General features: G+C 72.2%; 102 protein-coding genes and 1 pseudogene (2 of these 103 running past the window's edge). 45 read left to right on the forward strand and 58 right to left on the reverse strand.

Annotated elements, in window-relative coordinates:
- On the reverse strand, positions 1 to 355 hold the 5' end (the start) of the coding sequence (locus tag H181DRAFT_RS13055; RefSeq protein ID WP_045864548.1) for a helix-turn-helix domain-containing protein. 395 nt of this gene lie to the left of the window's left edge; 355 of the gene's 750 nt are visible here — the first part of the coding sequence; the start codon lies at positions 353 to 355; its stop codon lies beyond the left edge, outside the window.
- A gap of 118 nt (positions 356 to 473) precedes the next feature.
- Between H181DRAFT_RS13055 and H181DRAFT_RS29915 the strand changes: the two genes are divergently transcribed.
- On the forward strand, positions 474 to 668 hold the full coding sequence (locus H181DRAFT_RS29915) for a hypothetical protein (protein WP_074467859.1): 195 nt from the start codon (positions 474 to 476) through the stop codon (positions 666 to 668).
- Between the two features lie 363 nt (positions 669 to 1031).
- Here H181DRAFT_RS29915 and H181DRAFT_RS13065 read toward each other — a convergent pair whose 3' ends face one another.
- Positions 1032 to 1739, reverse strand: coding sequence for a TetR family transcriptional regulator (locus tag H181DRAFT_RS13065; RefSeq protein ID WP_045864549.1), 708 nt, complete (start codon positions 1737 to 1739; stop codon positions 1032 to 1034).
- Positions 1740 to 1859: 120 nt separating this feature from the next.
- Between H181DRAFT_RS13065 and H181DRAFT_RS29435 the strand changes: the two genes are divergently transcribed.
- Positions 1860 to 2018 carry a hypothetical protein gene (locus H181DRAFT_RS29435; RefSeq protein ID WP_175439758.1) on the forward strand — a complete coding sequence of 53 codons (159 nt, stop codon included), beginning with the start codon at positions 1860 to 1862 and terminating at the stop codon, positions 2016 to 2018.
- Positions 2019 to 2124: 106 nt separating this feature from the next.
- Entirely contained in the window at positions 2125 to 2472 is a 348-nt protein-coding gene (locus H181DRAFT_RS13070; protein WP_045864777.1) for a DUF4190 domain-containing protein, read from the forward strand.
- Between the two features lie 176 nt (positions 2473 to 2648).
- On the opposite strand, the gene egtD is transcribed toward H181DRAFT_RS13070, so the two are convergent.
- The 4 genes from egtD to egtA are packed head-to-tail and all read right to left on the reverse strand — an operon-like array spanning position 2649 to position 7251.
- Entirely contained in the window at positions 2649 to 3641 is a 993-nt protein-coding gene (gene egtD / locus H181DRAFT_RS13075; RefSeq protein WP_045864550.1) for an L-histidine N(alpha)-methyltransferase, read from the reverse strand.
- Positions 3638 to 4549 (reverse strand): class II glutamine amidotransferase, encoded by a 912-nt coding sequence (locus H181DRAFT_RS13080; RefSeq protein WP_254666823.1) that lies wholly within the window; start codon positions 4547 to 4549, stop codon positions 3638 to 3640. Before H181DRAFT_RS13080 ends, egtD begins: the two co-directional genes overlap by 4 nt.
- Positions 4550 to 4581: 32 nt before the next feature.
- On the reverse strand, positions 4582 to 5976 hold the full coding sequence (gene egtB / locus H181DRAFT_RS13085) for an ergothioneine biosynthesis protein EgtB (RefSeq protein ID WP_045864552.1): 1395 nt from the start codon (positions 5974 to 5976) through the stop codon (positions 4582 to 4584).
- Positions 5977 to 6030: 54 nt separating this feature from the next.
- Positions 6031 to 7251 carry an ergothioneine biosynthesis glutamate--cysteine ligase EgtA gene (gene egtA, locus H181DRAFT_RS13090; protein WP_045864553.1) on the reverse strand — a complete coding sequence of 407 codons (1221 nt, stop codon included), beginning with the start codon at positions 7249 to 7251 and terminating at the stop codon, positions 6031 to 6033.
- Between the two features lie 253 nt (positions 7252 to 7504).
- Between egtA and ligD the strand changes: the two genes are divergently transcribed.
- On the forward strand, positions 7505 to 8422 hold the full coding sequence (gene ligD / locus H181DRAFT_RS13095; protein ID WP_254666824.1) for a non-homologous end-joining DNA ligase: 918 nt from the start codon (positions 7505 to 7507) through the stop codon (positions 8420 to 8422).
- Between the two features lie 55 nt (positions 8423 to 8477).
- Here ligD and H181DRAFT_RS13100 read toward each other — a convergent pair whose 3' ends face one another.
- The 3 genes from H181DRAFT_RS13100 to H181DRAFT_RS28825 all read right to left on the reverse strand — a co-directional run bounded on the left by H181DRAFT_RS13100 (position 8478) and on the right by H181DRAFT_RS28825 (position 12054).
- On the reverse strand, positions 8478 to 9941 hold the full coding sequence (locus tag H181DRAFT_RS13100; protein ID WP_045864778.1) for a dihydrolipoyl dehydrogenase family protein: 1464 nt from the start codon (positions 9939 to 9941) through the stop codon (positions 8478 to 8480).
- A 123-nt stretch (positions 9942 to 10064) separates the two neighbouring features.
- Positions 10065 to 10964 (reverse strand): universal stress protein, encoded by a 900-nt coding sequence (locus H181DRAFT_RS13105; RefSeq protein WP_045864555.1) that lies wholly within the window; start codon positions 10962 to 10964, stop codon positions 10065 to 10067.
- Positions 10965 to 11850: 886 nt separating this feature from the next.
- Positions 11851 to 12054, reverse strand: a complete 204-nt coding sequence (locus H181DRAFT_RS28825) for a hypothetical protein (protein ID WP_045864557.1) — start codon at positions 12052 to 12054, stop codon at positions 11851 to 11853.
- A 211-nt stretch (positions 12055 to 12265) separates the two neighbouring features.
- Between H181DRAFT_RS28825 and H181DRAFT_RS13120 the strand changes: the two genes are divergently transcribed.
- A complete protein-coding gene (locus H181DRAFT_RS13120) occupies positions 12266 to 12502 on the forward strand; it encodes a DUF397 domain-containing protein (protein WP_045864779.1) in 237 nt (78 codons plus the stop codon).
- 202 nt (positions 12503 to 12704) lie between these two features.
- Positions 12705 to 13622: a helix-turn-helix domain-containing protein gene (locus H181DRAFT_RS13125; protein WP_045864558.1), complete on the forward strand. Its 918-nt coding sequence runs from the start codon at positions 12705 to 12707 to the stop codon at positions 13620 to 13622.
- A gap of 60 nt (positions 13623 to 13682) precedes the next feature.
- Here the strand turns inward: H181DRAFT_RS13125 and H181DRAFT_RS13130 are convergent, their stop codons facing one another.
- Positions 13683 to 14498 (reverse strand): SAM-dependent methyltransferase, encoded by an 816-nt coding sequence (locus H181DRAFT_RS13130; protein ID WP_045864559.1) that lies wholly within the window; start codon positions 14496 to 14498, stop codon positions 13683 to 13685.
- Between the two features lie 183 nt (positions 14499 to 14681).
- Complete coding sequence (locus H181DRAFT_RS13135) at positions 14682 to 15140, reverse strand: ATP-binding protein (protein ID WP_052708574.1); 459 nt, start codon at positions 15138 to 15140, stop codon at positions 14682 to 14684.
- A 211-nt stretch (positions 15141 to 15351) separates the two neighbouring features.
- Between H181DRAFT_RS13135 and H181DRAFT_RS13140 the strand changes: the two genes are divergently transcribed.
- From H181DRAFT_RS13140 to H181DRAFT_RS13155, 4 genes are all read left to right on the forward strand, one after another.
- On the forward strand, positions 15352 to 16209 hold the full coding sequence (locus H181DRAFT_RS13140; protein WP_045864560.1) for a helix-turn-helix domain-containing protein: 858 nt from the start codon (positions 15352 to 15354) through the stop codon (positions 16207 to 16209).
- 17 nt (positions 16210 to 16226) lie between these two features.
- Positions 16227 to 16463 (forward strand): DUF397 domain-containing protein, encoded by a 237-nt coding sequence (locus H181DRAFT_RS13145; RefSeq protein ID WP_045864561.1) that lies wholly within the window; start codon positions 16227 to 16229, stop codon positions 16461 to 16463.
- Between the two features lie 46 nt (positions 16464 to 16509).
- Complete coding sequence (locus H181DRAFT_RS13150) at positions 16510 to 17331, forward strand: SAM-dependent methyltransferase (RefSeq protein WP_254666825.1); 822 nt, start codon at positions 16510 to 16512, stop codon at positions 17329 to 17331.
- A 154-nt stretch (positions 17332 to 17485) separates the two neighbouring features.
- Positions 17486 to 19288, forward strand: coding sequence for an acyl-CoA dehydrogenase (locus tag H181DRAFT_RS13155; RefSeq protein ID WP_045864563.1), 1803 nt, complete (start codon positions 17486 to 17488; stop codon positions 19286 to 19288).
- Between the two features lie 132 nt (positions 19289 to 19420).
- Here H181DRAFT_RS13155 and H181DRAFT_RS13160 read toward each other — a convergent pair whose 3' ends face one another.
- Positions 19421 to 20959, reverse strand: coding sequence for an LCP family protein (locus tag H181DRAFT_RS13160; RefSeq protein ID WP_052708575.1), 1539 nt, complete (start codon positions 20957 to 20959; stop codon positions 19421 to 19423).
- A 205-nt stretch (positions 20960 to 21164) separates the two neighbouring features.
- Positions 21165 to 22712 (reverse strand): FAD-dependent oxidoreductase, encoded by a 1548-nt coding sequence (locus H181DRAFT_RS13165; RefSeq protein WP_045864564.1) that lies wholly within the window; start codon positions 22710 to 22712, stop codon positions 21165 to 21167.
- Between the two features lie 232 nt (positions 22713 to 22944).
- Here H181DRAFT_RS13165 and H181DRAFT_RS13170 point away from each other — a divergent pair, with 232 nt between their 5' ends.
- Entirely contained in the window at positions 22945 to 24126 is a 1182-nt protein-coding gene (locus tag H181DRAFT_RS13170) for a zinc-dependent alcohol dehydrogenase (RefSeq protein WP_045864565.1), read from the forward strand.
- Positions 24127 to 24255: 129 nt separating this feature from the next.
- Here H181DRAFT_RS13170 and H181DRAFT_RS13175 read toward each other — a convergent pair whose 3' ends face one another.
- The 3 genes from H181DRAFT_RS13175 to H181DRAFT_RS13185 form a co-directional block, all read right to left on the reverse strand.
- The gene (locus tag H181DRAFT_RS13175) at positions 24256 to 24498 is read right to left on the reverse strand and encodes a hypothetical protein (RefSeq protein WP_045864566.1); all 243 of its coding nucleotides are present in this window, start codon (positions 24496 to 24498) and stop codon (positions 24256 to 24258) included.
- Between the two features lie 26 nt (positions 24499 to 24524).
- A complete protein-coding gene (locus H181DRAFT_RS13180) occupies positions 24525 to 24758 on the reverse strand; it encodes a hypothetical protein (RefSeq protein ID WP_139131702.1) in 234 nt (77 codons plus the stop codon).
- 114 nt (positions 24759 to 24872) lie between these two features.
- Positions 24873 to 25517, reverse strand: coding sequence for a phosphoribosyltransferase (locus tag H181DRAFT_RS13185; protein ID WP_045864568.1), 645 nt, complete (start codon positions 25515 to 25517; stop codon positions 24873 to 24875).
- A gap of 299 nt (positions 25518 to 25816) precedes the next feature.
- Here H181DRAFT_RS13185 and H181DRAFT_RS13190 point away from each other — a divergent pair, with 299 nt between their 5' ends.
- A complete protein-coding gene (locus tag H181DRAFT_RS13190; RefSeq protein WP_045864569.1) occupies positions 25817 to 26650 on the forward strand; it encodes a DUF6227 family protein in 834 nt (277 codons plus the stop codon).
- 223 nt (positions 26651 to 26873) lie between these two features.
- Positions 26874 to 28313, forward strand: a complete 1440-nt coding sequence (locus tag H181DRAFT_RS13195) for a transglycosylase family protein (protein WP_045864570.1) — start codon at positions 26874 to 26876, stop codon at positions 28311 to 28313.
- A 113-nt stretch (positions 28314 to 28426) separates the two neighbouring features.
- On the opposite strand, the gene H181DRAFT_RS13200 is transcribed toward H181DRAFT_RS13195, so the two are convergent.
- From H181DRAFT_RS13200 to H181DRAFT_RS13210, 3 genes are all read right to left on the reverse strand, one after another.
- Positions 28427 to 28927, reverse strand: coding sequence for a hypothetical protein (locus H181DRAFT_RS13200; protein ID WP_052708576.1), 501 nt, complete (start codon positions 28925 to 28927; stop codon positions 28427 to 28429).
- 69 nt (positions 28928 to 28996) lie between these two features.
- Positions 28997 to 29503, reverse strand: coding sequence for a DUF6343 family protein (locus H181DRAFT_RS29920; protein WP_254666826.1), 507 nt, complete (start codon positions 29501 to 29503; stop codon positions 28997 to 28999).
- A 141-nt stretch (positions 29504 to 29644) separates the two neighbouring features.
- Positions 29645 to 29845: a DUF2180 family protein gene (locus H181DRAFT_RS13210; protein ID WP_045864571.1), complete on the reverse strand. Its 201-nt coding sequence runs from the start codon at positions 29843 to 29845 to the stop codon at positions 29645 to 29647.
- A 524-nt stretch (positions 29846 to 30369) separates the two neighbouring features.
- Here H181DRAFT_RS13210 and H181DRAFT_RS13215 point away from each other — a divergent pair.
- Together H181DRAFT_RS13215 and H181DRAFT_RS13220 are read left to right on the forward strand one after the other, a co-directional pair.
- Complete coding sequence (locus tag H181DRAFT_RS13215) at positions 30370 to 31194, forward strand: SAM-dependent methyltransferase (RefSeq protein WP_045864784.1); 825 nt, start codon at positions 30370 to 30372, stop codon at positions 31192 to 31194.
- Positions 31191 to 33404, forward strand: coding sequence for a putative bifunctional diguanylate cyclase/phosphodiesterase (locus tag H181DRAFT_RS13220; RefSeq protein WP_045864572.1), 2214 nt, complete (start codon positions 31191 to 31193; stop codon positions 33402 to 33404). Before H181DRAFT_RS13215 ends, H181DRAFT_RS13220 begins: the two co-directional genes overlap by 4 nt.
- A 76-nt stretch (positions 33405 to 33480) precedes the next feature.
- Here the strand turns inward: H181DRAFT_RS13220 and H181DRAFT_RS13225 are convergent, their stop codons facing one another.
- The gene (locus tag H181DRAFT_RS13225) at positions 33481 to 34422 is read right to left on the reverse strand and encodes an alpha/beta fold hydrolase (RefSeq protein WP_045864573.1); all 942 of its coding nucleotides are present in this window, start codon (positions 34420 to 34422) and stop codon (positions 33481 to 33483) included.
- Positions 34423 to 35145: 723 nt separating this feature from the next.
- Between H181DRAFT_RS13225 and H181DRAFT_RS13230 the strand changes: the two genes are divergently transcribed.
- Positions 35146 to 36348: an acyl-CoA dehydrogenase family protein gene (locus H181DRAFT_RS13230; protein ID WP_045864574.1), complete on the forward strand. Its 1203-nt coding sequence runs from the start codon at positions 35146 to 35148 to the stop codon at positions 36346 to 36348.
- A 72-nt stretch (positions 36349 to 36420) separates the two neighbouring features.
- Here the strand turns inward: H181DRAFT_RS13230 and H181DRAFT_RS13235 are convergent, their stop codons facing one another.
- The 5 genes from H181DRAFT_RS13235 to H181DRAFT_RS13255 all read right to left on the reverse strand — a co-directional run bounded on the left by H181DRAFT_RS13235 (position 36421) and on the right by H181DRAFT_RS13255 (position 40481).
- Entirely contained in the window at positions 36421 to 36999 is a 579-nt protein-coding gene (locus H181DRAFT_RS13235) for a GAF domain-containing protein (RefSeq protein ID WP_045864575.1), read from the reverse strand.
- Positions 36980 to 37585, reverse strand: coding sequence for a GTP-binding protein (locus H181DRAFT_RS13240; RefSeq protein WP_045864576.1), 606 nt, complete (start codon positions 37583 to 37585; stop codon positions 36980 to 36982). Before H181DRAFT_RS13240 ends, H181DRAFT_RS13235 begins: the two co-directional genes overlap by 20 nt.
- The gene (locus H181DRAFT_RS13245) at positions 37563 to 37946 is read right to left on the reverse strand and encodes a DUF742 domain-containing protein (protein WP_045864577.1); all 384 of its coding nucleotides are present in this window, start codon (positions 37944 to 37946) and stop codon (positions 37563 to 37565) included. Before H181DRAFT_RS13245 ends, H181DRAFT_RS13240 begins: the two co-directional genes overlap by 23 nt.
- A gap of 9 nt (positions 37947 to 37955) precedes the next feature.
- Positions 37956 to 38372, reverse strand: coding sequence for a roadblock/LC7 domain-containing protein (locus H181DRAFT_RS13250; RefSeq protein ID WP_045864578.1), 417 nt, complete (start codon positions 38370 to 38372; stop codon positions 37956 to 37958).
- Positions 38373 to 38567: 195 nt separating this feature from the next.
- Positions 38568 to 40481 (reverse strand): ATP-binding protein, encoded by a 1914-nt coding sequence (locus tag H181DRAFT_RS13255; protein WP_078895711.1) that lies wholly within the window; start codon positions 40479 to 40481, stop codon positions 38568 to 38570.
- A 789-nt stretch (positions 40482 to 41270) separates the two neighbouring features.
- Between H181DRAFT_RS13255 and H181DRAFT_RS13260 the strand changes: the two genes are divergently transcribed.
- Positions 41271 to 42068, forward strand: a complete 798-nt coding sequence (locus H181DRAFT_RS13260) for a tyrosine-protein phosphatase (RefSeq protein ID WP_045864579.1) — start codon at positions 41271 to 41273, stop codon at positions 42066 to 42068.
- A 55-nt stretch (positions 42069 to 42123) separates the two neighbouring features.
- Here H181DRAFT_RS13260 and H181DRAFT_RS13265 read toward each other — a convergent pair whose 3' ends face one another.
- The 9 genes from H181DRAFT_RS13265 to H181DRAFT_RS13305 all read right to left on the reverse strand — a co-directional run bounded on the left by H181DRAFT_RS13265 (position 42124) and on the right by H181DRAFT_RS13305 (position 52909).
- Positions 42124 to 43506 (reverse strand): aspartate aminotransferase family protein, encoded by a 1383-nt coding sequence (locus H181DRAFT_RS13265; RefSeq protein WP_045864580.1) that lies wholly within the window; start codon positions 43504 to 43506, stop codon positions 42124 to 42126.
- Positions 43507 to 43576: 70 nt separating this feature from the next.
- Positions 43577 to 44590, reverse strand: coding sequence for an adenosyl-hopene transferase HpnH (gene hpnH / locus H181DRAFT_RS13270; RefSeq protein ID WP_045864581.1), 1014 nt, complete (start codon positions 44588 to 44590; stop codon positions 43577 to 43579).
- A gap of 7 nt (positions 44591 to 44597) precedes the next feature.
- Positions 44598 to 45332, reverse strand: a complete 735-nt coding sequence (locus H181DRAFT_RS13275; RefSeq protein WP_045864582.1) for a phosphorylase family protein — start codon at positions 45330 to 45332, stop codon at positions 44598 to 44600.
- Complete coding sequence (gene shc / locus H181DRAFT_RS13280) at positions 45329 to 47419, reverse strand: squalene--hopene cyclase (protein WP_045864583.1); 2091 nt, start codon at positions 47417 to 47419, stop codon at positions 45329 to 45331. Before shc ends, H181DRAFT_RS13275 begins: the two co-directional genes overlap by 4 nt.
- Before the next feature lie 88 nt (positions 47420 to 47507).
- The gene (locus tag H181DRAFT_RS13285; RefSeq protein WP_107068752.1) at positions 47508 to 48638 is read right to left on the reverse strand and encodes a polyprenyl synthetase family protein; all 1131 of its coding nucleotides are present in this window, start codon (positions 48636 to 48638) and stop codon (positions 47508 to 47510) included.
- Positions 48635 to 50077 carry a hydroxysqualene dehydroxylase HpnE gene (gene hpnE, locus H181DRAFT_RS13290; RefSeq protein ID WP_045864584.1) on the reverse strand — a complete coding sequence of 481 codons (1443 nt, stop codon included), beginning with the start codon at positions 50075 to 50077 and terminating at the stop codon, positions 48635 to 48637. The genes H181DRAFT_RS13285 and hpnE overlap by 4 nt, the downstream gene beginning before the upstream one ends.
- 11 nt (positions 50078 to 50088) lie before the next feature.
- Complete coding sequence (hpnD, locus tag H181DRAFT_RS13295; RefSeq protein ID WP_254666827.1) at positions 50089 to 51012, reverse strand: presqualene diphosphate synthase HpnD; 924 nt, start codon at positions 51010 to 51012, stop codon at positions 50089 to 50091.
- A gap of 25 nt (positions 51013 to 51037) precedes the next feature.
- Positions 51038 to 51952: a squalene synthase HpnC gene (gene hpnC, locus H181DRAFT_RS13300; RefSeq protein ID WP_045864586.1), complete on the reverse strand. Its 915-nt coding sequence runs from the start codon at positions 51950 to 51952 to the stop codon at positions 51038 to 51040.
- Positions 51953 to 52192: 240 nt separating this feature from the next.
- Positions 52193 to 52909: a TetR/AcrR family transcriptional regulator gene (locus tag H181DRAFT_RS13305; RefSeq protein WP_254666828.1), complete on the reverse strand. Its 717-nt coding sequence runs from the start codon at positions 52907 to 52909 to the stop codon at positions 52193 to 52195.
- A gap of 102 nt (positions 52910 to 53011) precedes the next feature.
- Here H181DRAFT_RS13305 and H181DRAFT_RS13310 point away from each other — a divergent pair, with 102 nt between their 5' ends.
- Positions 53012 to 55240 (forward strand): MMPL family transporter, encoded by a 2229-nt coding sequence (locus H181DRAFT_RS13310; RefSeq protein WP_045864587.1) that lies wholly within the window; start codon positions 53012 to 53014, stop codon positions 55238 to 55240.
- Between the two features lie 96 nt (positions 55241 to 55336).
- Here the strand turns inward: H181DRAFT_RS13310 and H181DRAFT_RS13315 are convergent, their stop codons facing one another.
- The 7 genes from H181DRAFT_RS13315 to H181DRAFT_RS13345 form a co-directional block, all read right to left on the reverse strand.
- Positions 55337 to 56167: an ABC transporter ATP-binding protein gene (locus tag H181DRAFT_RS13315; RefSeq protein WP_045864588.1), complete on the reverse strand. Its 831-nt coding sequence runs from the start codon at positions 56165 to 56167 to the stop codon at positions 55337 to 55339.
- A complete protein-coding gene (locus H181DRAFT_RS13320; protein ID WP_045864589.1) occupies positions 56154 to 57095 on the reverse strand; it encodes an ABC transporter permease in 942 nt (313 codons plus the stop codon). Before H181DRAFT_RS13320 ends, H181DRAFT_RS13315 begins: the two co-directional genes overlap by 14 nt.
- A 64-nt stretch (positions 57096 to 57159) precedes the next feature.
- A complete protein-coding gene (locus tag H181DRAFT_RS13325) occupies positions 57160 to 58068 on the reverse strand; it encodes a glycosyltransferase family 2 protein (protein WP_045864590.1) in 909 nt (302 codons plus the stop codon).
- A 14-nt stretch (positions 58069 to 58082) separates the two neighbouring features.
- The gene (locus tag H181DRAFT_RS13330; RefSeq protein WP_074467843.1) at positions 58083 to 58862 is read right to left on the reverse strand and encodes a CDP-alcohol phosphatidyltransferase family protein; all 780 of its coding nucleotides are present in this window, start codon (positions 58860 to 58862) and stop codon (positions 58083 to 58085) included.
- Entirely contained in the window at positions 58840 to 59901 is a 1062-nt protein-coding gene (locus H181DRAFT_RS13335; RefSeq protein WP_045864592.1) for an iron-containing alcohol dehydrogenase family protein, read from the reverse strand. The genes H181DRAFT_RS13330 and H181DRAFT_RS13335 overlap by 23 nt, the downstream gene beginning before the upstream one ends.
- Entirely contained in the window at positions 59889 to 60641 is a 753-nt protein-coding gene (locus H181DRAFT_RS13340; RefSeq protein WP_045864593.1) for a phosphocholine cytidylyltransferase family protein, read from the reverse strand. The genes H181DRAFT_RS13335 and H181DRAFT_RS13340 overlap by 13 nt, the downstream gene beginning before the upstream one ends.
- The gene (locus H181DRAFT_RS13345) at positions 60638 to 62584 is read right to left on the reverse strand and encodes a DUF5941 domain-containing protein (protein WP_074467844.1); all 1947 of its coding nucleotides are present in this window, start codon (positions 62582 to 62584) and stop codon (positions 60638 to 60640) included. Before H181DRAFT_RS13345 ends, H181DRAFT_RS13340 begins: the two co-directional genes overlap by 4 nt.
- A gap of 463 nt (positions 62585 to 63047) precedes the next feature.
- Here H181DRAFT_RS13345 and galE point away from each other — a divergent pair, with 463 nt between their 5' ends.
- From galE to idi, 3 genes are all read left to right on the forward strand, one after another.
- Positions 63048 to 64091, forward strand: a complete 1044-nt coding sequence (gene galE / locus H181DRAFT_RS13350; RefSeq protein ID WP_045864595.1) for a UDP-glucose 4-epimerase GalE — start codon at positions 63048 to 63050, stop codon at positions 64089 to 64091.
- Between the two features lie 217 nt (positions 64092 to 64308).
- On the forward strand, positions 64309 to 65244 hold the full coding sequence (locus tag H181DRAFT_RS13355) for a cation diffusion facilitator family transporter (RefSeq protein ID WP_045864596.1): 936 nt from the start codon (positions 64309 to 64311) through the stop codon (positions 65242 to 65244).
- 50 nt (positions 65245 to 65294) lie between these two features.
- Positions 65295 to 65855, forward strand: coding sequence for an isopentenyl-diphosphate Delta-isomerase (idi, locus tag H181DRAFT_RS13360; protein ID WP_045864597.1), 561 nt, complete (start codon positions 65295 to 65297; stop codon positions 65853 to 65855).
- Here the strand turns inward: idi and H181DRAFT_RS13365 are convergent.
- Positions 65830 to 66369 carry an ATP-binding protein gene (locus H181DRAFT_RS13365; RefSeq protein WP_045864788.1) on the reverse strand — a complete coding sequence of 180 codons (540 nt, stop codon included), beginning with the start codon at positions 66367 to 66369 and terminating at the stop codon, positions 65830 to 65832. The two genes, idi and H181DRAFT_RS13365, sit on opposite strands and share 26 nt — an antisense overlap.
- A 221-nt stretch (positions 66370 to 66590) precedes the next feature.
- Between H181DRAFT_RS13365 and H181DRAFT_RS13370 the strand changes: the two genes are divergently transcribed.
- The 5 genes from H181DRAFT_RS13370 to H181DRAFT_RS13390 all read left to right on the forward strand — a co-directional run bounded on the left by H181DRAFT_RS13370 (position 66591) and on the right by H181DRAFT_RS13390 (position 73301).
- Positions 66591 to 67406: an enoyl-CoA hydratase/isomerase family protein gene (locus tag H181DRAFT_RS13370; RefSeq protein WP_045864598.1), complete on the forward strand. Its 816-nt coding sequence runs from the start codon at positions 66591 to 66593 to the stop codon at positions 67404 to 67406.
- Between the two features lie 64 nt (positions 67407 to 67470).
- Complete coding sequence (locus H181DRAFT_RS13375) at positions 67471 to 68334, forward strand: SCO6745 family protein (protein ID WP_045864599.1); 864 nt, start codon at positions 67471 to 67473, stop codon at positions 68332 to 68334.
- A gap of 188 nt (positions 68335 to 68522) precedes the next feature.
- Entirely contained in the window at positions 68523 to 68648 is a 126-nt protein-coding gene (locus H181DRAFT_RS29925) for an LPFR motif small protein (protein WP_254666829.1), read from the forward strand.
- Between the two features lie 209 nt (positions 68649 to 68857).
- Positions 68858 to 71299 carry a Tex family protein gene (locus tag H181DRAFT_RS13385; RefSeq protein WP_045864601.1) on the forward strand — a complete coding sequence of 814 codons (2442 nt, stop codon included), beginning with the start codon at positions 68858 to 68860 and terminating at the stop codon, positions 71297 to 71299.
- 382 nt (positions 71300 to 71681) lie between these two features.
- Positions 71682 to 73301: an ABC-F family ATP-binding cassette domain-containing protein gene (locus H181DRAFT_RS13390; RefSeq protein WP_045864602.1), complete on the forward strand. Its 1620-nt coding sequence runs from the start codon at positions 71682 to 71684 to the stop codon at positions 73299 to 73301.
- A gap of 58 nt (positions 73302 to 73359) precedes the next feature.
- On the opposite strand, the gene H181DRAFT_RS13395 is transcribed toward H181DRAFT_RS13390, so the two are convergent.
- On the reverse strand, positions 73360 to 76878 hold the full coding sequence (locus tag H181DRAFT_RS13395; protein WP_045864603.1) for a hypothetical protein: 3519 nt from the start codon (positions 76876 to 76878) through the stop codon (positions 73360 to 73362).
- A 231-nt stretch (positions 76879 to 77109) separates the two neighbouring features.
- Here H181DRAFT_RS13395 and H181DRAFT_RS13400 point away from each other — a divergent pair, with 231 nt between their 5' ends.
- Positions 77110 to 78021 (forward strand): FAD-dependent oxidoreductase, encoded by a 912-nt coding sequence (locus tag H181DRAFT_RS13400; protein WP_045864604.1) that lies wholly within the window; start codon positions 77110 to 77112, stop codon positions 78019 to 78021.
- Between the two features lie 278 nt (positions 78022 to 78299).
- Positions 78300 to 79784, forward strand: a complete 1485-nt coding sequence (locus tag H181DRAFT_RS13405) for a M1 family metallopeptidase (RefSeq protein WP_107068753.1) — start codon at positions 78300 to 78302, stop codon at positions 79782 to 79784.
- Positions 79785 to 79927: 143 nt separating this feature from the next.
- Here the strand turns inward: H181DRAFT_RS13405 and H181DRAFT_RS13410 are convergent, their stop codons facing one another.
- Together H181DRAFT_RS13410 and H181DRAFT_RS13415 are read right to left on the reverse strand one after the other, a co-directional pair.
- Positions 79928 to 80713, reverse strand: coding sequence for a VOC family protein (locus H181DRAFT_RS13410; RefSeq protein WP_045864606.1), 786 nt, complete (start codon positions 80711 to 80713; stop codon positions 79928 to 79930).
- Positions 80714 to 80903: 190 nt separating this feature from the next.
- On the reverse strand, positions 80904 to 81749 hold the full coding sequence (locus H181DRAFT_RS13415) for an oxygenase MpaB family protein (RefSeq protein WP_045864789.1): 846 nt from the start codon (positions 81747 to 81749) through the stop codon (positions 80904 to 80906).
- A gap of 304 nt (positions 81750 to 82053) precedes the next feature.
- Between H181DRAFT_RS13415 and H181DRAFT_RS13420 the strand changes: the two genes are divergently transcribed.
- From H181DRAFT_RS13420 to H181DRAFT_RS13450, 7 genes are all read left to right on the forward strand, one after another.
- Positions 82054 to 82299, forward strand: a complete 246-nt coding sequence (locus H181DRAFT_RS13420; protein WP_074467845.1) for an acyl-CoA dehydrogenase family protein — start codon at positions 82054 to 82056, stop codon at positions 82297 to 82299.
- Positions 82300 to 82420: 121 nt separating this feature from the next.
- Positions 82421 to 84136: an ATP-binding protein gene (locus H181DRAFT_RS13425; RefSeq protein ID WP_045864608.1), complete on the forward strand. Its 1716-nt coding sequence runs from the start codon at positions 82421 to 82423 to the stop codon at positions 84134 to 84136.
- Entirely contained in the window at positions 84133 to 84549 is a 417-nt protein-coding gene (locus tag H181DRAFT_RS13430; protein ID WP_045864609.1) for a roadblock/LC7 domain-containing protein, read from the forward strand. The genes H181DRAFT_RS13425 and H181DRAFT_RS13430 overlap by 4 nt, the downstream gene beginning before the upstream one ends.
- Positions 84546 to 84905, forward strand: a complete 360-nt coding sequence (locus tag H181DRAFT_RS13435; protein WP_045864610.1) for a DUF742 domain-containing protein — start codon at positions 84546 to 84548, stop codon at positions 84903 to 84905. The genes H181DRAFT_RS13430 and H181DRAFT_RS13435 overlap by 4 nt, the downstream gene beginning before the upstream one ends.
- Entirely contained in the window at positions 84886 to 85500 is a 615-nt protein-coding gene (locus H181DRAFT_RS13440; protein ID WP_045864611.1) for a GTP-binding protein, read from the forward strand. Before H181DRAFT_RS13435 ends, H181DRAFT_RS13440 begins: the two co-directional genes overlap by 20 nt.
- A complete protein-coding gene (locus H181DRAFT_RS13445) occupies positions 85497 to 86795 on the forward strand; it encodes a cytochrome P450 (protein ID WP_045864612.1) in 1299 nt (432 codons plus the stop codon). The genes H181DRAFT_RS13440 and H181DRAFT_RS13445 overlap by 4 nt, the downstream gene beginning before the upstream one ends.
- Positions 86796 to 86872: 77 nt before the next feature.
- Entirely contained in the window at positions 86873 to 88108 is a 1236-nt protein-coding gene (locus H181DRAFT_RS13450; protein WP_045864790.1) for a cytochrome P450 family protein, read from the forward strand.
- A 140-nt stretch (positions 88109 to 88248) separates the two neighbouring features.
- Here the strand turns inward: H181DRAFT_RS13450 and H181DRAFT_RS13455 are convergent, their stop codons facing one another.
- Positions 88249 to 88815, reverse strand: coding sequence for a TetR/AcrR family transcriptional regulator (locus H181DRAFT_RS13455; protein ID WP_045864613.1), 567 nt, complete (start codon positions 88813 to 88815; stop codon positions 88249 to 88251).
- A 109-nt stretch (positions 88816 to 88924) separates the two neighbouring features.
- Here H181DRAFT_RS13455 and H181DRAFT_RS13460 point away from each other — a divergent pair, with 109 nt between their 5' ends.
- Together H181DRAFT_RS13460 and H181DRAFT_RS13465 are read left to right on the forward strand one after the other, a co-directional pair.
- Positions 88925 to 89848 carry an NmrA family NAD(P)-binding protein gene (locus tag H181DRAFT_RS13460; RefSeq protein ID WP_045864614.1) on the forward strand — a complete coding sequence of 308 codons (924 nt, stop codon included), beginning with the start codon at positions 88925 to 88927 and terminating at the stop codon, positions 89846 to 89848.
- Positions 89849 to 89976: 128 nt separating this feature from the next.
- Positions 89977 to 90756, forward strand: coding sequence for a MerR family transcriptional regulator (locus H181DRAFT_RS13465; protein ID WP_045864615.1), 780 nt, complete (start codon positions 89977 to 89979; stop codon positions 90754 to 90756).
- On the opposite strand, the gene H181DRAFT_RS13470 is transcribed toward H181DRAFT_RS13465, so the two are convergent.
- The 5 genes from H181DRAFT_RS13470 to H181DRAFT_RS13490 form a co-directional block, all read right to left on the reverse strand.
- Positions 90746 to 92935, reverse strand: coding sequence for a 3-hydroxyacyl-CoA dehydrogenase NAD-binding domain-containing protein (locus H181DRAFT_RS13470; RefSeq protein WP_045864616.1), 2190 nt, complete (start codon positions 92933 to 92935; stop codon positions 90746 to 90748). The two genes, H181DRAFT_RS13465 and H181DRAFT_RS13470, sit on opposite strands and share 11 nt — an antisense overlap.
- A gap of 59 nt (positions 92936 to 92994) precedes the next feature.
- Positions 92995 to 94209 carry an acetyl-CoA C-acetyltransferase gene (locus tag H181DRAFT_RS13475; RefSeq protein WP_045864617.1) on the reverse strand — a complete coding sequence of 405 codons (1215 nt, stop codon included), beginning with the start codon at positions 94207 to 94209 and terminating at the stop codon, positions 92995 to 92997.
- A gap of 27 nt (positions 94210 to 94236) precedes the next feature.
- Positions 94237 to 95379: an acyl-CoA dehydrogenase family protein gene (locus H181DRAFT_RS13480; protein ID WP_045864618.1), complete on the reverse strand. Its 1143-nt coding sequence runs from the start codon at positions 95377 to 95379 to the stop codon at positions 94237 to 94239.
- A gap of 77 nt (positions 95380 to 95456) precedes the next feature.
- Positions 95457 to 96482: an LLM class F420-dependent oxidoreductase gene (locus tag H181DRAFT_RS13485; RefSeq protein WP_045864619.1), complete on the reverse strand. Its 1026-nt coding sequence runs from the start codon at positions 96480 to 96482 to the stop codon at positions 95457 to 95459.
- Complete coding sequence (locus H181DRAFT_RS13490; RefSeq protein ID WP_078895712.1) at positions 96479 to 97789, reverse strand: CaiB/BaiF CoA transferase family protein; 1311 nt, start codon at positions 97787 to 97789, stop codon at positions 96479 to 96481. The genes H181DRAFT_RS13485 and H181DRAFT_RS13490 overlap by 4 nt, the downstream gene beginning before the upstream one ends.
- A gap of 337 nt (positions 97790 to 98126) precedes the next feature.
- Between H181DRAFT_RS13490 and H181DRAFT_RS13495 the strand changes: the two genes are divergently transcribed.
- The 3 genes from H181DRAFT_RS13495 to H181DRAFT_RS13505 all read left to right on the forward strand — a co-directional run bounded on the left by H181DRAFT_RS13495 (position 98127) and on the right by H181DRAFT_RS13505 (position 100789).
- Entirely contained in the window at positions 98127 to 99029 is a 903-nt protein-coding gene (locus H181DRAFT_RS13495) for an SIS domain-containing protein (RefSeq protein WP_045864620.1), read from the forward strand.
- 117 nt (positions 99030 to 99146) lie between these two features.
- On the forward strand, positions 99147 to 99989 hold the full coding sequence (locus tag H181DRAFT_RS13500; protein WP_045864621.1) for a class II fructose-bisphosphate aldolase: 843 nt from the start codon (positions 99147 to 99149) through the stop codon (positions 99987 to 99989).
- Complete coding sequence (locus H181DRAFT_RS13505; protein WP_045864622.1) at positions 99986 to 100789, forward strand: DeoR/GlpR family DNA-binding transcription regulator; 804 nt, start codon at positions 99986 to 99988, stop codon at positions 100787 to 100789. The genes H181DRAFT_RS13500 and H181DRAFT_RS13505 overlap by 4 nt, the downstream gene beginning before the upstream one ends.
- Positions 100790 to 100986: 197 nt before the next feature.
- On the opposite strand, the pseudogene H181DRAFT_RS13510 reads toward H181DRAFT_RS13505, so the two are convergent.
- Positions 100987 to 101638: pseudogene (locus tag H181DRAFT_RS13510) on the reverse strand (class I SAM-dependent methyltransferase).
- 294 nt (positions 101639 to 101932) lie between these two features.
- The gene (locus H181DRAFT_RS13515; protein WP_045864623.1) at positions 101933 to 102649 is read right to left on the reverse strand and encodes an endonuclease V; all 717 of its coding nucleotides are present in this window, start codon (positions 102647 to 102649) and stop codon (positions 101933 to 101935) included.
- 286 nt (positions 102650 to 102935) lie between these two features.
- Here H181DRAFT_RS13515 and H181DRAFT_RS13520 point away from each other — a divergent pair, with 286 nt between their 5' ends.
- Both H181DRAFT_RS13520 and H181DRAFT_RS13525 read left to right on the forward strand, forming a co-directional pair.
- Positions 102936 to 104402 carry a CoA transferase gene (locus tag H181DRAFT_RS13520; RefSeq protein ID WP_045864792.1) on the forward strand — a complete coding sequence of 489 codons (1467 nt, stop codon included), beginning with the start codon at positions 102936 to 102938 and terminating at the stop codon, positions 104400 to 104402.
- 41 nt (positions 104403 to 104443) lie between these two features.
- Positions 104444 to 105013 (forward strand): GNAT family N-acetyltransferase, encoded by a 570-nt coding sequence (locus H181DRAFT_RS13525; RefSeq protein ID WP_045864624.1) that lies wholly within the window; start codon positions 104444 to 104446, stop codon positions 105011 to 105013.
- Between the two features lie 310 nt (positions 105014 to 105323).
- On the opposite strand, the gene H181DRAFT_RS13530 is transcribed toward H181DRAFT_RS13525, so the two are convergent.
- The 3 genes from H181DRAFT_RS13530 to H181DRAFT_RS13540 all read right to left on the reverse strand — a co-directional run bounded on the left by H181DRAFT_RS13530 (position 105324) and on the right by H181DRAFT_RS13540 (position 107553).
- Positions 105324 to 106154, reverse strand: a complete 831-nt coding sequence (locus H181DRAFT_RS13530; protein ID WP_074467846.1) for a DUF1707 SHOCT-like domain-containing protein — start codon at positions 106152 to 106154, stop codon at positions 105324 to 105326.
- A gap of 25 nt (positions 106155 to 106179) precedes the next feature.
- Positions 106180 to 106902, reverse strand: coding sequence for a hypothetical protein (locus H181DRAFT_RS29930; protein WP_254666830.1), 723 nt, complete (start codon positions 106900 to 106902; stop codon positions 106180 to 106182).
- Positions 106903 to 107007: 105 nt separating this feature from the next.
- Positions 107008 to 107553: a glycoside hydrolase family 25 protein gene (locus H181DRAFT_RS13540; protein WP_045864625.1), complete on the reverse strand. Its 546-nt coding sequence runs from the start codon at positions 107551 to 107553 to the stop codon at positions 107008 to 107010.
- Between the two features lie 326 nt (positions 107554 to 107879).
- Between H181DRAFT_RS13540 and H181DRAFT_RS13545 the strand changes: the two genes are divergently transcribed.
- From H181DRAFT_RS13545 to H181DRAFT_RS13555, 3 genes are all read left to right on the forward strand, one after another.
- Positions 107880 to 108305, forward strand: a complete 426-nt coding sequence (locus H181DRAFT_RS13545) for an OsmC family peroxiredoxin (protein ID WP_045864626.1) — start codon at positions 107880 to 107882, stop codon at positions 108303 to 108305.
- A gap of 11 nt (positions 108306 to 108316) precedes the next feature.
- Positions 108317 to 109210: an Fpg/Nei family DNA glycosylase gene (locus H181DRAFT_RS13550; RefSeq protein ID WP_045864627.1), complete on the forward strand. Its 894-nt coding sequence runs from the start codon at positions 108317 to 108319 to the stop codon at positions 109208 to 109210.
- Between the two features lie 82 nt (positions 109211 to 109292).
- Positions 109293 to 109994, forward strand: coding sequence for a GAF and ANTAR domain-containing protein (locus H181DRAFT_RS13555; protein ID WP_045864628.1), 702 nt, complete (start codon positions 109293 to 109295; stop codon positions 109992 to 109994).
- Between the two features lie 22 nt (positions 109995 to 110016).
- Here the strand turns inward: H181DRAFT_RS13555 and H181DRAFT_RS13560 are convergent, their stop codons facing one another.
- Complete coding sequence (locus H181DRAFT_RS13560; protein ID WP_045864629.1) at positions 110017 to 110238, reverse strand: DUF4236 domain-containing protein; 222 nt, start codon at positions 110236 to 110238, stop codon at positions 110017 to 110019.
- Positions 110239 to 110396: 158 nt separating this feature from the next.
- A protein-coding gene (locus H181DRAFT_RS13565) for an ATP-dependent Clp protease ATP-binding subunit (protein ID WP_052708577.1) crosses the window boundary here: on the reverse strand, positions 110397 to 112037 show its 3' portion. The gene runs 981 nt beyond the window's last position; 1641 of the gene's 2622 nt are visible here — the last part of the coding sequence; its start codon lies beyond the right edge, outside the window; the stop codon is at positions 110397 to 110399.

Raw genomic sequence — 112037 nt, forward strand, 5'->3', positions numbered from 1 at the left:
GCGGATACGCCTCATGGATGAAGACCGCCGCGTACACGAGCACGTCAATGTGTTCCCGCGCTTGTGCGAACAGGTCAACGAAGGTGGAAACGGGAAGGTCTGCCCGCTGGTCGTACAGCGCGACCAGTTCCGGGCTCACTGCCCTTGCCGCCCTTGCCTGCCTGAGCGCTGGCCAGAGTGCGTGCACGTCTTCCCCTAGTGTTTCCGCTGCCTTGAAGGCAGTTACGCGTCTGGGCGTACGCCCCAGGTTGACCCACCGTTCAACGCTCTTGGGATCAACCCCTGTTGCGTTGGCTAGATCGGCGTGAGTCCATCCCCTTGCCGTCATGACGGCACGTAGGCGCTCGTTCTGCATGCAGTGTCACTCCGCACTCCCGGACGTTGCTAGGGACGTTCTACCCGACACGGGACGTCCCGAAGTGGGGAATGTACGCGGTTCCACCGTCCTGCTGACCTCGGCGACGCTCAGCGCCATGACGGAGCCAACGAGATACAGCACAGCGCCGGTTGAGCTGCCGTACAGCGCTGTCCAAGAGCCGAAGCCGGTAGCTGGCTGCCCCGGGTGCGCAGAGCTTGCGAAGGTGCGGGACCGGGCCCGTGCCGGCGGTGATCAGACGACGGTCAGCGATTGCAACGTCTTCCTGCGTCGGCACCCGGAAGGGCACTGACGATGACCGCCCCGCCTGCCGCACCGGTTCGGAGCTACTGCGGGTGCTGCGCCGGGTGGCGCGAAGTGTGGTGCCCGGACTGCTTCGGGTTCTTCGGCTGCCTCACGTGCCGCAACACGTTGAAGGTCCCTTGCCCCGCGTGTGCGGGCGGGAAGCGGGAGGTGATCCGGTGGTGAAACGGCTTGTGGGCCGGATCGCGTGGCCGACGTTCGTACTCGCCTCAGCGACGCCGTGCGGGCTCATCTTCGCTGCCGCGCCGACCGGGAACCGGCGGTGAGAAGCGTCCGAGTCGGCGAGGACGGCCCAGCCCGTCCCGTCGGGCCTCCGGAGATCGGCGGCGAATGTGGCTCCGACGGCCCGTCATCAAGCGCCGTCGCTCCCCCGCGCGCCCGCGATGCCGGAAGCGCCGGACGAACCGGCCGCGCCCGCAGCGGTGTCCGCCCAGTGGCGGCGGCCGGTGCTGATCAGGAGGAGCTGGCGGCGGGCGGTGCGGGCGACGGTCTCCTCGTCGGGCCCCTCACCCAGGGCCGCGTCCAGGAACGCGGACGCCGTCATCACGACGTGGTCCACGTACAGCTGCCCCAGCATCCGGACGTCCTCCGCGCTCCAGCCGGCCGACACCTCGTCGGTCGCGAGCACCTGGGAGACCTCGTCGGCGAACCGGTCCAGCTCGCGGCCTATGGCGGCCCGCACTGCCGGTACACCGCCGTGCCGTTCGCGGGCCACGAACCGTACGTGCGTGGGGTGTTCGCGCACGTAGCGGGCGATGGCGCCGACCGTCCGCTCGATGCGCTCGACGTCGTCCCGCGGGCCTTCGAGGATCTCGCGGACGACGGCGTGGAGGCTGCCGAGCGACTCGTCGACGAGGGCCACCCCCAGGTCGCTCATGTCGCGGAAGTGCCGGTAGAAGGCCGCAGGCGCCATGCCCACGACCCGTGTCACCTCGCGGAGGCCGAGGCTGCTGAGGCTCTTGTTCTCCAGCAGCCGCAGGCCCGCGTCCAGCAGGGCGCAGCGCGTTCGGGCCTTCTGTGTCTCCCGTGACGTCGAGGCGGAGGCGCTGGTGTGGCTCATGTCATTCAGTAAACAGGTGTTCGCGGGGTCGTGCCAAGGTACGCTCTACTCAGTGAACAGTTGTCATCCCAAGTGTTCACTGAGATTCCGATCATTGGCCCCACACGAGAAAGGCCAAGCATGATCTTCCTGGTTGCCGCGTTCCTCCTGCTGGGATTCCTGGTGGGCACCGCGGCACACATCCCGCTCCCGGCCACGTTCGCCGCAGCCGCGGCCATCGGCGCCTGGCTGCTGGTCTTCGCGGTCCGCGAGCGCAGGCACCACCGACAAGGGAGATGACTGAGACATGAACGCCAACGACACGCTCGTCCGCCCCACTCCTCCGGACTTCGAGAGCGACCGGCCCGCCCGGGACGGCCGCCGGGCCGGAGACGGCCGCGACGTCCTGGAGGGGGTCCGCGACAGCCGCGAGCAAGCCCTCGACGAGGGTGCCGGCGCGGCGACTTCGGACGAGGAGACACCTCCGGCGGACACCACGGGGCGCGCCGCGGCGCGTCTCCGCGACGCCGACGGCATGGCCGTGGCCTCCTTCGTGATGGGCCTGGCCGGGCTGCTCGTCTTCAACGTCGTGCTGGGTCCCTGCGCCCTCGTGCTCGGGTCCCTCGCGCTGCTGCGCGGCACGGCCCGGCGGGGCCGCGCCCTGCTGGGCATCTCCCTCGGCGTCGCCGACCTGGCCGTGCTCGCCGCGGTGACGGCGGCCGACCAGTCCTTCTCCTGGAGCCTGGGCGGTTGAGCCCGGCACCGGGCGGCGTGACGCGAGCGGACGGACAGGGGCGGCGGGCCTGAACCGAAGGCCCAGCCGCCCCTCCCGACGTCCGACGTCGCATCCCGTCCCGGGGACGGGCACAGGCACAGGCGAGCGCGGACAGGCCGCCCGCCCGACCCGGCCCGGCCCGGCCGCTCAGGGACTCACGGCCCGCCGGTTCCGGCGGGCTCGGCGAGAAGCAGCGCGAAGCGCCCTTCGCGGTCCGTCCACCAGTGGCTCAACTCGAAGCCCGCGCGGGCGAGTTCGGCACCGAGCGACTCCCGCCGGAACTTGACCGCGATCTCCGTCAGCATCTCCTCCCCCTCCTCGAACTCCGCGCTCATCTCCAGCGCGGGCAGGGGAACCGTCTGGGTGCGGAGGGAGACCAACCTCATCTCGATGCGCTCCTCCGCCGGGTTCCACAGCGCGCGGTGCCGGAAGGCGTCCGGATCGAAGCCCGCCCCGAGCTCACGGTTGAGGACCCGCAGCACGTTCTTGTCGAACTCGGCCGTCACGCCCTGCGCGTCGTCGTAGGCGGGCACCAGCACGGCCGGGTCCTTGACCAGGTCCACGCCCATCAACAGGCGGTCCTCCGGGGCGAGTTCGGCACGCAGCCGCGCGTAGAAGGCGGGCCGCGCCTCGCCGTCGAGGTTCCCGAGCGTCCCGCCGAGGAAGGCCACCAGGCGCGGGCCGCGTGCGTCCGCGGGCATCCCCAGGTCCGTCTCCAGGTCGGTGACGCATCCGGTGACCTCCAGGCCCGGGTAGTCCCGGCAGAGGGACTCCCCCGCCGCGACGAGGGCGTCCGCGCTGACGTCGAGCGCCGCGTAGTGCTCCAGGGTGCCGTGCCGCAGCAGGCTGTCCAGCAGCAGACGTGTCTTGCGCGAGGAGCCCGACCCCAGCTCGACGAGCGTGCGCGCACCGGTGGCCGCGGCGATCTCGCCGGCGCGCTCGCGGAGGATTCCGTGCTCCGCCCTCGTCGGGTAGTACTCGGGCAACCGGGTGATCTCCTCGAAGAGTTCACTGCCGCGGGCGTCGTAGAACCACTTCGGCGGCAGGGTCTTGGGGCGCCCCGTGAGGCCCTTGAGGACGTCGGTGTGGAGTGCGTCGTCGAAGTATCCGTCGGGGAGTCTGCGGGTGAGTGCGAAGCGGCCCGTCATGCGATGGGGATCCTCTCGGAGGCGTGAACCAGCGGGACGGTACGGACGGTTGTGGCCGTGGCGACGAGCAGCGACTCCTCCGGGACCTCCTGCCACCCGGCCTCGGAGCCGGGCCCCAGGTGGAGTTCGGAGTCCGAGCCGGAGCCGGGGCCCGGGCCGGGCTCGGCACCGCCCTGCCGCGCGTCCTCGGCGCGGTCCCGGCCGTCGCCGGTTCCCTGGCCGGCGTCCGGTTCGGAGGCGACCCACACGCTCCGCGGCCCCGTGCGGTACCAGAGGGTGTCGCCGCGGCGGGTGGCGAGGATCGTGCTGCCGTCCGTGAGCAGGAAGTTGAGCCGCGCGGCCGGACGTATTCGGGCCACGCGGACCGTCAGCGAGGCGAGAGCCTCCTCCACCGGTTCGCCCGCGTCCAGGTGCCGGGTGAGCAGCGTCCACAGCAGCGCCGAGTCGCACCGTGACTCCAGCCCGAGCAGCCGGCTCGGGGCGACCTGCTCCCCCAGGTCGTCGAGCAGGTCCTCCCAGCCCCCGACCGCGCCGTTGTGGCTGAAGAGCCAGCGGCCGTGCGCGTAGGGGGCCGCCGCCGTCTCGTCCTGCGCCGTGCCCTCCGTGGCGTCCCGCACGGCGGCGAGTACGGCCCCGCTGCGCACCGCCCGGGTGAGGTCCGGCAGGTTCGTGTCGGCCCATACGGGGACGGCGCGGCGGTACCGGGCGGGCCTTCCGCCGTCCTCGAAGGACGCGGCCGCCGGCTCGTCGGAGCGGCCCGGGTGCGGGCCGGCCGCACCGGACGTGTGCGGGTACCAGCCGATCCCGAAACCGTCGGCGTTGACCGTCCCGTAGCGCTGGAGGCGCGGTGCCCACGACTGCTCGTAGAGCCCCTTCGGAGGCCGGACGACGACGTCCGCGAGTGTCAACGGCGGCCCCAGATAAGCGAGATGACGGCACATCAGAGACCGCCTCCGCTGGAGCGCGCCGTCCGGAAGCCCGCGAAGATCTGCCGGCGGACGGGCAGGTCCCAGTTGCGGAACGTCCCCCGGCAGGCCACCGCGTCGGTGCCGAAGGACCCGCCGCGCAGCACCTTGTGGTCGCTGCCGAAGAAGACCTCGGAGTACTCGCGGTAGGGGAAGGCCCGGAAGCCGGGATAGCCGGTGAAGTCCGAGGAGGTCCACTCCCAGACGTCCCCGATGAGCTGCCGCGCACCGCACGGGGCGGCCCCAGCCGGGTAGGCGCCCGCGGGTGCCGGACGCAGGTGCCGCTGCCCCAGGTTGGCGTGGCCTTCGCCGGGCGGCTCGTCGCCCCAGGGGTAGCGGCGGGAGACGCCGGTCTCCGGGTCCCAGCGGGCGGCCTTCTCCCATTCGGCCTCCGTCGGCAGCCGCCGCCCGGCCCAGCGGGCGTACGCGTCGGCCTCGTACCAGCTGACGTGCATCACGGGCTCGGCGGACGGCACCCGTTCGGTGTAGCCGAAGCGGCGGCGCATCCACATCCCGCCGTCCCGGCGCCAGAACAGCGGTGCGGAGAGGTCCGCCTTGCGCACGTACGCCCATCCCTCGGGGTGCCACCAGCGTGCGTCGCGGTAGCCGCCGTCCTCGATGAAGCGCTGGTACGCCCCGTTGGTGACGGGCACGGCGTCCAGGTCGAACGGCGGGACGTCCACGGTGTGTGCGGGCCGCTCGTTGTCCAGCGCCCACGGCTCCGTGCTGGTGCCCATGGTGAACGGCCCGCCCGGAACGTGCACTTCGCCGTGGTCCTCGTCCCAGGCGCGGGACATCGGGGCGGGCGGGTCGGGGGCGTCGAGCACGGCGTGGCCGCGACGGAGCTGGTGCGTGGCGAGCATGGTCTCGTCGTGCTGCTGCTCGTGCTGCGCGACCATGCCGAAGACGAAGCCCTCCTCGAGGAGCGGGTCCGCGCCGGCGTCCCACGGCGCGGCGGCCAGGGAGTCGAAGGCGCGGCGGCGGACCTCGGCGATGTAGGCGCGGGCCTCGTCGGGGCTGAGCATGGGCAGTCCGGGCCGGTCCGCCCTCGGGGTCTGGAACGCGTCGTAGACGGAGTCCAGGTCGGGGCGGACACCGGGGCCGCCGCCGGCCGCCCGTACGAGCCAGATGTCCTCCTGGTTGCCGACGTGCGCCAGGTCCCAGGCGAGCGGGGACATCAACTTCGAGTGCTGTGCCGTCAGTTCGCTCTCGTCGAGGCAGTCGGTGAGCGCCAGGGTCCGGCGCCTCGCCCGTTCGAGGGCCTCGACGGCGCGTTCCCGCGCGTCCCCCTGCGGCGTTCCCGCGGAGTCCGCCGGGGCGTTGCCGGCGGGCGGCTGCGCGTTGGCGGGCGCCGCTGCGTGCTCGGACATCTTCCTTCTCCTTGTCGTCGGACGGCACGGACAGCGGTCCGCCGCGCGAGGCCGTCAGCCGCGCAGCTTCTCCAGCTGGTCGTGCGCCGGGCAGCGGCCGCGCTCGGAGTAGCGCTCGGCGAACTCGATCACCGAGTGGTGCACCAGGCTGCCGGGTTCGGTTCGGGCCAGAGCGGACTCGGCAGCGGCCACGCACGCGCGCACGGCCGGACCGAGCAGGGGGTCGGCGGGCCCGTCGCGTGCCGCCCGCTCCCACACCGCGTCGTCGCCCTCCAGTGCCTCGGTGGCCTCCCAGGCGGCCTCGGCCGCCCGCACGTCGTCCAGCAGCGTCGCGGCCACGGCTGTGGCCGCGATCCAGCCGTCGCTGCACTGGGCGTCGATCATCCGCAGCTCCAGCCAGCCGCGCGGGCGAACGGGCGGAAAGAGGGTGCCGAGGTGGTAGTCGAGGTCGGCGCGGGTGGGGCGCCGTTCGCGGTGTACGCCGCGCAGCCAGGAGCGGAAGGAGAGCCGGGGCGGCGCCGTCCAGTCGGCGGGCGGCTCCCTGCGCAGGCAGAGCAGGTGGGCGTCGAGGGCGTAGCGGGCCCACCCCTCGCGGGGGTCGGCGTGCGCCTGTGGCGGGCTGGTGCGCCCGGGGTCGGCCCGCGCCCAGACGCTCTGGCGCGTGGAGAGCCAGCCCGTGGGACGGGAGCGCCACAGCGGGGAGTTGGCGAAGGCGGCGACCAGCACGGGGCCGAGCCGGTGGGCGAGGCGCCAGCGGTGGCGGTAGCCGGTCGGCCCGTCGCCGTCGTCGCCGGCGTCGAGGCTGACCTGCACGGCGGCGGTGGCCCGCATCATCATGCGGCCCCACGGGCCGGTGCGGTCGAAGTGCGCCTCCATGGCGCGGTAGCGGGGGTCCTCCACGACGCGCGGCGGGCTCAGGTACGGGTCGAGGCCGCGGCCGTACAGGATGGCGCCGGTCTCCCCGACGCGCTTGCGCAGCATCGTCAGGTCGGCGGCCGTGGTCGCGATGCATTCGGAGAGGGTCTCGCCGGGAGGCGAGCTGATCTCCAGCTGTCCGCCGGGCTCCCGGGTGAGCCGGCTTCCGCCGGGGAGGCCGCCGGTCCACAGCGGCGCGAGCGCCTCCTCCATCCGTTCGGGCGGCACGCCGCGCCCCGGGGCGGAACGGTCCCGGACGAGCCATTCCAGTTCCACCCCGACCCGCCGGGGCGGCCCCGTCTTGAAGCAGATGCCGCCCACGTACGCGGCTGCCTCGTCCTCGTTCAGCACGGCATCCATGGCTTGCGCCGCCTCCCGTCCACGTCCGGAGGGCCTCCGGGACCGCCCGGCCCTGAGAATTCCGAGACTGCTGCCCTCCGCGGCGGTCCGCAAGACGGCGGCGTCGGCCAGGGTGAAGGTGCTCCCCGTACCGGCCCCGGAGGCGGCGGCCGTCCTCGTCCGGCACCGCCCGACCACTCCTGTGCCCGTAAGTCCGCGGTGCATGCCCGCCCGTTTCCGTTTGCACCGCCCGTACCGGTCAACTCGTCGCAGGGTGAGGGACATCGAGATCAGCAGACCCGGGAAGGTGCTCTTCCCGGACGACGGAATCACCAAGAGCGACCTGGCGCGCTACTACCGCCGCGTGGCCACCCGGGCCGTCCCGCGCCTACGGGGGCGCCCGCTGATGATGGAGCGTCACCCGGACGGCATCGGCGGCAAGCCGCTCATGCAGAAGAACGCCCCCGACTACTTCCCCGACTGGGTGCACACCGCCGAAATGTCCAAGGAGGGCGGGACGGTCCGGCACGTCGTCTGCGACAACGCCGACACCCTCGTCTACCTCGCCGGGCAGGCGTCCGTCACGCAGCACCGCTGGCTCTCCAAGGCGGACCGGCCCCACGATCCCGACCTGCTCGTCTTCGACCTGGACCCCAGCGGCGGCGCGGATTTCGAGGACGTGCGGTGGGCCGCGTCCTGCGTGGGCGGCCTGCTGGAGGAGGTCGACCTGCCCACCCGGCTGATGACGACGGGCTCGCGCGGCCTGCACGTGATCGCGGCTCTCGACCGCCGCGCGGACTTCGACACGGTGCGCGACTTCGCGCGCCGGGTCTCCCGGGTCCTCGTCTCCCGCCATCCGGACCGCCTCACGGACGAGCCCCGCAAGGCCGCCCGCGGCGACCGCATCTACCTCGACATCCAGCGCAACGCCTACGCCCAGACGGCCGTCGCCCCGTACGCGGTGCGCGCCCGCCCGGGCGGCCCGGTCGCCATGCCGATCAGCTGGTCGGAGCTGAACGAGTCGGACCTCGCGCCGGACCGGTGGAAGCTCGCCGACATGGAGGCGCTCGAGAAGCGGCTTCGCGGCGAGGATCCGTGGTCGGAGGGGACCGTACGCGGCAGGTCCGTGCGGGCGGCGGACCGCAGGCTCTCCGTCCGGGCCCCCGAACCGCGGGACGAGCGGGGCCGGTAGCCCGCTGGGGGCGGCCCGGCGCTCGGCCCCACTCCCGCCGTCCGCCCGCCGCGGCTCAGCCCCGGTACTCCTCCAGGAGCCGCAGCCACACCTCGCTCATGGTCGGGTAGGACGGGACCGCGTGCCACAGGCGCTCCAGCGGAACCTCGCCCGCCACGGCGATCGTCGCCGAGTGCAGCAGCTCGCCGACTCCGGGGCCCACGAACGTGACGCCGGCGACGACCTCCCGGTCGAGGTCGACGACCATCCGGGCCCGCCCCCGGTAGCCGTCCGCGTAGAGCGACGCCCCGGCCACCTCTCCCAGCTCCACGTCGACAGCCCTCACCCGCAGTCCGCGCCGCCCGGCCTCATCCACCGTCAGCCCGACGGAGGTGGCCTCCGGATCGCAGAAGACGACCTGCGGAACCGCGTCGTGGTCCGCCGTGGCGGAGTGCGCGCCCCACCGGTCCGTCTCCAGCAGCGGCACGCCCGCCGCGCGCGCCGCGATGGCGGCACCGGCCACCCGGGCCTGGTACTTGCCCTGATGCGTCAGCAGGGCACGCCCGTTGACGTCGCCCACGGCGTAGAGCCAGCCGCCGTGCACGCCGGTGACCCGGAGGGTGTCGTCGACGCTCAGCCAGCTCCCCGGCTCGCAGCCGACGGTCTCCAGGCCGATGTCGTCCGTGCGGGGCGCCCGTCCCGTCGCGAAGAGCACCTCGTCGCACTCCAGCCGCTCTCCGCCGGAGAGCGAGAGCGTCACGGGCCCGTCGGTGCCCGGCCGGCTCAGCTCCTCCACCGAGACGCCGGTACGCACGGTGACGCCCGCAGCCGTGAGCCCCTCGGCGATCAGCTCGCCCGCGAACGGCTCCATCCTGGGCAGCAGCCGCTCCCCCCGCACCAGCAGCGTCACCTCGGAGCCGAGGGCCTGCCAGGCGGTCGCCATCTCCACGCCGACCACTCCCCCGCCGACGACGGCCAGCCGTCCCGGTACCTCCTTGGCGGAGGTCGCCTCCCGGCTCGTCCAGGGCCTCGCCTCCTCGATGCCCGGGATGCCGGGGAGGGCGGCGCGGCTGCCCGTGCAGACGGCTACGGCGTGCCGCGCGGTGAGCGTCCGCACGGTGCCGTCGTGGGTCTCGACGGCCACGCGCCGGGGGCCGTCCAGCCGGGCCCGCCCGCGCAGCAGTTCCAGCCCCGTGGACTCCAGCCAGGCGACCTGCCCCTTGTCCTGCCAGTTGCTGGTGAACCCGTCGCGCCGCTCCAGGACGGCCGAGGCGTCGAGCCCCCCGTCGACGGCCTGGACGGCGCCCGCGACCCGGCGGGCGTCGGACAGCGCCGCGACGGGCCGGAGCAGCGCCTTGCTGGGCATGCACGCCCAGTACGAGCATTCGCCGCCGACCAGCTCGTGCTCCACGACGAGAGCGCCGAGCCCGCCGGCGTGCGCACGGTCGGCGACGTTCTCCCCCACCGGGCCCGCCCCGATCACGATGACGTCGTACTCGTCGGCTTCGGGGCCCCCGGAGGGCTCTTCGGAACGGCTCATGACGGCCTCCACTGGCTGGGTCCTGTGCTGTGCCGGGTGCGCTGGGGAGGTGGACGTAAACGGCGGAAGGCACCGATGGAGGCCGTCCGGGAGCGGCCCCGCGACGGGGCCGCTCCCGGCCCGTCAGCCCGTCGGAGTCGGCACGATCACGACCGGGCAGTGCGCGTGGTGCAGGACGGCGTGGGCGACCGGCCCGAGCTGCAGTCCGAGGCGGCGGCGCGCGCTGCGGTGCACCGCGACGATCATCACGTCCGCCGTGCGGCTCGCCTCGATCAGGGTGGCCGGCGGACTGCCGCCCTTCTCGTCCGCGCTCACCGAGACGCCGGGGTGCTCGCCGCTGAGCCGGTGCACCGCTCCCCGCACCAGCTCCGAGGCGGCCTCGCGCGCCTGCTCGGCCTCCCGCGGAGGCAGTTGGAGCCTGCCGGGCATACGGGGCAGGCTCCAGGCGTGCAGGACGCGCAGCGACGCCCCGCGGCGTGCCGCCTCCTCGAATCCGAAGCGCACCGCGGCCTCGTCCGCCTCCGAATTCAGCCCGACGAGCACGCTGCCCCGCTCCGCGGCCTCCTTCTCGCGGCTGTCGCCGACGACCAGCAGCGGCCCCTGGGCGTGCACGGCCACCCGCAGGCTCACCGAGCCGACGAGCAGCCCGGAGAAGCCGCCGTGCCCGCGGGTGCCGACGACGGTCAGCGCCGCCGTGCGGCTCGCCGCCACCAGGGCGTCGGCGGGAAGCGACTCCGTGTGGATCCTCGGGACCGTGCGCAGTCCCGGTACGCGCTGCTGGGCCCGCTGGCCCGCGTCGTCCAGCACGACGGCGGCGGCCACGCGGATGCTGTCGAGGTCGCTCTCCGTCACCGGGACGCGGGAGCGCCTGGGCCACGACGCCGAATAGAGCATCTCCAGGGCGGCGCCGCGCCTGTCCGCCTCCTCCGCCGCCATGTCGAGTGCACGAAGGGAAGATTCTGATCCGTCGACGCCGACGACCACGCGGGCCTCGTCGGCTGGGGCTGTGGAGCGGTCACTCATCTGGCGGTTCTCCCTCGGCTCGCTCGTCCGTACGTCCCAGTGTGCGCGATATGCCGGTGACTCAGGTCCTCAACGGGCAAACGCGGGAACGCGGTTGAATTCGGCCCTCCTCACGGCCGCCGCACGGGACGCCGCGGCGGCCGTTTCCGTGACCGTGCGGCTGGGGCGCGAGCTGCGGGCGCCTGCCTCGTGCGGCGACCCCGACCCGGCTGCTACCCGGCTAATTCTCTGCCTCGGCTGCACGATCTCGGCATGCTCCCGTCATGGCCGAAGCACAGGGCCTGGGCGCCCGCGAGAAGCAGCGCACGCTCCGGACGCTCTCCGACACCGCCGTCGCGCTCTTCCGCGATCGCGGCTTCGAGAAGGTCTCCGTCTCGGAGATCTCGGAGCGGCAGAGGTGTCCGAGCCCACGCTCTTCCGCTGCTTGCCCTCCAAGGAGCACATGGCGCTCCACCGCTTCGGCGGCCACGAGGAGGAGGCCGCCCGCGTCGTACGGGACCGCGGCGCCGGTGAGCCGCCGCTCGGCGCGCTGCGCCGGAACTTCACGCGCGGCCCGGACGCCCGCGACCCCGTGACGGGCCTCTGCGACTACGAGCAGGTCCTCGCCTTCCACCGGCTGCCGTACGGGACACCGAGCCTCGTGGCGCGGACGCACGCCTACCGGGACGCTCCGAGGACGCGCTGGCCCAGGCGCCCTCGAAGCACATCCGGCGGACGGCGAACTGTCCGCCGTCGCGGCGCGGCTGGCCGCCGGTCGGATCGTGACGGTGCGGAGCGTCCTCGCCCTGGACAACTGGCAGCGCGTCGACGGCGGAGCGCGTCGGCGGACACCCGGCGGCGCCTCCTGGTCGTCGACCGGCGCGTTCGCGGGAGCCCGGGGCCGGGTTCAGCCGGCGCGGCGCTGGGCGGCGGCTCCGCGGTGCGAGTTGCGCGCGACCTCCCGCAGCCATGCGGGCCGGTCGGCGATCTCCAGCAGCAACAGCAGACGGGTCAACGGGTCGTCCCAGTCGCACTGTTCGAGTTCGGCGATCGCTGCGTCTTCGTCAACCGGCGTGGCAGTAGCGGGTCGTTCGAATCCGTATGAGGTCACCGGCACTCCAGGGTGAGGGACAGATGAGCCGAACTCGCTTGTCACCACGGCACGTTCGGGGCTCAGGACCGCTGTGACGGCCATTCTCGTCCATCTGTACTTACCCCTGCAAGTACATCTGCAATTACAGATGCAAGAACGTCCTGCTGTGAGACAGTGCTGCCCGGCACCCCGGAACAGGCGCGTGACGCCGCGCGACAGAGAGGTACTCATGCACACGGACAACGGCATCCAGGCCAGTCGGCTGGACGTCACCTGGCGAAAGAGCGGCCGCAGCAACCCGAACGGCAACTGCGTCGAGGTCGCGAACCTTCCCGACGGCGGCGTGGCCGTACGCAACTCCCGCCATCCGTCCGGCCCTGCGCTGATCTACACGCAGGCCGAGATGGCCGCGTTCGTACAGGGAGCCAAGGACGGCGACTTCGACGATCTGCTGCCCGGGGCGTAACGACGCCACGGGCGCCGCAAGCCGCGGCACCCGCCGCCTGTGGGAGCGGGAGGCGTCCGGCACCGGAACGGGCCGATACGGGGGGCCGGCCGGCCTGTGGCACATGGCAGGGGTATGTGCAACGAGCATGACTGTACGGCCAGTTCACAGAGTGGGACACTGGGCGCCCGACTCGTCACTCACGGGAGCAAGGACAGACCTGATGCCAGCTCAGCAGGAAGACGATTCGTCAGTGAGGCGGATCCTCGACCACCCCCGCGGTGGACCGACGATTCTGCGCATCGTGCTCGGAACGCAGCTCCGCCGGCTGCGTGAGCAGCGTGGCATCACCCGTGAGGCGGCCGGGGAGGCCATCCGCGGCTCGCACGCGAAGATCAGCCGGCTCGAGCTGGGCCGGGTCGGATGCAAGGAGCGGGACGTCGCCGACCTGCTGTCGCTGTACGGGGTCACCGGCGAGCAGGAGCGCGAGGAGTACCTGGCGCTGGCGCGCCAGGCCGGCACCCCGGGCTGGTGGCAGAAGTACAGCGACGTGATGTCGCCGTGGTTCGACAGGCTGATCGGCCTGGAAGAAGCGGCATCCGTGATCCGCATGTACGAAGTGCAGTTCATTCCGGGCCTGCTCCAGACGGAGGACTACGCCCGCGCCGTGATGCGCCTGGGCCATCCGCGGGCTTCGACGGAGGAGATCGAACGCCGCGTGAGGCTGCGGTCCGCCCGGCAGGCGATCCTCACCAAGCCGCACCGCCCCAAGTTGTGGGCGGTCGTGGACGAGGCTGCGCTGCAACGCCCGCTGGGAGGTCCCGCGGTGATGCGGGAGCAGATCGAGCGGCTCCTCTGGGCGGCCGAGCAGCCCGACATCACTCTGCAGATCGCGCCGTTCGCCATCGGGGGTCTCGCCGCCGCCGGCGGGCCGGTGACGATACTCCGCTTCCAGGAGCCGGATCTGCCCGACATCGTCTACCTGGAACAGCTCACCTCTTCCCTGTACTTGGAGAAGCGCGAAGAGGTCGAGAACTACATGGTGGTCATGGACCGCCTCTGCGCGACGGCCGAACCGCCCGCCATGACGGTCGAGTTCCTCGAGCGCCTGCTGAGCAAGCACAAGAGGGAGAGCCGCTGACGCCGCGCCGCCACCCGGGGCCGCCGCACGCGTGCGGCGGCCCCGGCATGCGCGCCGCGGTCAGGGCTTGCGGGCGACGCCCCCGAACTCGTACCACTCGTCTGTCGCCTGCTTCGGCCCGAGGTCGGAGTCCGGCCGCCAGTCGTTGATCTCGCCCAGGCCCGGCTCCAGTACCTCCAGCCCGTCGAAGTAGCGCTCGACCTCGTGCGCCTGGCGCACCCGGCCCCACCGGTCGCCGGTGGTCTCCGCCATGAAGTCGGTGACGAAGTCCCGGGTGGCCTTGTCCTCGCTCACGAGCTGGTTGATCACGAGGAAGCTGCCGGAGGGCAGCTTGTCGATGACGCGGCGCAGCACGCCGGCCGGGTCGGAGGAGTCGGGGATGCAGTGCATGACCGAGACGAAGAGGGCTCCCACCGGCTGCGAGAGGTCGATGAGGCGTTTCACGTCGGGGTGGTCGAAGACGGCGTCCGTGTCCCGCAGGTCCGCCTGGATGACCGTGGTCCTCTCGTCCTCCTGGAGCAGCGCACGGCCGTGGGCGAGCACGATCGGGTCGTTGTCGACGTACACCGCGTGGGCTGTGGGGTCGACGCGCTGGGCGACCTGGTGGACGTTGTCCTGCGTCGGCAGTCCTGAGCCGTGGTCGAGGAACTGCCGCACGCCGTACTCCTGGGCCAGCACGCGGACGGCCCGCTGCAGGAACCTGCGGTTGTTGACGGCCAGCGGCCTCGTGCTCGGCACGACCTTGTCGAGTTCGGCCACGGCCTGCCGGTCGACCTCGTAGTTGTCCTTGCCGCCGAGGTAGTAGTCGTACATCCGCGCCACACTGGGGGTGTTGACGTCCACTCCCCGCCCCGCTGCGGCTTCCTCTTCGCGCATGCGTGCCTCACCGTTTCCGCTGCGCACGCGTCCCGTAGCGTGCACGTCTCGTTACGGCGAAGCATCGCACGGTGACGAAGCACGGATTGCCCCAACTTCCCAGTAGGGAAAGGAAATTCGCAAGAACAGCGCCGTCTCTGCACAGGGGCGCCTCTGCACCGCGCCGCGAAGGAGCACGCCGCGTCAGCGTACGGTGAGGCTCAACTCCGCCCAGACCACGCGCCCTTGCTCGTGCGCGCCGGGACGCACTCCCCACCGCTCGGCGACGGCGCCGACGAGTTGCAGGCCCCGGCCGTTGACGTCCTCAGCGGCGGCCTGGCGGGGTACGACCTCCGCGCAGTCCCCGCCCTCGTCGCAGACCTCTATGCGCAGCAGCTCGGAGCACACCTGGAGCCGGCAGCGGATGAGGCAACTGTCGGTGTGGACCACGGCGTTGGTGAAGAACTCGGAGACCACCAGCTGCGCCGTGCGCCCCAGGTCCTCCGGGACGCCCCAGCTGCACAGCTGGCCCCACACCCTCTCGCGTGCCTCGGCCACAGCGGTCGCGTGCGCCGGCAGCTCGAAGCCCTCCCTGCGCACGTCGACGACGCCTCCGCCCCGTGCGTGTGGCGGCAGGGGTATGGCGGGACGGGAGAGAGCCACGGTGCGAGCCTTCCGTCAGCCTCTGGAGGTGGGGGGGCGCAGAGGCAGCACGCCGTACGTCATGAGCTGGGTCACGTCCTCACTATGCTCCCCGCCGGTAACACTTGGCAAGGGGCGGTCTGCGAATTGCAGAATAGGCCGCGCAGTGTGGCCGCTACACCGAGTGCATGGCACACTTCTAGCGCGACAAGTCCGGTGGAGGGGAGGCTTCGTGGCCGACGGCCGCACCGCACCGACAGTGGGTCAGATGGTTCTCGGCCTGCGCCTGAGAGACCTGCGGGAGAGAGCCGACTGCTCCTTCGCGGAAGCCGCCGCCGCCCTGAGTGTCAACTCGACCACGGTCCGTCGCATGGAGAAGGCCGAGGTCGGCCTCAAGCCGCCCTACGTGGAGAAACTGCTCAAGACCTACGGCGTCCCCGAGGCGGAGATCACCTCGTTCCTCTCGCTGGTGGACGAGGCGAACAGGCCCGGCTGGTGGCAGGGCTTCCGCGATGTCCTCCCCTCCTGGTTCAGCCTCTACGTCAGCCTGGAGGGCGAGGCGAGCCTCATCCGCTCCTACGAGCCCCACTGCGTGCCCGGGCTGCTCCAGACGCCGGAGTACGCGCGGGCCCTGCTGAGCACCGGCTTCCCCAACGCGAGCGAGGAGGAGCTGAGCCGCCGCGTCGCACTGCGCATGCAGCGGCAGGAGCTGCTCCAGCGGCCGGACGGGCCTCGCCTGTGGGTCGTCCTGGAGGAGCAGGTGGTGCGCCGCCACGTCGGCGAACCCGGCGTCATGCGCGGCCAGATCGACCGGCTCATCGAGGCGACGGCCATGCCGAACGTGACGGTGCAGGTCCTCCCCTTCACCTCCGGGCCGCACCCGGCCATGTTCGGGCCGTTCCAGCTCTTCCGCTTCGACATCCCCGAACTGCCCGACATCGTCTACATCGAGAGCCTGAGCGGCGCCGTCTACCACGACCAGCGCCCGGACACCGCCGCCTACCTGGAGGCACTGGACCGTATGGGCGCGCAGGCCGCCCCCGCGACGCGCACCGAGACTCTTCTCGGTGAGATCCGCAAGGAGTTCTGACACATGGGCCGCAACCGATGAGCCGCATCTACAACGGCATGCCCGCCAGCGAACTCGGCAGCGAGGGCTGGCACAAGCCCTGGAGCGGCCCGAACGGGGGCAACTGCCTGGAGGTGATGAAGCTGGCAGACGGCCGGGTCGCCCTGCGGCAGTCCACGGACCCGGACGGGCCGGCGCTCATCTACGCCCCTGACGAGATCGACACGTTCATACGGGGAGCGAAGCGCGGCGAGGCCGACTTTCTGCTCATGTGATCCCGGGAGGGCCGGGATAGCGATGGGAACCGGAACGGAGACACCGTTGGCTGGACAGGGTCAGGCACCCCAGATCGAGACCGACAGAGCGCACCCCGCCCGGATGTACGACTACTACCTGGGCGGCCACCACCACTCCGAGGCCGACGCCAGGGCCGCGGAGAAGGTCGCCGCCGCGATGCCCGTCGTCTGGCCCGCCGCGCGTGCGAACCGCGACTTCATGACGCGCGCCACGCGCTGGCTGGCGGGCCCCTGCGGCGTGCGGCAGTTCCTCGACATCGGCTCCGGCATCCCCACCGAGCCCAATCTGCACCAGGTCGCCCAGTCGGTGGCTCCCGAAGCGAAGGTCCTCTACAGCGACAGCGACCCGCAGGTCCTCCGGCACGGCCGCGAGCTGCTGCGCGGGGCGCCCGAGAGCGGCACGGCGTACATCCACGCCGACGTGACGGACCCGGTGAGCATCCTGGACGCGCCCGAGCTGAGCGACACCATCGATCTGGGACGGCCTGTCGCGCTCTCGGTCAACGCCGTCTTCCACTTCATCGGCGACGAGCACCGTCCGCACGAGATCGTCCGTACCCTGCTGGGCGCCCTGCCCGCGGGCAGCTACCTCGTCCTCACCCACACGACCGCGGACTTCGTCGACGCCGCACGGGTCGAGGGCGCCACGAACGCGCTGCAGGCGTACGCGGACAGCGGCTCGCCGCTGCGGCCCCGTACGCGCAGCGAGGTGGCCCGCTTCTTCGACGGCCTGGAGCTGCTGGAGCCCGGCCTGGTCGTACCGCACCGCTGGCGGCCCGGCCCGGAGACCCCGCGGTTCGGCGACACGGAGATCCCCGGTTACGTCGGCGTCGCCAGGAAGCCCTGAGCGCACGGGAGTCCGGGCCGGCCGCCTCCTCCGAGGAGCCCCAGGGCCGGGCCGGCAACGGGTGCGTCGTTGACAGGCACGGGCGCGCGGACGCACGATAAGCAAGCGCTTAGACAGACAGCCGTCACGCCGCCGACCGGGATCGGACCTCGCCATGGCCACACCCTCGCTCCTCCTCTCCCGCCGCGATCTGGACTTCCTCCTCTACGAGTGGCTCGACGCGGAGGAGCTGACCCGCAGGCCGCGCTTCGCCGAGCACTCCCGCGAGACCTTCGACGCCGTGCTCGACCTCAGCGAGCAGATCGCCACGCGCCACTTCGCCCCGCACAACAAGAAGAACGACCAGGAGGAGCCGCGCTTCGACGGCGAGAGGGTCCACACCGTCCCCGAGGCCAAGGAGGCGCTGGACGCCTTCACAAGGGCCGATCTGCTGGCCGCGCCCATGGACGAGGAGCTGGGCGGCATGCAGCTGCCGCAGCTGCTCGCCACCGCGTGCTTCAGCTGGTTCCAGGCCGCCAACGTCGGCACGTCCTCCTACGTCTTCCTCACCCTCGGGAACGCCCGGCTGCTGTGCGAGCACGGCACGCAGGAGCAGATCGACACCTACGTGCGCCCGATGCTCGCGGGACGCTTCTTCGGCACCATGTGCCTCTCGGAGCCGCAGGCGGGCTCGTCCCTCGCGGACGTCGCGACACGCGCAGAGGAGCAGGCCGACGGCACCTACCGGCTGTTCGGCAGCAAGATGTGGATCTCGGCGGGCGACCACGAACTCGCGGAGAACATCGTCCACTTGGTGCTCGCCCGCATTCCCGGCGGCCCGCCCGGCGTCAAGGGCCTGTCGCTGTTCGTCGTGCCCAAACGCCTGGTGGGCGCGGACGGTTCCGTCGGCGAACGCAACGACGTCGTCACCGCGGGGCTCAACCACAAGATGGGCTACCGCGGTACGACCAACGCCCTGCTCAACTTCGGGGAGGGGGCGCACAGTCCGGGCGGGAGCGCGGGCGCGGTGGGTCACCTCGTGGGCGAACCGCACCGCGGCCTGGCGTACATGTTCCACATGATGAACGGGGCGCGCATCGGCGTCGGCGCGGGAGCCATGGCCCTCGGCTACACCGGGTACCTCAAGTCCTTGCAGTACGCGCGCGAGCGGCCCCAGGGACGCCCCGTCGCGGCCAAGGACGCCGCCGCGCCGCAGGTCCCCATCATCGAACACGCCGACGTGCGGCGGATGTTGCTCGCGCAGAAGTCGTACGTCGAAGGGGCGCTCGGCCTGCTGCTGTACTGCTCGCGGCTCGTCGACGAGCAGCAGACGGCGGAGCGGGAGGAGGAGCGGGCGCACGCGCGGCTGCTGCTGGACGTCCTGACCCCCGTCGCCAAGAGCTGGCCCTCGCAGTGGTGCCTGGAGGCCAACAGCCTCGCCATCCAGGTGCACGGCGGCTACGGGTACACCCGCGAGTACGACGTCGAGCAGCACTACCGCGACAACCGCCTCAACCCGATCCACGAGGGCACACACGGCATCCAGGCGCTGGACCTGCTGGGCCGGAAGGCCGTCATGGACGGCGGGGCGGGGCTCGTCGCGCTCGGTGAGACCATCGGCGCGACCGTCGAGCGCGCGCTGGCCGCGGGCGGTGAGGCGGCCGAACTCGCCACCGCGCTACGGGAGTCGTGGGAGCGGGCGGAGAAGGTGACGGCACGGCTGTGGGGCACCGGCGACCCGTCCGTCGCTCTGGCCAACGCCACCGTCTACCTGGAGGCGGTCGGCCACACCGTCGTCGCGTGGATATGGCTCGGGCAGTACCTCGCCGCCCAGGGCGGCGACGAAGCGTTCCTCCAGGGCAAGCGCCAGGCGGCACGCTTCTTCTTCCGGCACGAACTGCCGCGCACCGGGCCCCAGTTCGACCTGCTCGAAGCGCTCGACACCACCACGCTGGAGACCGACCCGGGCTGGTTCTGACCGCTGCCCGGCACGGCCGGCGGCCCGGTGCCCGTCGCGCGTACGGCGGCCCCGGCGCGCCCCTGAAGCGGGGGTGCCGGGGCCGCCGTGCCGCCGTGCGGATGGTGCGGGCGGGGTCTTGGCGGGCGCGGTTCAGTCGTCCTCGTCGCAGTCCAGCTCCTCGCCGTTCACCGGCCCGCCCTCGACATGGCTGCGGTCGAAGTCGACGTCGGCGACGGTCGCGCCCTCCGTTCCCGGACGCACGGTGAACACCTCGTCGTGCTTGTCCCCGCGCACCGGTACCGGCCGCAGCACGGCCCCGGGCAGGGCCGCCGCGACCGTGCTCGCCTTGCGCTGCCAGTACGGGTCGTAGGTGATCTCGGTGCGGCCCTTGCGGGGGCCGCCCTTCCCACCGTCGGCCACCTGCACGGCGAAGCCGTTGTCCCGCAGGTCCTGCGCCATGCGCGCGGCGGCCTTACCGCTCCCCTCGACCCGGACCTTCACCGTCTCCGGCGCGTACGGGACGGGGGTGCTGCCCGGCTTCGGGCCGGTCGCCGGGTTCCCCGTGATCGGCCGGTCCGCGGCCAGGTCGGCGAAGAGCGCCCGGGCACGCGGGCCGTCCCAGCGGAGCGTGGAGCCCCAGACGGGCGACTTGTGGTCGAAATCGCCGATGGGGACGGTCGCGAACTCTGTCTGATCGGCCTCCAGTCCGCGGATGCCGCGGGCGATGCCGACGATCCGTCGCATGGTGAGGGTGCTGTCGGTGCGGACCGCCTTCCGCAGCGAGTGGGCGGCGCGGACCAGCTCCACGGGGTCGCCGGCGAAGCGCTCGCCGGCCAGCGTGCGCAGCAGCTCGCCCAGCACATGCTGCTGACGGCGCACGCGGGCCACGTCGCCGGGCGGGTCGAGGTGGCGGGCCCGCACGTACCGCAGCGTCCGGTTGCCGTCCAGGACATGCGTGCCCTCACCGAGCTTCAGACCGGAGTTTTTGTCCTGCAGCGGCTTGTCCGTGCAGACCTTCGCACCGTCGAGCCGGTCGACCGCCTTCTCGAAGCCCACGAAGTCGGTCTCCGCGTAGTGGTCGACGCGGACTCCCGTCGCGGCCTCCACCGTGCGGACGGCCAGGGCCGGACCGCCGTGCGCGAAGGCGCTGTTGATCTTGCCGAGGTGGCGGGTCGCACCTCCCTTGACCTTCCCGAAGCCCTTGCCGGTGTCGCGGTGCGCGGCGAAGCGCACGTAGGAGTCGCGGGGGATGCTCACCACGCTGACGCGCTCCCTGTCCGCGGAGATGTGCACCAGCATCATCACGTCGGTGCAGTCGCACTGCTCGCCGTTGACGTGCAGGCGGTCCCGGGTCGCCTTGTCGATGCCGTCCCGCCGGTCGAGGCCGACGAGCAGGATGTTGGTCCCGGGACGGTCTGCGGGCCGCCCCGCCTTCGGCAGTCCGGAGACGGCGTCACGCACCTTCTCCTCGGCGCCGTCCGCGGGGGCACGGCCGCCGGCCGGGTCCGGGGCCAGGGCCGCGCCGCAGGTGAGGGCGGCGCAGAGGACGCCGGTGAGGGCGACGGCGCGACGGGAGTTCGCCGGAAGGCGCCCGGCGCCGGCAGGGGCCGGGCGGGCGCCGGGTCTCGGACGAGCCCTTCGGTACGGGCGGGACGGACGGGGGCGGGGGTTGCGGGAGAGGGAAGACATCGGGCCTGTACACCTCCGCGGAATGAGGGATTCCGCATGCTAGGCACGGGGCTCGCGACTGCCCGGCCCATCCGTCCTGCCAGAGGCCGGGCTCACTCAGTCAGATGAACGCCGCGTTCGCGCCGCGGTCCCGCCGCCCCCTGCCGCCCGCTGCCGCCCTCATCGGGCGGCCGTCCGGTCACCGCCGGAGCACCCGGGAGAACCGTCACTCCACATCGTCACGCGGCTCCAGCGGCCGGGTCGCCGGGCCCTGGATGACGCGGCCCTCAGTGTCGAACCGCGAACCGTGGCACGGGCACTCCCAGGCACCCTCGGCGTCGTTGAAGCGCACCAGGCATCCCAGGTGCGTGCACCGCGGCGAGAGGGCCCGGATCTCGCCCTCCGGCGTGCGGTGCACCGCGCAGCGCCGCCCGCGGATCCGCACGATCGCCCCCGCGCCCGGGGCGATCTCGTCGACGGAGTCGACGTAGGAGGAGCGCAGCCGGTCGCCGACGAAACGGCCCGCGACCGTCGACTGGAAGCGCAGCATCGCCGGTGCCTCACGAGGGCTGAGCCTGCGCGGGTCGTACAGCTTCGCCCAGGGCGGCAGCGGTTCCCCGTTGATGTACGCGGCGAGCAGCTGCCCCGACAGGACACCGCCGGACATGCCCCAGCCGCCGAACCCGGTCGCCACCCACGTGTGCTGGGCGGCGGGGTGGAACGGTCCGATGTACGGCACCCGGTCGGTGGTGTCGTTGTCCTGCGTCGCCCAGCGGTGCACGAGCCGCGCGTCCGGGAAGCGCTCGTACGTCCACGCGGCGAGCCGCTCGTAGCCCGCGCCGACCGAGCCCTGGCCGCTCGTGCCCGGCGTGAACTTCTCGCCCGTGACGATCAGCAGGCGCTTCCCGCTGCCGAAGGGGTAGGGGGCGGTGCGCACGGAGCGGGTGCCGCGCTCCGGGGTGAGGTAGCTGCCGCCGGGGTCCTGCTCCGCGGGGAGCACGGCCGAGACGACCAGCTCGCGGCGCGGCTCCAGCCGGGAGAACATCAACGCCCTGTCGAACACGGGGTAATGGGTGGCCACGACGACGTCCCGGGCACGGACCTCCGCCCCGTTCTCGGTGAACAGACGGCACGGCTCACCCGCGTCCAGGCCCATGACGCGGGTGCGCTCGTAGACGCGTCCGCCGTACCGCTGCAGGTCCGCGGCCAGGGCGAGGAGGTACTTGCGCGGATGGAACTGCGCCTGGTCCTCCACGCGTACGGCCGCGCACACCGGGAAGGGCAGTCCCGTCCGCGTGACGAAGGTGGCGGGAAGGCCGGCCTCACGCGCCGCCTCTGCCTCGGCCCGCACTTCGTCCGCGTGGTGTTCGGACTCCACGAAGGTGTGCGCCGGACCGCGCTCCAGCTCGCAGTCGATCCCCAACTCCTCGGCGACCGCGCTGAGATGCTCGATGGCCTGCTGCTGTGACTCGGCGTAGAGCCGCGCGCCCTCGGCGCCGCGGGTGTCGCGCAGGTACGCGTAGAGGAGGCCGTGCAGGGACGAGACCTTGCCCGTCGTGTGGCCGGTGACGCCCGCGGCGATACGGTCCGACTCCAGCACGGCGACACTGCGGCCGCTGCGCGCCAGCTCCCAGGCCGCCGAGAGCCCGGCGACTCCCCCGCCGACCACGGCGACGTCCACCTCGATCTCACTGCCGGCCGGGAGGGGTGCATAGGGAGCCGCCCCGGCGGACAGCATCCAGTAGGACTCGTAACCGACGGGCAGAGTGGTCACCGCTGCTCCTCATGTGGTCATCCGGCGCGCGGCCGGGCAGCCTCGTACCGGCCTGCGAGCGCGCGCAGGCCGTCCCCCGAAGGTCCGTCGAACTGTTCGACCTTGCTGTGATTCCCAGCGTCGCCGCGCTCACTCCCGATCACCGTGGGTTTCCGCGCGTGCGCACGTGTCCGGGGAGAGGGCGGGGGTACCCGCCAACGCCTCCGACCGCGCATCCACGGAGGTGCTGAGAATGAAGGCAGTCGTCTGGCAGGGGAAGCGGGACGTGCAGGTCATGGAGGTGCCCGACCCCGCCCTCAAGGAACCGACGGACGCGGTCCTGCGGATCACGTCGAGTGGCCTGTGCGGCTCCGACCTGCACCTCTACGAGGTCCTGACGCCGCTGATGACGCCTGGCGACATCGTGGGGCACGAGCCGATGGGCATCGTGGAGGAGGTCGGCAGCGAGGTCACGAACCTCAAGCCCGGCGACAGGGTCGTGGTGCCCTTCCAGATCGCCTGCGGCTCCTGCTTCATGTGCGGACTGGGCCTTCAGACCCAGTGCGAGACGACGCAGGTCCGCGACCAGAACATGGGCGCCCCGCTCTTCGGCTACACCAAGCTCTACGGCGCCGTGCCGGGAGCCCAGGCCGAGTACCTGCGGGTGCCGCAGGCGCAGTACGGGCCCGTCAAGGTGCCCGAGGGGCCCGCCGACGACCGCTTCCTGTTCCTGTCCGACGTCCTGCCCACCGCCTGGCAGGCCGTGGAGTACGCGGACGTGCCGAAGGACGGCACGCTGGCAGTGGTCGGACTCGGGCCCATCGGCGACATGGCGTGCCGCATCGCGATGGAGAAGGGCGCACGCCAGGTGATCGGCATCGATCTCGTGCCCGAGCGGCTGGCGCGCGTCAGGGCGCGCGGCGCGCAGGTGCTCGACGTGACCGAGCACGACGACATCGGCGAAGCCGTACGGGAGTTGACGTCCGGACGGGGCGCCGACGCCGTGATCGACGCCGTGGGCATGGAGGCGCACGGCAACGTCGCGGGAAAGGTGGCGCAGACCGTCGGCGGCATGCTGCCGGGGAAGCTGGCCGAGAAGGCGATCGCCAAGGCAGGCGTCGACCGGCTCTCCGCCTTCCAGCACTGCGTCGACATCGTGCGGCGCGGCGGGACGATCTCACTCTCCGGCGTGTACGGCGGCGCCGCGGACCCGCTGCCGATGCTCACCCTGTTCGACAAGCAGGTGCAGCTCCGGATGGGTCAGGCCAACGTCAAGCGCTGGGTTCCGGAGATCCTGCCGCTGCTGACGGACGAGGACGTGCTGGGCGTCGACGAGTTCGCGACGCACCACCTGCCGCTGTCGCAGGCGCCCGAGGCGTACGAGATGTTCCAGAAGAAGGCGGACGGCGCCGTGAAGGTGGTCTTCCGGCCGTAACCCGTGCCGTAGCCGGTTCGCCGAAGGCGGCGAGGGGGATCGGGCTCCGGCCCGCTCCCCTCCCCGCCACCCCCGCCCGCGAACGTGGAGTCGCCGGGCCAGAAAGCTCGTCGACCACCGCTGCACGCCTCAGAGTTGACGGTCCGGCGCCGCGACCGGAGCGGAAGCGCCGTGCGGCGTCCCCCTGTTCGCGTCGACGGCCTCCACGGCTGCGGGGACGAGCACGACTTCCTGCGGAGTCCAGCAGTCCGAACGCTCGGTGGCGACTTCGGCCCCGCACCGGCGGCACACGAGGTTCGGGCCGTCGCAGCCGTCCAGGCCGCAGCAGCCGTTCCGCCGCCCGCGCAGCGGGGAGAGTCCGGTGCCCAGCACGTCGGTACGGGCCAGGACGACGCCGCTCAGACCCGCGTTCCGCAGGCCCGGCGCCCCTCCCGGGGGGGGCGCGGCGGGACGACCCGCTCCCCGGCGTCCGCCGGATCGTAGGCGAAACTGCCGGGAAGCATCCGCGGCGGGCACTCCTCGCCGGCCGGCAGCTCGTACGGTGCCGGGGCGTCGTCCGGGTCGGGCAACGGCACCTCCCGTACGGGCGCGGTGAGTTCGCTGTGGCAGCGGCGGCAGCGGAAGACGACCATGCGCACCATTGTCCGGACCGGGCAGTCCGGGCGCCTCCCGATTCCGGGGCCGGGCGGGGCCGGGCGGGGCGTGGGCCGGACCCGCTCCGGGTTCGGCCCGCGCCCCGGCCCCCGTCACCCCTTGACGTGCAGGATGTCCAGCACTTCCCGGTCGCTCAGCTGCGGGAACCACTCGTACCAGAAGCCGACCGACCCGAAGGCCGGCGGCACCTCCACGCACACGACCTCGTCGGCGGCGTCGGCCAGCAGCTCCACCGCCTGCGGGGAGCACACCGGAGCGGCGATGTACGTACGGGCGGGATGCGCGCGGCGCACGGCCCGCAGGGCGGCACGCGCGGTGGAGCCCGTGGCGACCCCGTCGTCGACGAGCACCGCCGAGCGGCCCTCCAGCTCCAGCGGGGGCCGCCCGTGCCGGTAGACGTTCTCCCGGCGCCTCAGCTCGGCCTGCTCCCGCTCGGCGACCGGCCGGAGCTCGTCCTCGGTCAGCCCCAACTGGCCGAGCAGCACCGGGTCGTAGAGCGGCGGCGCGTCGCCCGCGACGGCTCCGACCCCCAGCTCCGGCTGGAACGGGGCGCCGATCTTGCGCGCCACGACGACGTCCAGCGGGGCGCCGAGGACGCGGGCGACCTCGTCCGCGACGGGCACGCCGCCGCGCGGCAGGGCCAGCACCACGGGGTCGTCCAGCAGCCCTCGCTCCTGTAGATCTGTCAGCTTGCCGGCGAGCGCCCTTCCGGCTTCCCGGCGGTCGGGGAACTGCATGGCTGCGCCCTCCTCTGCGCCTGACCGCCCCCTCATGCCGCGGCCGGCGGCCCTTGAGCGGCGCGTCGCGGGCGGCCTGTCGTGGGCGGCGTGCCATGACCGGCGCACGGTCCGGCCATGACCGGGGTCTCCGCTCCGCGGTACCCGGCAGACACGCCCCTACACAGAAGCCCTGGACCGGAAGTTCCGCTTCCGCCACGGGAATTCCCCCGAATCCGCTCCCGAAGGCGTGCCCTCACCACTACGGTGTGTGGCTGCGGGGATCGTCATAGGGGTTACATGCCGGGAGGGGCTCCGCGATGGGCATGGAAGGGCCGACGCCTGCTGTGCACGTGCAAGGCGTCGTACAGGAGATCATGGCGCGCGCCCTGAACCCCTTCGACATATCGGACGCCGTGCTCGGCCGCCTCGAGGAGGCCGTGGCCTGCCACGTCGAGCTGCACGGCTGGCGGCAGCGGAAGTCACCCGCACCGAGCCTGCACAGCAGCAGCTACCGCCACGTCTTCCTGCTGCGCGACGGCACTCTGCTCCCGCTGTGGGAGCTCCGCTACGACAGCGAGGACGGCGGCGTCCTGTACGAGGTGTACGAGGACCCCGCGTCCCTGGCCCGCTCCGAGCGCCGCGTACAAGGGGCGTCCCAGGAGACGCCGGCCGGAGGACTGCACGCCCGCCGCCCCGGCGGGTTCGAGACCGGCGAGGGCGACGACGCGCCCGGCGCATACGGGAGCCCGCTCGACGGCGCCGGAGTCACGCAGCCGCTGGACTTCGACCTGCCGGCGGAGTTCCGGTTCGGCCGCCGCACCTACACCGGGAACGACTCCCCGGACCACGCCCGCCGCCTGCTGCGCCGAGCCGCGAACGCCGACCGTCCCGGCGAGGACGTCCGCCGGCTGCTCGCCACCGCCTGCGGGCACCAGATCCTGCCCGTGCCCCGGCCGCAGGAACTCGCCCAGGAGTGGGAGCTGTGGTGCTCCCTCTACGAGCACGCCTTCCTGCTGGCGGACGGCACCGAGTTCAGCCTGTACGAGCTGGAGCACGACCGCACCGAGCACGGCGGGCTCGTCTGCGAGGTCTACCTCGAGGAGAGCTTCGCCGGCGAGGCCGCCCTCCGCCTCTCGCGCGGCGAGAGCTGAGCCCGGTACCCCTTCTCGTGCGCCGCTCCCACTGCCCGGCGGTGTCACGCGCCCCCGCGGCACCGTGAACCGCCTTCCGGCCCGCCGCGGCCGGTGCACCTGTGCCCCTGCCGTGACCCCTTGTGACCTTACCGGCGCCTTACGTATCGTGGGCGCGCTCCGTAACCGCTCTGACGCTCCGTAACTTCCTTCACGGGGTGCCCACTTGACCGGAGGATCCGCCATGACCGCTCGCGGACGTCACCGCAGGAACCGGCCCAGTACGCTCGCCCGCACCTCGCTGCGGGTCACCGCGGGCGGGGCCGGAGTGGTGATCCCCCTGATCGGGGCGCAGCTGGTGCAGGCGGCGCCGGCCGACACGTGGCAGAAGGTCGCCGCCTGCGAGAGCGGCGGCAAGTGGGACATCAACACCGGCAACGGCTACTTCGGCGGACTGCAGTTCTCGCAGAGCACCTGGCAGGCGTACGGCGGCACGGCGTACGCACCACGCGCCGACCTGGCGACGAAGGACCAGCAACTGGCCGTGGCCGAGAAGGTCTTAGCCGGGCAGGGGCCCCGCGCATGGCCGAACTGCGGGCCCCGTGCGGGGCTCACCCGCGACGGCGCACAGCCGCGCCCCGCCTCCGTCGCGAAGCCGGCGGTGAAGCCGGCGGCCCAGGCAGCCGGGCAGTCCGGCGCGGCCGGGAAGGCGCAGGCGGCGGACGAGAAGGCGGAGTCCGAGGCCGGGGAGCGTGCCGAGCGGGCCGAACGGGCCAGGGCGGACCGCTCGAAGAAGGCCACGACGTACGAGGTCGTCGGCGGGGACAGCCTCTCCTCCATCGCCGAGGACCACGACGTGAAGGGCGGCTGGCCCGGTCTCTACGACCGCAACCGCGCCACCGTCGGCGGCGATCCCGACCTGATCCTGCCCGGTCAGCGGCTCCGCCTCGACGGCTCGGGGCGGGCGGAGCGCCCGGGGACCGAGGGGAAGAGCGCGAAGCCGAAGCCCGGCCCGGAGCAGAAGGCGTCGGAGACGGCCGGGCAGAAGGCAGACGCGGAAGCCCGTCAGAAGGCCGAGAAGGCCGCTCAGGAGTCCGCGCGGAAGGCCGCACAGGCGAAGGCGGAGAGAGCGGAGAAGGCCGCCAGAGCCGAGAAGGCCGCCAGGGCCGAGAAGGCGGAGAAGGCGGCAGCGGCTCGGAAGGCAGCGCAGGAGAAGGCCGCACGGGAGAAGGCAGCCCAGCGGAAGGCGCAGGCCCCCGCCGCGAAGAAGCCCTCCCCCGCGGCATCGGCCCCGGTCAGCGGGGCGCGCCCCAGCACCGCCTACCGCGCGTCGGGCAGCAACTGGTCGTCCGGGCACCACACGGGAGTGGACTTCGCCGTCCCCACCGGCACCACCGTCAAGGCCGTCGCCAACGCCAAGGTCGTCTCGGCGGGGTGGGCGGACGCCTACGGGTACGAGGTCGTACTGCGCCACAGCGACGGCAAGTACAGCCAGTACGGGCACCTCTCGGCGATCTCCGTACGCGCGGGCCAGACCGTCAACTCCGGGCAGCGCCTGGGCCGTTCGGGCTCGACGGGCAACGCGACGGGCCCGCACCTGCACTTCGAGATCCGCACGGGCCCCGGCTACGGCACCGACATAGACCCTCTCGGCTATCTCCGCGGGCGCGGCGTCCGGCTGTGAAGCGGCGGCCTCCGCCGGCGGCAGCGGGGCACTGACCGCCTGCTCGGCGACGCGGCCCCGACGGCCGGTACGCCGTCAGGGCCGCGGCCGACCCGATCAGCGGCCGCTCCGTCTCAGCGGTCCTCTTCGGTGCCCAGGTCGACCTGTTCGGGGCCGGGAGGCCTGGGCGTCCTCGGGTCGGGGCCCTCCGCCGCCTCCTCGACGCCCTCCACGTCCAGGCCGAGCTCCGGCTCGTCGTCCTCCGCTATGTGCATGGCCGTCTCCTCGCCGGAGAGGCCCTGCGCGGGCGATTCGGTGGAGAAGCTGTCCTGGTTGGCGGGCCGCCACGACAGCGGGTCGTCGCTCAGCTGGCCCGCCTGCTCCTCCCCGGGTCCCTCGGCCGCCTCGTCGCCGACGTCGGGCTCCTCCTCGGCGAGACGGTCCTCAAGCGGCTCGCCGGCTACCTGCTCGGAGAACGTCGTGCCGTAGCTCTCGACCGCCACGGGCTCGTCCCCCGGCACCGGCTCGCGCTGCGGATCGTTCGCCAGCTCCGCCTCGGGGGACCCGTCGGCGAGGTCGGGGATCCCCTCGTCTTCCGGTTGCGCCCCCGGATCGTGGCCTTCATCCTCAGTCATGCCACCCGGCGGTACCCGCGTGGGACCGGCGAAAACGTCGGCTCGGCCCCACGGCACCGCCGCACCTCCTCACGTACTGCGCGGCCCGGTCCCCCGGCCGGGGACACCGGCGCCGGGGCCGTTCCGGCCCGGCGGAGCCTCCCTCTCCTCACGTCTGCGCCGCAGCACCACCAGCAGATCCACGAGGGAGAACAGGGCGAGGAGCCCGCAGGCGACGGTCAGCACCAGCAGGGAGCCCGCGCTGGGCGCCTCGCCGGCTCCCGTCTGCGCCGTCCAGTACCCGAACAGGGCCGTGGCGGCGAGGAAGACGGGTGTGAAGATGCTCGCGAGGACCAGACGGGCGCGCAGCGCGCTGCGCGCGGTGACGGGCTCGGTGCCCGTACGTGGCAGGCGTGCCCCCGCGGCGGCCCGCCGCGCTCCGCGCGCCTCCGGGGCGTGCCCTCCGGGTGGACGGTGCGCGCCGGGGCGCGATGCCGCGGGGCGCCCGCCGGAGCGCGGTGCGTCGACGTGCGGCGTGCTGCGCTCGTCCGCGCCGTGCGGTGCTTCCGGCCGCTGTCCGGGTCGGCGAAGTGTCATGGCGTCGCCTCTTCTCGCTCTCGCACCCGCCCCCTGCCTGGGCTCCCCTCTCCAGTGTCCTCCCGCGCCGCTCGGACCCGGCGCCCTTCCGCATCGGACGGACCCCGGCCCCGGCCCCAAGCCCCGGCCCCGAATCCCGGCTCAGACCTCGGCCTCGTGGCAGACGCCGCAGGTGAACCGGCGGGCTTCCCTGGAGTGGGTGGTGACTCCCGTCCCCGCGGACTCGTGCACGATCTCCGGCGCCACGTGCGCGTGGTCGAGGCACAGCCCCGCACCGCACCGCGTGCACACGGCCACCGCGACAGTGGTCCGCTGCCGGCTCAGGCAGTCGTAGCAGTTCATGGCCGCCTCCCGGCCGCCGCTGGTCCCGTGCCCTCACTCAGAGGGCACGCCGGTTCGCTTTCCGCAGCCGGACGGCGGCCTCCGCAGGGTCCGGGTGCCACCCCGGCGCCCCGTGTAACGGCCTCCGCAGGCAGCGGACGTACCGGGCCGTACGCACGCGTGCTGCGGAATCCGCAGCGGCAGGCCCTCGGAGGGGTTACGGTGCCAGGCACCCGTCCTTCGCGTGGTGCTCCGGCAGCCGCGCCTGGGTCAACGGGAGGAGACGGCACACCAGTTGGGGTGCAGGGCCGCCGCCGCGGAGGAAGCGGAGCCCAACGTGCGGTCGCAGTGCCCCAGTTCGCCCGCTGCCTACCGGTCCAGTGGAGGCGCGGCGGATTTGCCGGGGTGCTATGCCCCGGAAACTACCGCGCAGTCGGACAAGATCCGGTCGCAGAGTTACCGATTCCTTCCAACGGCCCGGCCCCTGTCAGTAGCCTCATGACCCGACGGCGAACGCCGTGGAGCTGAACGAGCTGGAGACCCAGATGGAACGTCCTGCCTGGGCCCCGCAGGGCATAGACCTGACGGTGCCGAGCGTGTCGCGCATGTACGACTACTACCTGGGTGGATCGCACAACTTCGAGGTCGACCGGGAAGCGGCGCGGCGGGCGATCCAGGCCTGGCCGGGCCTGCCGAAGATCATCCAGGCGAATCGTGCCTTCACGCGGCGTGCCATCGACTTCGCGGTCGGTGAGGGCGTCACCCAGTTCCTCGACATCGGCTCCGGCATACCCACGTTCGGCAACACCCATGAGGTCGCGCAGAAGGCCCACTCCGGCTCACGCGTCGTCTACGTCGACAACGACCCGGTGGCGGTGGCCCACAGCCGGGCCGTGCTGGAGGGCAACGACCAGGCGGCCATCGTCTCCGCGGACTTCCGCTCCCCCCAGGACATCCTCTGCAGCGCGGAGACGGAACGGCTGCTGGACTTCGGCAAGCCGGTGGCCCTCCTGCTCGTCGCGCTGCTGCACTTCATCGAGGACAAGGACGAACCCGGCAAGACCATCGCCGAGATCGCCGACGCGCTCGCACCGGGCAGCCTCCTCGTGGTGAGCCACAGTTCGGCCGACGAGGGCCCCAAGACCGACGGAGGCGCGGGAGTACGCGACGTGTACAGACGGACGAGCTCACCGCTCATCATGCGGCCCAAAGAGGAGATCAGGCAGTTCTTCGACGGCTTCGAGCTCGTCGAGCCGGGGCTCGTCGCCCTCCCCCGCTGGCGTCCGGACCCGGACACCGAGCCTGCTTCCGATCCGGTGCTCCTGAGCGGCTACGCCGGGGTGGGCCGCAAGGCGGGAAGCGCCGGGTGACTGCCGACCCCCACGAGTCCGAAGGGCTCGAGAACGACGGACTACGGCGCTTCGCGACGATCTGGAGCCGCGCGGTCTACCCCGCCACGCAGACCTCGATGACGCGGGCCGAACTCGGCGACTACCTCCACCCGTTGGCCGTGAAGCTGTGCGACGCGCTGCACGCGTACCCCTTCTCCGCCGCGCCGGGACGCGAGGTGGGCGCGGCCCTGGTCGCCGCCCACTGCACGAGCCCGGACGCGCTGCCCCACATCCTCGGCGTCGTGGACTCCTACCTCGTCCTCTACGGCCGCGACCCGGAGACCAGCGAACTCCCCGTCGACGAGGCACGCGCCCGCTGCTCCCGGCTCCAGCACGCCGTCGCCGCCGGCTTCACCGAGGCCCTGCGCGACCGCACCCTCGCCGAGCAGGAGGCCCTCTCCCGGGCGGCGCTGGCCGCGCAGAGCGCCGTCGAGGAGGCGCTGCACGCGAGCGAGACCCGGTTCCGCGCGGTCTTCAAGGACGCCACCATCGGCATCAGCATCGCCGACATGGACGGCCGCATCCGCGACGCCAACGGCGCCATCGCCCGGATGTTCAAACGCTCCGAAGAGGAGATGCGCAGGCGGAACGTCAACGAGTGGGTGCACCCCGACGACGCCCCGGACGTGTGGCGGATGCACCGTCAGCTGGTACGCGGCGAACGGGACCACTTCCGGGTCGAGAAGCCCTTCCACCGGCCCGACGGCACCGTGCTGTGGACCAATCTGACGGTCTCCCTGCTGCGGGACGCCGACGGCGAGCCCCGCTACCAGCTCGCCCTGCTGGAGGACATCACCGAACGCAGACTCCTGCACCTGCGGTTGCGCTACGAGGCGACGCACGACGAATTGACCGGCCTGCCCAACCGCACTCTCTTCGCGGAGCGCCTGGACCGGCTGCTCTCGGCGAGCAGCGACGTGAAGCGCTTCGGGCTGTGCTACCTGGACATCGACGGCTTCAAGGCGGTCAACGACAGCCTCGGCCACGCCGTCGGGGACCAGTTGCTGATCGCCGTGGCGGAGCGGCTTCAGTCGTGCACCGCCGGCTCCGGCCACCTCGTGGCCCGCATCGGCGGGGACGAGTTCGCGGCCCTGTGCACCGACCCGTCGGGTCCGGAGGACGTCACCGAACTCGCCCGTCAGGTGCTGGCCGCGCTGGCGACGCCCATCCGCATAGACGGCCGCGAGCTGTCCGTACGGGCCAGCATCGGCATCGTCGAGGGGCCCAGCGGGGAGCTGCGGCCCGAAGAAGTCATGCGCAGCGCTGACATCACCATGTACCGGGCCAAGGACGCCGGAGGCAGCCGCTACGAGCTCGCCGACCCCGACTCCGACGCGCGGGCCATAGACCGCCACAGCCTCACCACCCGGCTCCCGGCGGCGCTGGAGTGGGACGAGTTCTTCCTCGAGTACCAGCCGCTGATCCGGATGAGCGACGGGCAGGTCGAGGGAGCGGAGGCGCTGGTGCGCTGGAAGCACCCGGTGCACGGCCGTCTGGGCCCGGACCGGTTCATCCCGCTCGCCGAACACACCGGTCTCATCGTTCCGTTGGGCCGATGGGTGATGGAGCAGGCCGTCCGGCAGGCCTGCGCGTGGCATGAGGAGCGCAGCAAGGGCAGCGGTGACGGCAAGAAGAAGAACGGCAAGAACGGCAAGAAGGGCGAGGGTCTCGCGGAGCGTCCGCTGCGCGTCAACGTCAACCTCTCGCCCCGCCAGCTGCACCACCCGGACCTGGTCCCGGACACGATCGCCGTGCTGGAGGCCGCGGGGATGCCTCCGTCGTCACTCTGCCTGGAGGTCACGGAGAGCGCGCTGATCGGCGCCGACGAGGACGAGTTGAAGCCGCTGCGCCAACTGGCGGAGCTGGGCGTGGAGATCGCCCTGGACGACTTCGGCACCGGCTACTCCAACCTCGCCAACCTCCGGCGGCTGCCCGCCACCACGCTCAAGCTGGACCGCTCCTTCACGCAGGGGCTCCAGCAGCACCCCGCGGACCCGGTCGACGTGACGTTCGTCGAGGGCATCGTCACCCTCGCCCACGCGCTGGGGCTGGCCGTGACCGTCGAGGGCGTGGAGACGGGGCACCAGGCGGCACAGCTGCGGGACATGGGCTGCGACACCGCCCAGGGCTGGTACTACGCGCGTCCGGGCCCGGCCTCCACGTTCGTGCAGGGATTCGCGGTCACCTGAGGGCACCCGAACCCCTGGCCCGGGGCGCCGGGTGCGGATCGTCCGTCCGCGGGGAGCGGGCCGGCGGCCCGGCCGCTCACACGTGCGCGTCGAGCCACTGGAGCAGGTCGGTCTGGACCTCGGTCCTGTTGGTCTCGTTGAGGATCTCGTGCCGGGCGTCCGCGTAGCCGTTCCAGGTCACGTGGCGCAGGCCCACGTAGCGGAAGTCCTCCAGGAGTTCGTAGACGAGCGTCATGCCCTGGTTGCAGGGATCCTTGTCCCCGACGGCGACGTGCACCGGCAGGTCGCGCGGGATGCGCCCCAGTTGCTCCGGGTCGTTGATCTTCCGGCTGCCGAGCACCCAGTCCAGTGACATCCCGGCGCTGAAGGGGAAACCGCAGCGCTCGTCCGCCACGTAGAGGTCGACCTCGTCCTCGTCGCGGGAGAGCCACTCGAAGCCGGTGCGGTGCGGGTAGGGGTCGTTGAAGGAGCCGAACAGGTCGGGCACGAAACCGGATCGGGCGCTCCTGCCGCCCTTCTCGATCTCCTTCTCCAGCTGGCGGACGGCGGTCTCGGTCTCGCACCCCGGCAGTGAGCGGAACGTGCCCGAGAGCATCAGCCCGGTCAGCTCCGACCCGTACTCCTGTGCGTAGTCCCGGGCGAGCTGCGAGCCCATGCTGTGGCCCAGGAGCACGAACGGCGTGCCGGCGGGGAGTTCGGCCCGCACCCGGTCCCCGACGGTCTTGAGGTCCTCGACCGTCGCACGCCAGCCGCTCTCCCCGACGACGCCGTAGCCGCCGGTGTGGGCGGCCGTCGCGCCGTGTCCGCGGTGGTCACCGGCGACGACGGTGTAGCCGAAGCGGCAGAGGAACCGGGCGAACCGGTCGTAGCGCTGGGCGTGTTCGGCCGCTCCGTGCGCGATCTGGACGAGGGCCCGGGGCACGGCTCCCGCGCCCTCCGCGTCGTCCGGGAACCAGGTGTAGGTGGCGATCCGCGTGCCGTCCGCCGCCGTCGTGTGATCCTGCCGTACGCCGCCCACGGTGTCCGCCTCCTCGGCTCGTTCCTCTCCCGCAGACGGCAACCGTACTGGGCTGCGCTGACACCGTGAAGGAGGCCGCCGGACGGGACGCGCCACACGGAGCGGCGGCGTCCGCGCACCTCTCCGTGCCCAGCTTCCGCGTCCTGCCGGTCAGTTCAAGCCGACTTCGCTGCGGCAGCGCGGCGGAAGCCCGAAGTCAGCCGCGTCTCCACCGTCCACGGGAGGCGCGCGCGGGGGCTCGCTCCCCGCGCGCGGCCGGACGGAGCGCGCGCGGGGCAGTTGTCGCCGTCCTACCTTTTTGCGCCGCCACCGGACGGTCCCGCACCGTGCGACGAGTGGGGCGGAACGGTATGAGCCCAGCTCAAACCGGTACGGAGTTCAACCTTCGCCGACTCACCCCCACAACCGCCTTTTGGCACGCCCCCTGTCAACTTGCCGCCAATCGGCAGGAACTGCTGACTCCGAGCCGTGGCGGTGCTATGCCAGTGGTAATGCTGCTGGGGCATCTGCCCGCTTCGCCGCGGGACGAAGGCGCCACCCGGAACGCCCCGGAGAGCCGTAGCGAATGCAAGAGGGGGCTTTCAGCCAAACTTCGAGTTGATCTTGAACGGGCTGCTCGACAATAGACGACATTGCAGTCGGCTTATGCCAGAGGCGGGACGCCGGCCGATGTACGTCCTCCGCCCAACCGGACGCGGAGCCAACCGCCTAGAAGGGCTCGTCATGGAACGCTACTTCACGGACCAACACCATGAGCGGTTACGCACCGCGGTCCGGGAGTTCGCGAATAGCGAGGTCAAACCCCGGATAGAGGAGATGGAGGCCACGAAGACGGCCTCCGTCGACCTCTCCCGCCTGATCGCACGCCAGGGCTGGATCGGCGCCACGGTCCCCCGGGGCTACGGCGGCATGGGGGTGGGCCACCTCGGCAAGACGGTGGTGATCGAGGAACTCTCCAGAGTGAGCGGCGCGATGGGCGCCATGGTGCAGGCCTCCCAGCTCGGCGTCGCGAAGATCATTCACTTCGGCAACGAAGAGCAAAAGAAGACGTGGCTGCCCGCAATTGCCTCCGGCGATTGCCTCCCCACCATCGCCGTCACGGAGCACGAGTCCGGGGGCCACGTCCTGGGCATGACGTCGTCCGCCGTACGCGACGGGGACGACTACGTCCTCAACGGCCGCAAGGTCTACGTCGGCAACAGCCACGTCGGAGACCTGCACGGCGTCGTCGTACGCACCGGCCCCGGCTCGAAGGGCCTCACCGCCTTCCTCGTGGAGACCGGCACCCCCGGCTTCTCCCTCGGCCGGCAGCGTCCCGCCATGGGCCTGCACGGCTTCAGCTTCGGCGAACTCGTCTTCGAGGACTGCCGCGTCCCGGCCGCCAACCGCCTCGGGGAGGAGGGCGACGGCCTGCCCGTCGCCTACTCCTCCAGCGTGCTGTACGGCCGCGCCAACCTCACCGCCGTCTCCCTCGGCATACATCAGGCGATCCTCGACGAGACCACCGCCTTCTGCGCCGAACGCAGGCGCTACGACGCCCCGTTGGCCGACCTCGGCTCCATCAAGCTCAAGCTGGGCCGGATGCAGTCGCGGCTGATGACCGCCCGGCTCGCCGCCTACCACGCCGTCCACCTGCTCGACAGGGGCGAGCAGTGCGACGCCGAGCTGATGAACGCCAAGCTCGTCAACGTCGAGTACGCCCTGGACTCGGCCCGCGACGCGATGGAGATCCACGCCGCGGCCGGGCTGTTCACCGACCGGCCGGTGGAGCGCTACCTGCGGGACGCGCACCACATCTTCGCCCCCGCGGGCACCTCCGACATCCAGCGGCTGCGCCTCGGCGAGGTCGCGCTCGGGACGGCGAAGGGCTCCTGGTCGCAGCGGCTCGGCGAACTCGTGCGGTGCGAGGCAGAGACCACCTGCTGACCGGGTCCGTCGGGCCCGGCGCGAGACCGGCGTGGGGCCCGGCGAAGGAACCCGTCGCGCGGGACAGGCCCTTCAGGACCCGCCGCGCTCCCGCCGGTGGATCTGCTCCACGAGGTCGGCGGCCATCGACTTGATCGTCTCCAGCCCCTGCCGCCCCCAGGGACGCGGCTCCTGGTCGACCACGCACACGGTGCCCAGCGCCATGCCCGTACGGTCGATCAGCGGCGCGCCGAGATAGGAGCGGATGCCTATCTCGTCCACCACCGGGTTCCCGGCGAAGCGCGGATAGTCGCAGACGTCCTCCAGGACCAGCGCCTTGCGCCGCACGATGACGTGCGGGCAGTAGCCGTGGTCGCGCGCCATGACACGGCCGACCCCTCCGCCCGCGCTCCCCGACGGGTCCAGCTCCACCGCCTGATCGGCGCCGGGGGCGTAGAGACCGGCGAAGTACTGGTGGTCCTCCTCGATGAAGTTGACCATCGCGAAGGGAGCGCCGGTCACCCGCGCGAGATGGCGCGCGAAGTCGTCGAACTCCGGCACGGGAGCGTCCCCCAGGCCCAACTCCCGCAGCCGCACAGCCCTCTTGGGGGCCTCGGCGTCCTCGGGGGTGAGCAGGAGGTGGCTGGTCGGGTCATACGGCGTCGGTGCCATGGGAACTCCCTGTGTCGAGAAGATGCTGGACGAGTGAGACGAGGACCTGCGTACCGGAACTGGCCTGCCGGGCGTCGCAGAGCACCACCGGCACATCGGGCTTGAGGTCGATCGCGGCGCGCACCTCGTCCGGCTCGTAGCGGTAGGAGTTGTCGAACTCGTTGACCGCGACGATGAACGTGATGCCGCGCCGCTCGAAGAAGTCCACGGCGGCGAAGCAGTGTTCGAGGCGGCGGGTGTCGGCGAGCACCACCGCGCCCAGAGCGCCCTCGGACAGCTCGTTCCACATGAACCAGAACCGCTCCTGGCCGGGCGTGCCGAAGAGGTAGAGCATGTGGGAGGCGCTGAGCGTGATGCGTCCGAAGTCCATGGCCACGGTCGTGGTGGACTTGTTCTCGATCCCTTCGAGGCTGTCGGTGGCGGCGCTCACCTGCGTGAGCAGCTCCTCCGTGCTCAGCGGTTCGATCTCGCTCACGGCGCCGACGAAAGTGGTCTTGCCGACACCGAAGCCCCCGGCGATGAGGATTTTCAGCGCGGTAGGGAACGGATCGGCACGGCTCACTTCAGAGTCGTTTACGGAGCCCATCCAGCACCGCCTCCAGCAGTTCTCGATCAGTAGGGTCGGAAGAGAGAGGCGCGCGCACCGGCGCGCGCGAGGTGATCGCACCGCAGTCGACCAGGTCGGAGAGGAGCACCTTGGCGACCACTGCGGGCTGGGCGATCTGGGCGGCGATCTCGGCGACGGAGACGGGCCCGCCGCACAGTTGGAGCACGTGGGTGTGGTCGGGGCCGAGGTAGCTCCGGGGACGCTCCCCGGTCGCCATCACCATCGTGAGCAGGTCGAATTGGGCCGTCGGCTTCGTTCGACCGTTGCTCACGGTGTACGGGCGGACCAGCCGCCCGGCGTCGTCGTCGAGCCACGGCCCCTCTAACGGTTCCTGTCTCATCCGGCCGCCTCAGTGACCGGCCGGCTGCCGCGCGGGGGTCCCCAGATACGGCCGGACGCTCTTGACGAGCATCGCCATCTCGTATCCGAGGACCGCGGCGTCCGCGTCGCGCCCGGCGAGCACGGCGAGGCAGGCCCCCTGCCCGGCGGTCGAGACGAACAGCAGCGAAGTGTCGAGCTCCACCACCACTTGGCGCACCTCTCCGCCGTCGCCGAAACGCACGCCGGCGCTGCGCGCCAGCGAGTACAGCCCGGAGGAGAGCGCCGCCATGTGGTCGGCGGTGTCCGTGTCCAGACCGTGAGCGGCCTTCACCAGGCCGTCGGAGGACAGCAGCAGCGCGCTGCGCGTGTGGGGCACGCGCTCCACGAGTCCGGTCAGGAGCCAGGAGAGGTCTGTCGTGTGTCCGATGGGGGCTTCGCTCACCATGATCGCGTTCTTCTCCTTCAGAGCTGTACCGCAGAGCGGGCGGAACGGGGCCGAGCGGGGCCGTTTCCGCGGGCATTCGTGTGGAGGGCGGCCCGGGCCCCGAGTACGTGGGGCGCGGGCGCGTTGACCTCGGGGGCCCGCTCCCGCGGGCGCGACGGCCCCGCGCGCCGACGGCGGGGCCCGAACTGCCGCCGCCTAACCGGCGGGACGGGGTGCTTCGCCGCCGTTGTCCTCGGCGAGGCTCGTGCCGCGCTGGAACGCGGCCATCAGACCGGGGTCGTGTCCCTGCGCCGTCCCGTCCCAGTCGGCGGTGGCGCCGTCCTGCCTCGCGGGCGGGGTTTCCCGGAGTTCGGGGACCAGATGCTCCTGGCGGCGGCGCTTGGGGAGTTCGGGGCGCTCCCCGTTCCCCGCCGCTCTGGACGGGCCCGGGGTGTGGACCTGCAGGGGAGGCTGCGGACCGGGACGCGCGGAAGGGCCCGGGCCGGAATGGGCGGTGGGCGCGTACTGCGCGCCCGACGGCTGGGGCAGGGGCTGCGAGCGGGCCGCGGGCTGGGCGGGGACTGGCCGGCTCTGTTCGGATGCGGGCATGCGCGCGTGCTCGGGGCTGCCGGTTCGCACCCGCGGGAGCTCCGTCGTGTCGCCGGCTCCGGGCTCGGCCGCACCGTGCCGGCCGGCGGAGGCCGCGACACCGACGCCGGCCGAACCGCCGCCGGCGGCAGCCGCGTTGGCGGTCCGCACCGCGGACCCTGCGACGTTGCCCGGCTGCTGCGCCCCGTTGCCCGGCTCCTCGCCGAGCACCTCGCGGGGCAGTACGAGCACGGCCTGGATGCCGCCGTAGATGTTGCTCTGCAACTGGACGACGATGCCGTGCCGCTGCGCGAGCGCCGAGACCACGAACAGCCCGATGCGCCCGTCCTGCAACAGCTCGCCCACGTCGATGCGTTCGGGGTCGGAGAGCACGGCGTTCATGCGGCTCTGCTCGGCGGGCGTCATGCCCAGCCCGCGGTCCTCGACCTCGATGGCCAGACCCGCCGTCACATGCTGCGCGCGCAGCAGGACCTGGGTGTGCGGGGCGGAGAACACCGTCGCGTTCTCGACGAGTTCGGCCAGGAGGTGGATGACGTCCGCCACGGCATGACCGCGGAGCGTGCCCTCGATCGGGGGCACCAGCTTCACGCGGGGGTAGTGCTCGACCTCGGCGATGGCGGAGCGCAGCACCTCGGTCATCGTGACCGGGCGGCTCCACTGCCGGCGGGAGACCGCGCCGCCGAGGACCGCGAGGTTCTCCGCGTGGCGGCGGATCCGGGTGGCCAGGTGGTCGACGTGGAAGAGCCCCTTGAGGAGATCGGGGTCCTCGACCTGGTTCTCCAGGTCGTCCAGCAGCTCGATCTCGCGGTGGACCAGGGACTGCAGGCGCCGCGCGAGGTTGACGAAGACCTCGACCTTCTCCTCGTTGCTGCTGGAGTTGCTGCGCACGAGGGCGGCGGCGCGTGTGACGGCCGACTCGGCCGAGTGCTGGGCGAGTTCGAGTTCGTGGGCGAGCAGCTCGACGGCGTCCGCGCGCTCGCCGGGCTCGGGGAGCGCGGGGTGCGGGCGCAGGTGCGGGCGGTCGCCCTGCTCCAGGCACTGCAGCAGGGCCTGGATCTCGGAGCGGCCCCGCGCGACGGAGCGGCGCAGCGCGGTGTGGCGTTCGAGTACGCGGCGGGCCTGGGAGGTCGCTGCGTAGGCGGCGCCGGCGACGGCGCCGCAGACGAGTAAGAGGGCGCCGGCCAGCACGCTCCAGACGACGGCCCCGTCGGCACCCGGAGCGGGAGCGGCGGAGGCTCCGGGACCGCCCTCGACGCTCATCACGTACGCGACGACGGCGGCACCGGCGACCGCGACGACCCCCGCGGGCAGTACGGCGAGCCGCACCAGGTGCCGGCGGAGCGCGGCGTCGCTGGGGGTCCGGGGTGCCGGGGCGCGTCCGTGCCGGCGCCGCGAGCCGTTGACGCCCGGCGCCGGCGCTCCGTACGAGCCGTGGACCGCCGTGCCCCGCGACTCCGGCGAGGCGACCGGGAGCGGTGCCTTGCCGGGGTGAGGCCCCTGGGAAGGTGCGGGAGCGGACATACCCCTTCCTGTCTGGACCGCGTGGCTCGGGGGTTCAGGCATCGAATTCCTCGGTTGAGTTGAGGTCTGCGGGTGGGCTTCCTCGAAGCACGATCACAGCGCGCGTCAGTTCGCTCTCACAGCGCTACGGTCACGCTAGTCCTCTCGGCTGCGTGGCGCGGGTGCGCTTGACATATTCGCCACCCCTCGCCACCTCCGAACGAGTGAAGATCGGCACCACCCGGCGGGGCACGGTCCAAGATCTTAACTGCCGTACGGAGTCCGGCAGTTACCCTTCGGGGCCGTCCGCGGCCGAGCACACGGGAGCGCCGCCGCCCCTGAGGCCCGCGGGCCGCGGCGGCCGCTCCCCCTCCCCCTCCTGCCCCGCCTGCGGTTCTCCTCCCCCGCACCGCTCCGGCCGACCTCCGGGGCACCGCCCGGAACCCGTGCGGCGCACGCAGGAAAGCCCTTCACGGACGGTGACGCACATTGGCCTCCGCACCCGGGCCGCCGATCCCGGCCTACGGGGCAAGGGCGACATGCCCGGCTCCCGCCGCCGGACTGACACAGGCATATGCGCCCCCTAGTGCGCCGGGGGCGCCTCCCCCGGACCGCCCCCGAACGCGTCCGGAATTCGCCCCCGTTTTGTCTCACATCCAACCCCCGCCGCACGGCCCTCAATCACCCTCTGCACCGGCACGGCTGCCCTCCGTGGTAGCGGGCCGCCGCACACTCTCCCGCCGCGAGCCCATGTCGTATCGTCGGCCGCGTCCGCGCGTCAGCGAGCACCCGCTTACCGAAGGAGCAGCCGTGAGCCAGCAGTCCGCCGAACCGGCGCTGACCGGAGTGCGCAACTTCCGCGACCTCGGCGGAGTGCCGACGGCCGACGGCCGGCGGCTCCGCCACGGCGTCCTCTTCCGCAGCGGCCACCTCGCTCACGCGACGGAGGAGGACGCCGGCTTCCTCAAGGGCCTCGGTCTCCACACGGTCTACGACTTCCGCAACTCCGCCGACCAGGCACTCGAAGGTCCCGACGTCGAACTGCCGGGCGTGCGCTACGTGAATCTCCCGCTCAGCGACCCCGCGGACGGCGCGGAGTTCTGGAAGATGGTGCGGGACGGCGAGCTCGACCAGCTGCGCATGGTCCTCTCCGACGGCAAGGGAGCGGCCCGCATGATCGCCTCGTACCGCTCCATCATCACGGGGCGCACGAGCGAGCACAGCCGGATCCTCCACGAACTCGCCGACGGCAGCGTCCCCGCACTCATGCACTGCGCCGCCGGGAAGGACCGCGCCGGCCTGTCGGTCGCCGTGACGCTGATGGCGCTCGGCGTGGACAAGAAGGACATCGAGGCCGACTACCTGGAGTCCAACTCCCCGCACCGCCGCTACAAGATGTACCGGAGCGAGAAGTCGCGGGCCGGCATGTCGCCCGAGGTGCTGGAGCTTCTCTCACCGCTCTTCGACGCCCGCCCCACGTACCTCGCCGCGGCCCTCACGACCATCGACGACACCTGGGGCGGGGTCGAGCAGTACCTTTCCGAGGGGCTCGGACTCGAGGCGGCGACCCGCGAACGCCTGCGGGACAGGCTGCTGGAGGACGGCTGAGGCGCGGACAGCTGAGATGCGGCGGGACACGGACCGCTGAGACTGGGGCGGGGGCTCAGCGGTTCGCGACGGCCTGCTTGACGAGGTTCCGCCCGAAGTCCCACAGCAGCCCGCCGCCGTTGTGCGCCTCGTCCATGATCTCCCTGAAGGCGGTCACGAAGCGCTCGACCTCCGGCTCCCCGATCACCAGCGGCGGGGTCAGCTTGATGACCTCCAGCTCGTCGCCGGAGACCTGGGTCAGGATGCGGTGCCGCTGCATCAGCGGCACCACCACCATCTGCGCGAACAGCCCTTTGCGCGCCGCCTGGAGCATCGACCATCGCCCGCGCAGGGAAAGGGACTTGGGCCTGCCGAACTCGATGCCCGTCATCAGCCCGCGGCCCCGCACCTCGTGCAGCATCTCGTAGTCGCCGACCATCGCGGCGAGCCTGCTCCGCAGCAGGTCCCCCGTACGCCGTGACCTCGCGATGAGGTTGTCGCGCTCCAGCACGTGCAGGGTCGCGAGCCCGGCGGCCATGGCCTGCGCGTTGGAACCGAAGCTGGCCGAGTGCACCTGGACGCGGTCCATCGACGAGTAGACCTTCTTGAAGATCCACTCCTTTCCGAGCGTCGCCCCGACGGGGACGTAGCCGCCGGAGAGCGCCTTCGCCACGCACACCAGGTCCGGTTCGGCGCCCGCTTCGTGCTGGTAGGCGAACAGGTCCCCCGTGCGTCCGAGTCCCGTCTGCACCTCGTCCGCGATCAGCAACGCGCCGTGGCGGCGCAGCAGTTCACCGGCCGACGTCAGGAAGCCGGGCGGTACCGCCTGCACACCCTTGCCCTGGATGGGCTCCACGATGAGCGCCGCCACGTCGCCGCGCCCCAACTCCCTCTCCAGGACGTCGAGATCACCGAGCGGCACCGGGGTGTCGGGCAGCAGCGGGTCGAAGCCGCGGCGGAAGGACGTCTCGCCGTTGACGGAGAGCGAGCCGGTCGTCAGCCCGTGGAACGCGTGGCCGCAGTAGAGGATCCGCGTCCGGCCCGTGGCGTAGCGGGCGAACTTCAGCGCCGTCTCGACGGATTCGGTTCCGCTGTTGCCGAAGAAGACCCTCTCCATGCCGGGCGCCAGGCTGAGCAGCTTCTCGGCGAGCAGCCCGGGAAGCGGCGGGCAGTCGAACCGGGTGAGGTCGGCGAGCTGGGCGTCCAGCACCTCGTGGAGCGCGCGCCGGACGACGGGGTGGTTCCGTCCCAGCCCCATCACGCCGAACCCGGCGAGCATGTCGAGGTACTCGTTGCCCTCCCCGTCGTAGAGGAAGGGCCCCTCGGCTCGTTCGTAGACCTTGTCGAAGCCGATCGTCCGCAGCATGCGCGGCAGTTGGTGGTTCAGGTGTCGTGTGTGCAGTTCGTAGCGTTCGGCTCCGCGCTCCTGGAGAAGCGCGGTGAGGTCGAAGTCGCTCATGGCCCGGCTCTCTTCTCGTGTCCGTCAGCGGGTGTTCACGTCCCGGCCCTCGGCGCGCGGGCGGCCCGGGTCATGCCCGTGCGGTCTCCCGCGCGGCACGCAGCGACTCCTTCAGCGAGCCCATCGTGGCCAGCACGGCCGTGGGCTCGTAGCCGCAGTGCGCCATGCAGTTGGCGCAGCGGGCGTCGCGGCCCCGTCCGTAGGCCTCCCAGTCCGTCTCCTCGATGAGCTCCTTGTACGTCGGCACATAGCCGTCGCTCATCAGGTAGCAGGGACGCTGCCAGCCGAAGAGCGAGTAGTTCGGGATCGCCCACGCGGTGCAGGGGAAGTCCGCCTTGCCCTCGAGGAAGTCGAGGAAGAGAGGGCTGTGGTTCAGCCGCCAGCGCCGCCGGTTGCCGTCGGAGAACGCCTTGCGGAACAGCTCCCTGGTCTGCTCCACGCCGAGGAAGTGCTCCTGGTCCGGGGCCTTCTCGTAGGCGTAGGCGGGCGAGATCATCATCTCGTCGACCTTCAGGTCGTCGTTGAGGTAGTCGAGCACCTCGATGACGGTCTGCGGGGTGTCCGTGTTGAAGAACGTGGAGTTCGTGGTGACCCGGAACCCGCGCCGCTTCGCCTCCTTCATCGCCTCGACGGCCTCGTCGAACACGCCTTCCTTGGCGACGGATTCGTCGTGCCGTTCCTTCAGCCCGTCGATGTGCACGGCGAAGGCGAAATAGCGTGACGGCGTGAACTCGTCCATCTTCTTGCGCATGAGCATGGCGTTGGTGCACAGGAAGACGTATTTCTTCTTCGCGACCAACTGCCGGACGATTTCGCCGATCTGAGGATGCATAAGCGGCTCTCCCCCGGCGATGGAGACCATCGGGGCACCGGATTCCAGCACCGCCCCCACCGCCTGTGCCACGGGCATCCGCTGCTTGAGAACACCGGCCGGGTGCTGGATCTTCCCGCATCCCTCGCACTTGAGATTGCAGGCGAACAGCGGCTCCAGCTCCACGATCAACGGGAACTTCTCTCGGCCGCGGAGCTTCTGCTGGAAGAGATAGCTGCCGATTCGGACGGTCTGACGCAGAGGCATGGCCATGACTCGCTCACCTCCAGGGGAGCAGCAAGGATCGGTGCCATTCGAGGAATGCGGGCAGAATGCTGCGGAGTACGCGGAATGCAGATATTCCACCTCGCAGTGTCCCGAGACGGATCAGTTCATGTCCGGGCGCGTCGACCACCACCCGTACGGCCGCAACGGGACGCCTCAGCGCCGCCACGGACGGACGGTCCCCCTCCTCCCCGGCACCCGCCCCCGCCACCGCCACCGCGCCCGTGACGGGCGTGGGCAGAGGCCCGGCCGTGAGCATCGCCGAACGGAGCGTGGCCGCCGACTCCATGTCGACGGCCACCGCCCCGCTCGCCGAGTGCAGCGCCGCACGGGCGGGGCCCCGCACCACGTGCGCCGACCCCGCCACGGGCCCTGTGTGGACGGTCCCGTAGGCGCTCAGAGCCTGGGCCAGCCGGCCCGTCCCGGTGCACTCCGTGCGCCCCGACGCGTCTCTCGTCTCCTCGGCCACGACGAGGTCGCCCGGATGCATGCCGGGGACGAGGCCCGCGCAGAAGCCCGTCGCGAGCACCGCGGTACCGCCCTCCTCGGCCTCACCGCGCAGGGCGGAGGCGACGGCCCGTCCGGCCGCCTCCGGCCCCATTCCCGTACGCAGCACCGTCACCGGTCCCGCCGCGGCGTCCGCGGCCGCGGCGTGGTGCCGCAGGGCGAGCCGCTCGATGCCCAGCGCGCACGCGATCAGCAGCGGGAGCCGGTCGCCCGGGAGCGTCATCCGGCGTCCTGGCGCCCGACGCCTGCGCCGCCGGGACTGTGCAGGTAGCGTCCGAGTGCGGTGAGCGGGAAGACCACGCGGTACAGGTGGTAGTTGATCGAGAAGTCCCAGGGGAAGCCGGTTCCGGTGAAGTGCGGCTCGTCCCAGGAGCCGTCCTCCCGCTGGTTGTGGGCGAGCCAGCTGATCCCCCGCTCGACGGCCAGGGACTCCCGCTCGCCCGCCGCGAGCAGCGCCATCAGCGCCCACCCCGTCTGCGACGCCGTCGTGGTGCCGCGGCCGGCCCATCCGCCTTCGGGCAGGTAGGAACGCAGGTCCTCGCCCCAGCCGCCGTCCTCGTTCTGGACGCTCTCCAGCCAGCCGACGGCCCGCCGGATCGCCGGATGCGAGACGGGGAGCCCCGCCGCGACGAGGGCCGGCACGACCGCGCCCGTGCCGTACACGTAGTTGACGCCCCAGCGCCCGAACCAGGAGCCGTCCGCCTCCTGTTCGGCCAGCAGCCACTCGACTCCCCTCCGTACGCGGGGGTCGTCGCGGTGGCCCTCGTCGGCGAGCATCTCCACCACGTGGGCGGTGACGTCCGCGGACGGGGGGTCGATGACCTTGCCGAAGTCGCAGAAGGGCAGCCGGTCGGGGAAGGGGCTGTCGTTGTCGACGTCGAACGCTCCCCAGGCGCCGTTGCGGGACTGCATGCCGAGCGTCCAGTCCACGGCGCGGCGCACGGCGGTGTCCACGCGGGCCTGATCGCGGTTGCGGACGCGGCGGAGCGCGAGGACTACCTCAGCGGTGTCGTCGGTGTCCGGGTAGTTGTCGTTGTGGAACTCGAACGCCCAGCCGCCGGGCCGGAGTCGGGGCCTGCGTACGGACCAGTCCCCCGGGCGCACCACCTGCTCCCCGAGCATCCAGTCGGCGGCTTTGACCAACGCCGGGTGGTCCGGGGGGAGTCCGGCGTCGGCGAGCGCGACGGTGGCGAGGCACGTGTCCCACACGGGCGACTGGCAGGCCTCCACCATGCGGCGCGTGCCGCCGCTCCCGTCCGCCCCGTCCCCGCCTGACGGAGCGTCGTCGTAGCGGACGGTGAAGCGTTCCAGGGACTCCAGTCCCGCCCGCATGACGGGGTGGTCCAGGTCGTATCCGAGCAGGCGCAGCGCGATCAGCGAGTAGACGGCCGGTGGCTGGATGCCGCCCCAGCAGCCGTCGTTCTCCTGCCGTTCGACGATCCACCGCGCCGCGCTGCGCAGAGCGGCCCTGCGCAGCGGCACGGAGGCCACTCTGCGGTAGGCGTGCATGACCCTGTCGAGGCGCTGGAAGACGCCGTCCCAGCTCGCCCAAGTGGCCATCCGCCGCGGCGGGTTGGGCAGTGAGGGGTCGCTGTGCAGCTCGTCCAGCGGGAAGGGCTGAGGACGTACGGGCCGCTTCGCGGACACGACCGTGAGCGGCACGATCGTCTGCCGCGCCCAGCAGGCGAAGTCGTAGATGTTGAGGGGGAACCACTTCGGGAAGTAGATGATCTCCGGGGGCAGTTCGGGAAGGTCCTCCCAGCGCCACCATCCGAAGAGCGCCAGCCAGATCCGCGTGAAGATCCGGGTCGAGGCGACGCCGCCGCGGTCCCGGATCCAGGCGGACGCGCGGGCCATGTGCGGCTCGCCGGGCTCGTCCCCCGCCAGCCGCAGAGCGACGTACGCCTCGACCGTGGTGGACAGGTCGCCGGGCCCTCCGTGGAACGTCGCCCAGGTGCCGTCGGTGCGCTGCTGGGACCGGACGAACCGCGCCGCCTCCTCGGTGGTCCGCTCGTCGCGGATGCCGAGGAACTCGCGCAGCAGCAGATCCTCGGCGTCCATGGTGACGTTGGTCTCCAGGTCCCCCTTCCACCAGCCCCGGGGGTCCTGCCTGGCGAGGAGGTTGTCGGCGGCGAGCCGGGCCGCACGCTCCGCCTGCGCCGCGAGCCCGTCGCCCTGCTGCCCCGGACCCGGCCCGGGCTCCGCGGGGAGCAGGGCCGCACCGGCGCCGCCGTGTCCCTGGAGCCGTTTCGGAGGGGAGAGTGGGCGGGCCGCCGCGGCCCCTGTGCTGCCGTCGGTTGTCGCTGTCATCTCTTTCCCTTCCGAAGGGTCCGTCCGGGGAGAATGTTGTTGTTCCTGCCGCGTGCGGCCGCGGCCCGCGAGGGCCGCGGCCGGGCGGTCACCGCCGGCGTACGACGACGAAGTCCGCCAGCGCCGTCAGTTGCTCGCGCACGTGCGCCGGCATGTCGACGGGTTCGAGCGCGGCGAGCGCCGTGGCGTGCTGCCGCTTGGCTTCCTGGGAGGTCCACTCGCGGGCCCCGGCCTCCTCGATGAGGGCGGCACGTGCGGCGAACTCCGCCTCGTCGAAGTCCTCGAACTCGGCCTGGCTCTTCTTGGCGTCCGCCGCCATCAGCTGCGCCAGCTTCTCCGCCACGGGTTCGTCGGAGGCGAGCGCGGCCACCACGGGCAGCGACTTCTTGCGCTGACGCAGGTCGCTCCACGTCTGCTTGCCGGTGGCCTCCGGGTCGCCCCAGATGCCCAGCAGGTCGTCGACCGCCTGGAAGGCCAGCCCGAGGTGGTAGCCGTAGGACTCCAGCGCGTCGGCCGAGCGGTCGTCCGCACCGCCCAGCACGGCCCCGATGGAGACGGCGCAGGCGAGCAGCGCACCCGTCTTGTTGCCCTCCATCTCCAGGCACTCCTCTACGGTGACGCGCTCGCGCTGCTCGTAGGAGATGTCCTGCGCCTGCCCGTCGATGAGGCGGCGGCTCGCCCGCGTGAGGCGCCGCGTCGCGCGGCCGGCCTCGGCGGTGCCGGCCTCCAGGAGGATCTCGTTGGCGAGCGCGAAGAGCGCGTCGCCGACGAGTACGGCCTGCGCCGGGCCGTGCACCTTCCACACCGTGTCGCGGTGGCGGCGCTGCTCGTCGCCGTCCATCAAGTCGTCGTGCAGCAGCGAGAAGTTGTGCACCAGCTCGACGGCGACCGCGCCGGGCAGCCCCGTCTCCGGCGCGGCCCCCGCGGCCTCTGCCGAGAGCAGGGCCAGTGCGGGGCGTACGGCCTTGCCGCCGTCCGCGTCGGACGGCCGGCCCTGCGCGTCGATCCATCCGAAGTGGTACGCCGCGACGGTGTCCATCGGCGGGGCCAGCCGGGCCACGGCCGAGCGCAGCACCGGGGTCGCGAGCCTGCGCCCCCGCTCCAGCAGAGCGCTGACGCTCGTGTCGTCGACGACGGTCTTCTGATTCGCCGTGGTCACGGGCTCTCCTCCGGGGTCTTCGCCGTTCGTCCTGGTGCCTGCGGCATCGAGGCTGGTCATGCCACCGCCCTTCCTTCGGTGCCGGGCACCGTTTCGCTGTCGTACGGACGGCCCATGGCGGCGAGGGCTTCCCGGGCGGCTGTCATGCCGCTCCGTACTGCGCCCTCCATGGTCGCTGGCCAGCCAGTATCGGTCCAAGCTCCGGCGAGGCAGACACCGGGAGCCCTTGTACGGGCTCCCGGGCGCAGCCGTCCCACCCCGGGGCGGGGATCGAACGTGGCCGTACGCTCCCGCGTCACGAAGAAGTCCCGGACGCGCGCGTCCCGTGCCGCTGGCAGCAGCCGCGCGAGTTCGGGGAGGCAGCGCTCGCGCAGCACGCCCACCGGCAGGTCGATCTCCTCGTGCGCGGCCGACTGTGAGACGGCGAGGTACTGGCCGCCGCTGATACCGGACGGGCCCGTGCGGTCGAAGACCCACTGGAGGGGTGAACCGAGCGCCGCGAAGAACGGGCGGCGCAGCACCCGGCGATCGTAGATCACGTGCAGGTTCACGATGGGTGCGGTACCGATGTCGAGAAGGCGCCTGCGGTCGGCCAGCGCCCCGTCGGGAAGCAGGTCGTGGGCTTCGCGCTGCGGCACGGCCAGCACGACGGCGTCGGCTTCGTGGTCCAGCGGCGGCGCCTGCCCGTGCACGACGCTCACACGCCAGCCGCCTTTCTCCGCGGCGGTGACGGAGCGCGCCCTGGACTGGGTGACGGTCCGGACTCCCGCCGCGTCCAGGGCGGCGCGGGTGAGGGTGTCGTGCAGATGGCCGAGCGGGACGCGGGCCAGGCCGATGTCGGCGGCGCCGGGAGCGGAGAGCAGGCCGGTCTTGAAGACCATGGCGGCCAGTCCCATGGAGGCGTCGCTTGCGCGGGCGTTGAGGGTCGCGGTCCCGACGAGGTCCCACAGAGCGCGGACCGCCCGGTCGCTCTGCCCCTGACGGTGCAGCCAGGTGGCGAAGTCGACGCCGTCCAGGGCGGGGTCGGCCGGGTCCAGCTTCCGCAGCGCGAGCGCGGCGCGGCAGGCCGCCAGCCGCTCCGCCGGGGAGAGGTGGCGGTAGGCCGCGAGGCTCCCGGCCAGGTGCAGGGGCACGGGCAGGGCGGCGCGGCTCAGCCGACCCGGCCGGGGTCGGTGGTGGGCGGCGTCCAGCACGGGAACGTCCAGCCGCCGCTGCAGCGGCGCGAGTCCACGGGCGCCGATCCGCTCCAGGAACCAGTTGTACGCGGTGCAGCAGCGCAGGTGCACGTGCTGACCGTTGTCGACGCTCAGCACGCCGGCGGGCGAGTCCCGCCGGAAGGAGAACGCGAGTCCGCCCAGGCGCGGCCGGGCCTCGAAGAGGGTGGTCGCCACACCGGCTCCGGCGAGCCGCAGCGCCGCGGTGGCGCCGGCGAGGCCTCCGCCGATCACGACGGCGCGGCGGGGCTCCCGCCCGCCCCCGTGCCCGGGTGTCGTCCCCATGTCCGCTCCCCTCATGTGCGCGCGCTCCGCCGTGCGGCCTGCCGCGCGTCGACGCCGGAGAGGCCGCGCACGGCCACGTACGCCTTCTGCCTGCTCGGAAGCGAGACGCGACGGCGGAGGACCGCGTACGGGTCGGCCGCGATGCGCTCCAGAAGCCGCTGGTAGATCCCGGCCATGGCCGCCACGCACGCGCCCGACCTGCGGTCGAGCAGGGGAAGCAGCTGGTAGCCGTGCCGGAAGAGGGCGCGGGCGCGCTGCACCTCATGCTGCATCAGTCCGCGGAAGTCGCCCTCAGAAGGAACGTCCCTGCTGGGGAAGTCGGGAGAGCAGCCGAACTTCTCCAGGTCCTCCGCGGGCAGGTAGGTGCGCCCCTGGTCGGCGTCCTCCCGCAGATCCCGGAGGATGTTGGTGAGTTGGAGTGCGAGGCCGAGCGTGTCCGCGTACTCGGGCGCCCGGGCCGTCTCCTGCGCCCCCGGGAGGGTGCCGAAGACGCCCAGCGAGAGGCGTCCGATCGCCCCCGCCACGCAGCGGCAGTAGACCTCCAGCTCCTCCCAGGTGCCGTAGGTGGCGCCGCGGACGTCCAGCAGCACGCCGTCGATGAGTTCGTCGAGACCGCCGAGCGGCAGCGGGTAGCGGCGTGCAGCGTCGCTGAGGGCCACGGCGACAGGGTCCGTGTCGTCCTCCCCGATCGCGTCCGACCGGATCCTTTCCAGCAGCTCCCGGGTCGCCTCCAGCCGGGACTCCTTGACGGAGGGTTCGAGGGGGCCGTCGCCGATGTCGTCGACACGTCGCGAGAACGCGTAGAGCGCGGACATCGCGCGGCGCTTCCCGGTCGGCAGCAGCCGGATGCCGTAGGCGAAGTTGCGGGCCTGCTGGCCCGTCACGGACTCGCAGTAGCTGTACGCGGCGGCCACCGCCGGCGGTACGTGCAGCACGGGCCGGACTCTGTCCACGGTCCGTTCACCCCTCTCTTCGCAAGGTTGCGGCCACCTCGCGCAGCAGGCCGCGCGTGGTGGCTCGGGGAGGTCCTGGTAGTACGTCGTAACCGGCGCGGCCGATGGCCCGCAGCGCGGCACGCCCGCCGCCGGTGAACCCGGCCAGCAGCAGCTTCAGCCGCCCGTGGACGCCGGCCACGAGAGGGTCGCCCGACGAGAGCAGGGCACGGGCGCGTTCGGCTTCGGCGGCGACCAGCGCACGCACGGACGCACCGGCCGTCGGCGCCCCGAGGTCCTCCTCCGTGACGTGGAAGCGGGCCATGTCCTCGGCCGGGAGGTAGATGCGGTCACGGCGGAGGTCCTCGGCGACGTCCTGCAGGTGCTCGACGATCTGCAGGCCGGAGCAGACGTCGTCGGAGTAGCGGATGCGCTCGGGTGTGGCGGTGCCGGTGATGGCCAGCACGAGGTGGCCGACGGGGTTGGCCGACAGTTCGCAGTAGGCGAGCAGTTCGGCGTGGTCCGCGTAGCGGCGGATCTTCTGGTCCTGGCGGTTGGCCTCGATGAGCGCCAGGAAGGGCTCGGGGGTGAGGTCGCGGCGCCGCACCGTGGGCGCGAGCGCACGCAGCAGCGGATGGCGGGGGCCGGCGGTGCCCGAGTCGAAGATGCGGCGCAGATCGGCTTCGAACGCGTCCAGCATGGCGAGCCGGCCGGCGGGCTGGTCGCTCCCCCAGTCGGGATCGAGTCCCAGGTACTGCGCGTCGCGGCCGCCCGGAGCGAGGTCGCCGTCGCCGATGTCGTCGACGAGACGGGCGTAGCCGTAGACGGACATCAGGTCCTCGCGCCATTGCCGCGGCAGAAATCCGGGAGCCACGGGGAAGTTCTCCCGGGTGGCCTTGGCGAGAACGGCACGCGCATGCGCGTCCGCCTCCGCGCTCACCACGTGCTGCCAGAAGCCATTGCCGTCACATCTCCGTTTCTACACCGCTGGAGAAAAACATCCTATTTCGGACACGCCGCATGGGCATGGCGAGCGCGGGCGGCCGGGCCCGCGGCCCGTAATGACGCGCCGGGGCGCCCCGTAAAACGGCAGCGCAAAGCACTTTCACGACTGCGCGGAGGGCCTGTGCGGCCGTCACTCAGCCCGAACGCGGGCGCATTTCGGCAGCGGAATGAATGGCGCTCAGGGCGCGGTGAATCCAGCAATCAGGAGGTCGAAGGCGCGCTCGGCGACGGCGTCGGTCTCGTCCTCCGTCAGCTGCGAGAGCGGCCCGTCGAGGAAGAGCATGGCCAGGCCGTGCACGGTGGCCCAGGCGGTGAGTTCCGCGCCGGTGCGGCGGTACGGAGCCATGCCGCCGCTCTCGACGAGGGAGTCGAGGGCCTGCACGAGGATGTCGAAGGAGCGGAAGCCCCAGGTGTCCTCGTCGCCGGGCTCGATCGCGCCGTCGAGAGAGTTGACCGTGAGGGGATCGCGGCAGAAGGCGACCCGGTAGAGGCCGGGCTCCTTGCGGGCGAAGGCGAGGTAGCCGTGCCCGATGGCGCGGATGCGCTCCTCGGCGGCGCGGGGACCGGAGTCCGGGGGCGCGAGCGCGGCGGCCGTCTCCATCGACTCCGCCAGGCGCCGCTGGCCCAGCTCCTTGACCGCGTGCAGCAGGTCGCCCTGGCCGGCGAAGTGCCGGTAGGCGGCCGTCGGGGAGACGCCGACGCGGCGGGCGGCGGCGCGGAGCACCACCGCCTCCGGGCCGCCGTCGCGGGCGAGTCCGGTCGCGGCGTCGATGAGCGCATTGCGCAGGTCGCCGTGGTGGTAGGCGGTTTTCGGACCGCGGGCACGCCCGCCCCCACCAGGTCCTTCCGCGGACGCACCCGTTCCCGCACCGGTCTTCGCTCCCATGTCCGCCATACTTCCATCCTGCCCAATGTTGACAGCATTAACATCAACTGGAAGAGTCCAAGTTGACACCGTAAACATCGGTGGGCAGACCACTCTTCATGGGGGGCGACCGTGCTACGAAGAATCGCGGAGCTGACGCTGCGCAGACCCCGGGCGCTGCTCGCGCTCAGCCTCATAGCGGTGCTGGCCATGGGGGCCGTCGGATTCGGCGCTTTCGGCAAGCTGCAGGCCGGCGGCTTCGAGGATCCTGACGCGCCGTCGAGCCGTGCGCAGAGCGTGATCGAGGAGAAGTTCGGCGGCGAGGACAACCTCGTGCTGCTCGTGCGGCCCGACAGCGGCAGCCTGGAATCCGCGGCGGTGCGGGAAGCGGGCCGCGAACTGACCGAGGGCCTCGAGAAGGAGCCGGGGATCTCCCACGTCTCGTCCTATTGGGGACGCGGCGGCGCCGCTCTCACCTCGGAGGACGGCACGCAGGCACTCGTACTGGCCCACGTGAAGGGGGACAGCACCGAGGTCGCCGACAACGCGAAGGAGATCACCGACGAGTGGAGCGGCGACAGGGGCCCGCTGCAGGTACGGGCCGGTGGTGCGGCCGCCCTCAACAACGACATCTCCGGCCAGGTCTCGGCCGACCTGGCCGTCGCCGAGGCCATCGCCGTCCCGCTGACCCTGATCCTTCTCGTCATCGCCTTCGGCAGCTTCGTCGCCGCGCTGCTGCCGCTGGCCATCGGGCTGATAGCGGTGCTGGGCACGTTCGCCGAGCTGTACGTGCTCGGCAGCGTGACCGACGTCTCGGTCTTCTCCGTGAACCTCACCACCGCGCTGGGGCTGGGGCTCGGCATCGACTACGGGCTGCTGATCGTCAGCCGGTTCCGCGAACGCCTGGCCGACGGCGACACCGTGGCCGACGCCCTGCGGACCACCGTCACCACGGCCGGACGCACCATCGCCTTCTCCGCCGCGACGGTCGTGGCGGCGCTCGCCGCGCTGCTGCTGTTCCCGCCGTTCTTCCTGCGCTCGTTCGCCTACGCCGGCATCGGCGTCGTCGCCATCGCGGCACTGGCCGCGCTGGTCGTCGTACCGGCGCTGCTGGCCGTGCTCGGGCACCGCGTCAACAAGGGGCGCCTGCCCTGGGCGGACGCCGTGCGACGGCCGGACGCACCGGTGTGGGGCAACCTCGCCCGCACCGTCATGCGCAGGCCCCTGGTGACCGCGCTGCCCGTGCTCGCGGTGCTGCTGCTGGCAGCGAGCCCGCTGCTGGGCGCGCGGTTCGGCATGCCGGACGAACGTGTCCTGCCCGAGGACGCGCAGAGCCGGCAGGTCAGCACGGCGCTCGCGAAGGACTTCCCCGGCAGCTCCGCGGACGCCGTCCAGATCGTGACCACCTCGGCGGTTGCCGAGGACGAGCTCGACGACTACGCCGCCCGCGTCTCGCGGCTCGACGGAGTCGACCGGGTAGAGGCCGGCACCGGCACCTACACGCAGGGGCAGGCCTCACCGCCCGGCCGGGCCGAGGCGGCCCTGGGACGTCCGGACGCGCAGCTGCTCACCGTCACACCCGACGGGAAGGCCGGTTCGGACGGCGCTCAGGACGTGGTGCGCGACATCCGGGAGATCCCGGCGCCCGGCAGCGGCGAGGCGCTGGTGGGCGGCCAGGACGCCCAGCTCGTCGACACCAAGGCGTCCATCGGCGACCGGCTTCCGGCGGCCGTCGGCATGGTCGTCGGCACCACCTTCGTGCTGCTGTTCCTCTTCACCGGGAGCGTCGTGCAACCGCTGCGCGCGCTCCTGCTGAACACCGTGAGCCTGACCGCCTCGATCGGAGCGATGGTCTGGATCTTCCAGGACGGCCATCTCTCCTCGTTCCTCGGCTTCACCGAGATGCCGATGGACACGTCCATGACGGTGCTGATGTTCTGCATCGTCTTCGGCCTCTCCATGGACTACGAGGTCTTCGTCACCAGCCGGATCAAGGAGCTGCACGACGCTGGGGCCGGCAACACCGCCGCCGTCACCCGCGGACTCTCCCGCACCGGGCGCATCGTCACGATGGCCGCGGGGCTGCTCGCCGTCAGCTTCTTCGCCTTCGGCACGAGCGAGATCAGCTTCCTGCAGATGTTCGGCCTGGGCAGCGGCCTGGCGATCCTCATCGACGCGGTCGCCGTACGGGGCGTGCTGGTGCCCGCCGCGATGCGGCTGCTGGGGCGGGGAGCCTGGTACGCGCCGCGGCTGCTGCGGAGGCTGCACGCCAAGGTGGGGCTGGAGGAGTCGGCGCCCGCGGCGAAGCCGGAGCGGGGACCGGAGCAGGCCGCGGCCGAGCGCACGCACGCGGGCGTCTGACAGGCGATACCCCGCCCCGAGGGGCACACGCGCGGGAGCGGCTGACCCGGAACCGTCCGGGTCAGCCGCTCCTGCTCGTCGTGCCGTGCTGCGGGGCTACTTGCCCGTGAACTTCTCGTACTCCTTGAGGACTTCCTCGGTGGGGCCGTCGTGGACGAGCTCGCCCTTCTCCAGCCACAGCGTCCGCTCGCAGGTGTCGCGGATCGACTTGTTGTTGTGGCTGACGAGGAAGACGGTGCCCGCCTCCTCACGGAGCTGCCGTACGCGCTTCTCGGAACGCCGCTGGAACTTCTTGTCGCCCGTCGCCAGCGCTTCGTCGATCATCAGCACGTCGTGGTTCTTGGCCGCGGCGATGGAGAAGCGCAGGCGTGCCGCCATGCCCGAGGAGTAGGTGCGCATCGGCAGCGTGATGAAGTCGCCCTTCTCGTTGATGCCGGAGAAGTCGACGATGCTCTGGTAGCGCTCGGCGACCTCCTCACGCGACAGGCCCATCGCCAACCCGCCCAGGACGACGTTGCGTTCACCGGTCAGGTCGTTCATCATCGCGGCGTTCACGCCGAGCAGCGACGGCTGGCCGTTGGTGTAGACGTGCCCGCTCTCCGCGGGCAGCAGACCGGCGATGGCGCGCAGCAGCGTCGACTTGCCCGAGCCGTTGGAACCGATCAGCCCTATGGCCTGGCCGCGGTAGGCGGTGAAGCTGACGCCCTTGACCGCGTGCACCTCGCGTACGCCGCCGCCGGGCTTGCGGCGCACGATGCGGTTGAGGGCCGCCGTGGCGCTGCCCTTGCCCTTGGCGCCGCCGTACACGCGGTAGACGATGTGCAGGTCCTGCGCGATGACAGTCGGGATCCACGGCTTCTGTGCCGGAGGGCCGTCTGCCTGCTGGACGATCTCTGCCTTCTCCTGGGTTTCCTCAGCCACGGCCATAACGCTCCTCCGACTTCCAGAAGAAAACAAATCCTCCGATGCCCACCAGGAGTCCCCAGCCCAGTGCGAGCGCCCACACGTGCGGAGGAAGGGACGAGGCCGGGTAGCTGTCGATGACCGCGAACCGGATCAGGTCCATGTACACGGCGGCCGGGTTCGCCTGCAGGAGGTCGCCGAGCCACGGCTCCGCGCGGATCTTCGACAACTGGTACGGCAGGAAGAACATCACGCCGGACGCGTACAGCCAGGTCCGTGTGATGAACGGCATGAGCTGTGCCAGGTCCGGGGTCTTGCTGCCCAGCCTCGCCATGATCAGGGCCAGTCCGGTGTTGAAGAGGAACTGGCAGGCGAGCGCCGGCAAGATCAGCAGCCACGACAGGGACGGGTAGTTCTCGAACCCGATGAGGATGGCCACGAGCACGATCATCGAGAACAGCAGCTGCTGGAGCTGCTGCAGCGAGATGGAGATCGGCAGTGAGGCGCGCGGGAAGTGCAGTGCGCGGACCAGGCCCAGGTTGCCGGAGATCGCCCGGACGCCGTTCAGCACCGAGGTCTGGGTGAAGGTGAAGACGAAGACGCCGGTCACCAGGAACGGGATGTAGTTCCCCTGCCCCCCGGGGATGCCTTTGCGGCCCTCCATGATGACGCCGAAGATGAAGTAGTAGACGGCGGCGTTCAGCAGCGGGGTCACGACCTGCCACAGCTGACCCAGCTTCGCCTGGCTGTACTGCGCGGTGAGCTTCGCCCGTGAGAAGGCGAGGATGAAGTGCCGTCTGCCCCACAGCTGCTTCACGTACTGCGGCAGTGAGGGACGGGCCCCGCTCACCGTCAGGCCGTACTTGGCCGCGAGGTCGGCCGGGGACAGACTGTCGTCCGGTGAGGGCGGGGGCTTCACGCCCACCGCACCGCCCTGCGTTGTCTCGGTCACGTTGGAAACTTTCGTCCTCACACGTGCGGGTGAACTGGAAGAAATGGTGCTGGAGACGAGCTTGTCAGATCACGGGCGGGCGACCTAGTCGGGTCAGCCGCCATACCGTACGCCACCGCATGGGCCTGCGGGTCCCGCAGGGCGTCGTCCAGCCCTCCTTGAATCCGCCGAGCCAAGCGCGCAGCGCCGGCCCCGAGGGCCGGCGGGCCAGCGTCAGCAGCAGCCAGACGCCCAGGTAGACGGGGACGAGGAGAGCGGGCAGGTTCCGCCGGGCCAGCCAGACCCGGTTACGGGCCACCATACGGTGATAGACCGCGTGCCTGCTGGGGGCGGTGGTGGGGTGGTGGAGCACCATGTCGGCGCGGTAGTCGATGGACCAGCCCGCGTCGAGGGCACGCCAGGCGAGGTCGGTCTCCTCGTGGGCGTAGAAGAACTCGTCCGGCAGGCCGCCGACTTCGGCGACGACCTTGGTGCGTACCGCGTTCGCGCCGCCCAGGAACGTGGTGACGCGCGAGGAGCGCATCGGATCGGCGGCGCGCAGCCTGGGAACGTGGCGGCGCTGCGTCTCCCCCGTGTCCGGGTCGGCGATGCGGAAGCTGATGATGCCGAGCTTCGGGTCCGCGGCGAAGGCCTCGCGCACGAGCTCCGCGGTGTCCGTGCCGGGGAGGAGGCCGTCGTCGTCGAGGAAGAGCAGGGCGTCGACCTCGGACCCCGACGGGCCGAATGCCTCGATGCCGACGTTGCGGCCTCCCGGGATGCCGAGGTTCTCCGGGAGCTCGACCGTCCGTACCCCTTCCGGCAGCTCGGGCAGCGGCGCGCCGTTGCCCACGACCACGACCTCGATGCGGTCCCCGTCCTGCTTGGCGACCGACTCCAGCAGCGCCCGCAGCTCCTCGGGCCGGTTGCCCATGGTGAGGATGACGGCGCCCAGCCTCGGCGTCCGCGCGGAACGCTCCGGCGTCTGCTGCGTCATGGGAGACCTCTCCGTCACTTGAGCCTGCTGGAGGCGAGGATGGACACCAGATGCAGCAGCGTCTGCACGAGGGCGATGCCGGCGAGCACGGCGACGCCGAGCCTGCTGAAGAACAGGTCCCCTCTGACCTGGTCCAGCACCGCCAGGACCAGGATGAGCAGCGACGCCTCGATCCCGAGTATCAGCCGGTGGAACTTGAGCGCCGCGGCCGCCTTGCGGGCCAGCGCCATGCCGGACGAACGCGGTTCGCTCGCGGCCTCCTTCACGGGCGGCAGCCCGCTCTGGTGGCGGGCCACACCGACCAGGTCCGTCTCGGCCTTGATCAGCACGGCGCCGAGCGCGGCGAGGGTGCCCAGGAACGCCCACAGCCAGTCCACCCGGCCGCCGCCCCACAAGTCGGCCGCGCGCAGGCCGAAGCCGACGAGCACGGCGGCGTCGCAGAGGTAGGCGCCGACCCGGTCCAGGTACACGCCGCCGAGCGAGTACTGCTTCTTCCAGCGCGCCAGTTCGCCGTCCACGCAGTCGAGCAGCAGGTACAGCTGGACCGCGACGACGCCGAGCACCGCCCCGCCGATCCCCGGCACCAGCAGGGCCGGGGCGGCGAGGACTCCCGCGACAGTCATCAGATAGGTCAGCTGGTTGGGCGTGACCCGCGTGTTCACCAGGTGCCGGTCGATGCGCAGCGAGACCTCGCGCATGTAGAGCCGCCCGGCCCAGTGCTCACCGCTGCGCCGGTCCTTCACCCCCTCGGGATGAACGACCGGGCGGAGCTCAGCTACCGATGGTTTGTGCATAGTCGCGGTATGCGTCCCTGATCTGGTCGGCGGACAGGTCGAGGTGCTCAAGAATGGTGTACCGGCCGGGCCGGGTCTCCGGGGCGTACTCGACCACCTTGACGAACTCGTCCTCGTCGAAGCCGATTTCGCCGGGCAGGACGGGCAGGCCGTGGCGCCGGAGCACCTGGACCATCAGCGTCGACATCTCCCTGTCGCCGCGCAGGAACGTGGCGAACGCCGCACCGAGGCCGCACTGCTCGCCGTGGCTCGCGGCCCGCTTCGGGAAGAGCAGGTCGAAGGCGTGGTTGATCTCGTGGCAGGCGCCCGAGGCCGGGCGGCTGTCACCGGCGACCGACATCGAGATGCCCGTCATCACCAGCCCCTCGGCGAGGACTTGGAGGAAGGCGTCGTCGCCGACGCCGCCCGGGTGGCGCAGGACGGCCTCGCCGGCCTGGCGCGCCATCGCGGCCGCCAGGCCGTCGATGTCCTCGCCGCGCACCGTGTGTCCCAGCTCCCAGTCCCGGACGGCCGAGATGTTGGAGATGGCGTCGCCGATCCCGGAGCGCACGAAGCGGGCCGGGGCCTCACGGATGACGTCGAGGTCGATGACGACCGCGATGGGGTTCGGCACGCCGTACGAGCCGCGGCCCGCGTCGTTGTCGAGGGTGGCGACCGGCGAGCACAGGCCGTCGTGCGAGAGGTTCGTGGCCACCGCGACCAGCGGCAGCCCGATGCGCGCGGCGGCGAACTTCGCACAGTCGATGATCTTGCCGCCGCCGAGGCCGACGACCGCGTCGTAGCGCCCGGACTTCATGGCGTCCGCGAGCTTGATGGCGTCGTCGATGGTGCCGCCGCCGACCTCGTACCAGTCGGCGCTGGGGAGGGCGGGGGCGAAGCGCTCACGCAGGGCCGCGCCCGAGCCGCCGCTGATGGCGAAGGCGAGCCTGCCGTTCGAGGAGATCCGCTGGTCGGCCAGCAGGCCCGCCAGGTCGTCCAGAGCGCCGCGGCTGATGTCGACGACGACGGGGGACGGAATGAGGCGGGTCAGTACCGGCATGCGATCTCCCTGCCCTTGGCGAGGTCCTCGTGGTTGTCGATCTCGACCCACTGGACGTCGCCGATCGGCGCGACATCGATCTTGAAGCCGCGGTTGACGAGCTCCTGGTAGCCGTCCTCGTAGTAGAGCTGCGGGTCGCGCTCGAAGGTCGTCTTCAGCGCGTCCGCGAGCTCCTCGGCGGCCTCGGGCTCGATGAGGGTCAGGCCGATGTACTCGCCCGACGCGGTGGAGGGGTCCATCAGCTTGGTGATCTGCTGGACGCCCTTCTCGGGGTCGGTGACGACCTTCATCTCCTCCTCGTCGAGGTTCTTGACCGTGTCGAGGGCGAGGATGATCTTCTGGCCGTTGCCGCGCGCGCCCAGGAGGGTCTTCTGCACGGAGACCGGGTGGACGGTGTCGCCGTTGGCGAGCAGGGCGCCCTGCTTGATGACGTCGCGGGCGCACCACAGGGAGTAGGCGTTGTTCCACTCCTCGGCCTTGTCGTTGTCGACGAGGGTGAGCTTGACGCCGTGCTTCTGCTCCAGCGCCTCCTTGCGCTCGTACACGGCCTCCTTGCGGTAGCCGACGACGACGGCGACGTCGGTCAGGCCGACGGCGGCGAAGTTGGCGAGGGCGATGTCGAGGACGGTCTGCGACTCCTCGTCGCCCTCGGGGCCCACGGGGACGAGCGCCTTGGGGAGGGTGTCGGTGTAGGGGCGCAGACGCCGTCCGGCGCCGGCAGCCAGCACGAGGCCGATCATGCGGGTTCTCCTGTTTCGTCGTGTACGGCGGGTGCTTTGGAGGACACCCAGAATCGGATGCTCTCGGCGAGCACCACTGCCGCGATGACCGCGGCGAGCACGGTCAGCGCGATGGTGAAACCTTGTCCCGGGGCATGGCCACGGCTGTCGCCGCCCAGCCAGAGGACTGCGGCGAGGGTGACGGCCAGGGACCTTCCTTCGTGGCCTCCGGTCGCACGCACAAGCCAGTTCGGAGGCGCGCCGGTGCCGCCGCGGATGCGGTACACCGTGTCGTAGTGATGGTAGGCGACCGCCGCGACCAGCCCGAACGCGGCGGGGAGCGCGCCGCTCGCCCCGTCCCGGGCGGCGAGGACGGCCAGGATGAGGACGAGCACGTATTCGGCTGTACGGAACAGGGGCGGCACGAGCCAGTCCAGGGAACCCCGCAGCGGGCCGGCGACGGCGAGGCCCGAGGTCAGCACGTAGAACAGCGCGGCCGCCGGCGTCCAGACGCTGCCCGCACCTGTCCACAGCGCCGTGGCGAGCAGCACGAGCACGCCGAGCAGCGCGACGGCGGGGCGGACGGGGCCGGGCAGCCGCAGACGGGCGCGCTCCGCGAGCGCGGCACAGCCCTCCGCGAGTGGTCCGCTGTCCGCGAGGTCCGCCAGCGCGCGTGCCGCCCGGTCGGTGCGGTGCGCCTTGCGCGTCAGGGAGCGCAGCACGCGGCCGGCCGTGGTGTAGCAGGCGGCGAGGGCGCAGCCGACGAGGAGTACGACGAAGGTGATGCGGGGCGTCGTGCACGCGGTCAGTACGGCGATCAGGGCCCAGCGCTCACCGATCGGCAGGATGATCATCCGCCGCAGCCACACCGTCCAGCCGACCTTGTCGAGCTTGCTGGAGAGCGCGGCCGTGGGGCTGGTGTTGGCCTGGGCGTCGTGGTTGGCCTCGTTGAAGCTGAAGTCGACGACGTGCCTCGCCGTCTGCAGGACCATCGCGCCCAGTGCGAGCCCCCACACGTCCTCACCGCCGCGGGCGGCGCCGAGAGCGAGACCGGCGTAGTACGCGTACTCCTTGGCGCGGTCGAAGGTGGCGTCGAGCCAGGCGCCGAGGGTGGAGTACTGCAGGTCGTACCGGGCGAGCTGCCCGTCGGTCGCGTCCAGTACGAACGAGGCGATCAGCAGCACGCCGGCCGCGACGAAGCCTGCCCGCTCCCCCGTCGCCGCGCACGCCGCCGCGACGAGGGCGGTGACAAGCGAGGCGGTGGTGACCTGGTTGGGGGTGAGGCCGCGGCGTGCGCACCAGCGCGCGATGTAACGGGAGTAGGGGCTGACGCAGAAGGTGGTGAAGAAGCCGTCGCGGGACTTGACCGCGCTGCGCAGCCGTACGGCCTCGTCGTCGACGCTTTCCACGTCGCCGCGGGCGGCGGCGCGGGCGTCCTCGCCTGCGGGGACCGTCGCGACGAGGGCACCGAGGTCGGGGCGGTGCACCGGCACGCCCTGAGCGTCGAGGGCGTCGGCGAGTTCGTCGGGGACGGTGCGCAGGGTGTGGGAGGGCTCCGTGACGGTCGTCTCACCGGGGACCGCCGCGATCCCGCCGGAGGCGGTGCCGGCTCGCCCGGCGGCCGCTTCCCCTGCGCCCGACGCCAGGCCGGACGGCCCGGAGCCGGCGGCGGTGCCGCTGAGCACGCGGGTCAGCGCGCCGCGGGACTGCGGCGCCACGGCGAGCACACCGGGTACGGCGCCCGCCGGGAAGCGCGGGTCGGTGAGGGCGAGACGCAGGCTGTGCCGGTGCCCCACGAAGCGGGGGTCGACGAGGGCGACGCGCGCCCCGGCCGCCACGGCTGCCACCTGTGCGGACACGTCGTCCTCGCCCGAGGCGACGCGCACGTCGAAGCCCAGCGATCGCAGGTCGTCCTCAAGCGGCGAACCGGCGACCGGCGTACCGGTGAGGATGGCGGTCGACAGTCGAACTCACTCCTTGGAAGCTGGCGCAGCGCGGCTTCCGGCCTTGGGCGCGGCCGGGCAGCGGTCAGGTGCGCCATCGCCCTCTTCGAGGGGCGGGCGGCACGTCCGGCAGAGGCTATCCGATCCGGTGAGCGAGCTTTCATCGCGCGTTCACCGTGCGGCTGTTGCCCTGCTGGGGGCACAGCATGGTCGATCATGAGCGGCCCGACAAATGCGGTCGCCGTGGCGGCGGGCGGTGGCCGCCGGGCCCTCAGTCGGCTCGCCGGTGAGATGCCGTCGCGGGTTCCGGCCCGCTCCGGCAGTGCTCGATCGTCGTCTTCGTACGGGTGACTTCCCTGTCTTTCCGGAGCGCACGACCGCTGCTCCCGGCCTACGCCGGGCCCTGCTGGAGCCGGGCCGGCGGGCCCGTCCGGGGCGCCGCAGCCCCGGAGCGGCCCGGCACGGCTGCGGATAGGCTGCCGATATGACGTGGTTGATCACAGGTGGGGCGGGATACATCGGGGCGCACGTGGTGCGGACGATGCTGGAGGCCGGTGAGCGCGTGGTCGTGCTGGACGACCTCACAGCGGGGGTTCCGGCACGGCTGAAGGGGGCGGAACCGCAGCCGGTGCTCGTGGAGGGCACGGTCTCGGACCGGCGGCTGCTGGACCGGGTGCTGGAGGAGCACCAGGTCACGGGGGTCCTCCACCTCGCCGCACGGAAGCAGGTGGGCGAGTCCGTGGAGCGGCCGCTGTACTACTACAGGGAGAACGTGCACGGGCTGACCGTGCTCCTCGAAGCGGTGGTGGAAGCCGGGGTACGGAAGTTCGTCTTCTCCTCGTCGGCCGCCGTCTACGGCACGCCGGACGTCGATCTCGTCACAGAGGAGACGCCGTGCCTGCCGATGAACCCCTACGGGGAGACGAAGCTCACCGGCGAATGGCTGGTGCGTGCCACCGGCCGGGCGGCCGGCATGGCGACGGCGTGCCTGCGCTACTTCAACGTGGCGGGAGCGGCCCGGCCAGAACTGGCGGACACGGGCGTGTTCAACATCGTCCCGATGTTCTTCGACGCCCTCACGCGCGGCGAGGCCCCGCTGATCTTCGGGGACGACTATCCGACCCCGGACGGCACCTGCGTGCGGGACTACATCCACGTCCAGGACCTGGCCGAGGCCCATCTCGCGGCGGCCCGGCGACTGGACGCGGAGGCCGGCGGGACCGGTGGGACCGGTGCGTCCGGCGAGACGGCGCCGGCGGGTGAGGCGCCGGGGCGCGACCTCACGGTGAACATCGGCACCGGCAAGGGCGTGTCCGTCCGGGAGATGGCCGACCTCGTCGCCGAGATCACCGGGAAACGCGAGCCCGCCGCCCGGGTCGCGCCCCGCCGCGCGGGAGACCCGGCGCGCGTCGTGGCCTCGGCTGAACTGGTGGCGAAGGAGCTCGGCTGGACGGCCCGGCTCTCCATGCGCGACATGCTCACCTCGGCGTGGGAAGGCTGGTGCCTGCACCACCCCGAGGCCCGCTGAGCCGGGCCCGGGCCGCCGGTCCCTCCGCGCCGGCCGGGCCGCCGCCCCCGCTCTGACCTGCACGGGCCCGCCCGGATCCTCCCCTGACGCAAAAGCGCAGGTCACGGCACATGACAACGGTGTTCAGCGTCGCGTTGCACCGACCCGTCCGGCGTAGTTGACTTGCCACCGTCAGGCGCTGTGCGCGAGACCGAGGGGACGCAGGAGGCTTGCGGCGATGGGCGCAGGGCACGATCACGGAGGGCCGCGGCCGGAACCGGGCGGTACCGCTGCCGCCGCCTACCGCTCGCGGCTGCGTATCGCGCTCGGCATCACGCTCGGCGTGCTGCTCACGCAGATCGTGGGCGGTCTGCTCGCCGACTCGCTGGCCCTGCTGGCCGACGCGGGCCACATGGCGACCGACGCCCTCGGACTCGGCATGGCGCTGCTGGCCATCCACTTCGCCAACCGGCCCGCGACCGAGCGCCGCACCTTCGGATTCGCCCGGGCGGAGATCCTCGCCGCGCTGGCCAACTGCGTACTGCTGCTGGGCGTCGGCGGGTTCATCCTCTACGAGTCCGTCGAACGCTTCATCGACCCCGCGCCCACCGACGGCGGTCTCACCCTCGTCTTCGGCGCCATAGGCCTCGCGGCGAACAGCGTCTCGCTGGGGCTGCTGCTCCGCGGCCAGCGGGAGAGCATCAACGTGCGAGGCGCGTTCCTGGAGGTGCTGGCCGACGCGCTGGGCTCGCTGGCCGTGCTGGTCTCGGCGGCGGTCGTGCTGTGGACGGGCTGGCTTCCCGCCGACCCGATCGCCTCCCTGGTCATCGGCGCGATGATCGTCCCCCGCACGCTCAGACTCGCGCGCGAGGCGCTGGACGTGCTGCTGGAGTCGGCTCCGCGGGACGTGGACCTCGCCGAGGTGCGCGAGCACATCCTCTCCGTGGACGGCGTCGACGACCTGCACGATCTGCACGTGTGGACGATCACCTCCGGCATGCCGGTGCTCTCCGCGCACGTCGTCGTCGCGCAGGAGGTGCTGGACTCCGTCGGCCAGGAACGCGTGCTGCACGACCTCCAGTGCTGCCTCGGCGACCACTTCGACGTGGAGCACTGCACGTTCCAGCTGGAGCCGCGCGGACATGCGGTCCACGAAGCGAAGTTGTGCCACTGACGTACGGCAAACTGGGCGCATTGCCGGAGAGTTCCTATTGAAGGATGGACATGGCGAACAGCACCGCGGCCCCGATCATGCTCGAACTGGTCGATGAGGACGGTAAGACGATCGGAACCGCGGAAAAGCTCTCCGCCCACGTCCCGCCGGGGCGGCTGCATCGCGCGTTCTCCGTCTTCCTCTTCGACGACTCGGGGCGGCTGCTGCTGCAGCGCCGCGCGCTGGGCAAGTACCACTCCCCGGGTGTGTGGTCCAACACCTGCTGCGGTCACCCGTACCCGGACGAGAAGCCCTTCGTGGCCTCGGCGCGGCGGGTGAGCGAGGAGCTGGGCGTGGCGCCGCTGCTGATGAGTGAGGCGGGGACGGTCCGGTACAACCATCCGGACCCGGCGTCGGGGCTGGTGGAGCAGGAGTACAACCACCTGTTCGTCGGCCTCGTGCGCGAGGTGCCGGAGCCCGACCCGGAGGAGGTCGCCGAGACGGCGTTCGTGACGGCGCAGGAGCTCAAGCGCCGGCACGGCGAAGATCCTTTCTCCACCTGGTTCATGACGGTGCTCGACGCGGCGCGGCCCGCGATCAACGAGCTCACAGGCGGTTCAGCGGGCTGGTGAGCCCGGAGGCGGGACGACGCGGCAGCGGGAGCGCGGCCCAGATGACCTTCCCGCCGGTCCCCGTCTGTTCGACGTCGCAGAGCCCCCCGGCCTCCTGCGTGACCGTCTTCACCAGCAGCAGCCCCCTGCCGTGGAGGAGTTCGTGCTCGGGTTCGGCGTCGAGGGCCTTGGGCCTGTAGGGGTGGCCGTCCTCCACGGCCACGCGGAGCCACCCCCGCTGCAGGCTCACCTCGACGCCGATCTCGGACGAGAGCAGGGCCGCGTGCTGTAGGGCGTTCGTGGCCAGTTCGGAGAGGATCAGCAGCAGGTTCCCCAGCGTGTCCTCGGGTACCACTCCCCGGCGCCGTACGAGATCCCGGACGGCGTGCCGCAGTTGGGGCACCGCCGAGTCCTGTGCAGGGGCCGTGAAACGCCAGGTCCCCTCGGGGGAGGTGCTCTCGCTCGTTTCCCGTACAGGCAGCGCGACCGGGGACTGTCCGCCGGTTCCAGGCGGATGACTCCCAGGGCTATCCATCTCCCGCACCCGCTCTCTCTCCCGGAGTGTTCTTGCAGATGTACATGCATTTGGCGCGTGCAACGAGTGTTGGTATGCCAGAGGCCTGATCCCATGCACTGACCGCAAGTCGGCACTTATCGATGGCAATTGACAGAAGACTTACGCACCGATCGGTTCTCTGACTGAGCTTGGCTCTCCTCACCGGAGGCCCATGGCCATGGCCCGGTTACGATCCGTGCATGGAGCAAGCCGAGCCGCCCCTCCCGGAACCGCCCGCGCAGCCCGCGCTGCTCGCCGTTTCCTCCGACGGCGTCGCGACCGTCACCATCCACAACCCCGCCAAGCGGAACGCCATGACACCGGCGATGTGGCGTGAGCTGCCGCCGCTGCTCGCGGGCTTCGCCGACGACCCGGCCGTACGGACGCTCGTCCTCACCGGGGCGCGCGGGACGTTCTGCGCGGGCGCCGACATCTCCACGCTCCGTGAGTCGCCCGAGACGTCGCAGCAGCTGGCCGTCGCCGCCGAGGAGGCGCTCGCCGCGTTTCCCAAGCCGACGGTCGCGGCCGTGCGCGGCCACTGCGTGGGCGGCGGCGCGCAGCTCGCGGCCGCGTGCGATCTCCGCTTCGCTTCAGCCGGCGCCCTGTTCGGCGTCACGCCCGCGAAGCTCGGCATCGTCTACCCGGCGTCCTCGACCCGGCGGCTGGCGCGGCTCACGGGCCCCGCCACGGCCAAGTTCCTGCTCTTCTCCGGGGAGTTGATCGACGCCGAGTGGGCCCTGCGCACGGGCCTGGTCGACGAGGTGCACCCGGAGGAGGCCCTGGACGAGAGGGTCGCCGGCTTCGCGCGCACGCTCGCCGCGCGCTCGCAGCTGACTCAGGCGTCCGCCAAGGAGTTCGCCGACGGACGGTGCGATGCCGCCCGCATCGACCACTGGCAGGGCGTCGCGGGAGCGAGGGAGGAGGCGGCGGAAGGCGTCGCGGCGTTCCTGGAGCGCCGCGAGCCGCGCTTCACGTGGACTCCGGGGCGCGGTGGCGGGTTCGCCGGGACAGTGTGAGAGGGGCGTGAAATCCGCTGGAAGCGACCCCCGATCCGGTATTACTTCTCGGTAACCTGTTGTCATGACGTCTCTCCCCGAGCGCGCCGCCCGGCGCTGCCATCACATGGTCAATCCGCTCCACTCCGCTCTGTACTTCTCCCCCGAGCTGGGCAGGGAACTCGCCCCGTACGGCATCGAGGACCCCAGCGCCGTCTACCTGGCCGGACGAGCCGCACCGCTCGGTGCGGTGGGCCCCGGAGCCGTGACGGCGACCTTCTACAACTTCCGGCACGAGCTCGTGGCCCGCCACGTCCCGGCCGTGTGGGAGTCCGCCTCCCCCGCGACGGTGCTGGCCGCCCGGCTGCGCGCCGTCGACACGATGCTGCGCGACCTGCTGGGCGCGGAGGCCGTCTCGTCGCCGCAGATGGAGGAAGCCGCGGGGCTCGCGCTCAGGGCCGCCGAGGGCTGCACGCGCTCCGGCCGGCCGCTGTACGCCGCCAACGCGGACCTGCCCGTACCTTCCGCCCCGCACCTCGCCTTCTGGCACGCCGCCACCATGCTGCGCGAGCACCGCGGGGACGCCCACATCGCCGCCCTGCTCCAGGCGGGCCTCGACCCCCTGGAGGCGCTCGCCAGCCACACCGCCAGCGGCCGGGGCATGGCACCCAAGTGGGTGCTCGCGACGCGCGGCTACAACGCCAAGGACTGGGCGTCGGCCCAGGACCGGCTCCGCGAGCGGGGGTTGATGGACGCGGAGGGCGACCTCACCGAGGAGGGCACGGCCCTGCGCAAGGAACTGGAGTACAGGACGGACCTGATGGACAGCGCCCCCTACGAGCACCTCGGCGCCGAAGGTGTGGCCAGACTGACGGAGCTGGCCTCGGAGTTCTCCGCCGCGGCCGCCACCGCCGGCGCGTTCCCCGACGACCTCTTCGGACGCGACTGACCGGCGTTCCGCACGGAGAGCGTGCGGCGGCGGTCCGGCGGGGCGGGAGCGAAGGGAGCAGGGGAGAGCGGTGCGCGTGCCGAACGGCGCCTGCGGCAAGGGAGTTGGGGACCGTCGGGAGAGACGGGCTGCCGGCGCGGCCGGCGGACCGGTTGTTTGCGGACGCCGAGTCCGGTTACCCGGACGGCATGTTCCGAGCAATCGCAGACGCCCTCCGCATGGTCGGGGGCGCCATCGCCACAGTAGTGACCCTTCCGTTCCGTCTCCTCGCCAAGCTCTTCGGCGGAGCCTCGCGCACAGGACGCAGGGTCTGACCCCGATCCGGGTGACGCCCTCTCCCCCGCGGCGACGCGGTGAGTGGCGCGTCGAGCGCACGTGGAACGCCGAGAACCCGGCGGCGAACCGGGCCCGCGCCGGGGCTGTTTCCGACGCGGGCCCGGTCTGCACGTCCGCCTGAGGGTGCCACCTGCCACAATGCAGGCTCACCGGGGACACCCAGCACCGAGAAGGCGGACCAAGCAACGTGACGACGACCATCGAAGGCAGGATCGCCGAGGAACTCGGCGTACGGGAGCGGCAGGTCAAGGCCGCCGTCGAGCTGCTCGACGGCGGTTCGACCGTGCCGTTCATCGCGCGCTACCGCAAAGAAGCGACAGAGATGCTCGACGACGCGCAGCTGCGCTCCCTGGAGGAGCGGCTGCGCTATCTGCGGGAGTTGGAGGAGCGGCGGGAGGCCGTCCTCGAGTCCGTCCGGTCGCAGGGCAAGCTCGACGAGAAGCTGGAGCAGCAGATCCGGGCCGCGGACTCCAAGGCGCGCCTGGAGGACATCTACCTGCCCTTCAAGCCGAAGCGGCGCACCAAGGCCCAGATCGCCCGCGAGGCGGGCCTCGAACCGCTCGCCGACGGCCTCCTGGGCGATCCCGGCACCGAACCGCAGGCCGCTGCCGCCGCGTTCGTCGACGCCGAGAAGGGAGTCGCCGACGCCGCGGCCGCCCTGGAGGGGGCGCGCGCGATCCTCGCGGAGCGCTTCAGCGAGGACGCGGACCTGATCGGCGAGCTGCGCGAGCAGATGTGGACGCGCGGGCGGCTCGCCGCGAAGGTGCGGGAGGGCAAGGAGGAGCAGGGCGCCAAGTACGAGGACTACTTCGACTACTCGGAGGGCTTCACCGAGCTGCCCTCGCACCGGGTGCTGGCGATGCTGCGCGGGGAGAAGGAGGAGGTCCTCGAACTGGCGCTGCTGCCCGAGGAGCCCTCCGAGGACGAGACGCCGGCGAAGGACCGCGCTCCCGGCCCGTACGAGCGCGCCGTCGCCCGCCACTTCGGAGTACGCGACGAGGGCCGGCCCGCGGACGCCTGGCTCGCCGAGACGGTGCGCTGGGCGTGGCGGACGCGCATCCTGGTGCGCCTCGGTCTCGACCTGCGGCAGCGGCTGCGCACGGCCGCCGAGGACGAGGCCGTGGGTGTCTTCGCCGCGAACCTGCGCGACCTGCTGCTCGCCGCGCCGGCCGGCACCCGCGCCACGCTGGGTCTCGACCCGGGGCTGCGTACGGGGGTGAAGGTGGCCGTCGTCGATGCGACGGGCAAGGTCGCCGCGACGGACACGGTCTATCCGCACGCCCCGCAGAAGCGGTGGGACGAGTCGCTGGCGAAGCTGGCGGTCCTGGCGCAGCGGCACTCCGTCGAACTCGTCGCGATCGGCAACGGCACCGCCTCGCGCGAGACGGACAAGCTGGCGGGTGAACTGATCGCCAAGCACCCGGAGTTGAAGCTGACGAAGGTGATGGTCTCCGAGGCGGGCGCCTCGGTGTACTCGGCGTCCGCGTTCGCCTCGCAGGAACTCCCCGACCTGGACGTGTCGTTGAGGGGCGCGGTGTCCATCGCCCGGCGGCTCCAGGACCCGCTCGCCGAGCTGGTCAAGATCGACCCCAAGTCGATCGGCGTCGGCCAGTACCAGCACGACCTGTCAGAGGTGAAGCTCTCCCGCTCCCTCGACGCCGTCGTGGAGGACTGCGTGAACGGCGTCGGGGTCGACGTCAACACGGCGTCGGCGCCCCTGCTCTCCCGGGTGTCCGGCATCGGGTCGGTACTCGCCGAGAACATCGTGTCGCACCGCGACGGGCACGGCCCGTTCAAGAGCCGCCGCGAACTCAAGGACGTGGCGCGGCTCGGCCCGAAGGCGTACGAGCAGTGCGCGGGCTTCCTGCGCATCCGGGACGGCGAGGACCCGCTGGACGCCTCCAGCGTGCACCCGGAGGCGTACCCCGTCGTGCGCACGATGGTGAAGGCCGCCGGGACGGACGTGCCGACCCTCGTGGGCAACACCGCGCTGCTGCGTTCCCTGAGCCCGGAGAACTTCGTCGACGACACCTTCGGTCTGCCGACGGTCACCGACATCATCCGGGAGCTGGAGAAGCCCGGACGCGACCCCCGGCCCGCGTTCAGGACGGCGACCTTCAAGGAGGGCGTGGAGAAGCTCGGCGATCTGGAGCCGGGCATGGTCCTGGAGGGCGTCGTGACGAACGTCGCGGCCTTCGGTGCCTTCGTCGACGTGGGTGTGCACCAGGACGGCCTGGTCCACGTGTCGGCGATGTCGAAGACGTTCGTGAAGGACCCGCGGGACGTGGTGAAGCCGGGCGACATCGTGAAGGTGAAGGTCCGGGACATCGACGTCGCGCGGAAGCGGATCTCGCTGACGCTGCGGCTCGACGACGACGTCGCGGCGAACGGTGCGGGCGGTGACGGCGCCTCCGGCGGTGAGGGCCGCCGCAGGCAGGGCGGTGGTGACCGCGCGCCTCGCCAGCGCCAGGGCGGCGGCAGGCAGAGCTCCGGCCGGCAGAACGCGGGCCGCCAGGGCGGCGGCGGCAACGGCGGCAGGGGGCAGCGGCGGGACTCGGCGCCGGCGAACAACGAGATGGCGGAGGCGCTGCGCCGCGCGGGTCTGCTGGGCGACGGAAAGAAGCGGTGACCGGCGAGGCGGCCGGGGCTCCTCGCAGGGGTCGCGGCCGCCTCCGCTGTCCGGTCGCCCGCGCGGGTGGCCCGTGTTGCCGTCGCCCCCGAGAAATCCGGTTGCCGCTCTCCGCAAACCGGCGTAGTTTCTGTGACTGCCCCATTGCCGCTGACAGGAGAGGCCATTGCTCGTCTGAGGTCGAAGAACACCGTGCACCCCCTCTGTGCGTGCCACGAGTGCGACCTCGGAAGCGAGCTGCGAGCCTGCCGTCGGCGGCTTTCGTTCTCCGGAACGGCTTTCCCGCTCTGCTTCTCTCCTTCGCTCCTCGTTCCGCCCGGTCGCGGGCTGCGGTGTTCCACGTCGTCCACCGCCCGCCCCCGCGTCCAGCCGAGGAGCCCTCATGTCCACCACCCACTCTTCCCCCTCTCTCACCTGCGCCCGTCTCTCGTTCAACTGGCCTGACGGCACCGAGGTCTTCTCGGACTTCGACTGGCAGGTGGGCCCCGGGCGTACCGGGCTGATCGGCTCGAACGGCTCGGGCAAGTCGACCCTGCTGCGCCTGCTCTCCAGCGAACTCGCCCCCGCCGGCGGCACCGTGCAGGTCACGGGCGAGATCGGCTACCTGCCGCAGGGGCTGACGCTGGAGACCGGCCGGCGCGTCGACGAGGCGCTGGGCATCGCCGAGGCGCGTACCGCGCTGCACGCCATCGAGGCGGGCGACGTGCGGGAGGAGAACTTCACCGCCGTCGGCGACGACTGGGACGTCGAGGAGCGCGCCCGCGCGATGCTGGACCAGCTGGGGCTGGAGCGCATCGGCCTGGACCGCACCATCGGCGAGCTGTCCGGCGGGGAGTCGGTGATGCTGCGGCTGGCGGCGCTGCTGCTGCGGCGGCCGGACGTGCTGCTGCTGGACGAGCCGACCAACAACCTCGACCGGCGGGCCCGGCGCCGCCTCTACGAGACGGTCTCCGCGTGGCAGGGCGTCCTCGTGGTGGTCAGCCACGACCGCGAACTGCTGGAACTGGTCGACCGGGTCGCGGAGTTGCGCGCGGGCGGCATCCGCACCTTCGGCGGCACGCTGTCCGCGTACGAGGAGGCCATCGCCACGGAACAGGACGCCGCGGAGCGCAAGTTGCGCGTCGCCGAAGCCGATGTGAAGCGCCAGCGGCGTGAACTGGGCGAGGCGCAGATGAAGTTGGCGAAGCGAGTGCGCTACGGCAACAAGATGCACGCCAGCAAGAGCCAGCCGAAGATCGTCATGAACGAGCGGAAGCGCGAGGCCCAGGTCTCGGCCGGGAAGCACCGCATCATGCACGAGCAGCGCCTGGACGACGCCCGCGGGCGTCTCGACGAGGCCGCCGGGAAGGTCCGCGACGACGACGAGATCCGCGTCGACCTCCCGTTCACCGCGGTCCCGTCGGGACGTCAGGTGCTCACCCTCCGGGAGCTGGAGCTGCGCTACGGCGCGCGGGCCGAGCTGCGCGTGCACGGGGCCGAGAGGATCGCCCTCACCGGGGACAACGGAGCCGGGAAGACGACGCTGCTGCGCACGATCGCCGGCGGTCTCGCGCCCGTCTCGGGCGAGGCGGAGGCGCATGTGCCGCTGAGGTACCTGCCGCAGCGGCTGGATCTGCTGGACGACTCGCTCACGCTGGTGGAGAACGTGTGCGCGCTCGCGCCGTCGGCGAGCGTGAACCAGGTGCGGGCGCAGCTCGCGCGGTTCCTCTTCCGCGGCGCGCGCGCCGACCAGACCGTGGGCACGCTCTCGGGCGGCGAGCGGTTCCGGGCGACGCTGGCGGCGCTGATGCTCGCCGAGCCCGCGCCGCAGCTGCTGATGCTGGACGAGCCGACCAACAACCTCGACATGGCGAGCGTGCGGCAGCTGCGCTCGGCACTGGAGTCGTACGCGGGTGCGCTGATCGTGGCGTGCCACGACATGCCGTTCCTGCGGGACATCGGCGTCACCCGCTGGCTGCGGCTGGACGGCGAACTGCAGGAGTGCGATCCGGCGGAGCTGTGACGGAGGCCCCGCGGGGCCGTCCGCCGTACCGGGACGGCCCCGCCCGGGGACCCGGCGGTCACTCCCCCGTGGCGGTCGCCACCTCCAGGGCGGCCACCCGTACGTCCGGCACCTCGTGCCTGCGGACATCCCGCAGGAAGGCCCGCCACGGTTCGCTCCAGCCGCTGCGGGGGTTCACGGCCGCGGCGAGCGCCACGGCCAGCAGGCCGGAGGCGTGGCCTCCGTCCGCCACCAGACCGCGCGCGACCCGCAGGAGGCGCTCGCTGCTGCCGGACGGCCGGTGGCCGGACTGCAGGGTGCGGCGCAGTTCGTCGGCGGTGCGCCACGCCTGCCCGGGCAGCTGGGCGTGGAGGCCGGCGATGCCGCGCAGCTGCCTGGCCAGCGTCTCCTCGTCGGCGCCGAGGTCGACGGCCGAGCAGAGCAGGCGTGCGGCCAGCGGCACGAACTCCTCGTGCCCGGCGAGCAGTACGCCCGTCTGCCCGGCAGCCTGGCGGGCGTTGCGGTGGCTGCCCGCCCGTCTCCCCAAGGTGAACACGATGTGCTCGACTCGGCGCCGCGCGGGGCGGTCGCGGTCCGGGTCCGCGTCGGGGGTGTGCGGGTCGGCGTCGGAGGCGATGAGCCGCGAGACCACGTCGGTGAACGTGGAGGCGCTCCCGGGGAGGGCTGCGGCCAGCTCCACCAGGCCGTCCGCGGCGTACTGCCAGGTGCCGCGGTTGGAGAGGTCGGTGACCGCGTTCGCGAGGACGTCCGCCGCCGCCGGGGCCCACGGCGCCCAGTGCGCGAGCGAGGAGTGGACCGTCTCGGCGACCTGGGGGTCCTCCGCCCCGCCCAGTCCGGTGACGATCCGGGCGTAGCGCTCCCGGTGGCGTTCGGGCAGGTGGAGGGGGCGGGTGCGCAGCACGGCCTGGCACAGGACGGGTTCGCCCTCGGCGGCGGACGCGATCACCTGCCAGGCGCGGCGGTCGTCCAGCAGCTGCGCCGCCGAGGTGACGCAGGCCGCCCGCACGTCCACGTGCTGGCCCGGGAGTTCGTACGCGGCGAGCAGCACCTCCGCGGCCTCCGACACCGGCAGCATCGACGCGGCGAGGCGTACGGCCTGCCGCCGCGCGGCGACCGCCACCCCGGCCGGCGACTCCTCGCGGAGGCTCTCCGGGGACGGTTCACGACGGGCGTCCCCGGTGGTCCCGGAGGGCTCGGCTCCTGGGGCGGCGCCGGGTCTCCCCCCGTTCTCCCCCGGGGGAAGCAGCAGTCCGCGCACCACGTCGGTCAGCTGTGACGGAGCGAGGAAGCGGCAGGCATGAGCGAGTGCCCGGACGGCGTTGCGCGCCCGGCCCTCGGCGGTGTGGGCAAGCAGGGCGGGCAGCGCCTCCTCGGGACGGTCGGTGCGTACGAGGGCCGCCATCGCCGACTCGGCGAGCTCCGCCTCGTCCTCGACCCAGTCGTTCACCCAGAGGCGCAGCTCCCGCGCGCCCTCGCCGGGTACGTGCGCGAGCTTCGAGAGTGCGGCCTTCCGCCGGGCCATGCCGTTGGTGTCGTCGTCCGCCTCGTGCGCGAGGAGCTGCGCCGCGGCCCGCTGCTGGCGGGGCAGCCAGCGGTCCGTCCACCTGCCGACGGGCGGCATGGGGGGCGTGTCGTCCTTGGTGAGGAACCGTCCGTAGGGCGGGGCCTCGCCCAGCACGGTGTCGAGCAGATCGGTGCGGCGCCGGCAGAGCGTGCGGGAGACCGCGGGCAGCACCGCGGCCGACGCGTCCAGGGACAGCACGTCCGCGGCCCTGGCGTCCCGCGCACGCGGATCGCGCAGCCACAGCCCGACCGCCGCCCGTGCGTTGGCCTCGCTGCCGAACTGCACCGCCTGCCACAGGAGTTCCTGCAGTTCCGGCATGTCGTCGGCGCGCGCGCCGACCGCGCGGGCGAGCGCGAACGTCAGCCCGTGGTCGTCCTTCTCCGCGCCGGCCTCCAGCCAGTAGCGCAGCGACTCGTGGACGGTGTGCTCCTGGCCGCGGGGCAGCGTGCGGTCGAGCCTGCCCAGATCGGCCCCGCCGGTGTCGCCGGTGAGGCGGACGATGGTGCGCAGCGCCCATCCGACGAGGGCGCGGCGGCCGCTCGCGACGTGTTCCCGCAGGACCGCCCCGGCGAGGCGCCCCAGGACCTCCCGGGTCTCGTGCGAGGAGTCGGGGGCCTGGACGGCATCGCCGGTGAGGCGGTCGAGGTGGTCCGCGGCCTCATCCGTGAGCAGCCGCGGAGGCAGCGACGTCAGCGCGTTCAGGGCGGACCACCTGACGGCGTCCTGCTCGTTCCGCAGCCGTGCCATGGCGGCGAGCAGCTCGTTGACGCGGGCGTGGTCGCCGCCGCCGCGGCGGGCGGCGCGCACGGTCTGGCGTACGAGCAGCGGCCATGCCCGGGCGCGGTCCTCCGCCGCGGGACGCCGGGTCGCCTCCTCCAGCTCTTCGCGGGCCTCCTGGCCGGGCAGGTGGGCGACGGCCGCGAGGACGGTCGCCCAGTGGGCCTCCCTGTCCCGGGCCTGCTGGGCCATCCGCTGCGCCTCCGCCTCGCGGCGCTCGTGCGGCAGCGCGTCGAGGACCTCCTCGTCGAGGCGCTCGTGGGAGCGGTCCTCGTCCTCGGTCACGGCGTCGTAGAAGGCGGCGCGGCGGCCGGGCGGCAGCGCCCGCAGCAGCTCCGCGAAACGCTTCGGGCTGCGGCTCCAGGCACGTCCCAGCTCGTACAGCTCCGGGGCGTCGGCCCTGACCAGGCGGCGCAGCACGGCAGGGGGCAGGCCCCTCTCCAGCAGGCGGCCGGAGTGCTCGTCCGCGAGGAGCAGGCGGACCGTACGGCCGGGGTCCGCGGCGACGAGGCGCGGCAGTTGCGGCCAGAACGGCAGGGGCAGCGGAAGCCGCTCCCGGTAGCGCTCCAGCAGTCCGAGAACCTCTTCGGGGCGGGCGGCGGCGGTACGCGCCACTCCCGCGGCATACCGGTCCCACCACAACTCGCGGAGCACCGGCGGCAGTTCGTCGAGCTGCCGGGCGGACTCGGCGAGCACCGCCCCGGGGTGGCGTCCGGCGAGCGCTCCCCAGCCGGCGACCGTGTGGAACAGCTCCGGCAGCAGCCGCTCGACCGTCGCGCCGCCGCAGCCGGGCAGGAGCCTGGCGGCCTCCGCGTCGCCCCAGCGGGTGCGGAGCACGTCGATGAGGCCGTCGGCGAGTTCGCTGCGCCCGCCGGCGACGATGGTGCGCAGCAGCTCCGCGCGGATGGCTGCGGGAGCGGCGTGCAGCGCCTGCAGGAGGGCGTCGTCGGTGATCCCGCCGGAGGGCGCGACGGCCGCCCGCTGGGCGTGGCCGCGCACGAACGCGTCGGGGTGCGCCAGCCGGGCCGACAGGTGGGCGTGGTCCCGGCCCGCGCTCGCGGCGATGACCGCCAGCCGCCTGCCGTACATCCCGTGCTGCTCCAACCCGTCCAGCAGCCCGGCGAGTTCGTCGCTGCCGGCGGCTTCTCGGGCGCGGGCGCAGAGCAGGCGTATGCGCTCCCGGTGAGCGAGCGGTTCGAGAGCGTCGAGGAGTTCGGTGGCGGCGGCACGGGACATGGCGGGGATTCTGCCTGCTGGCCGTCCCGCGCGGGAGGGTTCTCCCCAGGGCTTAGCAGTACGTGCGCGTATTTTCGGCCGCCCGGCGGTCCCTCCCCCGGATCGAGGCGGGGAAGGGAGGCGGACCGGCACCCCGGGCACGGTTCGGGGCCCCCGGTCCGGGGCGCCGCGTCCCCGGCGGGACCCGATCGCGCTATTGATCGATCCGCCGCTGGTTCCTAGCGTCGCGGCATGGACGACGTGATCGTGGTGGGGGCAGGCGTCATCGGACTGACGACTGCGGTGATGCTGGCCGAGCGGGACGCGGACGTGCGGGTCTGGAGCCGGGAAGAGGCCGCACCGACGGCGTCGGAGGTCTCCGGCGGTCTGTGCTGGCCGTACCGCATCGAGCCGCAGGAGCGGGCAGTCGAGTGGGCGGTGCGCTCGTTCCGCAACTTCGCCTGGCTCGCCGAACAGCCCGCTCTCACCGGGGTACGGCTCGTGCGGGGCACCCTGGAGGACGGCGCCGGCGAATCCGTACCGGACGAATGGCACTCCCTGATCGGGTCGCCGCCCCGGACCCCACTTGTCGACATGCAGACCTATCTCCCGTATCTGCGGGGCAGGTTGGCGGCAGCCGGCGGCCGCGTCGAGCAGCGCGGGATCGCGTCGCTGGACGAAGCAGCCGCGGAGGCGCCCGTCGTGGTCAACTGCACCGGTCTCGGCGCCCGCGAGCTGGCCGGGGACAAGGGGATGCAGCCCGTTCGGGGGCAGATCGTCGTCGTGGAGAACCCCGGTGTCGACGAGTGGTTCCTCGCGTCACGCACCGACTCCGGGGATCCGCAGACCACTTACCTCCTCCCCCAGCCGTACGGACTGCTGCTCGGCGGCACCGCCGAGGAGGACGCCGAGGACCTGACGCCCGACCCGGCCGTCACCGAAGCCATCGTGCGCCGCTGCTCGCGGTTCCGTCCGGAGGTGGCGGATGCCCGGATCATCGAGGAGCGGGTCGGGCTGCGCCCGTACCGGCCGCGGGTCCGGCTGGAGAGGCAGGAGCTGCCCGGCGGGGCGTCGTGCGTCCACAACTACGGGCACGGCGGAGCCGGGGTGACGGTCTCCTGGGGCTGCGCCCTCGACGTGCTCCGGCTGCTCGACGGCGCCTGAGCCTCGCAGGACCCGGCCGGGACCGGGCCGGAACGCCCTGCGGACGGGCCGGGCCCGCCGCCGCGTTCCGCGCCCGGGATGGCTGATGTCCGCCGCATGACGTTCCTGTGGCAGTCGGCGGGAAAGGGCTGCCGGGCCCGGGCGGAGTACATACCCTTCATCTCGGCCCGGTCCGGCCAGGACGGACCCGGTCAGGTGCGATCGGGCATCGGCCCGGCTGCCGGCCCGGCAGCCGGATCAGCGTGGCGGTTCGCTGCGGCAAGGGAGTTGGAGGACTCGTGCGTCACAGACTCATGGTTCCGGGTGCGGTGCTCGCCGCACTCCTGACGGCGGTTCCGGCCTCGGCGGCCGAACCTTCGCCGGGGGCGCCCGGAGCGGGAGACGCGTACTACCCGGCGTACGGCAACGGCGGCTACGACGTCTCGCACTACGACCTGCGGCTGAAGTACCAGCCGAAGAGCGACGAACTCTCGGGCACCGCCACGCTGCTGGCGGAGTCCACCCAGGAACTGAGCCGTTTCAACCTGGACTTCGCCCTCGACGTGAGCGCGGTGCACGTCAACGGCCGCAAGGCGTCCTTCGAGACCTCCGGCGACCACGAGTTGGAGGTGACACCGGCCCAACCCATCGCGAAGGGCGAGGACTTCACCGTCGTCGTGCGCTACTCGGGCGTCCCCTCCGAGGTCGAGGTGGACGGGTTCACCTCCTGGCACCGCACGCCCGACGGAGCGGTGGCCGCCAACGAGCCCGAGTCCGCCTGGTGGTGGTACCCGAGCAACGACCACCCCAGCGACAAGGCCACCTTCGACGTGAGCATCGCCGTCCCCGAGGGCTACCAGAGCCTCAGCAACGGCAGGCTGGTGTCCGAGCGTGAGTCCGCCGGCTGGGTGCGCACGTCCTGGCGCTCCAGCAAGCCGCAGGCCACGTACCTGGCGACGCTCGCCGTCGGCAAGTTCGACCTGACGAAGAGCACCACGGAGAGCGGCATCCCGGTCGTCAACGCCTACAGCAAGGGCCTCGGCGACGAGGACGGCTCCGCCCGCGCGAGCGTCGAGCGCACCGCCGAGATCACCGACTGGCTGGAGGGCGTGTTCGGGACGTACCCCTTCGAGTCCGTCGGCGGCTACGTTCCCGACACGGGCAAGAGCTTCGCCCTCGAGACCCAGACGATGGCCTTCTACGGCAACAAGCGCTTCAAGAGCGGCACCGACGTCTCCGTCGTCGTCCACGAGGTGGCGCACCAGTGGTACGGCGACAGCGTATCCGTGCGGAACTGGAAGGACATCTGGCTCAACGAGGGCTTCGCGAGCTACGCCTCGTGGCTGTGGTCGGAGGAGCAGGGCGAGGGCACCGCGCAGGAACTGGCCGAGTACGCCTACGAGTCCTACCCCGCCGGCGACGAGTTCTGGAAGGTGAAGCCGGGCGACCCGGGCCCCGAGAACCAGTTCCACGGAGCGGTCTACGACCGCGGCGCGATGGCACTCCAGGCGCTTCGCAACAAGATCGGCGACAAGGACTTCTTCGCGATCCTCAAGGGCTGGCCGTCGGAGCGCTCGTACGGCAACGCCCGCCTGGCGGACTTCGAGAAGTACGCGGAGAAGGTCTCCGGCGAATCCCTCGGCAAGCTCTTCGACACCTGGCTGCACACCGCGTCGAGGCCGTCGAAACCCGCGCTGGGGGGCGTGAAGAGCGAGCGCGGCGAGCCCGTGCGGCCCGAGTCGTGGGACGAGATCCAGGCCGTCAACGGATCGCACCGCCACTGACGGGACGCCGGCAACGGCTGACGGCCGGACCGGCGTCCGCGAACACCTGCCGGAGAAGCACCACGTGACGACGCGTCGGCCCCCGGAGTCCGAGTCGGCTCCGGGGGCCGCCGCGTGCGTCAGGCGGTGTGTCAGGCGGTGTTTCAGGCGCTGCCCGGCGGGACGGGCTTGATGAGGGCGAACGTGGCGCCCTGCGGGTCCTGCACCACCGCCATCCGGCCCGCCATCATGTCGAACGGGGGCACGAGCACCGAGCCGTCCGCCCGGATGAGGGCGTCGACCGTGCTGTCGGTGTCGTCGATCGCGAAGTACGTGATCCAGTGCGGCGGCGTGCCGGACGGCGAGTTCTCCAGCCCCTGCATGCCGCCGACAGCGCGGCCGGCGGCGTTGAGCGCGTAGTAGCCCGGCGCCCCCTCCATCGTCGAGGTGTGGATGCCCAGGTGCCGGTAGAACGAGCCGGCGCCTTCGATGTCGGAGGTGTTGAGTTCGCTCCAGACCACCGCGCCGTGCTCGTTGACGATCTGCGAGCCGATGAACTCCTTGGCCTGCCACAGCCCGAAGACCGCGCCGGCGGGGTCGGCGACGACCGCCATCCGGCCGAAGTCCATCACGTCCATGCCGGGGACCATGACGGTGCCGCCGTTGTCCATGACGGCCTGCGCACCGGACTCCACGTCGTCGGAGGCCAGGTACGTGGTCCACGCGGGCGGGGGCGTGGGCCCTCCGTCCGGGGACATCGCGGCCATGATGCCCGCGACGGGCTTGCCGTGCAGGGTGCAGACCGAGTAGCCGCCGTTCACCTCGGGGCCGATCTCGCCCTGCCAGCCGAAGAGGTCGCGGTAGAAGTCGAGGGCCGCCTGCTGGTCGGGGACCATCAGGTCGACCCAGCAGGGGACACCGGGCTCGTAACGGGTAGTTACCTCGGGCATGGCAGCTCCTTATGGGCAGCGGTTCCCGGTCACTGTGCCGAGGGCGGTGTCCGCGGCCTCCCCCGCCACGCCGCCCCGCGACGGCGCCGCGGACGAATTCACCCGCATCCCCCTCGGCCGCCCGCGGCCCCCGGGGGATGCCCTGCCCGCCCGGTCCGCCGGTGGCCCGGCAGCCGCGCCCGGCCGTCCGTCATCCGCGCGGCTCCGGCCGCAGACGGCCCCCCGACCGGCGGCGGTACTCCTTCCGCGCCGCGTAGGCCGGCGGCAGGTACCGCAGCCGCTCCGGCAGCAGCGGCATCACGGCACGCACCGCGACCCCCAGCCGCCGCAGCCGCCGCTCCTGCCGCTCCGTCCAGGGCAGGCCGATGGCGGCGCGGGCGTCCGGCGGCATCATGCCGATGGTGAGGAAGCGCCGGAAGCGTGCGAACCACGGCCCCAGGACCGGCCAGGCCAGGCGCAGCGCCGTGCGGACGGCGCGGGGCCCCCGGTCGGGCGCGGGCAGGGGCGGGTCGACGGCGATCAGTTCCTCGACGACGGCCGTCCTCTCCAGCTCCTCGGACAGGATCCGCCTGTAGTACGGCCAGAACTCCTCGACCGTCTGCGGCATGTCCCGGTCCTGGATGCCGAGGACGCGTCCGACCTGGAGCCACTCCGCGTACAGCCGCCGCTCCTCGTCATGGGTGTACGGGCGGCCCCCGAGGTAGGGCCGGGTGTGCCGGTAGACGGGGAAACCCGTGGCGTGCACCCAGGAGTAGTAGGCCGGGGTGAGGGCGTGGTACTCGCGGCCGTGGGCGTCGACTCCCTTGATCCCTTGGTGGAGCCTGCGCAGCCGCCGCCCCTCTTCCGCGGCCTTCTCCCCGCCGTAGACCCAGAGTTGAACGCTTCTCAGGGAGCGCTCGCCGCGTCCCCACGGGTCGGTCCGGAAGACCGAGTACTCGTCGACGCCCGCGCTGACGGCCGGGTGCGCGACCTGCATCGCGAGCGCGGCGGGCAGGGTCAGCAGCATCCGTACCTCTCCCGCGAGGTCCCACAGCATGCCGCCCGGCGGGGGCGGCCCGGGCCCGTCCCACGGCCGCCGGCCGCTCGCGCTGTCGTTTCCGGCCCGGCTGCTGCTGTCGCTGCTCACTCTCTTCATGATGCCTCCGGCCTTCTCCGGCCGCCCGGCCGCCCGGCCGCCCGGGCGGCGGGGGCGGCGGACGGATTCCGGACCGGTCCCTCCCCACCGCGGAGCGTCGCGTTCCGCGGCCGCGGCAGTACGCGCGGGATGCCCGGCTTCTGGCATACGGCACTGCACAGCGGGCATACGGAACCCTCTCTAGCTCTTCCCTAGTGGCGCTTCCATGGCCAGACTGAGTTTCGAACGAACTGGCCGGGAACGCCCGCGGCAAGGCATGCGCACGATGGGCGGATACGGCCATGCGACGACCGAACAGGACATGGAACGGCATTTGCGTACGGCGGTGGTTCGCGCGGTTCACCGCGGTACGAGTGCGATCCAACGGGACATCATCGGCGGGAGTTTCACCTCCGGCGCCGTCACGGGGAACGCAGCCGGTCCCAACAGGTGGATGCAGGTGATCGATTGATCAATTGTTTTCGGCCTGCGGCTTTAAATGATCGCTCGCTCCCCTATATTGGTGCGGCGCTGACCGGCCTGTGCGGCTCACCCCCCTCCCTGCCCGGACCTGTCCACAAGGACCCTGATTGATGACCCCCGAGACCTCCCCACCGTCAAAACAGCCCCGCCACGGTGCCACGGACACCGGCGCCGGGCGTTCGCCGAAAACGGGGACGGGTACAGCTCTCGCCTTTCTGATAGCCGTGCTCGTCACGGGTCCCGCGTGCCTGTACGCCGTCTACGCGTCACCGCTCTCCATACGCCCGGCCGTCGCCTGGGCCAGCGGAACCGCCGCCGTGCTCCTCAGCTTCTCCGTCGCCCTGGCCACGCGTGGCATCCTCCTCACCCGCCACCTGCGGGCGGTCGTCAAGAAGAAGGACGACGAGGCCGGCGCCGAGCGGGCCGTGGCCGCGCACTTCGCCGACGTCGTCGTGCCGATCCTGGTCGAGCGGCTGCGTTCGGGGGCCTCCGCACAGACCGCGCTCGCGACGGTGCCGACCGTCGCCAACAACGCCTACCAGCGCGTGCTGCACCTCCTGGCGAACGAGGTGCACCGCGGTGAGGGCATGCGGGCCGCAGCGATGGCCGCGTGCGCCAACGCCGCCGGCCGCGTCCAGGCCCTCGCGACGAGCATGGCGGCCGACCTCCGGGAGCTCGAGCACAAGTACTCGGACGAGGAGGTCCTGGGCGACCTGCTCCACCTGGACCACCGCACCGCGCAGACCGGCCGCCTCGCCGACTCGATCGCGGTGCTCACCGGTGCCCGTACGGGCAGGCGCTGGGCCAAGCCCATCGTCATGGAGAGCATCCTGCGCGGCGCGATGGGCCGTATCAGCGGCTACCAGCGCGTGCGGCTGCACTCGTCGTGCGAGCTCGCCGTCGCCGGGCACGCGGCGGAAGGCGTGATGCACGCGCTCGCCGAACTCATGGACAACGCGGCCAACTTCTCCCCGCCCACCTCCGAGGTCCACGTCTACGTGGAGGAGGCGTCGGCCGGAGTCATCATCACCGTCGAGGACGGCGGCCTCGTCATGGGCGACGTCGCCCTGCAGCGCGCGCAGCAGGCCGTCTCGGCGGAGTCGCTGGACCTCACCAACCTCTCCGGGACCCGGCTCGGTCTCGCCGTCGTCGGACGGCTGGCCCACAAGCACAACCTTTCCGTGTCCTTCCGGCCCTCCGCGCACGGCGGTACCGGGGTGCTGCTGATGATCCCGCAGACGCTGATCACACAGCCGAAGAGAGAAAGCCAGGCCATGACGCGAGAGTCCGGCACCCAGCCTGGCGTCCAGAGCCGCCGTCCGGAGCGCACGGAGCTCCCCTCGCGTACGGAACCGCCGCGTGCCGAGCCGGCGCGCTCTCCCGCCGCCGAACGCGGCGCCGACATCCCCACGCCGCGCACCGGGAGGGAGGGGGCGCTGAGCGGGCTGCCGAGGAGGCGCCGGCCCGCCGGTGAGCCGGCGGTGTCCGCCGCGGCCTCGCGCCCGGCCCGCGAGCCGGAGCCCTCGCCCGAGCACGCGTCCGCCGGCGAAGCTCCCGCGGAGCGCGCTCCCGTGGAGGAGACCGGCGGCGGACTGCCGAAGCGGCGCCGCGGGCAGACGCTGGCCGCCGCTCAGCAGCGCACCGCATCATCCGACGCCGACCGGGCGGCCGAGCCCGCGAGATCGGCAGAGCAGTCCGGCTCCCGGTTCGGCGCCTTCCGCCGTGCCGTACAGGGCGGTTCGTCGTCCCCCGACCCGAAACCCGGCGACGCGGCCTCCCCCTCCCCCTCACCCTCCTCGTCCCGCCCGGAGGACCACACCGAATGATCACCGACGGCAAGCTCGACTGGCTGCTGGAGAGTCTGTTGCGACGGACGCCGGGCACGCGGCACGCCCTCGTCCTGTCCCGCGACGGACTGAAGCTGTGCAGTTCCTCCGACCTCGATGCCGACCAGGCCGACCAGCTGGCCGCCATCTCCGCGGGCATCCAGAGCCTCTCCCACGGCGCGTCCGTGGAGTTCGGCAACGGCAGTGGCGGCGTACGCCAAGCGATGGCCGAGTTCTACGGCGGCATCCTCTTCGTCGTGGAGGCCGGCTCCGGAGCCCATCTCGCCGTGGTGGCGACCGAGGACTCCGACGTGGGCCTCATCGGCCACAACATGAACGAACTCGTCGAACAGCTCAGCGAGTACCTCACCACGCCTCCGCGGCAGCAGGACGAGAGCAGAGACCCGGCATGAAACGGCCGGGCCGGGACGAGGACCCGGACCGGCTGTACACCGTGACGGGTGGGCGCAGCCGGTCCAACTCGGACGCGTTCGACCTCGTGACGCTCGTCGTCAGCGAGAGTCAGCCCACCCCCGGAATGCAGTCGGAGCACGCCTCCATCCTGCGGATCTGCAACTCCCCCACGGCAGTCGTGGAGATCGCCTCCGATCTCAACCTGCCCGTGAGCATCGTGCGGATCCTGCTGGGCGATCTGCATGCCGCAGGCCGGATCACCGCACGACATCCGCGCACGACAGCCACCGCCGCGGATCGACTTCCCGATCCCGAAATCCTGAAGCAGGTGCTCGTTGGACTCCGCAACCTCTGACCTCACCGGAACCCGCCCGCCGCTGCGCAGCACAGCGGCCAACGGGCTGAAGATCGTGATCGTCGGCGGGTTCGGTGTCGGCAAGACCACGATGGTGCGTTCCGTCAGCGACATCCGCCCGCTCAACACCGAGGAGACGATGACGCGTGCGGGGGAGGGCGTCGACGACACCACGGACGTCGAGAGCAAGACGACCACCACCATCGCCTTCGACTTCGGGCGGATCAGCCTCAACGACACCACGGTGCTCTACCTGTTCGGGGCGCCCGGCCAAGAGCGGTTCTGGTTCCTGTGGGACCGCCTCTTCACGGGGACCCTCGGCGCCGTCGTGCTCGTGGACACCCGCAGACTCGTCGACTCCTGGTACGCCATCGACCGTCTCGAACAGCACGGCATGCCCTTCATCGTGGCCCGCAACGACTTCGGCGGGCCCCACTACTCGGCCGAGGAGGTACGCGAGGCCCTCGACCTGTCCGAGGACGTGCCGCTCATCGAATGCGACGCCCGTTCGCGCGAATCCAGCAAGGAGGTGCTGATCACTCTCGTGAACCACCTCTACCGGCTTTCCTCCTCCGCCCGGGAGAACGCACCATGACAACTCCCCCGTCGCAGTCCGCCGCCGGCGCCCCCGCCGGAAGCCCGGACCCCGCCGCCGGCTGCCCGGCCGACCACGGCACCGTCGCCATGTTCGGTCCCCGCTTCATCAACGACGACCGCGACGAGCTCTACCGCGACATGCGCCGCCAGCACGGCGCCGTCGCACCGGTCACGCTGCCGGGCGACGTACCGGCCTGGCTCGTCCTGGGGTACAGGGAGCTGCACCACATCACGGAGAACCCGGCCCTGTTCACCCGCGACTCGTCGGTGTGGAACATGTGGGACCGCATCCCGCCCGACTGGCCGCTGATGCCGATGGTGGGCCGTCAGCCCTCGATCCTCTACGAGGAGGGCGAACGGCACGCCCGCCGCTCGGCGTTGATCAACGACGCGCTCGGCGAGGTCGACCCGTTCGAACTGCGCGGCTACGCCGAGCAGAACGCGGACGCGCTGATCGACTCGTTCTGCAGGCTGGCCGAGGCGGATCTGATCTCCCAGTACGCCAAGAAGCTCCCCGCCCTCGTCCTCGCCAAGCTCTACGGGTTCACCGACGAGGAGGGCGCTTCTCTCGTCCCCAGCGTCAACGCGGTGGTGAACGGGGCGGCCGATGCCCTCCAGGGACGGCAGCATCTGCAGAGCTCCATGGGCGCGCTGCTGCGCTCCCGTGCGATCTCGCCCGCGGCCGACGTCTCCACGCGCATGCAGACGCACTTCAACGCGGGCGAGTTCTCCTCCGAGGAGATCCTCGAGGACATGATGGTCAACATCGTCGCCGGCCATGAGCCCACGGCCGACTGGATCGGCAACTCGATGCGGCTGATGCTGACCGACGAGCGGTTCTCCGCGTCACTGAGCGGGGGGCGCAACAGCGTCGCCGAGGCGATGAACGAGGTGCTGTGGGAGGAGACTCCGTCGCAGAACATCGCCGGCCGGTGGACGACGCGGGACACGCACCTGGCGGGCAAGCGCATCAGGTGCGGCGACCTGCTCATCCTCAGCTTCGCCGGCGCCAACGCCGACCCGCAGATCCGCCCGGACCGGACGGCCTTCACCGGCGGCAACAGCGCCTTCCTCTCCTTCGGCCACGGCGCGCACCGGTGCCCCTACCCGGCGCAGGAGATCGCCGAGGGCATCGCGCGTACGGGCATCGAGGTGCTGCTGGACAGACTCCCCGACGTCGACCTCGCGGTGCCCCCGGAGGAGCTGCGGTGGCGGCCGTCTCCGTTCCTGCGGGGACTGGAGTCCCTTCCGGTCACGTTCACACCCACCTCGGCCCTGGGGGGCGGCCGATGACCTCGTGCCCTGTGGCGGGAGGCGGCACCGGAGCCGGGGAGCCCGGGGACGTCTCCGGCGGCACGGCCGGCGGAGCCGTGCCGGAGACCGCGGGCGGGCCGATCGTGCTCGACCCGCTGGTGCGGGACCTGTCCGGAGAGGGCGCGCGGCTGCGCGCCGCCGGTCCGCTCGCCGAGGTGGAGCTGCCCGGCGGTGTCCAGGTGTGGGCGGTGACCCGCCACGCCGAGGCACGGAAGCTGCTCACCGACTCGCGTCTGGTCAAGGACATCTCCCGGTGGGGCGCCTGGCGGCGCGGGGAGATCCCGGAGAGCTGGTCGATGATCGGACTCGCCGATCCCGGCCCCAGCATGCTCACCTTCGACGGCGCCGAGCACCGCAGGCTGCGCACCCTCGCCGCGCAGGCGCTCACCCCGCGGCGTGTGGAGGCGATGCGTCCGCGCATCGAGGCCATCACAGCGGAGCTGCTGGACGAACTGGAAGGGGCGGCGGACTCCGGCGGGCAGGTGGACCTCAAGGCCCACTTCGCGTACCGGCTGCCCATGAACGTCGTCAGCGAGCTGATGGGCATCGACCCGGCCCGGCATCCGCGGCTGCGCGACCTGTACGACGGCTTCTTCTCCAGCGTGACGCCGCCGGAGAAGGTGCTCGCCATCATCGGTGAGCTCAACGAGCTCTTCGCCGGTGTCGTTGAGGAGAAGAAGCGCTCCCCCGGCGACGACCTCACCAGCGCGCTCCTGCAGGCCGGCGACGGAGGCGACCGCCTCAGCGACGAAGAGGTCAACGCCACGCTGCAGCTGATGATCGCGGCAGGCCACGAGACGACCATCAGCCTCATCGTCAATGCCGTCGTCGCCCTGCTCACCCATCCCGGGCAGTTCGCGAAGGTCCGTGCCGGTGAGGCGAGTTGGGAGTCCGCGATCGAGGAGACGCTGCGCTGGAACGCGCCGACCACGCATGTCCTCATCCGCTTCGCGACCGAGGACGTTCCGGTGGGCGACCGCGTCATCGGCGAGGGTGAGGCGCTCATCGTCGCCTACGGTGCCATCGGCCGCGACACGCTCCAGCACGGCCCGGCGGCGGACGAGTTCGACGTGACGCGCTCCCCCAACCGCCACCTCTCCTTCGGCCACGGGCCGCACGTCTGCCCCGGTGCTCCGCTGTCCCGGCTGGAGGCCGGGATCGCGCTGCCCGCGCTCTTCGGGCGTTTCCCGGAGATGTCCCTGGCCGTGCCCGCGCACGAGTTGCGCAACAAGCCCGCCGTCACGCAGAACGAGCTGTACGAGCTGCCGGTGCGGCTCGGCCCGCACGCCTGAACGCGGGCGCGCTGCCCGAAAGTCGGCCCCTGGCCGCGTCCTGCACGGTGAGCCGGTGCCGGACGCGGCCAGGGGCCGCTTCTCGGTGAGCCCACGGTGCAGGAGCGGACCGCTCCCCCGCACCGCCCGCGTGCGTCCGTTCAGCGGTGCTGGCTCAGTCCGGAGACGGCCAGCCCGAACAGCCGGGCCGCCCGGGCGGCGGGGTCCGGGCAGTGCTCCGTCGCCAGGACGATGCCCACGATCAGCGTGATCAGGTCCGTGGCCGTGACGTCCGCCGCCACCGCGCCGTCCCGCGCGGCCCGTCGCAGCAGCGGCTCCGCCGCCTCCGCCAGTGCCGTGGAACAGGCGTTCTCGTGCGCCGATCCGGCTCCGTCGCCGTCGTAGGCGAGCGCGGCGGCCAGCCCCCGGGCGGAGGCGGCGTAGGAGACGACGTCGCCCAGCCAGTCGAGCAGCGCCCGCCGGCTGTCACTCCCGTCCGCCAGCTCGGCGGCGCGGACGCACAGGGCCTCGACCCGCTTCTGCGAGACGGCTTCGAGCAGCGCGCGGCGGGTCGGGAAGTGCCTGCGCACGGTCGCGGAGCCGACCCCGGCGACGCGGGCGATCTGCTCCAGGGACGCGGCGGCGCCGTGCGCGGCGACCTCCTCCTCGGCCACGGCCAGGATGCGCGCGTAGTTGCGCCGGGCGTCCGCACGACGGTGGTCCGGCATGGACGTCACCTCCGGATGTACTAAATGGCGGGGCCCGCCGTATCGTATCGGAACAGAAACGGCGGGCCCCGCCGTTTTACTTAGGGAGCACCTCGATCGAGGGAGAGACATGTCCGCGGACTCCGCACCCGTACTGGTCACAGGCACCACCGGCAACCAGGGCGGCGCCACCGCCCGCGCCCTCCTGGCGGCGGGCGTTCCCGTCCGCGCCCTGGTGCGCGACCCGGACAGCGAACGGGCCGGGGCCGTCGAGGCGCTCGGCGCCCGGCTGGTCGCCGGCGACCTCCACGACCGCGCATCAGTGGTGCGGGCCGCCGAGGGGACCCGCGCCGTCTTCTCCGTGCAGATGCCCGCCATGACCGCGGACGGTTTCGACTACGACGGGGAGGTGGCCCAGGGCGTCAACCTCGTCGAGGGCGCCAAGGCCGCCGGGGTGCCGCAGTTCGTGCACACGTCGGTCACCGGAGCCGGCCGGCACACCGGGGCTCCCGGCTGGGCCGAAGGCCGCTGGTCGTCGATGGAGGCCACCATGGGCGCCAAGAGCGCCGTTCAGGACCGGGTCCGCGAGGCCGGCTTCCGGCACTGGACGCTGCTCAAGCCGGGCTTCTTCATGGAGAACTTCCTGCCGTCCAAGGCCTTCCTGTTTCCCCGCGGCGTCGAGGGCGGCCTCGTGAGCGTCCTCCGCCCCGGTACCCGGCTGCCCCTGGTCGCGGTGCGCGACATCGGTGCCGCGGCCGCCGCGGCCGTCGCCGCCCCGGAACGGTTCCACGGAGTCGAACTGGAGCTGGCGAGCGACCTTCTGACGATGACGGAGATCGCCGAAGTCCTCTCCCGCGCCCTCGGCACGCACCTGTCCGCTCCGGACATGACCGAGGCGGAGGCCCTCGCCGCGGGGATGCCGGGGATGGGCGCCTCGCACGAGTGGATGAACGTGGCGGACCAGCCGGCCCGGCCGGAGTACGCGAGGGACCTGGGCATCCCTCTGACCGGTTTCGAGACATGGGCGCGGGAGCACATGGGGCCCGCCGCCTGACCCCGGCCGCCTCCGCCGGACCCGGCGGTACGGGACGGGTCCGGCGGGGGCCGATGCGGTACACAACCAGTGCGACAGCAATACTGTCCAAGACAGGTTGCAGGGCACGGCGGCAGGGAGAGCGGCGGATGGAGCAGCAGCAGCGAGCCGGCCAGGGCGACGCGGACAGCCTGACCGTCGACCAGCTCGCGGCACGGGCCGGAGTCACCGTCCGCACCATCCGCTTCTACAGCACCCGCGGGCTGCTGCCGCCGCCCACGATCGGGCCGCGCCGGGTCGGCCGCTACGGCCCGGACCACCTCTCGCGGCTCGCGCTGATCGAGGAGCTGCAGAACCAGGGCATGACCCTGTCGGCGATCGAGCGCTACCTCCAACGGCTGCCCGACGACATGGACCCGCACGACCTGGCCATCCACCGCGCCATGGTGGCCTCCTGGATGCCCGACACCGTCGACGAGGCCACCCGCGGTGACCTGGAGCAGCGGGTCGGCCGCGAGCTGACGGACGACGACCTGGAGCGGCTCGAGGCGATGAGCGTCCTGGAGAGCACGGACGACGACGCCGTCTTCCGCGTCGACCCGGCGCTTCTCCACCTGGGGGTGCGGCTGCTGGACATGCCGCTCTCGCAGAGCACCATCGTCGCGGCCAGGGAGGCGATGCTGGAGCACGCCCGGGCGGCGGCGCGGGAGTTGAGCCGCCTCTTCAAGGACGAGGTGTGGGAGCCCTACCGGGGGCGGGAGAGCGACCCGGAGCGGGTGGAACGGATGAAGTCGCTGTCGGCGCACATGCAGCCGATGGTGGTGCAGGCGCTGATGACGGCGTTCCAGCGGTCGCTGAAAGAGGAACTGCGGGAGGCCTTCCCGAAGGGAGTCCCCCCGCAGTCCGACGGCGACGGCGTCAGTCCTTGAAGACCTCGCCCTGCTCCGCCTTCTCCGCCAGCAGCGCCGGCACGGCGAAGCGGTCGCCGTAGCGCTCCCGCAGCTCGCGGGCCCGCGCGACGAAACCGGCCGGCCCGCCCTCGTAGCCGTTGATGTACTGGATCACGCCGCCCGTCCACGGCGGGAACCCGATGCCCATGATGGAGCCGATGTTGGCGTCCGCCACCGAGGTGAGAACGCCCTCCTCGAACAGCCGGACGGTGTCCAGGGCTTCGGCGAAGAGCATCCGCTCCTGCATGTCCTTCAGCGGGACGCCCGGGTCGGCGCCCTTGCCGAAGTGCTCCCGCAGACCGGGCCAGAGCTTGCCGCGCCTGCCGTTCTCGTCGTAGTCGTAGAAGCCCGCTCCGCCGCTGCGGCCGGTGCGCCCGAACTCGTCGACCATCCTGTCGATGACCTCGTCCGCGGGATGGGGCTGCCACTCCACGCCCTCCGCCTCCAGCCCGCGCCTGGTCTCCTCGCGGATCTTGCGCGGCAGGGTGAGGGTCAGCTCGTCCATGAGCGAGAGCACCTTCGCCGGGTAGCCCGCCTGGGCGGCGGCCTGCTCGACGGTGGCGGGCTCCACGCCCTCGCCGACGAGGGCGACACCCTCGTTGATGAAGTGGCCGATGACGCGGGAGGTGAAGAAGCCGCGGGAGTCGTTGACCACGATCGGGGTCTTCTTGATCTGCTGCACCAGGTCGAAGGCGCGTGCCAGCGCCTCCTCCCCCGTCTTCCGGCCCTTGATGATCTCCACCAGCGGCATCTTGTCCACGGGCGAGAAGAAGTGCAGCCCGACGAAGTCGGCCTGCCTCTCGACGCCTTCGGCGAGCGAAGTGATGGGCAGGGTGGAGGTGTTGGAGCACAGCAGGGCCTCGGGCTCGACGACGTCCTGGATCTCCTGGAAGACCTTGTGCTTGAGCGCCGGGTCCTCGAAGACGGCCTCGATGACGGCGTCGCAGCCCGCCACGTCCTGCGGATCAGCGGCCGGGGTGATGCGGGCCAGCAGCTCGTCGCGCTTGGCCTCCGTCGTACGGCCGCGCTTGAGCGCCTTCTCCAGCAGGCCCGCGGAGTAGGCCTTGCCCTTCTCCGCCGCCTCCAGGGAGACGTCCTTCAGGACGACCTCGATGCCGGCCTTCGCGCAGGAGTAGGCGATGCCCGCGCCCATCATGCCGGCACCGAGCACGGCGACCTTGCGCACCCTGCGCTGCTCCACGCCCTTGGGACGGCTGCGGCCGGCGTTCACGGCCTGCATGTCGAAGAAGAAGGCCTGGATCATGTTCTTCGAGATCTGGCCGGTGACCAGTTCGACGAAGTACCGGGCCTCGATGACCTGCGCTTCCTCGAAGCCGACCTGCGAGCCCTCGACCGCCGCGGCAAGGATGTTGCGCTGCGCGGGATAGGGGGCGCCGCTGGTCTGCTTCTTCAGGTTCGCCGGGAAGGCGGGCAGGTTGGCGGCGAACTTCGGGTGGGACGGCGTGCCGCCGGGGATCTTGTACCCCGGGACGTCCCACGGCTGGTGCGACTCCGGGTTCGCGTCGATGAAGGCGCGCGCGGCGGCCAGCATGGCCTCCTCGCTGTCCACGACCTCGTGGACCAGGCCCTTCTCCTTCGCCTTGGCGGGGAAGTACTGCTGCCCCTGGAGCAGCACGTTCAGCAGGGCGTCGGTGACGCCCAGCAGCCGGACCGCACGGGTGACGCCGCCGCCGGCCGGCAGCAGCCCGAGCGTGGACTCGGGGCAGCCGATCTTGGATCCCTTGGCGTCGAGGGCGACGCGGTGGTGGCAGGCCAGGGCGATCTCGAAGCCCCCGCCGAGCGCGGCCCCGTTGATCGCCGCCACGACGGGCTTGCCCAGGGTCTCGATGCGGCGCAGGTCCCGCTTGATCCGCATGCCCGCCTCGAAGACGCGCTCGGCGTCCTCGGGGCGGGCCCGGATGAGGTCGTTGAGGTCGCCGCCGGCGAAGAAGGTCTTCTTCGCGGAGGTGAAGACGACTCCGCGGACGTTGCCCGCGGCGTTCTCGCTCTCCAGGCGGTCGGCGACGGTGGTCAGCGACGCCGTGAACGCCGCGTTCATGGTGTTGGCGGACTGGTCGGGATCGTCCAGTACCAGGGTGACGACGCCGGTCTCGTCCTGCTGCCAGCGGATGGTCGTGGACGTCGTGGGCTCAGACATGGTGAGTGCTTCTCCGTACGTGAGGGCGGGCCGTGTCGGGACGGTGGCGGGGCTGCGGTTCAGATCCGTTCGATGACGGTGGCGCTGCCCATGCCCCCGCCGACGCACAGCGTCGCCAGGCCGTAGCGCTGGTCGCGGCGCTCCAGTTCGTCGAGGAGGGTCCCCAGCAGCATCGCGCCAGTGGCGCCCAGCGGGTGGCCCATGGCGATCGCTCCGCCGTTGACGTTGACCTTCTCCAGCGGCAGTTCCATGTCCTTGGCGAAGCGCAGCACGACGGCGGCGAACGCCTCGTTCATCTCCACCAGGTCCATGTCGGCGGCCGTGAGGCCCGCCTTCGCGAGCGCCTTGCGGGAGGCGGGCGCCGGCCCCGTGAGCATGATCGTCGGGTCGGCTCCGGACACGGCGGCGGAGAGGATGCGGGCGCGGGGCCGCAGGCCATGGCGCTCGCCGATCTCGGCGCTGCCGATGACGGTCAGGGCGCTGCCGTCGACGATGCCGGAGGAGTTGCCCGCGTGGTGGACGTGGTCGATCTCCTCGACCCAGTGGTACTTCTGCAGCGCCACCGCGTCGAAGCCGCCCAGCTCGCCGATGTCGGCGAACGAGGGCTTCAGCCCCGCGAGGGAGTCGGCGGTGGTGCCCGGCCGCATGTGCTCGTCGCGGTCGAGGACGGTCAGGCCGTTGCGGTCGGTGACCGGGATGACGGAGTTGTCGAAGCGGCCGTCCTTCCACGCCTGTGCGGCCAGCTCCTGCGAACGTGCCGCGTACTCGTCGACGTCGCGCCGGGAGTAGCCCTCGATGGTCGCGATGAGGTCGGCGCCGATGCCCTGCGGCACGAAGCCCGTCTCGAAGCTGGTCATGGGGTCCATGGCCCAGGCGCCGCCGTCGGAGCCCATCGGCACCCGGGACATCGACTCGACACCGCCCGCCAGGACGAGGTCCTCCCAGCCCGAACGGACCTTCGCCGCGGCGAGGTTGACCGCCTCCAGGCCCGAGGCACAGAAGCGGTTCTCCTGTACGCCGGCGACCGTGTCGGGCAGTCCGGCGGCGATCGCCGCCGTCTTGGCGATGTCGGAGCCCTGGTCGCCCAGGGGGCTGACGACGCCGAGCACGACGTCGTCGATCGCGTTGGGGTCGAGGTCGGGGTGGCGGCGGCGCAGCTCGTGGATGAGCCCGACGACCAGGTCGATCGGCTTGGTGCCGTGCAGCGCGCCGTTGGCCTTCCCGCGGCCGCGCGGGGTGCGGATGGCGTCGTAGATGTACGCTTCGGTGCTCAAGATCAGCAGCCTTTCGGGGCGGGTCGGTCAGTCGAGCAGGGAACGGCCGACGATCTCCTTCATGATCTCGGTCGTGCCGCCGTAGATGGTCTGGATACGCCCGTCGGTGAAGGCCCGGGCGACGGGGAACTCGTTCATGTAGCCGTAGCCGCCGTGCAGTTGGAGGCAGCGGTCGGTTACGCGCTTCTGGAGCTCCGTCGCCCACCACTTGGCCATCGAGGCGTGCGCGGCGTCCAGTTCGCCCTTGCCGTGGTCCTCGATGCAGCGGTCGAGGAAGGCGCGCGTCACCGCGCACTCCGTGGCCATCTCGGCGATCTCGAAACGGATGTGCTGCAGCTTCGCGAGCGGCCTGTTGAACGCCTTGCGTTCCTTCACGTACGCGGTGGTCTGCGCCAGGACCTCCTCCGCGCCGGCGATGGCGCCCACGGCGATCGTCAGCCGTTCCTGGGCGAGGTTCTCCATCAGGTGGATGAAGGCGCCGTCGAGCCGGCCGAGCAGGTTCTCCTTCGGCACCCGGACGTCGTTGAAGAACAGCTCGGCGGTGTCCTGCGACTTCTGGCCGATCTTGTCCAGGTTGCGGCCGCGCTCGAAGCCCTCCATGCCCCTCTCGACGACGAGCAGGCTCAGACCCTTCGCGCCGCCTTCGGGCTTCGTCCGGGCCACCACGATCACCAGGTCGGCGAGGATGCCGTTGGAGATGAACGTCTTGGAGCCGTTCAGCAGCCAGTGGTCGCCCTTGTCGGCCGCCGTGGTCGCGATGCCCTGAAGGTCGGAGCCTGCGCCCGGTTCGGTCATCGCGATGGCGGTGACGATCTCGCCCGAGCAGAAGCCGGGGAGCCAGCGCCGCTTCTGCTCGTCGGTGGCGAGGGAGGTCAGGTAAGGCCCGATGATGTCGTTGTGCAGCCCCACGGCGAGGCCCGCCACCCCTTTGCGGGTGAACTCCTCGGCGAGCACGGCCGAGTAGCGGAAGTCCTCCGCGCCTCCCCCGCCGTACTCCTCGGGGACCGCGAGCCCCAGCAGACCCTGGCGGCCGGCCGCGAGCCACGCCTCGCGGGAGACGATCCCGTCCTTCTCCCACTGCTCGTAGTACGGCTCGACCTCCTTCGCCAGGAAGGTCCGCACGGTCTCCCGGAAGGCTTCGTGGTCCTCGTCGAAGATCTGGCGCTTCATCGGTGCTCCCCTTCGGGCCTGGGCGTCTCGTCTGCTTCGCGGTGTGCGCTTCGCGGCCGCGGTCTGCGGCCCGCGGCTCACAGCCAGTTCTTGACCTTCTCGATCAGCCCGGCCGGATCGGGACCGACGGGGACGACGTTGAGCATCGTGACCCCGGCCTCGCGGAACGCCTCGATGCGCTCGCGGACGTAGCCCTCGGGGCCGCAGAGGGAGACCAGTTCGCAGAACTCGGCCGGAACAGCCGCTTCCGCTTCCTTCTTCCTCCCCGCGAGATAAAGGTCCTGGACCTTCTCGGCGGCCTCCTCGTAACCGTACGCCCGCGCGACGTCGTTGTAGAAGTTGCGGCCCTTGGCCCCCATTCCGCCGATGTAGAGGGCGATCAGGGGACGCACGGACTCGCGTACCTTCGCGGCGTCCTCGCCCACCGCCAGCAGCGTCCCGGCCGAGATCTCCAGCGGTCCGCGCTCCGGGTCGCGGAGCGCGGCGCCCTCCGCGAGCGCCGTGCCCCACACCTGCTGCGCCTTCTCCGGCACGAACAGGTGCGGCAGCCAGCCGTCCGCGATCTCGGCGGTCATCTTGACGTTCGCCGGCCCCAGGGCCGCCACGTAGAGCGGGATCTCCGCCCGCTCGGGACGGTTGAGGAACTTCAGCGGCTTCCCGAGCTTCCCGCCCTTCTCGGCGGGCAGCGGCATGTCGGTGATGCCGTGGTGGTCGATGATCTCGCGCCGCCAGATGCGCCGGCACAGCTCGACGGTCTCGCGGGTGCGGCCCAGCGGCTTGTCGTACCGCTTACCGTGCCAGCCCTCGACGACCTGCGGGCCCGAGGCGCCGAGCCCCAGGATGGCGCGCCCCTCGGACAGGACGTCGAGGCCCGCACCGGTCTGGGCGATCAGCGCCGGGGTGCGGGAGTAGACGTTGATGATGCCCGCGCCGATCTGCATACGTTCGGTACGGGCCGCGAGGTATCCCATGACGGTGGGCGAGTCGAACCCGTACGCCTCCGCGACCCAGACCGCGTCGAGACCCGCGGCCTCCAGCTTCACGATCTCCTCGGCGGCTGTGCGGGGGTTCTCGGCGTACTGGAGCGGAGTGGCGATCTTCATGCGTCGGCGTCCTCGGCGGGGTCGGTGTCGTCAGGGGTCCGGTCGGCGGTGCCTGTGCGGTCGGCGGTACTGCGGTCGTTCGTGCTGCGGGCGTTGGTGCTGCGGGCGTTCGCGTGCGGGGGCGGGGCGGACTGCGGCGGGGAGGCCGAGGACCGTGAGACTTCAGATCGTGAGTCTTCCGGAACGAGACCGGTCACGCCCCAGTCGCGCGCCACGTCGGCGGTGTCGGCGCCGGGCACGGCGGGCGGGCGGCCGACGGCCGTGGGCGTCGCCGAGAAGCGGGGTGCGGGAGCGGGCTGGGTGATCCCGCCGTGCTCCACGAAGGTGCCGCGGGCGGCGAGGTGCGGATGGCGGGAAGCCTCGCGGAGAGAGAGCACGGGTGCGACGCACGCGTCGGAGTCCTCGAAGACGGCGGCCCACTCGTCCCTCGTACGCTCCCGGAAGCGGGCTGCCACGGCCGTACGCAGCTCCTCCCAGGCGCCGGGGTCCGCGCGGTCCGGCAGGTCGTCCCCGGCGCCGAGCAGCCGCACGAACTCGCGGTAGAACTGCGGTTCCAGAGCGCCGACGGCCATGAACCCCCCGTCGGAGGTCTCGTACGTGCCGTAGAACGGGGCCCCGCCGTCCAGCAGGTTCGCCCCGCGGCGGTCCTGCCAGGCGCCGGCCGCCATCATGCCGTGGATCATGGCGGACAGATGGCTCGTGCCGTCCACGATCGCGGCGTCCACGACCTGGCCCTCGCCGCCCTCCGCGCGTGCGTGCTGGAGCGCGGCGAGCACGCCGATGACGAGGTAGAGCGAGCCTCCGGCGTAGTCGCCGAGCAGGTTCGCAGCCGGGTAAGGGGGGCCCGCGGCCGGCCCGGTCATGCCGAGGACGCCGGTGAGCGCGATGTAGCCGATGTCGTGCCCGGCGCGCTGGGCCAGCGGTCCGTCCTGGCCCCAGCCGGTCATCCGCCCGTAGACGAGCCGGGGGTTGCGGGCGAGGCACTCCTCGGGGCCGACGCCGAGACGTTCGGCGACGCCCGGGCGGTTGCCCTCGATGAGGACGTCGGCGCGCGCGACGAGGTCGAGCGTCGCGGCGACGCCCTCCTCGGTCTTCAGGTCGAGGGTGACGCTGCGCTTGTTGCGGTTGGTGACATCGCTCCGGGGGTCGATGCCCAGCGCGGCCCCACCTGGCCTCTCCACGCGTACGACGTCGGCTCCGAGGTCGCCGAGCACCATCGCGGCGAAGGGGCCGGGGCCGATCCCCGCCAGCTCGACGACGCGCACTCCGCGGAGCGGTCCGCCCCCGCTCCCCGCCGCTGCCGTCATCGAAGCTCCTATGTGACACAACTGATGTAACACCAACGATGCTAAGAAGGCGCCCCCCTTTCCACAACCCCGGAAGTGGGGCGGCGAGGCGCCGGGACAGTGGCATGCACCACACACCACCGCGCTGCGGGGAGCAGCCGCCCCGCCCCCTCGGCGGACCACTCTTCCGAGGGATGACACGTCCAGGCATGCTGCGCGATACTGAGCGGAACAGGCAGGGAAAGCGCAGTTTCGCGCAACCCCTCTCCGGCGCGGCCCAGGCCCGCCGAGGAGCGTGGAGAGGCGTCGCCGCGGGCGGCGGACCTGCGGTGAAGACGTACGAGAAAGGGGTGGGGTCATGAGCGGATCCACGCATATGGAGCGGGAGTTGACGAGCCAGCCGGATACCTGGCGCAGCGCCGCGGAGCTGGCGGCGTCCGGAGTCCCGCTGCCCGCGGCGGGCCGGCGGGTCGCCGTCGTGGGGTGCGGCACCTCGTGGTTCATGGCCCAGTCGTACGCCGCTCTGCGCGAGAAGGCGGGGCTCGGCCTGACGGACGCCTTCGCCGCGTCGGAGGCGCTGCTGGGAGCCGGCCGTGAGTACGACGCGGTGGTGGCCGTCACCCGCTCCGGCACCACCACCGAGGTGCTGCGGCTGCTCCGGGCCGTCAGAGGCCGCATCCCCACGGTCACGGTGCTCGGCGCCCCCGGCACCCCGGCCGAGGAGGTCTCGGACGAGACGGTGCGGCTGCCCTTCGCCGACGAACTCTCCGTGGTGCAGACCCGGTTCGCCACGAGCGCGCTCGCCCTGATGCGCGCACACCTCGGTGAGGATCTCTCGGCTGCGTTCCGGGCGGCCGAGGAGGCGCTCACGGTCCCGGTGCGTCAGGAGTGGGTGGACGCCGAGCAGTTCACTTTCCTGGGCACGGGCTGGACGGTCGGACTGGCCCACGAAGCCGCGTTGAAGATGCGCGAGGCGTCGCAGTCCTGGACGGAGTCCTATCCGGCGATGGAGTACAGGCACGGGCCCATAGCCGTCGCCGCCCCGGGCCGTGTGACGTGGGTTCTCGGCCCCTCGCCGGACGGGCTGGAGGGTGAAGTGGCGCGTACCGGCGCCCAGTTCGTGCACCACGGGCAGCGCGATCCGCTGGCCGAGCTGGTGCTGGTACAGCGGGTGGCGCTGGAACGCGCCCGCGCCCGCGGGCTCGACCCCGACGCCCCGCGCAGCCTCACCCGTTCGGTGATGCTCGACGACGCTTCCTGACCGGCGCCGGAGCCGCCCTCCGAGGCGCCCGGCCTGCCCGCACCGATCCCCGGCAGCCCTCCTCCACAGCGCTCCTCCACAGCACCCGTCCCAGCCCCCGTCCAAGGAAGCCGGAACATGCCCCTCGTCAGCACGGCGTCGATCGTCGACGCGGCCCGAGCGTCGGGAGCCGGCGCGCCGGCCTTCAACGTCCTCCACCTGGAGACCGCGGAGGCCCTCGTCGCGGCGTCCGAGCGCGCCGGCGTGCCGCTCATCCTCCAGATCAGCGAGAACTGCGTGCGGTACCACGGCAGTCTGCTGCCGGTGCTGCGTGCCACGCAGGCGCTCGCCGAGGAGTCCCGGACCGGCATCTCCGTCCACCTGGACCACGTCACCGACGCCGCTCTCGTACGGGAGGGGGTGGAGGCGGGCGTGCGTTCCGTGATGGTCGACGCCTCGGCGCTGCCGTACGAGGAGAACGTGGCGGCCACCGCCGAACTCACGGCCTGGTGCCACGACCGGCAGGTCTACGTGGAGGCGGAACTGGGAGAGGTGGGCGGCAAGGACGGAGTGCACGCGCCCGGAGCCCGTACGGACCCGGAGGAGGCGCTCGCCTTCGTCGGTGCGACGGAAGTTGACGCGCTCGCCGTCGCGGTCGGCTCCTCGCACGCGATGCGCGAGCGGACGGCCGTGCTGGACAAGGAGCTGATCCGTGCGCTGCGGGGGCTGCTGCCCGTCCCCCTCGTGCTGCACGGCTCCTCGGGGGTGCCCGACGAGGAGCTCCGCGCGGCGGTCGCCGCGGGCATGACGAAGATCAACATCTCGACGCATCTCGTGTCCGTCTTCACCGGTGAGGTGCGCCGCGTACTCAGGGAGCAGCCGGAGCTGGTCGACTCCCGGAAGTACGCGGCCCCCGCGCGGGAAGCCGTCTCGAGGGAGGCGGAACGGCTGCTGGGCGAGCTCGGGGTGCCGGCCCGGTGAAGCGTCCCGAGCGGATGAACGCCCTGCTGGAGCTGCTGGGCGAGCGCGGCCGGCTCGACGTCGACGAGGCGGCGACCGCCCTTGAGGTGTCGGTCGCGACGATGCGGCGCGACATGGACGCTCTCGCGGAACAGCAGCTGCTCAAGCGCACCCGCGGCGGAGCGGTCCTCAGCTCGGTGGCCTACGACCTTCCGATCCGCTACAAGGGCGGTCACCACGCGGCGCAGAAGCACGCTGTGGCGGAGGCGGCGGCTCGCAAGGTGTCGCGCGGGGACGTCGTGGGCCTCAGCGGCGGTACGACGACCACGGAGATCGCCCGCGTGCTGGCGACCCGCCCCGAGTTCGCGGACCCGGGTCCCCATCCTCATCTGACGATCGTCACCAACTCCCTCAACATCGCCTACGAGTTGGCCGTCCGCCCGCAGATCAAGATCGTGGTCACGGGCGGGGTCGCACATTCCCGGTCCTTCGAGCTGTCCGGGACGCTCGGCGAACTCGTGCTGAAGCAGCTGACGCTGGACGTGGCCTTCATCGGCGTGAACGGCATCGACCCCCGGTGGGGGGCCACCGTCCACGACGAGGCGGAGGCGACGACGAACCGGCTGATGGCGCAGCGGTCGGCGGAAGCCGTCGCGGTCACCGACTCCTCGAAGCTGGGCAGACGCTGCTTCGCGCATGTCGGCGGCCCTGACGTCTTCGGCCTGCTGATCACGGACGACGGCATGGACGGCGGCGCGCGAGCGGACTTCACGGGCAGCGGCTGGAAGGTGCAGACGGCTTCCCCGTCCGGCGACGGCTGACTCGCTATGGGCACCTGGCCCCCTCGGACTCCCTCGCCGCTGCCACGCGACACCCCAAGTCGCCGCTGCCGCCCGCCCGTTGCAGGTCAGCCGGTCTCCCGCGCGATCAGAGCGTCTGCCACTCCTCGCAACCCGGCCGCCCCGGCGTGCCCCTCGGCGGCCTGGCACCGGCGGCCGCGCCCCGAACACGAGCCCCGTCAGGGCTGTTCGGGCTTGCGGGCCAGCAGGCATGCGTGCGGTCTGTTCACCCGCCCGCCGGGCTGCTGCTCCAGCCTCGCGGTGACGGCGAGTCCGGCCTGCTCCAGCAGACGGGCAACGCGGTCCAGGGGCAGGAGGTAAGACTCGTAGGTCACCGGGCGTCCGTAGCCCCGGGTCGGCTGCAGACGTTCGTCGCCGACGTAGTCCCCCCAGAGCAGGTGTCCGCCGGGTGCGAGCGTGCGGTGGAACTCGGCGAACACCGCCGGCAGCCACTGCGGCGGCGTGTGATGGGTGGAGTACCAGGCCAGGATGCCGCCGAGTTCGCCGTTCGTCGTCCAGCGCGGTCATCGAACCCGTGGTGAACCGCAGATGCGGATAGGCGTGCCGGGCCAGTCCGATCATCTGCGGGGACAGATCGACACCGAAGGCGGAGACCCCCAGCCCGTCCAGGTGCGCCGTCACACGGCCGGGGCCGCATCCGACGTCCGCGACCGGCCTGGGACCGGCCGTCCGCACGAGTTCGGCGAACCCCGCCAGCATCGCGCGCGACAGCGGGTCCAGCGCGGCGGGAGGCGGGACACGTTCGACGTAGTCGGCGGCGACCGTGTCGTACGACTCGCGGACGGCGGCCAGAAAGGAGGGCTCAGTCATGCGTGCCGCGACCCGGGCCGCCGAACTGGCAGGCCGTACGGCGGCGTTGAGCCGGCCGGCACGAATTCCCCGACAGCGTCCCAGCGGTGCAGCCGGGTGCGCCGCTGGGCTCGCGAGCCGCAGTGCGAACGGGAGACGGCATGGCGGCTCCAGGGCGCGGAGAGCACGTGTGCCGCCGAACTCCGCGGCACACGGACGAGTCTCCCGGGCGGCACCGCCCCGCTCAAGGCTGCTTTCCGCCGTACGGGGCCGGCCCCGGCGGCTCTTCCCGCCACGCCTCCAGCGGCACCTCCGCTACACATCCCGCGACGTCACCTCGAGCAGCGCGGCCCTGCACAGCGCGTCCGCTCGCCGCGTCGTCTCCGGCAGCCGGTAGCGCCGGGCGAGGCTCAACGTGTGGGCGTGCGCGGCCCGGAGGCTCACGCGGTGCCCTGCCGAGACGTAGACGGGCTTCACCCCGTCCCGCGTGCGCAGGGCGCTGCCGACCTCTGCCGTGCCGTCCATGAGGGGAGCCGCATCGCCGCGTCGCGGGCCGGGTTCCTCGCTGGTGAAGACGAAGGGGTTCTTCGCGACGCCCATCGTCGGCACCCCCGTGAGCACGCCCAGATGGCTGGCGAGCCCGAACCGGCGCGGATGGGCCCGCCCGTACCCGTCGCAGACCAGCAGGTCCGGCTCGCGCCCCGACTGCTCGCGCAGCCTGACGAGCGCCTCCATCAGGGCCGGCACTTCGCGGAAGGCCAGCAGCCCGGGCACGTAGGGGAATGCGACCCGGCCGAACGCGGTCGCGCCGGCGATGACGTCGAGGGAGTCCGCGTCGAGAGCCACGGCCGCAGCGGCGACGACGTCGCGTGCGTCGTCGTAGGCGACGTCGAGCCCGGCGACGACGGTGCCGGACGCGCCGGGGGCCGGGCTGTGGTCCGTCTCGTCCACACGCCGGCGCAACTCGTCCTGTACGGCGAGCGCCTCGGCCTCGGTTCGCGGCCAGTCCCCGGGAGGCGAAGGGATCTCCATGAGGGCGTCACGCTACAGCAGCGGCGTCCCGCGGCTGCCTGCCGTGCTCCGTCTCCACCGCCGTCGCGCCGGCGGCGCAACGAGCGGACCTTCACCTTCCGCTAACGCCCTACTTGACACCCGTAGTGCCAGAATGCGCGTCATGGAGCGATCTTCACCAGCAGCGACGGACGGCGGCGCGGCATGCCCGGCGGACCCGGACGGCGCGGACAGCCGTGCCGCGACGGCCGCCGGGCCCGGTCCGGAGGCCGTCGAGGCAGTACGTTCCGCGTCCGAACTGCCCGGCATGGAGCATGCGTGGACCACGCTCGGCGGTGACGCCGCCCTTCTCGAACGGGTCTCCTGCCGTGTGCGCCCCGGGCTGCTGCCCGCCCGGCTGCCCGTTCTCGGACTCGCCCGCGCGACGGTCGCGGCGTGCTCCCTCGCCGCCGCGGAGCTCTCGGCCCTGCGCGCGGGGAACTCCTCCTCCGGGGCCGCGGCCGCCTCCCGCGTCCCGTCCGTACAGGTGGACGACGGTGCCGTGGCGACGGCCTTCACGAGCGAGCGCCACCTGCGCACGGACGGCCACGCCCCCGCCGGCTTCGCGCCCCTCTCCCGCTTCTGGCCCACAGCTGACGGCTGGCTGCGCACCCACGCCAACTATCCGCACCACCGTGCCCGCATGCTCTCCGCCCTCGGCGTCAGCGAGACCGGCCGGGACGAGGGCGCACTCGCGGAAGCGGTCACCTCCGAACTGGCGCAGCGCGCCGCCACGGAGGTGGAGGAACGCGTCCACGCCGCGGGGGGCCTGGCCGTCGCGGTCCGTTCGGCAGCGGAATGGGCGGAGCATCCGCAGGGTGCGGAGGCCGCCCGGCGTCCGCTGCTCAACACGGCCCGGATGGACCAGGCGCCGCCGCTCCCCCTGCCGGGGGCGTTCGGGCACAGGCCCCTGCACTCGGTGCGGGTGCTCGACCTCACGCGCGTCATCGCCGGTCCCGTCGCCACCCGCACGCTGGCCCTGCTCGGCGCCGACGTGCTCCGCATCGACGCGCCGCAGCTGCCCGAGCAGCCCGAAGCCCACGCGGACACCGGCATGGGGAAGCGCTCGGCGCTGCTGGACCTCTCGTCCCGTGCGGGGCAGGCCGCCTTCGAGGAGCTGCTGCAGAAGGCGCATGTGGTGATCACCGGGTACCGCCCGGGCGCACTCGACCGGTTCGGACTCGCCCCCGAGTCCCTCGCGGACAGGAGGCCCGGCATCGTCGTCGGGCAGTTGAGCGCCTGGGGCCCGCACGGGCCGTGGCGCAGGCGGCGCGGCTTCGACAGCCTGGTGCAGACGGCGAGCGGCATCGCGTTCGTGGAGCGCCGGCCCGGCCCCGGCGGCGAGGACGCCCCCGGCGTCCTGCCCGCCCAAGCGCTGGACCACGGCACCGGCTACCTGCTGGCCGCGGCGGTGCTGCGGTCGCTGACGGAGCAGCGCCGCGGCCGGGCCGGTTCGGTGCTCGTACGGGCGGCTCTGACGCAGACCGCGCAGTGGCTGCTCGGCGGGCTGAGTTCACAGCCGGACGGCCCGCGGCCGCCCGCATCGGAGCCGGCACCGCCGGCTGACGGCTCCCCTGGCAGCGCACCGTACGATCCGTCGCCCTGGCTGAACGAGACGCGCAGTCCGCTGGGACGGCTGCGGTACGCCCTTCCGCCTCTCGCGTACGACGGCGGCCCGTCCGACTGGTCCCGCCCGCCGGGGGCGCTCGGCGCCGACCCCGTCGCCTGGTGGTGAGCGGGGTCCCCGAATGATCCGGGGCTGACTAGGCTGCGGCCATGACCAGCCGTATGACCACCGGGCTCGCCGTCCTCGACGCCGGCGAGCTGACGGCCGGTGCTGAACCGGAGCCCCGGTTCGTGGAGTCGGCTCACCGGATCCTTGCCGATCTGGTGGGTGGCGGTGCCGCCCTGGGCTGGGTGGAGCCGCCCTCGCGGGACGACGTGGCGGAGCTCCTCGCCCATGTCGTCTCCGCGGTGCGGGATGGGGACGCCGCTCTGCGCGCCGCCTATCTCGACGGCCGGCTGGCCGGGCTGGGGTACTGGCTGCGCTACTCGCGACCGACCCATCGTCCGCACGCGGATCTGGAGAAGCTCGCGGTGGACGCCTCTGCCCACGGAAGTGGCGTCGGCAGGGCGCTGACCACTGCCCTGATCGCTGACGCGCGGCAGGCGGGGATCGAGGTCCTCACCCTGGACGCACGCGGGGACAACGCCGCCGCCCTGGGGCTCTACCGGTCGCTGGGCTTCACCGAGTACGGCCGCCTGCCCGGCTTCGTCGCCGTGGGCGAACTCCGCTACGACAAGGTCTTCTGCATGCTGGATCTCCGTCGGACCCGTCAGGACTGACGGCAGGCAGCTCAAGAGCAGCGGCGGCCGGCGGATTCGGCGTCGCCTGCCCCCTGCCCGTACGCGGACGCGGAACCGGGCCCGTGCTCGCAGAGCGCTTGCCGGTGCTGCTCGGGCCTGTCCGGCAAACGGCGCCGTCCGCCGCACACGGTGCTCGCGCCGGACGGCGCGCGCAGCCCCAAGACGGAGGATCGCCCTCGTCGTGGGCTGCACGGCCGATGCGACAACGCCGGGGCACCTCCCGTGAAAGCGGGGAAGGATGCGCGTGCCGGCCCTCGCGGGCAAGGCGAGATGTGCCGGTCAGGACCTGCTAGAGGGACTTGCCCTCGTCGCCGCCGTGCGTCCCGCCGTGCGAGCCGTGGGCTCCGGAGCCGCCGTGGCCCCAGCCGCCCGCGGCTCCGTGCGGCTTGTCGATCTCGGGCCGCCGGACGCGCTCGCCGCTCTCCTCCTCGCCGCGGCGCTCGAGTTCGCGCTGTGCACGGCGCTCGTCGCGGAGCTGCTTCTTCTCCTCGCGCGGCAGCTTCTTCACGACGCCGACGCCGCCCATGACGGTGAAGCCCGTGATCACCACGCGGGGCGCGTCGGGGTCCCCCGCCACCGACCCTGACGCGTCGAAACCGCCCATGACGCCGATACCGCGCACCTCGACCCCGAGCCCCGGCGGGACGGTCACGCTCATGCCGCCCATCAGGGCGAAGCAGCGGATCACCACCTCGCGGTCCTCGAAGCGGGCGTCCCGCAGGTCGATCTCGCCGCCGCCCATGATGCCGAGAGCGGTGAAGACGCGCGGGACCGTCCACTGCCCCTTGCGTCCGAAGCCGCCCATGACGCCCACGCCCCAACGGGACGTCGCCGCACCGCCGATCCGCTCCGTCCAGCGGCGCCGTCTGCCCGTCGAGGGGGCGGGCTCGGAACCTCCGCCCTCGAACCCGCTCACGGCACTGTCTCCGGACGGGTGCTGCGGCAGGTCCCGTACGAGCGGGACCAACTCGCCCCGTGTGCGGGCCGCGTAGGCGCTGTCGAGCCGCTCCTGGAACTCCTCGAGCCCGAGCCGTCCCTCGGCCAGCGCGTCGCGCAGCACCTCGGCGATGCGCTCTCGCTCGGCGTCGGAGGCGCGCATCTCCGGCAGGTCGTCGGTCATACGGTCACCCTAGTACGCGGCCGGGTCACTGGACCGAGGCCAGCAGCCACTCGGCCAGCGCGACGGCGCCGAAACCCAGTACGAGCACTCCGCTGGCGACCCGGGTCCGGCCGCGCTGGCTGAGCCCGATGGCGGTGCCGGAGAGGATCAGCGCGATCCCGTAGAAGCCGACGGTCAGCACGGAGGGCGCGCTGACCAGGCGGACGAAGAGCGCCACCGCCACGGCGGCCATCACGACGCCGGAGACGACGATGCGGACCCTGCGGGCCTGGCGTGGCGTCAGGCCCGGGCGCGGCCGCTCCCCCTCCGCGTCCTCCGGGCCGGCGGCTTCGGCGGCACTCGCGGCGGCGGGGCTTGCGGCGACGGCACTCGCGGCGGCGTCCGCCCCGTCGTGCTTCTCCGCGCCGTCCGCGTCGTGATCTTCCTTCGCCTCGCGCGCCGGGTGCGCGTCGCCCGCGCCGTCCGGCTCGCCTGCCGCCTCCGGTCCCACCGGCCCGTCTGCCCCCTCCGGCCCCTCAGGCCCCTCCGGTATCTCCACGTCGTCACGTTCCCCCGCGCCGCCGTGCACCGCCGCCGCACCCGTCCCGTTCCCGTCGCCCGGCCCGCCCTCGGGAGCCGCCTCCTCCGGGTGCGCGGCATCCGGGGCCGCGCCGTCCGGTCGGGGCTTCTCGCCTCCGTCGCCGCCACCGGGGGCCCCGGAGGCGGGCGGCTTCTCGTCGGTCGTCGGGCTTGTGTTGGCTTCCGGCATGTCGGGAGGTTATCGGCACCCGGTACCGCCTGTCGCCGCAGGTCCTCAACCGTGCGGCGGACAGGCGCGGTTACCGGTGTGCGGGCGGGCCCGTCCGGCGGGAGATCACTTGCGTGTCCACTCGCGCAGCTCGGCGCGGGTGTCGAACTTGGCGAGGTTCGTGTCGATGGGGTCGTCGGTGTACTGGTGGAAACGCCAGGGGTGCTTGATCCCCGGCTTGCCGGGCTTGCCGTTGTAGTGGGCTATCCACAGGCCGTCCCCCGCGAACGACGTGGTGTCGTGGTTGAGCCAGAAATTGGTGTTGCAGTACAGCAGCACCCGGGTGTTCGGCCGCTTCTCCTGGACGTACTTGATCCACGAGTCCTTCTCGGCGTTGCTGACGGCCGAGTCCTCCCAGTCCAGGACGAGCATGTCGCCGCGCACCAGGTTGATCTTGGACATGAAGTAGTCGGCCTGCGCCTTCATGCTCCCGGAGCGCGCGAAGTGGTAGAAGCCCGTGACGAGTTCGGCGTCGCGTGCGGTCTGCCGCTGGTCCACCCACTTGGGGTTCGTGTACGAGGTGCCCTCCGTGATCTTGATGAAGACGAAGTCGAGCCCTTTCGTGCTGTAGTCGGAAGGTTGGTATGACGAGACATCGACACCCTTGATCACTGTGGACTCCTTCTGCCGCGTGGCGCGTTCGATTACGCCCTGTGTGCCTCCCGTACCCGTAGCACGGCGTCCCGTATCCCCAACAGACCGTGATGCGCCGGGGATGCGCGGACGGAACCGATGCGCGGGACACTGGGAAGCGCGCCCCGCACGCCGGGGGCGCACCGGGCGGGCGATCGGCTCCGGACGCACGGCCCCGGCGCGTCGTCGCGGGCTCCCCGCCGGGCAGGAGCGGAGGATCGGGGCGGGGACGGCCGGGCCGGGCAGAGCGCGCGGCGGCGGACGCCCCGACGGAACGAACCCAAGGACGACAGGAGACCGGCACCATGGCGACGACACGCACCGCGAGCACCGTGTGGAGCGGAGACCTCAAGAGCGGCTCGGGCGAGACCGCGTTCGAATCCTCCGGCATCGGGAAGCAGGCCGTGACGTGGGCGTCCCGCGCGGAGGAGCCCGGCGGGAAGACGAGCCCGGAGGAGCTGATCGCGGCCGCGCACTCCAGCTGCTTCTCGATGGCGCTGTCGAACGGGCTCACGTCGGCGGGCACCCCGCCCACACGTCTGACGACGAAGGCCGAGGTGGCCTTCCAGCCAGGCACCGGCATCACGGGCATCCACCTGACGGTGCGGGGTGAGGTCGCGGGCGTCGACGAGGCCGCCTTCACCGCCGCCGCCGAGGAGGCGAAGGCCAACTGCCCGGTCTCCCAGGCCCTTTCGGGCACCACGATCACCCTGACCGCCAACCTGGCCTGAGCGGAGGGGACATGCCCGAACTGCCCGAGGTCGAAGCCCTGCGCGACTTCCTGCACGAGCGTCTGACCGGGCGCGAGGTGCGGCGGGTCGTGCCGGTGGCGGTGAGCGTGCTCAAGACGTACGACCCCGGGCCGGACGCGCTGGAGGGCCGCACCGTCACCGGCGTGCAGCGGCACGGCAAGTTCCTCGACCTGGACGCCGACGGCCTCCATCTGGTCGTCCACCTCGCCCGGGCCGGCTGGCTGCGCTGGCGGGACGCCCTGCCGGCGCAGCCGCCCCGCCCGGGCAAGGGGCCCCTCGCCCTGAGGCTCTGGCTCGCCGCGGAGCCCGCGGCCGGCAGGGGCGGGGATGCGGAGACGGAGGGCTTCGACCTCACCGAGGCGGGCACACGCAAGCGCCTCGCCGTGTACTGCGTGCACGATCCGGGCGAGGTGCCGGGCATCGCACGTCTCGGGCCCGATCCGCTCGCGGACGAGTTCACCCCCGAGGTCTTCGCGGAGCTGCTGCGCGGCAAGCGGCAGCGGCTGAAGGGGCTGCTGCGGGACCAGGGCGTCGTCGCCGGCATCGGCAACGCCTACTCGGACGAGATCCTGCACGCCGCACGGATGTCACCGTTCAAGATCGCCGCGGAGATGTCCGAGGACGAGATCGCCGCGCTCTACGAGGCGCTCCGCGCCACTCTGAGTGACGCCGTGGAGCGTTCCCGCGGCGTGGCCGCGGGCGAGCTGAAGGCGGAGAAGAAGACCGGTCTGCGGGTGCACGGCCGCAAGGGTCAGCCGTGCCCGGTGTGCGGCGACACCGTCCGCGAGGTCTCCTTCAGCGACAGCGCGCTGCAGTACTGCCCCACCTGCCAGACGGGCGGAAAGCCCCTCGCCGACCGCCGGATGTCCCGGCTGCTGAAGTGAACCGGGTCCTCGCTACCGCCTGCCGAGGGGGGCGTATAGCGTGTCGGGGACATTCCCACGAGAAGCGGCACGAGGGGCAGGAATGACGGGCGAGGAAGTCGAGGAGTACGCGAAGAACCTCGCGCAGATGGCCCGTGACCTGCTCGCGCAGGACTCCGTCCAGAAGACGCTGGACCGGATCGTCGAGCACGCCGTCTCCCTCATCGACGGCTGCGAGGCCGCCGGGATCATGGCCGTCCAGAACGGCAGCATCCAGACGCTCGCCGCCACGAGCGACGTGGTCCGCGCCTCGGACCGCATACAGGGCGACGTGGGCGAGGGCCCGTGCTTCGACGCGGCGCGCGTGCCCCAGGAGGTCTACCGGATCGCCGACATGACGGAGACGGTCGAGCGCTGGCCCCGTTACGCCCCCGAGGCACGGAAACTGGGCGTCGGCAGCATGATGGGCTTCCTGCTCTACACCGAGGAGGACAACCTCGGCGCCCTCGACATCTACTCGTCCCGTCCCAACGCCTTCTCCAAGGCGTCGGAGGACATCGGCTGGATGCTCGCCTCCCACGCAGCCGTCGCCTTCTCCAGCGCGCGTACGCACGCGCAGCTCCACGCGGCCATGGAGTCGCGGCACAGCATCGGTGAGGCGATCGGCATCGTCATGGAGCGCTACAAGCTGGACGAGGACCAGGCGTTCGCCGTGCTGCGGAAGAGCTCGCAGGACCGGAACGTCAAGCTGCGCGAGATCGTGCGGACGGTCACCGAGACCGGCGAGATCCCCGGGGCCCGCTGAGCCCCGGAGACGTTCGCCCGCGTCAACTCCTCCTGGTACGGGAGCGGTTGCGGCCTCGTTTCGTCGTGGTGCTCCGGTACCCGAAGGGCCCGGGAAGGTCCATCGACGTGGTGCGGCGGCCCGTCGAACTGACCGTGTGCCGGGGGCCGTTCCCGCTGCCGGTCGTGACGGACCACGACTTGCGGTTGATGTTCAGACGTACACCCGGCAGGATCCGGAAGCTCTTCCGGAAGGTCAGGCCCATGATCGGCTCCTCAAGTCGCTGCGGACACAACTTCGTTGCCCGCACGGTTACCCCCGCGGCGGCGGAAGACTCATCGGCCGTCCGGGTAGCTCCCCGGCGGTACCCGCGGGGGGGGGGGGGAGCGGACCGGCGCCCGCGCGCGTCGCGCCGCGGACGCGTCAGAGTTCCTGCCGCATCTCGCCGCCCTCCGGCTCGTCCTCCGTGCGGAAGACCAGCCGGTCGTCGTCGACGTCGACCAGCAACCGTGTGTGCGGCTTGAGTTCACCGCCCAGCAGCATCCGGGAGAGCTGGTTGTCCACCTCGCGCTGGATGGTGCGGCGCAGCGGACGCGCCCCGTACTCGGGCTGGTAGCCGCGCCTGACGAGCCAGTCGACGGACGCGGGCGAGAAGTCCACGGCGAGGTCCTGCGCGTGGACGCGGTGCCGGGTCTCGTCGAGCATCATGTCGGTGATCTTGCGCAGCTCCTCGTCGGAGAGCCGGCGGAAGATCACGATCTCGTCGATGCGGTTGAGGAACTCCGGACGGAAGTGCTCCCGCAGCGGGCGCAGCACCCGCTCCCTGCGGGCGTCCTCCTCGTCCTCCTCGTCGCCGGTGCCGAATCCCAGCACCGCGCCGCGGCCCGAGACGGCCTCGGAGCCGAGGTTGCTCGTCATCACGATGACCGTGTTGGTGAAGTCGACGGTGCGTCCCTGCGAGTCCGTGAGCCGGCCGTCGTCGAGCACCTGGAGCAGGATGTTGAAGACGTCCGGGTGCGCCTTCTCGACCTCGTCGAGGAGCAGCAGCGAGTAGGGGTTGCGGCGCACGGTCTCCGTGAGCTGTCCCGCGTCCTCGTGGCCGACGTAACCCGGCGGGGCGCCCACGAGCCGGCTGACGGTGTGCCGCTCCTGGTACTCGCTCATGTCGAGGCGCACCATGCGGTCGTCGGTTCCGAACAGCGACTCGGCCAGCGCGCGGGCGAGTTCGGTCTTGCCCACCCCGGTCGGGCCGAGGAAGAGGAAGCTGCCGATGGGGCGTGCGGGGCTCGACAGCCCCGCACGGGACCGGAGCACCGCGTCGGCGACGGCGGCGACGGCCTCGTCCTGGCCGATGACGCGCTCGCGCAGCCGCTCCTCCATGCCCAGCAGCCGCTCCCGCTCCTCCTGGGTGAGGTTGCTGACGGGGATGCCGGTCTGCCGGGAGACGATGTCGGCGATGTCCTCCACCGTGACTTCGGCGATGCGGCCGTTGGGCTGGTGCTTGCGCTCGTCCTGGTCGATGCGCGCCTTCAGTTCGGCGAGCCGGTCGCGCAGCTGCTGGGCACGCTCGTAGTCCTCCGCGGCGACGGCCTGGTCCTTGTCGCGGGCGACCTGCTCGGCCTCGCGTTCGAGGGCGCGCACGTCGGTGCCGCGGGTCGCGGTGCGCAGCCGCACTCTGGCGCCGGCCTGGTCGATGAGGTCGATGGCCTTGTCGGGGAGGAACCGCCCGGTCAGGTAGCGGTCCGACAGTTCGACGGCCGCGATCAGGGCCTCCCCGGTGTAGCGGACCTGGTGGTGCGCCTCGTAGCGGTCGCGCAGGCCGCGCAGGATCTCCACGGCGTCGCTCTCCGCGGGTTCCGGGACGAGGACGGGCTGGAACCGGCGTGCCAGCGCCGCGTCCTTCTCGATGTGACGCCGGTGCTCCTCCAGCGTCGTCGCGCCGATGACGTGCAGCTCCCCGCGGGCGAGCGGCGGCTTCAGCATCTGGCTGGCGTCCATCGAGCCGCCCTCCGTACCGCCGCCGCCGGCACCGACGACGTTGTGCAGCTCGTCGATGAAGACGAC

It is taken from the genome of Streptomyces sp. WMMB 714 (assembly GCF_900090125.1).
Lineage (GTDB): Bacteria > Actinomycetota > Actinomycetes > Streptomycetales > Streptomycetaceae > Streptomyces > Streptomyces daqingensis.

Bases quoted from the DNA above. Each gene is read 5' to 3' on its own strand.
- H181DRAFT_RS13400 (WP_045864604.1), top strand. From the start codon at position 77,110: ATGGACGACGTGATCGTGGTGGGGGCAGGCGTCATCGGACTGACGACT.
- H181DRAFT_RS13120 (WP_045864779.1), top strand. From the start codon at position 12,266: ATGCACACGGACAACGGCATCCAGGCCAGTCGGCTGGACGTCACCTGG.
- H181DRAFT_RS29930 (WP_254666830.1), bottom strand. From the start codon at position 106,902: ATGCCGGAAGCCAACACAAGCCCGACGACCGACGAGAAGCCGCCCGCC.
- H181DRAFT_RS13485 (WP_045864619.1), bottom strand. From the start codon at position 96,482: ATGAAGATCGCCACTCCGCTCCAGTACGCCGAGAACCCCCGCACAGCC.
- H181DRAFT_RS13210 (WP_045864571.1), bottom strand. From the start codon at position 29,845: ATGAACTGCTACGACTGCCTGAGCCGGCAGCGGACCACTGTCGCGGTG.
- galE (WP_045864595.1), top strand. From the start codon at position 63,048: ATGACGTGGTTGATCACAGGTGGGGCGGGATACATCGGGGCGCACGTG.
- H181DRAFT_RS13550 (WP_045864627.1), top strand. From the start codon at position 108,317: ATGCCCGAACTGCCCGAGGTCGAAGCCCTGCGCGACTTCCTGCACGAG.
- hpnE (WP_045864584.1), bottom strand. From the start codon at position 50,077: ATGGGGACGACACCCGGGCACGGGGGCGGGCGGGAGCCCCGCCGCGCC.
- H181DRAFT_RS13325 (WP_045864590.1), bottom strand. From the start codon at position 58,068: ATGACGCAGCAGACGCCGGAGCGTTCCGCGCGGACGCCGAGGCTGGGC.
- H181DRAFT_RS13315 (WP_045864588.1), bottom strand. From the start codon at position 56,167: ATGGCCGTGGCTGAGGAAACCCAGGAGAAGGCAGAGATCGTCCAGCAG.
- shc (WP_045864583.1), bottom strand. From the start codon at position 47,419: ATGACAGCGACAACCGACGGCAGCACAGGGGCCGCGGCGGCCCGCCCA.
- egtD (WP_045864550.1), bottom strand. From the start codon at position 3,641: ATGACGGGCCGCTTCGCACTCACCCGCAGACTCCCCGACGGATACTTC.
- H181DRAFT_RS13410 (WP_045864606.1), bottom strand. From the start codon at position 80,713: ATGCCCGAGGTAACTACCCGTTACGAGCCCGGTGTCCCCTGCTGGGTC.
- H181DRAFT_RS13480 (WP_045864618.1), bottom strand. From the start codon at position 95,379: ATGAAGCGCCAGATCTTCGACGAGGACCACGAAGCCTTCCGGGAGACC.
- H181DRAFT_RS13460 (WP_045864614.1), top strand. From the start codon at position 88,925: ATGTCCGCGGACTCCGCACCCGTACTGGTCACAGGCACCACCGGCAAC.
- H181DRAFT_RS13275 (WP_045864582.1), bottom strand. From the start codon at position 45,332: ATGACGCTCCCGGGCGACCGGCTCCCGCTGCTGATCGCGTGCGCGCTG.
- egtB (WP_045864552.1), bottom strand. From the start codon at position 5,976: ATGTCCGAGCACGCAGCGGCGCCCGCCAACGCGCAGCCGCCCGCCGGC.
- H181DRAFT_RS29915 (WP_074467859.1), top strand. From the start codon at position 474: ATGACGGAGCCAACGAGATACAGCACAGCGCCGGTTGAGCTGCCGTAC.
- H181DRAFT_RS13285 (WP_107068752.1), bottom strand. From the start codon at position 48,638: ATGACCAGCCTCGATGCCGCAGGCACCAGGACGAACGGCGAAGACCCC.
- H181DRAFT_RS13370 (WP_045864598.1), top strand. From the start codon at position 66,591: ATGGAGCAAGCCGAGCCGCCCCTCCCGGAACCGCCCGCGCAGCCCGCG.
- H181DRAFT_RS29920 (WP_254666826.1), bottom strand. From the start codon at position 29,503: ATGACACTTCGCCGACCCGGACAGCGGCCGGAAGCACCGCACGGCGCG.
- H181DRAFT_RS13125 (WP_045864558.1), top strand. From the start codon at position 12,705: ATGCCAGCTCAGCAGGAAGACGATTCGTCAGTGAGGCGGATCCTCGAC.
- H181DRAFT_RS13445 (WP_045864612.1), top strand. From the start codon at position 85,497: ATGACAACTCCCCCGTCGCAGTCCGCCGCCGGCGCCCCCGCCGGAAGC.
- H181DRAFT_RS13395 (WP_045864603.1), bottom strand. From the start codon at position 76,878: ATGTCCCGTGCCGCCGCCACCGAACTCCTCGACGCTCTCGAACCGCTC.
- H181DRAFT_RS13365 (WP_045864788.1), bottom strand. From the start codon at position 66,369: ATGGATAGCCCTGGGAGTCATCCGCCTGGAACCGGCGGACAGTCCCCG.
- H181DRAFT_RS13105 (WP_045864555.1), bottom strand. From the start codon at position 10,964: ATGAGTGACCGCTCCACAGCCCCAGCCGACGAGGCCCGCGTGGTCGTC.
- H181DRAFT_RS13495 (WP_045864620.1), top strand. From the start codon at position 98,127: ATGAGCGGATCCACGCATATGGAGCGGGAGTTGACGAGCCAGCCGGAT.
- H181DRAFT_RS13420 (WP_074467845.1), top strand. From the start codon at position 82,054: ATGGCCAGACTGAGTTTCGAACGAACTGGCCGGGAACGCCCGCGGCAA.
- H181DRAFT_RS13560 (WP_045864629.1), bottom strand. From the start codon at position 110,238: ATGGGCCTGACCTTCCGGAAGAGCTTCCGGATCCTGCCGGGTGTACGT.
- H181DRAFT_RS13375 (WP_045864599.1), top strand. From the start codon at position 67,471: ATGACGTCTCTCCCCGAGCGCGCCGCCCGGCGCTGCCATCACATGGTC.
- H181DRAFT_RS13130 (WP_045864559.1), bottom strand. From the start codon at position 14,498: ATGCGCGAAGAGGAAGCCGCAGCGGGGCGGGGAGTGGACGTCAACACC.
- H181DRAFT_RS13180 (WP_139131702.1), bottom strand. From the start codon at position 24,758: ATGGTCGTCTTCCGCTGCCGCCGCTGCCACAGCGAACTCACCGCGCCC.
- H181DRAFT_RS13170 (WP_045864565.1), top strand. From the start codon at position 22,945: ATGAAGGCAGTCGTCTGGCAGGGGAAGCGGGACGTGCAGGTCATGGAG.
- H181DRAFT_RS13470 (WP_045864616.1), bottom strand. From the start codon at position 92,935: ATGTCTGAGCCCACGACGTCCACGACCATCCGCTGGCAGCAGGACGAG.
- H181DRAFT_RS13490 (WP_078895712.1), bottom strand. From the start codon at position 97,789: ATGACGGCAGCGGCGGGGAGCGGGGGCGGACCGCTCCGCGGAGTGCGC.
- H181DRAFT_RS13190 (WP_045864569.1), top strand. From the start codon at position 25,817: ATGGGCATGGAAGGGCCGACGCCTGCTGTGCACGTGCAAGGCGTCGTA.
- H181DRAFT_RS13230 (WP_045864574.1), top strand. From the start codon at position 35,146: ATGGAACGCTACTTCACGGACCAACACCATGAGCGGTTACGCACCGCG.
- H181DRAFT_RS13430 (WP_045864609.1), top strand. From the start codon at position 84,133: ATGATCACCGACGGCAAGCTCGACTGGCTGCTGGAGAGTCTGTTGCGA.
- H181DRAFT_RS13500 (WP_045864621.1), top strand. From the start codon at position 99,147: ATGCCCCTCGTCAGCACGGCGTCGATCGTCGACGCGGCCCGAGCGTCG.
- H181DRAFT_RS13525 (WP_045864624.1), top strand. From the start codon at position 104,444: ATGACCAGCCGTATGACCACCGGGCTCGCCGTCCTCGACGCCGGCGAG.
- H181DRAFT_RS13155 (WP_045864563.1), top strand. From the start codon at position 17,486: ATGGCCACACCCTCGCTCCTCCTCTCCCGCCGCGATCTGGACTTCCTC.
- H181DRAFT_RS13195 (WP_045864570.1), top strand. From the start codon at position 26,874: ATGACCGCTCGCGGACGTCACCGCAGGAACCGGCCCAGTACGCTCGCC.
- H181DRAFT_RS13255 (WP_078895711.1), bottom strand. From the start codon at position 40,481: ATGTCCGCTCCCGCACCTTCCCAGGGGCCTCACCCCGGCAAGGCACCG.
- H181DRAFT_RS13305 (WP_254666828.1), bottom strand. From the start codon at position 52,909: ATGGCGGACATGGGAGCGAAGACCGGTGCGGGAACGGGTGCGTCCGCG.
- H181DRAFT_RS13215 (WP_045864784.1), top strand. From the start codon at position 30,370: ATGGAACGTCCTGCCTGGGCCCCGCAGGGCATAGACCTGACGGTGCCG.
- H181DRAFT_RS13530 (WP_074467846.1), bottom strand. From the start codon at position 106,154: ATGACCGACGACCTGCCGGAGATGCGCGCCTCCGACGCCGAGCGAGAG.
- H181DRAFT_RS13415 (WP_045864789.1), bottom strand. From the start codon at position 81,749: ATGCTGTGGGACCTCGCGGGAGAGGTACGGATGCTGCTGACCCTGCCC.
- H181DRAFT_RS13435 (WP_045864610.1), top strand. From the start codon at position 84,546: ATGAAACGGCCGGGCCGGGACGAGGACCCGGACCGGCTGTACACCGTG.
- idi (WP_045864597.1), top strand. From the start codon at position 65,295: ATGGCGAACAGCACCGCGGCCCCGATCATGCTCGAACTGGTCGATGAG.
- hpnH (WP_045864581.1), bottom strand. From the start codon at position 44,590: ATGGCCATGCCTCTGCGTCAGACCGTCCGAATCGGCAGCTATCTCTTC.
- H181DRAFT_RS13390 (WP_045864602.1), top strand. From the start codon at position 71,682: ATGTCCACCACCCACTCTTCCCCCTCTCTCACCTGCGCCCGTCTCTCG.
- H181DRAFT_RS13240 (WP_045864576.1), bottom strand. From the start codon at position 37,585: ATGGGCTCCGTAAACGACTCTGAAGTGAGCCGTGCCGATCCGTTCCCT.
- H181DRAFT_RS13340 (WP_045864593.1), bottom strand. From the start codon at position 60,641: ATGATCGGCCTCGTGCTGGCTGCCGGCGCCGGACGGCGTCTGCGCCCC.
- H181DRAFT_RS13555 (WP_045864628.1), top strand. From the start codon at position 109,293: ATGACGGGCGAGGAAGTCGAGGAGTACGCGAAGAACCTCGCGCAGATG.
- H181DRAFT_RS13185 (WP_045864568.1), bottom strand. From the start codon at position 25,517: ATGCAGTTCCCCGACCGCCGGGAAGCCGGAAGGGCGCTCGCCGGCAAG.
- H181DRAFT_RS13335 (WP_045864592.1), bottom strand. From the start codon at position 59,901: ATGCCGGTACTGACCCGCCTCATTCCGTCCCCCGTCGTCGTCGACATC.
- H181DRAFT_RS13515 (WP_045864623.1), bottom strand. From the start codon at position 102,649: ATGGAGATCCCTTCGCCTCCCGGGGACTGGCCGCGAACCGAGGCCGAG.
- H181DRAFT_RS13545 (WP_045864626.1), top strand. From the start codon at position 107,880: ATGGCGACGACACGCACCGCGAGCACCGTGTGGAGCGGAGACCTCAAG.
- H181DRAFT_RS13250 (WP_045864578.1), bottom strand. From the start codon at position 38,372: ATGGTGAGCGAAGCCCCCATCGGACACACGACAGACCTCTCCTGGCTC.
- H181DRAFT_RS13465 (WP_045864615.1), top strand. From the start codon at position 89,977: ATGGAGCAGCAGCAGCGAGCCGGCCAGGGCGACGCGGACAGCCTGACC.
- H181DRAFT_RS13455 (WP_045864613.1), bottom strand. From the start codon at position 88,815: ATGCCGGACCACCGTCGTGCGGACGCCCGGCGCAACTACGCGCGCATC.
- H181DRAFT_RS13235 (WP_045864575.1), bottom strand. From the start codon at position 36,999: ATGGCACCGACGCCGTATGACCCGACCAGCCACCTCCTGCTCACCCCC.
- H181DRAFT_RS29435 (WP_175439758.1), top strand. From the start codon at position 1,860: ATGATCTTCCTGGTTGCCGCGTTCCTCCTGCTGGGATTCCTGGTGGGC.
- H181DRAFT_RS29925 (WP_254666829.1), top strand. From the start codon at position 68,523: ATGTTCCGAGCAATCGCAGACGCCCTCCGCATGGTCGGGGGCGCCATC.
- H181DRAFT_RS13145 (WP_045864561.1), top strand. From the start codon at position 16,227: ATGAGCCGCATCTACAACGGCATGCCCGCCAGCGAACTCGGCAGCGAG.
- egtA (WP_045864553.1), bottom strand. From the start codon at position 7,251: ATGGATGCCGTGCTGAACGAGGACGAGGCAGCCGCGTACGTGGGCGGC.
- H181DRAFT_RS13265 (WP_045864580.1), bottom strand. From the start codon at position 43,506: ATGAGCGACTTCGACCTCACCGCGCTTCTCCAGGAGCGCGGAGCCGAA.
- H181DRAFT_RS13065 (WP_045864549.1), bottom strand. From the start codon at position 1,739: ATGAGCCACACCAGCGCCTCCGCCTCGACGTCACGGGAGACACAGAAG.
- H181DRAFT_RS13160 (WP_052708575.1), bottom strand. From the start codon at position 20,959: ATGTCTTCCCTCTCCCGCAACCCCCGCCCCCGTCCGTCCCGCCCGTAC.
- H181DRAFT_RS13200 (WP_052708576.1), bottom strand. From the start codon at position 28,927: ATGACTGAGGATGAAGGCCACGATCCGGGGGCGCAACCGGAAGACGAG.
- H181DRAFT_RS13245 (WP_045864577.1), bottom strand. From the start codon at position 37,946: ATGAGACAGGAACCGTTAGAGGGGCCGTGGCTCGACGACGACGCCGGG.
- H181DRAFT_RS13425 (WP_045864608.1), top strand. From the start codon at position 82,421: ATGACCCCCGAGACCTCCCCACCGTCAAAACAGCCCCGCCACGGTGCC.
- H181DRAFT_RS13520 (WP_045864792.1), top strand. From the start codon at position 102,936: ATGGAGCATGCGTGGACCACGCTCGGCGGTGACGCCGCCCTTCTCGAA.
- H181DRAFT_RS13100 (WP_045864778.1), bottom strand. From the start codon at position 9,941: ATGAGCCGTTCCGAAGAGCCCTCCGGGGGCCCCGAAGCCGACGAGTAC.
- H181DRAFT_RS13355 (WP_045864596.1), top strand. From the start codon at position 64,309: ATGGGCGCAGGGCACGATCACGGAGGGCCGCGGCCGGAACCGGGCGGT.
- H181DRAFT_RS13330 (WP_074467843.1), bottom strand. From the start codon at position 58,862: ATGCACAAACCATCGGTAGCTGAGCTCCGCCCGGTCGTTCATCCCGAG.